General features: G+C 67.8%; 119 protein-coding genes and 3 pseudogenes (2 of these 122 running past the window's edge). 60 read left to right on the top strand and 62 right to left on the bottom strand.

Features of this window, described 5'->3' with window-relative positions:
• A protein-coding gene (locus AB0M14_RS32420) for a ferredoxin (RefSeq protein WP_365001992.1) crosses the window boundary here: on the top strand, positions 1-266 show its 3' portion. 253 nt of this gene lie to the left of the window's left edge; only the last 266 of its 519 coding nucleotides appear in the window; the start codon falls outside the window, past its left edge; it ends in the stop codon at positions 264-266.
• A 183-nt stretch (positions 267-449) separates the two neighbouring features.
• Here AB0M14_RS32420 and AB0M14_RS32415 read toward each other — a convergent pair whose 3' ends face one another.
• The 6 genes from AB0M14_RS32415 to AB0M14_RS32390 form a co-directional block, all read right to left on the bottom strand.
• A complete protein-coding gene (locus AB0M14_RS32415) occupies positions 450-1,439 on the bottom strand; it encodes a hypothetical protein (protein WP_365001989.1) in 990 nt (329 codons plus the stop codon).
• Between the two features lie 340 nt (positions 1,440-1,779).
• The gene (locus tag AB0M14_RS32410) at positions 1,780-2,205 is read right to left on the bottom strand and encodes a DUF6461 domain-containing protein (protein ID WP_365001987.1); all 426 of its coding nucleotides are present in this window, start codon (positions 2,203-2,205) and stop codon (positions 1,780-1,782) included.
• A 3-nt stretch (positions 2,206-2,208) separates the two neighbouring features.
• Positions 2,209-2,454 carry a hypothetical protein gene (locus AB0M14_RS32405; RefSeq protein ID WP_365001985.1) on the bottom strand — a complete coding sequence of 82 codons (246 nt, stop codon included), beginning with the start codon at positions 2,452-2,454 and terminating at the stop codon, positions 2,209-2,211.
• A 329-nt stretch (positions 2,455-2,783) separates the two neighbouring features.
• Complete coding sequence (locus AB0M14_RS32400) at positions 2,784-3,122, bottom strand: MazG nucleotide pyrophosphohydrolase domain-containing protein (protein ID WP_365001983.1); 339 nt, start codon at positions 3,120-3,122, stop codon at positions 2,784-2,786.
• A 269-nt stretch (positions 3,123-3,391) separates the two neighbouring features.
• Positions 3,392-4,135, bottom strand: a complete 744-nt coding sequence (locus AB0M14_RS32395) for a methyltransferase domain-containing protein (protein WP_365001981.1) — start codon at positions 4,133-4,135, stop codon at positions 3,392-3,394.
• A gap of 117 nt (positions 4,136-4,252) precedes the next feature.
• Positions 4,253-4,609, bottom strand: a complete 357-nt coding sequence (locus AB0M14_RS32390) for a helix-turn-helix domain-containing protein (RefSeq protein ID WP_365001978.1) — start codon at positions 4,607-4,609, stop codon at positions 4,253-4,255.
• A 60-nt stretch (positions 4,610-4,669) separates the two neighbouring features.
• On the opposite strand from AB0M14_RS32390, the gene AB0M14_RS32385 reads away from it, so the two are divergent.
• Entirely contained in the window at positions 4,670-5,044 is a 375-nt protein-coding gene (locus tag AB0M14_RS32385; protein WP_365001975.1) for a VOC family protein, read from the top strand.
• A 65-nt stretch (positions 5,045-5,109) separates the two neighbouring features.
• On the opposite strand, the gene AB0M14_RS32380 is transcribed toward AB0M14_RS32385, so the two are convergent.
• On the bottom strand, positions 5,110-5,859 hold the full coding sequence (locus AB0M14_RS32380; protein ID WP_365001973.1) for a dihydrofolate reductase family protein: 750 nt from the start codon (positions 5,857-5,859) through the stop codon (positions 5,110-5,112).
• On the opposite strand from AB0M14_RS32380, the gene AB0M14_RS32375 reads away from it, so the two are divergent.
• The 5 genes from AB0M14_RS32375 (at position 5,834) to AB0M14_RS32355 (ending at position 9,839) form a co-directional block, all read left to right on the top strand.
• Entirely contained in the window at positions 5,834-6,832 is a 999-nt protein-coding gene (locus AB0M14_RS32375) for a sigma-70 family RNA polymerase sigma factor (protein ID WP_365001970.1), read from the top strand. The two genes, AB0M14_RS32380 and AB0M14_RS32375, sit on opposite strands and share 26 nt — an antisense overlap.
• A 93-nt stretch (positions 6,833-6,925) precedes the next feature.
• Entirely contained in the window at positions 6,926-8,317 is a 1,392-nt protein-coding gene (locus AB0M14_RS32370; RefSeq protein ID WP_365001967.1) for an MFS transporter, read from the top strand.
• A gap of 129 nt (positions 8,318-8,446) precedes the next feature.
• The gene (locus AB0M14_RS32365; protein ID WP_365001964.1) at positions 8,447-8,611 is read left to right on the top strand and encodes a hypothetical protein; all 165 of its coding nucleotides are present in this window, start codon (positions 8,447-8,449) and stop codon (positions 8,609-8,611) included.
• A gap of 110 nt (positions 8,612-8,721) precedes the next feature.
• Positions 8,722-8,952 carry a hypothetical protein gene (locus tag AB0M14_RS32360; RefSeq protein WP_365001962.1) on the top strand — a complete coding sequence of 77 codons (231 nt, stop codon included), beginning with the start codon at positions 8,722-8,724 and terminating at the stop codon, positions 8,950-8,952.
• 128 nt (positions 8,953-9,080) lie between these two features.
• On the top strand, positions 9,081-9,839 hold the full coding sequence (locus AB0M14_RS32355; RefSeq protein ID WP_365001959.1) for a MerR family transcriptional regulator: 759 nt from the start codon (positions 9,081-9,083) through the stop codon (positions 9,837-9,839).
• A 1-nt stretch (position 9,840) separates the two neighbouring features.
• Here the strand turns inward: AB0M14_RS32355 and AB0M14_RS32350 are convergent, their stop codons facing one another.
• Positions 9,841-10,425 (bottom strand): TetR/AcrR family transcriptional regulator, encoded by a 585-nt coding sequence (locus AB0M14_RS32350; RefSeq protein ID WP_365001956.1) that lies wholly within the window; start codon positions 10,423-10,425, stop codon positions 9,841-9,843.
• Positions 10,426-10,533: 108 nt separating this feature from the next.
• Here AB0M14_RS32350 and AB0M14_RS32345 point away from each other — a divergent pair, with 108 nt between their 5' ends.
• Entirely contained in the window at positions 10,534-11,496 is a 963-nt protein-coding gene (locus tag AB0M14_RS32345; protein ID WP_365001954.1) for a hypothetical protein, read from the top strand.
• Between the two features lie 78 nt (positions 11,497-11,574).
• On the opposite strand, the gene AB0M14_RS32340 is transcribed toward AB0M14_RS32345, so the two are convergent.
• Positions 11,575-12,441, bottom strand: coding sequence for a hypothetical protein (locus tag AB0M14_RS32340; RefSeq protein ID WP_365001951.1), 867 nt, complete (start codon positions 12,439-12,441; stop codon positions 11,575-11,577).
• A gap of 75 nt (positions 12,442-12,516) precedes the next feature.
• Between AB0M14_RS32340 and AB0M14_RS32335 the strand changes: the two genes are divergently transcribed.
• The 5 genes from AB0M14_RS32335 (at position 12,517) to AB0M14_RS32315 (ending at position 15,093) form a co-directional block, all read left to right on the top strand.
• On the top strand, positions 12,517-12,888 hold the full coding sequence (locus AB0M14_RS32335) for a MerR family transcriptional regulator (protein WP_365001948.1): 372 nt from the start codon (positions 12,517-12,519) through the stop codon (positions 12,886-12,888).
• Between the two features lie 60 nt (positions 12,889-12,948).
• Complete coding sequence (locus tag AB0M14_RS32330; protein WP_365001945.1) at positions 12,949-13,287, top strand: metalloregulator ArsR/SmtB family transcription factor; 339 nt, start codon at positions 12,949-12,951, stop codon at positions 13,285-13,287.
• The gene (locus tag AB0M14_RS32325) at positions 13,284-14,030 is read left to right on the top strand and encodes a DUF2071 domain-containing protein (RefSeq protein WP_365001942.1); all 747 of its coding nucleotides are present in this window, start codon (positions 13,284-13,286) and stop codon (positions 14,028-14,030) included. The genes AB0M14_RS32330 and AB0M14_RS32325 overlap by 4 nt, the downstream gene beginning before the upstream one ends.
• Positions 14,031-14,135: 105 nt before the next feature.
• Positions 14,136-14,369: a hypothetical protein gene (locus AB0M14_RS32320; RefSeq protein WP_365001939.1), complete on the top strand. Its 234-nt coding sequence runs from the start codon at positions 14,136-14,138 to the stop codon at positions 14,367-14,369.
• A 40-nt stretch (positions 14,370-14,409) separates the two neighbouring features.
• Positions 14,410-15,093: a hypothetical protein gene (locus AB0M14_RS32315; RefSeq protein WP_365001937.1), complete on the top strand. Its 684-nt coding sequence runs from the start codon at positions 14,410-14,412 to the stop codon at positions 15,091-15,093.
• Between the two features lie 25 nt (positions 15,094-15,118).
• Here AB0M14_RS32315 and AB0M14_RS32310 read toward each other — a convergent pair whose 3' ends face one another.
• Together AB0M14_RS32310 and AB0M14_RS32305 are read right to left on the bottom strand one after the other, a co-directional pair.
• The gene (locus AB0M14_RS32310) at positions 15,119-16,684 is read right to left on the bottom strand and encodes an adenylate/guanylate cyclase domain-containing protein (RefSeq protein WP_365001935.1); all 1,566 of its coding nucleotides are present in this window, start codon (positions 16,682-16,684) and stop codon (positions 15,119-15,121) included.
• Between the two features lie 143 nt (positions 16,685-16,827).
• Positions 16,828-17,355 (bottom strand): helix-turn-helix domain-containing protein, encoded by a 528-nt coding sequence (locus AB0M14_RS32305; RefSeq protein WP_365001933.1) that lies wholly within the window; start codon positions 17,353-17,355, stop codon positions 16,828-16,830.
• Positions 17,356-17,472: 117 nt separating this feature from the next.
• On the opposite strand from AB0M14_RS32305, the gene AB0M14_RS32300 reads away from it, so the two are divergent.
• The gene (locus AB0M14_RS32300) at positions 17,473-17,985 is read left to right on the top strand and encodes an SRPBCC family protein (RefSeq protein ID WP_365001930.1); all 513 of its coding nucleotides are present in this window, start codon (positions 17,473-17,475) and stop codon (positions 17,983-17,985) included.
• Positions 17,985-19,034, top strand: a complete 1,050-nt coding sequence (locus tag AB0M14_RS32295) for an LLM class flavin-dependent oxidoreductase (RefSeq protein WP_365001927.1) — start codon at positions 17,985-17,987, stop codon at positions 19,032-19,034. Before AB0M14_RS32300 ends, AB0M14_RS32295 begins: the two co-directional genes overlap by 1 nt.
• Before the next feature lie 24 nt (positions 19,035-19,058).
• Here AB0M14_RS32295 and AB0M14_RS32290 read toward each other — a convergent pair whose 3' ends face one another.
• Positions 19,059-20,273 carry a glycoside hydrolase family 76 protein gene (locus AB0M14_RS32290; RefSeq protein WP_365001925.1) on the bottom strand — a complete coding sequence of 405 codons (1,215 nt, stop codon included), beginning with the start codon at positions 20,271-20,273 and terminating at the stop codon, positions 19,059-19,061.
• A 204-nt stretch (positions 20,274-20,477) separates the two neighbouring features.
• Here AB0M14_RS32290 and AB0M14_RS32285 point away from each other — a divergent pair, with 204 nt between their 5' ends.
• Positions 20,478-21,272 carry an SDR family oxidoreductase gene (locus tag AB0M14_RS32285; protein ID WP_365002050.1) on the top strand — a complete coding sequence of 265 codons (795 nt, stop codon included), beginning with the start codon at positions 20,478-20,480 and terminating at the stop codon, positions 21,270-21,272.
• Positions 21,273-21,281: 9 nt separating this feature from the next.
• Here AB0M14_RS32285 and AB0M14_RS32280 read toward each other — a convergent pair whose 3' ends face one another.
• A complete protein-coding gene (locus AB0M14_RS32280) occupies positions 21,282-21,842 on the bottom strand; it encodes a hypothetical protein (protein ID WP_365001922.1) in 561 nt (186 codons plus the stop codon).
• A gap of 172 nt (positions 21,843-22,014) precedes the next feature.
• Here AB0M14_RS32280 and AB0M14_RS32275 point away from each other — a divergent pair, with 172 nt between their 5' ends.
• The gene (locus AB0M14_RS32275; protein ID WP_365001920.1) at positions 22,015-23,067 is read left to right on the top strand and encodes a hypothetical protein; all 1,053 of its coding nucleotides are present in this window, start codon (positions 22,015-22,017) and stop codon (positions 23,065-23,067) included.
• Between the two features lie 21 nt (positions 23,068-23,088).
• On the opposite strand, the gene AB0M14_RS32270 is transcribed toward AB0M14_RS32275, so the two are convergent.
• The 3 genes from AB0M14_RS32270 to AB0M14_RS32260 all read right to left on the bottom strand — a co-directional run bounded on the left by AB0M14_RS32270 (position 23,089) and on the right by AB0M14_RS32260 (position 24,708).
• Positions 23,089-23,652 carry a hypothetical protein gene (locus AB0M14_RS32270; RefSeq protein ID WP_365001917.1) on the bottom strand — a complete coding sequence of 188 codons (564 nt, stop codon included), beginning with the start codon at positions 23,650-23,652 and terminating at the stop codon, positions 23,089-23,091.
• A gap of 36 nt (positions 23,653-23,688) precedes the next feature.
• The gene (locus AB0M14_RS32265; RefSeq protein ID WP_365002048.1) at positions 23,689-24,093 is read right to left on the bottom strand and encodes an SRPBCC family protein; all 405 of its coding nucleotides are present in this window, start codon (positions 24,091-24,093) and stop codon (positions 23,689-23,691) included.
• Between the two features lie 102 nt (positions 24,094-24,195).
• Positions 24,196-24,708 (bottom strand): nitroreductase/quinone reductase family protein, encoded by a 513-nt coding sequence (locus AB0M14_RS32260; protein ID WP_365001914.1) that lies wholly within the window; start codon positions 24,706-24,708, stop codon positions 24,196-24,198.
• A 188-nt stretch (positions 24,709-24,896) separates the two neighbouring features.
• Here AB0M14_RS32260 and AB0M14_RS32255 point away from each other — a divergent pair, with 188 nt between their 5' ends.
• A complete protein-coding gene (locus tag AB0M14_RS32255) occupies positions 24,897-25,622 on the top strand; it encodes an enoyl-CoA hydratase/isomerase family protein (RefSeq protein ID WP_365001911.1) in 726 nt (241 codons plus the stop codon).
• Positions 25,623-25,626: 4 nt separating this feature from the next.
• Here the strand turns inward: AB0M14_RS32255 and AB0M14_RS32250 are convergent, their stop codons facing one another.
• Together AB0M14_RS32250 and AB0M14_RS32245 are read right to left on the bottom strand one after the other, a co-directional pair.
• The gene (locus tag AB0M14_RS32250) at positions 25,627-26,568 is read right to left on the bottom strand and encodes an alpha/beta hydrolase family protein (RefSeq protein WP_365001909.1); all 942 of its coding nucleotides are present in this window, start codon (positions 26,566-26,568) and stop codon (positions 25,627-25,629) included.
• A gap of 3 nt (positions 26,569-26,571) precedes the next feature.
• Entirely contained in the window at positions 26,572-26,721 is a 150-nt protein-coding gene (locus AB0M14_RS32245) for a hypothetical protein (RefSeq protein WP_365001906.1), read from the bottom strand.
• Here AB0M14_RS32245 and AB0M14_RS32240 point away from each other — a divergent pair.
• The 3 genes from AB0M14_RS32240 to AB0M14_RS32230 all read left to right on the top strand — a co-directional run bounded on the left by AB0M14_RS32240 (position 26,716) and on the right by AB0M14_RS32230 (position 28,792).
• Entirely contained in the window at positions 26,716-27,006 is a 291-nt protein-coding gene (locus tag AB0M14_RS32240; RefSeq protein ID WP_365001904.1) for a hypothetical protein, read from the top strand. The genes AB0M14_RS32245 and AB0M14_RS32240 overlap by 6 nt on opposite strands.
• A complete protein-coding gene (locus tag AB0M14_RS32235) occupies positions 27,003-27,401 on the top strand; it encodes a DUF6463 family protein (protein ID WP_365001901.1) in 399 nt (132 codons plus the stop codon). Before AB0M14_RS32240 ends, AB0M14_RS32235 begins: the two co-directional genes overlap by 4 nt.
• Before the next feature lie 107 nt (positions 27,402-27,508).
• Positions 27,509-28,792: a cation:proton antiporter gene (locus AB0M14_RS32230; RefSeq protein ID WP_365001898.1), complete on the top strand. Its 1,284-nt coding sequence runs from the start codon at positions 27,509-27,511 to the stop codon at positions 28,790-28,792.
• A gap of 2 nt (positions 28,793-28,794) precedes the next feature.
• On the opposite strand, the gene AB0M14_RS32225 is transcribed toward AB0M14_RS32230, so the two are convergent.
• The 5 genes from AB0M14_RS32225 to AB0M14_RS32205 form a co-directional block, all read right to left on the bottom strand.
• Positions 28,795-30,144, bottom strand: coding sequence for a family 1 glycosylhydrolase (locus tag AB0M14_RS32225; protein ID WP_365001896.1), 1,350 nt, complete (start codon positions 30,142-30,144; stop codon positions 28,795-28,797).
• Between the two features lie 124 nt (positions 30,145-30,268).
• Complete coding sequence (locus tag AB0M14_RS32220; protein ID WP_365001893.1) at positions 30,269-32,140, bottom strand: VWA domain-containing protein; 1,872 nt, start codon at positions 32,138-32,140, stop codon at positions 30,269-30,271.
• Between the two features lie 110 nt (positions 32,141-32,250).
• A complete protein-coding gene (locus AB0M14_RS32215) occupies positions 32,251-34,161 on the bottom strand; it encodes a VWA domain-containing protein (protein ID WP_365001890.1) in 1,911 nt (636 codons plus the stop codon).
• Between the two features lie 148 nt (positions 34,162-34,309).
• On the bottom strand, positions 34,310-36,037 hold the full coding sequence (locus tag AB0M14_RS32210; RefSeq protein WP_365001888.1) for a GMC family oxidoreductase: 1,728 nt from the start codon (positions 36,035-36,037) through the stop codon (positions 34,310-34,312).
• A 68-nt stretch (positions 36,038-36,105) separates the two neighbouring features.
• A complete protein-coding gene (locus AB0M14_RS32205) occupies positions 36,106-37,035 on the bottom strand; it encodes an NAD-dependent epimerase/dehydratase family protein (RefSeq protein ID WP_365001886.1) in 930 nt (309 codons plus the stop codon).
• Positions 37,036-37,189: 154 nt separating this feature from the next.
• Between AB0M14_RS32205 and AB0M14_RS32200 the strand changes: the two genes are divergently transcribed.
• Together AB0M14_RS32200 and AB0M14_RS32195 are read left to right on the top strand one after the other, a co-directional pair.
• Positions 37,190-37,888 carry a WHG domain-containing protein gene (locus AB0M14_RS32200; RefSeq protein ID WP_365001883.1) on the top strand — a complete coding sequence of 233 codons (699 nt, stop codon included), beginning with the start codon at positions 37,190-37,192 and terminating at the stop codon, positions 37,886-37,888.
• A 147-nt stretch (positions 37,889-38,035) separates the two neighbouring features.
• Positions 38,036-40,069, top strand: coding sequence for a CocE/NonD family hydrolase (locus AB0M14_RS32195; protein WP_365001881.1), 2,034 nt, complete (start codon positions 38,036-38,038; stop codon positions 40,067-40,069).
• A 42-nt stretch (positions 40,070-40,111) separates the two neighbouring features.
• Here the strand turns inward: AB0M14_RS32195 and AB0M14_RS32190 are convergent, their stop codons facing one another.
• Positions 40,112-40,450, bottom strand: coding sequence for a hypothetical protein (locus AB0M14_RS32190; protein ID WP_365001878.1), 339 nt, complete (start codon positions 40,448-40,450; stop codon positions 40,112-40,114).
• 85 nt (positions 40,451-40,535) lie between these two features.
• Positions 40,536-41,861 carry a family 1 glycosylhydrolase gene (locus AB0M14_RS32185; RefSeq protein ID WP_365001875.1) on the bottom strand — a complete coding sequence of 442 codons (1,326 nt, stop codon included), beginning with the start codon at positions 41,859-41,861 and terminating at the stop codon, positions 40,536-40,538.
• Positions 41,862-42,376: 515 nt separating this feature from the next.
• On the opposite strand from AB0M14_RS32185, the gene AB0M14_RS32180 reads away from it, so the two are divergent.
• Both AB0M14_RS32180 and AB0M14_RS32175 read left to right on the top strand, forming a co-directional pair.
• Positions 42,377-43,195, top strand: a complete 819-nt coding sequence (locus AB0M14_RS32180) for a class I SAM-dependent methyltransferase (RefSeq protein WP_365001872.1) — start codon at positions 42,377-42,379, stop codon at positions 43,193-43,195.
• Positions 43,196-43,261: 66 nt separating this feature from the next.
• Positions 43,262-43,636: a DUF4186 domain-containing protein gene (locus AB0M14_RS32175; protein ID WP_365001869.1), complete on the top strand. Its 375-nt coding sequence runs from the start codon at positions 43,262-43,264 to the stop codon at positions 43,634-43,636.
• Positions 43,637-43,660: 24 nt separating this feature from the next.
• Here AB0M14_RS32175 and AB0M14_RS32170 read toward each other — a convergent pair whose 3' ends face one another.
• Entirely contained in the window at positions 43,661-45,157 is a 1,497-nt protein-coding gene (locus tag AB0M14_RS32170) for a S1 RNA-binding domain-containing protein (RefSeq protein ID WP_365001867.1), read from the bottom strand.
• Positions 45,158-45,286: 129 nt separating this feature from the next.
• Between AB0M14_RS32170 and AB0M14_RS32165 the strand changes: the two genes are divergently transcribed.
• From AB0M14_RS32165 to AB0M14_RS32155, 3 genes are read left to right on the top strand one after another with little or no spacing between them, the layout of a single operon-like run.
• Positions 45,287-46,786: a serine/threonine-protein kinase gene (locus tag AB0M14_RS32165; protein ID WP_365002045.1), complete on the top strand. Its 1,500-nt coding sequence runs from the start codon at positions 45,287-45,289 to the stop codon at positions 46,784-46,786.
• A gap of 37 nt (positions 46,787-46,823) precedes the next feature.
• Positions 46,824-48,020, top strand: a complete 1,197-nt coding sequence (locus AB0M14_RS32160; protein WP_365001865.1) for a hypothetical protein — start codon at positions 46,824-46,826, stop codon at positions 48,018-48,020.
• 4 nt (positions 48,021-48,024) lie between these two features.
• Entirely contained in the window at positions 48,025-49,494 is a 1,470-nt protein-coding gene (locus tag AB0M14_RS32155; protein WP_365001862.1) for a serine/threonine-protein kinase, read from the top strand.
• On the opposite strand, the gene arsM is transcribed toward AB0M14_RS32155, so the two are convergent.
• A complete protein-coding gene (arsM, locus tag AB0M14_RS32150; protein WP_365001859.1) occupies positions 49,480-50,460 on the bottom strand; it encodes an arsenite methyltransferase in 981 nt (326 codons plus the stop codon). The two genes, AB0M14_RS32155 and arsM, sit on opposite strands and share 15 nt — an antisense overlap.
• A complete protein-coding gene (locus AB0M14_RS32145) occupies positions 50,457-51,725 on the bottom strand; it encodes an FAD-dependent oxidoreductase (RefSeq protein WP_365001856.1) in 1,269 nt (422 codons plus the stop codon). Before AB0M14_RS32145 ends, arsM begins: the two co-directional genes overlap by 4 nt.
• A gap of 102 nt (positions 51,726-51,827) precedes the next feature.
• On the opposite strand from AB0M14_RS32145, the gene AB0M14_RS32140 reads away from it, so the two are divergent.
• Together AB0M14_RS32140 and AB0M14_RS32135 are read left to right on the top strand one after the other, a co-directional pair.
• Positions 51,828-52,685: a metalloregulator ArsR/SmtB family transcription factor gene (locus AB0M14_RS32140; protein WP_365001853.1), complete on the top strand. Its 858-nt coding sequence runs from the start codon at positions 51,828-51,830 to the stop codon at positions 52,683-52,685.
• 13 nt (positions 52,686-52,698) lie between these two features.
• Positions 52,699-53,658, top strand: a complete 960-nt coding sequence (locus AB0M14_RS32135; RefSeq protein WP_365001850.1) for a hypothetical protein — start codon at positions 52,699-52,701, stop codon at positions 53,656-53,658.
• Positions 53,659-53,714: 56 nt separating this feature from the next.
• On the opposite strand, the gene AB0M14_RS32130 is transcribed toward AB0M14_RS32135, so the two are convergent.
• Positions 53,715-54,182: a DUF4189 domain-containing protein gene (locus AB0M14_RS32130; protein ID WP_365001847.1), complete on the bottom strand. Its 468-nt coding sequence runs from the start codon at positions 54,180-54,182 to the stop codon at positions 53,715-53,717.
• 163 nt (positions 54,183-54,345) lie between these two features.
• Between AB0M14_RS32130 and AB0M14_RS32125 the strand changes: the two genes are divergently transcribed.
• Complete coding sequence (locus AB0M14_RS32125; protein ID WP_365001844.1) at positions 54,346-54,885, top strand: hypothetical protein; 540 nt, start codon at positions 54,346-54,348, stop codon at positions 54,883-54,885.
• Between the two features lie 96 nt (positions 54,886-54,981).
• Here the strand turns inward: AB0M14_RS32125 and AB0M14_RS32120 are convergent, their stop codons facing one another.
• Together AB0M14_RS32120 and AB0M14_RS32115 are read right to left on the bottom strand one after the other, a co-directional pair.
• Positions 54,982-57,180, bottom strand: a complete 2,199-nt coding sequence (locus AB0M14_RS32120; protein ID WP_365001842.1) for an MMPL family transporter — start codon at positions 57,178-57,180, stop codon at positions 54,982-54,984.
• Positions 57,181-57,335: 155 nt separating this feature from the next.
• Complete coding sequence (locus AB0M14_RS32115; RefSeq protein WP_365001839.1) at positions 57,336-57,806, bottom strand: MarR family transcriptional regulator; 471 nt, start codon at positions 57,804-57,806, stop codon at positions 57,336-57,338.
• Positions 57,807-57,900: 94 nt separating this feature from the next.
• Between AB0M14_RS32115 and AB0M14_RS32110 the strand changes: the two are divergent.
• Positions 57,901-58,224: pseudogene (locus tag AB0M14_RS32110) on the top strand (rhodanese-like domain-containing protein); the annotation flags it as partial.
• A 359-nt stretch (positions 58,225-58,583) separates the two neighbouring features.
• Positions 58,584-59,369 carry a bacterial transcriptional activator domain-containing protein gene (locus tag AB0M14_RS32105; RefSeq protein WP_365001836.1) on the top strand — a complete coding sequence of 262 codons (786 nt, stop codon included), beginning with the start codon at positions 58,584-58,586 and terminating at the stop codon, positions 59,367-59,369.
• A 1-nt stretch (position 59,370) separates the two neighbouring features.
• Here the strand turns inward: AB0M14_RS32105 and AB0M14_RS32100 are convergent, their stop codons facing one another.
• On the bottom strand, positions 59,371-59,985 hold the full coding sequence (locus AB0M14_RS32100) for a GNAT family N-acetyltransferase (protein ID WP_365001834.1): 615 nt from the start codon (positions 59,983-59,985) through the stop codon (positions 59,371-59,373).
• A gap of 93 nt (positions 59,986-60,078) precedes the next feature.
• On the opposite strand from AB0M14_RS32100, the gene AB0M14_RS32095 reads away from it, so the two are divergent.
• The gene (locus AB0M14_RS32095) at positions 60,079-60,888 is read left to right on the top strand and encodes a TetR/AcrR family transcriptional regulator (protein WP_365001832.1); all 810 of its coding nucleotides are present in this window, start codon (positions 60,079-60,081) and stop codon (positions 60,886-60,888) included.
• A 1-nt stretch (position 60,889) separates the two neighbouring features.
• Here the strand turns inward: AB0M14_RS32095 and AB0M14_RS32090 are convergent, their stop codons facing one another.
• Positions 60,890-61,393: a GNAT family N-acetyltransferase gene (locus tag AB0M14_RS32090; protein WP_365001830.1), complete on the bottom strand. Its 504-nt coding sequence runs from the start codon at positions 61,391-61,393 to the stop codon at positions 60,890-60,892.
• A gap of 34 nt (positions 61,394-61,427) precedes the next feature.
• Complete coding sequence (locus AB0M14_RS32085) at positions 61,428-63,185, bottom strand: right-handed parallel beta-helix repeat-containing protein (RefSeq protein ID WP_365001827.1); 1,758 nt, start codon at positions 63,183-63,185, stop codon at positions 61,428-61,430.
• A gap of 47 nt (positions 63,186-63,232) precedes the next feature.
• Between AB0M14_RS32085 and AB0M14_RS32080 the strand changes: the two genes are divergently transcribed.
• Positions 63,233-64,102, top strand: coding sequence for a TetR/AcrR family transcriptional regulator (locus AB0M14_RS32080; protein ID WP_365001824.1), 870 nt, complete (start codon positions 63,233-63,235; stop codon positions 64,100-64,102).
• 12 nt (positions 64,103-64,114) lie between these two features.
• Here the strand turns inward: AB0M14_RS32080 and AB0M14_RS32075 are convergent, their stop codons facing one another.
• Positions 64,115-65,362, bottom strand: a complete 1,248-nt coding sequence (locus AB0M14_RS32075; protein WP_365001821.1) for an oxygenase MpaB family protein — start codon at positions 65,360-65,362, stop codon at positions 64,115-64,117.
• A gap of 49 nt (positions 65,363-65,411) precedes the next feature.
• Between AB0M14_RS32075 and AB0M14_RS32070 the strand changes: the two genes are divergently transcribed.
• Positions 65,412-66,023: a helix-turn-helix domain-containing protein gene (locus AB0M14_RS32070; RefSeq protein WP_365001818.1), complete on the top strand. Its 612-nt coding sequence runs from the start codon at positions 65,412-65,414 to the stop codon at positions 66,021-66,023.
• Between the two features lie 6 nt (positions 66,024-66,029).
• On the opposite strand, the gene AB0M14_RS32065 is transcribed toward AB0M14_RS32070, so the two are convergent.
• Entirely contained in the window at positions 66,030-67,049 is a 1,020-nt protein-coding gene (locus AB0M14_RS32065) for an alpha/beta hydrolase family protein (RefSeq protein WP_365001815.1), read from the bottom strand.
• Positions 67,050-67,228: 179 nt separating this feature from the next.
• Between AB0M14_RS32065 and AB0M14_RS32060 the strand changes: the two genes are divergently transcribed.
• Positions 67,229-67,702 (top strand): nitroreductase family deazaflavin-dependent oxidoreductase, encoded by a 474-nt coding sequence (locus AB0M14_RS32060; protein WP_365001813.1) that lies wholly within the window; start codon positions 67,229-67,231, stop codon positions 67,700-67,702.
• 3 nt (positions 67,703-67,705) lie between these two features.
• Here the strand turns inward: AB0M14_RS32060 and AB0M14_RS32055 are convergent, their stop codons facing one another.
• The 5 genes from AB0M14_RS32055 to AB0M14_RS32035 form a co-directional block, all read right to left on the bottom strand.
• Positions 67,706-68,026 (bottom strand): hypothetical protein, encoded by a 321-nt coding sequence (locus tag AB0M14_RS32055; RefSeq protein ID WP_365001810.1) that lies wholly within the window; start codon positions 68,024-68,026, stop codon positions 67,706-67,708.
• 27 nt (positions 68,027-68,053) lie between these two features.
• Positions 68,054-68,773 carry a M23 family metallopeptidase gene (locus AB0M14_RS32050; protein WP_365001808.1) on the bottom strand — a complete coding sequence of 240 codons (720 nt, stop codon included), beginning with the start codon at positions 68,771-68,773 and terminating at the stop codon, positions 68,054-68,056.
• Between the two features lie 155 nt (positions 68,774-68,928).
• Complete coding sequence (locus AB0M14_RS32045; RefSeq protein ID WP_365001805.1) at positions 68,929-70,119, bottom strand: site-specific integrase; 1,191 nt, start codon at positions 70,117-70,119, stop codon at positions 68,929-68,931.
• A gap of 36 nt (positions 70,120-70,155) precedes the next feature.
• Positions 70,156-70,767, bottom strand: coding sequence for a DUF998 domain-containing protein (locus AB0M14_RS32040; protein ID WP_365001802.1), 612 nt, complete (start codon positions 70,765-70,767; stop codon positions 70,156-70,158).
• Positions 70,768-70,867: 100 nt separating this feature from the next.
• Positions 70,868-71,758, bottom strand: coding sequence for an SDR family NAD(P)-dependent oxidoreductase (locus AB0M14_RS32035; RefSeq protein WP_365001799.1), 891 nt, complete (start codon positions 71,756-71,758; stop codon positions 70,868-70,870).
• 215 nt (positions 71,759-71,973) lie between these two features.
• Here AB0M14_RS32035 and AB0M14_RS32030 point away from each other — a divergent pair, with 215 nt between their 5' ends.
• Positions 71,974-72,396, top strand: coding sequence for a hypothetical protein (locus AB0M14_RS32030; protein ID WP_365001797.1), 423 nt, complete (start codon positions 71,974-71,976; stop codon positions 72,394-72,396).
• A gap of 3 nt (positions 72,397-72,399) precedes the next feature.
• Here the strand turns inward: AB0M14_RS32030 and AB0M14_RS32025 are convergent, their stop codons facing one another.
• The 4 genes from AB0M14_RS32025 to AB0M14_RS32010 all read right to left on the bottom strand — a co-directional run bounded on the left by AB0M14_RS32025 (position 72,400) and on the right by AB0M14_RS32010 (position 75,448).
• Positions 72,400-73,281 (bottom strand): aldo/keto reductase, encoded by an 882-nt coding sequence (locus AB0M14_RS32025; RefSeq protein ID WP_365001794.1) that lies wholly within the window; start codon positions 73,279-73,281, stop codon positions 72,400-72,402.
• 37 nt (positions 73,282-73,318) lie between these two features.
• Entirely contained in the window at positions 73,319-74,494 is a 1,176-nt protein-coding gene (locus AB0M14_RS32020; protein ID WP_365001791.1) for a DUF6596 domain-containing protein, read from the bottom strand.
• Positions 74,495-74,500: 6 nt separating this feature from the next.
• On the bottom strand, positions 74,501-74,911 hold the full coding sequence (locus AB0M14_RS32015; protein ID WP_365001788.1) for a YciI family protein: 411 nt from the start codon (positions 74,909-74,911) through the stop codon (positions 74,501-74,503).
• Positions 74,912-75,007: 96 nt separating this feature from the next.
• Positions 75,008-75,448, bottom strand: coding sequence for a MarR family transcriptional regulator (locus tag AB0M14_RS32010; protein WP_365001785.1), 441 nt, complete (start codon positions 75,446-75,448; stop codon positions 75,008-75,010).
• 88 nt (positions 75,449-75,536) lie between these two features.
• Between AB0M14_RS32010 and AB0M14_RS32005 the strand changes: the two genes are divergently transcribed.
• Positions 75,537-76,685, top strand: coding sequence for a DUF5925 domain-containing protein (locus AB0M14_RS32005; RefSeq protein ID WP_365001782.1), 1,149 nt, complete (start codon positions 75,537-75,539; stop codon positions 76,683-76,685).
• 12 nt (positions 76,686-76,697) lie between these two features.
• Here AB0M14_RS32005 and AB0M14_RS32000 read toward each other — a convergent pair whose 3' ends face one another.
• The 3 genes from AB0M14_RS32000 to AB0M14_RS31990 all read right to left on the bottom strand — a co-directional run bounded on the left by AB0M14_RS32000 (position 76,698) and on the right by AB0M14_RS31990 (position 78,788).
• The gene (locus AB0M14_RS32000) at positions 76,698-77,063 is read right to left on the bottom strand and encodes a hypothetical protein (protein WP_365001780.1); all 366 of its coding nucleotides are present in this window, start codon (positions 77,061-77,063) and stop codon (positions 76,698-76,700) included.
• A 226-nt stretch (positions 77,064-77,289) separates the two neighbouring features.
• Complete coding sequence (locus tag AB0M14_RS31995; RefSeq protein WP_365001777.1) at positions 77,290-78,186, bottom strand: M23 family metallopeptidase; 897 nt, start codon at positions 78,184-78,186, stop codon at positions 77,290-77,292.
• A 158-nt stretch (positions 78,187-78,344) separates the two neighbouring features.
• Positions 78,345-78,788, bottom strand: a complete 444-nt coding sequence (locus AB0M14_RS31990) for a MarR family transcriptional regulator (RefSeq protein ID WP_365001774.1) — start codon at positions 78,786-78,788, stop codon at positions 78,345-78,347.
• Positions 78,789-78,881: 93 nt separating this feature from the next.
• Here AB0M14_RS31990 and AB0M14_RS31985 point away from each other — a divergent pair, with 93 nt between their 5' ends.
• Positions 78,882-79,271 (top strand): spore germination protein GerW family protein, encoded by a 390-nt coding sequence (locus AB0M14_RS31985; RefSeq protein ID WP_365001771.1) that lies wholly within the window; start codon positions 78,882-78,884, stop codon positions 79,269-79,271.
• Positions 79,272-79,562: 291 nt separating this feature from the next.
• On the opposite strand, the gene AB0M14_RS31980 is transcribed toward AB0M14_RS31985, so the two are convergent.
• Entirely contained in the window at positions 79,563-79,757 is a 195-nt protein-coding gene (locus AB0M14_RS31980) for a hypothetical protein (protein WP_365001768.1), read from the bottom strand.
• Here AB0M14_RS31980 and AB0M14_RS31975 point away from each other — a divergent pair.
• Together AB0M14_RS31975 and AB0M14_RS31970 are read left to right on the top strand one after the other, a co-directional pair.
• Complete coding sequence (locus tag AB0M14_RS31975) at positions 79,746-80,195, top strand: hypothetical protein (protein ID WP_365001766.1); 450 nt, start codon at positions 79,746-79,748, stop codon at positions 80,193-80,195. The genes AB0M14_RS31980 and AB0M14_RS31975 overlap by 12 nt on opposite strands.
• A gap of 162 nt (positions 80,196-80,357) precedes the next feature.
• Entirely contained in the window at positions 80,358-81,002 is a 645-nt protein-coding gene (locus tag AB0M14_RS31970; protein ID WP_365001763.1) for a thioredoxin domain-containing protein, read from the top strand.
• A gap of 94 nt (positions 81,003-81,096) precedes the next feature.
• On the opposite strand, the gene AB0M14_RS31965 is transcribed toward AB0M14_RS31970, so the two are convergent.
• Positions 81,097-81,804, bottom strand: coding sequence for a cation transporter (locus tag AB0M14_RS31965; RefSeq protein ID WP_365001761.1), 708 nt, complete (start codon positions 81,802-81,804; stop codon positions 81,097-81,099).
• Positions 81,804-82,133 (bottom strand): metalloregulator ArsR/SmtB family transcription factor, encoded by a 330-nt coding sequence (locus AB0M14_RS31960; RefSeq protein WP_365001758.1) that lies wholly within the window; start codon positions 82,131-82,133, stop codon positions 81,804-81,806. Before AB0M14_RS31960 ends, AB0M14_RS31965 begins: the two co-directional genes overlap by 1 nt.
• 453 nt (positions 82,134-82,586) lie before the next feature.
• Between AB0M14_RS31960 and AB0M14_RS31955 the strand changes: the two genes are divergently transcribed.
• The 3 genes from AB0M14_RS31955 (at position 82,587) to AB0M14_RS31945 (ending at position 85,765) form a co-directional block, all read left to right on the top strand.
• A complete protein-coding gene (locus AB0M14_RS31955) occupies positions 82,587-83,534 on the top strand; it encodes a hypothetical protein (protein ID WP_365001755.1) in 948 nt (315 codons plus the stop codon).
• Positions 83,535-83,692: 158 nt separating this feature from the next.
• The gene (locus AB0M14_RS31950) at positions 83,693-84,286 is read left to right on the top strand and encodes a DUF308 domain-containing protein (RefSeq protein WP_365001752.1); all 594 of its coding nucleotides are present in this window, start codon (positions 83,693-83,695) and stop codon (positions 84,284-84,286) included.
• 90 nt (positions 84,287-84,376) lie between these two features.
• Positions 84,377-85,765, top strand: coding sequence for a S8 family peptidase (locus tag AB0M14_RS31945; RefSeq protein WP_365001749.1), 1,389 nt, complete (start codon positions 84,377-84,379; stop codon positions 85,763-85,765).
• 19 nt (positions 85,766-85,784) lie between these two features.
• Here the strand turns inward: AB0M14_RS31945 and AB0M14_RS31940 are convergent.
• Positions 85,785-86,362, bottom strand: a pseudogene (locus tag AB0M14_RS31940) (dihydrofolate reductase family protein).
• A 145-nt stretch (positions 86,363-86,507) separates the two neighbouring features.
• On the opposite strand from AB0M14_RS31940, the gene AB0M14_RS31935 reads away from it, so the two are divergent.
• The gene (locus tag AB0M14_RS31935; RefSeq protein ID WP_365001746.1) at positions 86,508-87,098 is read left to right on the top strand and encodes a TetR/AcrR family transcriptional regulator; all 591 of its coding nucleotides are present in this window, start codon (positions 86,508-86,510) and stop codon (positions 87,096-87,098) included.
• 49 nt (positions 87,099-87,147) lie between these two features.
• Here the strand turns inward: AB0M14_RS31935 and AB0M14_RS31930 are convergent, their stop codons facing one another.
• Complete coding sequence (locus AB0M14_RS31930; protein ID WP_365001743.1) at positions 87,148-87,618, bottom strand: hypothetical protein; 471 nt, start codon at positions 87,616-87,618, stop codon at positions 87,148-87,150.
• Between the two features lie 379 nt (positions 87,619-87,997).
• Here AB0M14_RS31930 and AB0M14_RS31925 point away from each other — a divergent pair, with 379 nt between their 5' ends.
• From AB0M14_RS31925 to AB0M14_RS31915, 3 genes are all read left to right on the top strand, one after another.
• Complete coding sequence (locus tag AB0M14_RS31925; RefSeq protein WP_365001740.1) at positions 87,998-89,383, top strand: three-helix bundle dimerization domain-containing protein; 1,386 nt, start codon at positions 87,998-88,000, stop codon at positions 89,381-89,383.
• 183 nt (positions 89,384-89,566) lie between these two features.
• Positions 89,567-90,325, top strand: a complete 759-nt coding sequence (locus AB0M14_RS31920) for a hypothetical protein (RefSeq protein WP_365001737.1) — start codon at positions 89,567-89,569, stop codon at positions 90,323-90,325.
• A gap of 112 nt (positions 90,326-90,437) precedes the next feature.
• Positions 90,438-91,646, top strand: a complete 1,209-nt coding sequence (locus tag AB0M14_RS31915) for a DUF418 domain-containing protein (protein ID WP_365001734.1) — start codon at positions 90,438-90,440, stop codon at positions 91,644-91,646.
• Positions 91,647-91,671: 25 nt separating this feature from the next.
• On the opposite strand, the gene AB0M14_RS31910 is transcribed toward AB0M14_RS31915, so the two are convergent.
• From AB0M14_RS31910 to AB0M14_RS31900, 3 genes are all read right to left on the bottom strand, one after another.
• Positions 91,672-92,871, bottom strand: a complete 1,200-nt coding sequence (locus tag AB0M14_RS31910; RefSeq protein ID WP_365001731.1) for a cation:proton antiporter — start codon at positions 92,869-92,871, stop codon at positions 91,672-91,674.
• A gap of 3 nt (positions 92,872-92,874) precedes the next feature.
• Entirely contained in the window at positions 92,875-93,357 is a 483-nt protein-coding gene (locus AB0M14_RS31905; RefSeq protein ID WP_365001728.1) for a TrkA C-terminal domain-containing protein, read from the bottom strand.
• Between the two features lie 186 nt (positions 93,358-93,543).
• Positions 93,544-95,349, bottom strand: coding sequence for a hypothetical protein (locus tag AB0M14_RS31900; RefSeq protein ID WP_365001725.1), 1,806 nt, complete (start codon positions 95,347-95,349; stop codon positions 93,544-93,546).
• A 205-nt stretch (positions 95,350-95,554) separates the two neighbouring features.
• Between AB0M14_RS31900 and AB0M14_RS31895 the strand changes: the two genes are divergently transcribed.
• Both AB0M14_RS31895 and AB0M14_RS31890 read left to right on the top strand, forming a co-directional pair.
• Entirely contained in the window at positions 95,555-96,274 is a 720-nt protein-coding gene (locus AB0M14_RS31895) for an SDR family oxidoreductase (RefSeq protein WP_365001722.1), read from the top strand.
• A gap of 122 nt (positions 96,275-96,396) precedes the next feature.
• Positions 96,397-96,801, top strand: a complete 405-nt coding sequence (locus AB0M14_RS31890) for a DinB family protein (RefSeq protein WP_365001719.1) — start codon at positions 96,397-96,399, stop codon at positions 96,799-96,801.
• Here AB0M14_RS31890 and tnpA read toward each other — a convergent pair.
• Positions 96,796-97,171 (bottom strand): annotated as a pseudogene (gene tnpA / locus AB0M14_RS31885) (IS200/IS605 family transposase). The gene AB0M14_RS31890 and the pseudogene tnpA sit on opposite strands and share 6 nt — an antisense overlap.
• Here tnpA and AB0M14_RS31880 point away from each other — a divergent pair.
• A complete protein-coding gene (locus AB0M14_RS31880) occupies positions 97,135-98,325 on the top strand; it encodes a transposase (RefSeq protein WP_365001716.1) in 1,191 nt (396 codons plus the stop codon). The pseudogene tnpA and the gene AB0M14_RS31880 overlap by 37 nt on opposite strands.
• Before the next feature lie 252 nt (positions 98,326-98,577).
• Here AB0M14_RS31880 and AB0M14_RS31875 read toward each other — a convergent pair whose 3' ends face one another.
• The 3 genes from AB0M14_RS31875 to AB0M14_RS31865 form a co-directional block, all read right to left on the bottom strand.
• Positions 98,578-99,174: an NAD(P)H-dependent oxidoreductase gene (locus tag AB0M14_RS31875; protein ID WP_365001713.1), complete on the bottom strand. Its 597-nt coding sequence runs from the start codon at positions 99,172-99,174 to the stop codon at positions 98,578-98,580.
• Positions 99,175-99,196: 22 nt separating this feature from the next.
• Entirely contained in the window at positions 99,197-99,646 is a 450-nt protein-coding gene (locus AB0M14_RS31870; RefSeq protein ID WP_365001711.1) for a hypothetical protein, read from the bottom strand.
• A gap of 83 nt (positions 99,647-99,729) precedes the next feature.
• Positions 99,730-100,377, bottom strand: a complete 648-nt coding sequence (locus AB0M14_RS31865) for a pentapeptide repeat-containing protein (protein WP_365001709.1) — start codon at positions 100,375-100,377, stop codon at positions 99,730-99,732.
• Between the two features lie 46 nt (positions 100,378-100,423).
• On the opposite strand from AB0M14_RS31865, the gene AB0M14_RS31860 reads away from it, so the two are divergent.
• From AB0M14_RS31860 to AB0M14_RS31825, 8 genes are all read left to right on the top strand, one after another.
• Positions 100,424-101,401, top strand: a complete 978-nt coding sequence (locus AB0M14_RS31860) for a nitronate monooxygenase (RefSeq protein ID WP_365001707.1) — start codon at positions 100,424-100,426, stop codon at positions 101,399-101,401.
• 82 nt (positions 101,402-101,483) lie between these two features.
• Complete coding sequence (locus AB0M14_RS31855; RefSeq protein WP_365001705.1) at positions 101,484-102,047, top strand: dihydrofolate reductase family protein; 564 nt, start codon at positions 101,484-101,486, stop codon at positions 102,045-102,047.
• Positions 102,048-102,163: 116 nt separating this feature from the next.
• Positions 102,164-102,688, top strand: a complete 525-nt coding sequence (locus AB0M14_RS31850; protein WP_365002042.1) for a GNAT family N-acetyltransferase — start codon at positions 102,164-102,166, stop codon at positions 102,686-102,688.
• A gap of 74 nt (positions 102,689-102,762) precedes the next feature.
• Positions 102,763-103,776, top strand: a complete 1,014-nt coding sequence (locus tag AB0M14_RS31845) for an aldo/keto reductase (protein ID WP_365001702.1) — start codon at positions 102,763-102,765, stop codon at positions 103,774-103,776.
• 169 nt (positions 103,777-103,945) lie between these two features.
• Positions 103,946-105,184: a cysteine--1-D-myo-inosityl 2-amino-2-deoxy-alpha-D-glucopyranoside ligase gene (mshC, locus tag AB0M14_RS31840; RefSeq protein ID WP_365001699.1), complete on the top strand. Its 1,239-nt coding sequence runs from the start codon at positions 103,946-103,948 to the stop codon at positions 105,182-105,184.
• A gap of 237 nt (positions 105,185-105,421) precedes the next feature.
• Positions 105,422-106,522 (top strand): MBL fold metallo-hydrolase, encoded by a 1,101-nt coding sequence (locus tag AB0M14_RS31835; protein WP_365001696.1) that lies wholly within the window; start codon positions 105,422-105,424, stop codon positions 106,520-106,522.
• A gap of 93 nt (positions 106,523-106,615) precedes the next feature.
• Positions 106,616-107,566 (top strand): ATP-dependent DNA ligase, encoded by a 951-nt coding sequence (locus AB0M14_RS31830; RefSeq protein WP_365002040.1) that lies wholly within the window; start codon positions 106,616-106,618, stop codon positions 107,564-107,566.
• A gap of 160 nt (positions 107,567-107,726) precedes the next feature.
• A complete protein-coding gene (locus tag AB0M14_RS31825) occupies positions 107,727-108,347 on the top strand; it encodes a YdeI/OmpD-associated family protein (protein WP_365001693.1) in 621 nt (206 codons plus the stop codon).
• A gap of 4 nt (positions 108,348-108,351) precedes the next feature.
• On the opposite strand, the gene AB0M14_RS31820 is transcribed toward AB0M14_RS31825, so the two are convergent.
• Positions 108,352-108,951, bottom strand: a complete 600-nt coding sequence (locus AB0M14_RS31820) for an isoprenylcysteine carboxylmethyltransferase family protein (protein ID WP_365001690.1) — start codon at positions 108,949-108,951, stop codon at positions 108,352-108,354.
• Positions 108,952-109,319: 368 nt separating this feature from the next.
• Positions 109,320-109,626, bottom strand: partial view of an alpha/beta hydrolase gene (locus AB0M14_RS31815; protein WP_365001687.1) — the final stretch only. It continues 929 nt past the right edge of the window; the window shows 307 of its 1,236 coding nt (coding positions 930-1,236); its start codon lies off the right edge, out of view — the gene reads right to left on this strand; its stop codon occupies positions 109,320-109,322.

The following is a 109,626-nucleotide window of genomic DNA, read 5'->3' as shown; positions in this document are numbered from 1 at the left end:
GCTACGCCTGCGATGGGGACTCGCGCTGGACCCCCGCGGCCGTTCGTGCCTGGTGGAGTGGTCGCGACAAGGTCGCCGAGCACCTTGCGGAGTTGCTCGCCCACTACACCAGGGAAGGTGCTGACTTTCTGGAAGGCGAAGCCGCAGAAGGTGTCCGGGACTTCCTCACCTATCTGGCCGGTGACCTCGAAACCGATCTGCGGGAGTATGTGTTCAGGTTGGAGAACGGTCGATATCCGGCCGACGACAGGCTGCCGAATCTGTAACCAGGTCCGTCCGGACATCCGCGATTGCCGCGTGGCGTGCGGTTCGAAGCGGCCACGCGGCAGGATCGAAGATCAACGTGCCGAGGCGAACTCGGCCGGGCCGAACGCACTGAACTGCCGATGAGCGGGCAGTTGGTGGGTCGTTGGAATGCTGGTGTCTCCGCGAGCCTGTTGTGGATGGTCTCACGGCCCTTCGATACCGACAGATGACCGGGACCCGGTCGCTTCTGCCCGTATCGTCACCGCGAATACTGTCAGTCCTGCCACGCAGGCCGCGACCAGAAGCCACCAACCGACCGCCATTTCGGCGAACGTCTGAACTGGCGCGATCCCTCGGTCCCACGCGTCCAGCACAACGACGAGCGCCGCCGCCGAACCACACGCGGCGGCAGCGGCTGCCACTGCTCGTCCGCTACCGCGCCGACCACTGATCAACAGGACCATTGCACCGACGGCCCCCAATGCGGCGAGAAACAGGGGAAGCCCCAGCACCCGAAAAGGTTCCAGCCCACGCCAAACCCGCCCCGGAGAGCGGTGATACAAGGGTGTGAACGAACCAGCCACCAGCAATGCGGCGAACACAAGCAGCGGCACCGTCGCAACGAAATCCAGAACCGAGTGTTCCGCGGGTCGCCGGTGTGCGGCTACCGCGGTGATTACGGCGCTCACCAGCGCCACAGCGGCAATGAGTACGCACAGCCACGATCCGCTCCCGAAACCGACGTCCATGCGAGTCGGCGTCGAACGTACCGAGAGGACGTTGAGAACCACGGTCAAGGCCGTCGTTCCCGAGAACACGATCGCGGTGACGAGAAACGTTCGCACTGCTCGACTTGCGGTGCCGCGCTCGGTGGCCAGCATGCCCGCAGCCACCGCCGCGATGGCCCCAGCGGTGATGAACGCGTAGCCGAGCACATTCTGAGCAAGATCCGCAATGGACCCGCGCGAGACGTACTTCCACGCCGTGCCTTCACTGTCGTACCGGAATCCGGTCCCTCCGGGATCACCCGCGTGGTAGCTGATCAATGTCGCGAACGAAGCGAGCACCAACAGACCCGCGATTCCGCCGAGCAGTACAACAGTGATTGTGTCCGCAACGGTGGGTGGGAACTTCGAGACATGTCGTGCACCAGCCTCGTTATGGTAGCCGGCAGGTGGCGGGTCGATATTCACAGCCACACGGTAATCAACGTCTCAGCGCATCGCAGATAACACCTATTGCGGGACTCGATGGAAGTCCAGTATCCGGAAATGCCGCGACCCGCGCGGTCCGAAGCGGCCAGCGCGGGTCTGCGTAAGGTCAGCGGGCAGAACTCATCTCGGCGTCGGCAACGCGCCGGAATGCCGAATACGGGATAGTTTGGACCCGCCAGTATCGAGAATCGGACGATTTCGCGGCGCCACCAGGTGGATGTCGAGCGGACCGAGATGCGCTCTACGACTTCACCGGCCGTACCAGCAAGCGCGCCGGGCCAGCGGTGGTGTGGTCGGGAGGTGACTATCCCGACCTGTACTACCGGCGGTGGGCGATAGGCCCGATGAGCAGGGGCTGGTCCAGCATGTCTGCGGTGAACGACACTCCGGTGACCTTCGCGGCCAGGGCGAAGGCCCTCGGCACGCCGGTGCTGAGGTTGATGTCCCAGGCGTCGGAATTGCTCTCGGGTTCATCCTCATCGGCGTCATAAATGTAGTCATCGTCGGTCATGTCCAGCTCCATGCCCAGCTCGCGCATGTAGTCGTTGAGCCGGTCGGGCTCGCTACCCCAACGGATATGCGGGTACCACAGTCGGTGGCCGGTCACGATCGTGCCGTCGATCGCGTACTCGAGGCTGTGCACGGCGTAGTCGTGTCGGGTGATCGCCAGGACCTCACAGTCTGCCGATAGCTCCGCCAGCGTCTTGTGGTCAGTCACCGACCACCCGCACGGTTCGATGGCCACGCTTCAGGCACCGGCCCGGAACACGCCCACGTAACCGCCGCCTTCCCCGCCGCCGGTCTTGCCGCTGTCGTTGAGCTCTTCGAAATCCGACTCCTGGCCGGCGGCGCCACCGTTGCTGAAGCGGCGCACCACCTCCGACGGGTCCAGGTTTCGGAAGAAGCCGACGCTGAAGATCACGCCCAGCGGGCCCGCTTGGCTCTCGGATGCGTTGAGCCACTGAAATGGGGCCAGGGGATCGGTTGTCGCCATATGGGTCATGGTGGCAGAGCACACCGACAACCATTCGATCGTCCGGATGCTTGATCACTGTCCTCAGCGCGGACTTCCCGTGGCTGCGTTGACGTCCGAGCGGCTCGCCGGCCTGATCCGCGAGGGTCAGCAGAACACCGGACTTGCTGCCACCGGCGACCATTCTTGCCGCGCAGGCGAGGTGGCCCTCGGCACCGAGCACATCGGATCGCCATCCGGGGCCGCCCGAAAGCACCGAAATGCCGCTGAGTGCGCTGACCGAACCGTCCAGGCGCGGCCCGGCCGAACGCGCTGAAGTAGCCGTCGAGCGCACCTCTTGTGGTCGGTCATCATTGAGTAGGGCGCTCGACTAGCCGCGCAGAGATGACCTCCTTCAGTTCGCTCATTGTTTTGGAGAATGCGGCTTCGAGATCCACCTCGTACCGGTGGGCCAAGATCAGAACTGACCAAAGGCAATCAGCGAGTTCATGCTCTAGTGCTTCGCGACCGCCTGGCATGGATCGCGTACCCTCCGCTGCCATAACGAGTTTCGCGAGATCACCGACGTCACCTACGAAACCGAGCATGAAGTCTTGTCGAGTCCATGTGTGGCCTCGCTCGGCGAGATTCAAGTCGTCGTAGAGGTCGTGCACTTCAATCGCACGTGCTTGAAGATCTTGGATGTCCACGAGTCAGGTCTACCAAGACTTTGTGTACGACGGCTGGCGTGGACACCCACTCTATGCCGCTTACGGGTCGACTCGCGGCCAGGACGTCTCTTTGGAAGAGCAACGCCCCGAAGTGATCTCGATGCGTGCGCAGTTCAGAACATCCGCAACTAGCCGAGGTGAGGGCACTCGACCGTTTCTTCAGCTGATCTGCCGATGGAGCTCGCAACACGGTTCCGGCACATAGTCGTCGGATGCCGGTTCAATCGACTGCAACTGTCGGGTGGATGTCAACCTTCCGAGACCAGGACCAGGAACAGGAAGGCGAGAAAGCGGGGGTCATCCCTTCCTTCGAAGAACTCTGGGAACTGCTCCTGCGCCGTTGGTGCGGGGCCGGGTTCGTCGAGGTGAGTTACTCGAAATCCGGTGTCGAAGAAGGTTTTGAACATCGTGGACAGTGATCGGTCCCAGAACGTCAGGTCGACGGCCTGCCCTGCCATGTCCTGCTCGCGACGAGGCCGTGTGGCGAAGTAGTTTGTTGTGTTGCCTGCTTGCAGGGCGGTGAACCATATGACAAGCGGATGTTCGACCGACAGGATCAGGCGGCCTCCCGGCTTGAGAACTCGTCGGATCTCCGTCAACGGGGAGTGCCAGTCCTCCAGGTAGTGCAGTGTCAGGGAGCAAACGACGTCGTCGAAGCTGGAGTCGTCGAATGGCAACGGGTCAGCTAGATCCGCGACGTAGAGCTCTGGGCCGCTCCCGACCCTGTTCCGGGCGATGTCGATCAATGCCTTGCTGCCGTCGACTCCGACAACAGTGGCTCCGCCTTCGAGTAAGTCGACAAGCGTTGGGCCGGAACCGCAACCGACATCGAGTACGTGCCTACCAGACACGTCACCGAGCAGACTGCGGATCGCGGGCCTGTTGTAGTGCTCGTTGAGCAGGCTGGTCGCGTTCTCCTGAGCGTAAGCGTCCGCGATCGGGTCGTACGCCGCAGCACGGCCAGAGTCGTCCACAGGAGTCGAAGTGTCCATGCTTCGAAGTTAACAGCGGGCTCTGTAGTCGAGCCATACCCCAACGCGCACAACGACATTCAACGCTTCGGCCTGCAAACGAATGGCCGGGAGCGCGGCGGGGCCGACCGGAATCCATCACTGTGCGCGATGGGCGGGTGCGTCGAGCAGGCCGTCGAGATGGGCTTTCGACCACTCGCACAGGCCGTAGATCGTTGCGAGGAGCTGGGTTCCGGCTGCGGTGAGCCAGTAGTCGACTCGGGGATTGGCGGTGCGGTGGTCGTACCGGGCGATGAGGCCGTGGGTTTCGAGGGCACGCAGGGTCTGGGTGAGCATCTTGTGGCTGATGCCCTCGATCGCGCGATGTAGTTCGCGGAAGCGGCGGTGACCGGATTGGACCTCCTCCAGAACCCGCAGGCCCCATCTGGTCGATACCACGGCGAACACGCGCAGCGCGATGTCGCGGGCCTGCTCGTCCTCATGATTGCTGGGCATCGCGCTCACCTTCAAGTGCGTACTGCTGTCATCGGCATAGTCACCGTAACGTCCTGGCGCATGCGGATCTTGAAGACCTATGCCCGGCTGTTCGTCGCCGATCTCGACCTCGCGCTGCCCTTGTACGAGCGGATGGTCGGCGGGACCGCGGATCTGAGATTCGGCTTCGAGCAGGCGGAGCTCGCAGCGATCGGCGACTTCCTGTTGATCGCCGGCCGGCCGGAACACACCGATCGCTACCGTGCGACGGTCGGGCCGGTGATTGTCGACGACCTGAATGTGGCGATCACCGAATTGGCCGACTCGGGAGCAGAGCTGACGGGTGGCCCGTTCATCAGCGAGACCGGGCGATTCGCGTATCTACGTCACCCGGACGGGGTGACCGTCGAATATGTCGAATGGGTGCCCGAGGTGCGGGCCAAGGTCCTGGGCTGAGTGTTCTGGGTCGAGCGAAGCTCGTCGACAGCCTTTTGGAGACGGTCCCAGCAATTTGGTTCCAATCAGGTGATATCCCCTAAGCGCAATCGATAGGTGAGTAGAACGAGGCTGTCGCCGACGATGCGGGTGCCGATGCGGTGCATGGGTTTTTGGTCGGTGGTCGGGCCGAACAGGCGCTCGCCTGCGCCCAGTACGACCGGGAAGATCATCAGTCGCAGCTCGTCGGCGAGATCGTGCTCGATCAGGGTGCGGGCGAGGGTGGCGCTGGCGTAGACGACGATGTCACCGCTTGTGTTTTGTTTGAGCTTGGTGACTTCGGTGAGGACGTCGCCGTTCAATACGGTCGAGTTCTGCCATGCGGGGTTCTCTAGGGTGGAAGAGACGACGAGTTTGGGCATGGTGTTGAGCCTGTCGGCCCATTCGCCGCGGCGCGGTGACCATCGGGGCGCGAACCATTCGAAGCTGCGGCGGCCGAGTAGCAAGGCCTCGGCAGCGACGGCCTCGGCACATTCGATCTGTGCCCAGTGCTCGCGGTCTTTGTCGCTGATTCGATCGAACCAGCCGCCACGATCGAAGCCCTCTTCGCCGGTGGGGTCCTGGATGACTCCGTCCAGGGAGATGTTCTCGGTGATGATGATCTGTCCCATGGTGATCCTCCTGAGTAGTTCACTGATGTAGAGACCACGCGATCGACAAACTGGGCGGGGTTCGAGCGCCCAGTTCACCGGCCAGTCGGTGTCTAAGGTGGTGAAGGTGTCGCACTCCCGGGAGCGGAGGTTCACATCCATGGCCGAAGGCAGCTTGCTGGCCAAGGCGCGATCAGGGGACGGAGACGCGTTTCGTGAACTGACCACGCCGTTTCGAACAGAGCTGCACGTGCATTGCTACCGGATGCTCGGGTCGTTCCAAGACGCCGAGGATGCACTTCAGGACACCTTTTTGGCGGCCTGGCAGGGGCTCGCCGGTTTCGAGGGACGCGCGTCGCTACGGACGTGGCTGTACCGGATCGCGACCAACTGTTGCCTGAACGCCCGCCGGTCGGCTAGTCGGCGCCCCGCCAGGGCGTGGGATGTGCCTGATGTGGAACCGCCTGAGCCGACCCGGTGGGGCGAGGTGGTCTGGCTGGAGCCGATCCCGGACGCGTTGTTCGAAGGCGCGATGGGCGCGCCGCTCGGACCGGAGACGCGTTACGAGCAATCGGAGTCGATATCCCTGGCGTTCGTCACCGCTTTGCAGATCCTCCCGCCGCGACAGGTGGCGGTGCTGGTTTTGCGTGATGTCCTCGGATTCCCGGCCCGGGATGTGGCTGAAATGCTCGATACGACAGTCGATTCGGTAACCAGCGCGCTGAAACGGGCGCGGGTGGGGTTACGGCAGCGAACGGCACCGTCCGGTCACGTCCTGCCACCGGCTTCCAAATCCGCGGACGAAGACGCGATCGTTGCCAAATTCGCGCGGGCCTACGAATCCTCGGATATCACGGCGTTGGTTGAGCTGCTCACCGATGACGTGTTCATTTCGATGCCGCCGATGCCCTTCGAGTACGAGGGCCGAGAAGCGGTGGGCCGCTTCTGTGCCCGATTGTTCGACGCCGGTCGACGGTACACCCTTATCCCGACGCGGGCCAATGGTCAACCGGCGTTCGGAACCTACGTGGCAGCTCCAACCGGCGTCCGCCATGGCACCGGCCTGATCGTGCTCACGTTGTCCGGCGATCAGATCAGCGCGATGACCCGATTCGACAACAGCGTGCTTCCCTGGTTCGGTCTGCCCAGTACTCTTTGATTTGGAAACAACGTATCGCGTTGGGAAACAGTCGGATACGGTTGAGGTGATCATCTGGCTCTCGGACGATCTGTCCCGACAGGAGCGATTCCCATGACCGACACCTCGCCCACGGAGCCCGGAAGCGCGGCACCCCCTGCGGTCGGCTCGGTAGAGATCGCCGTGTCCGCCGGCCGCCCAGCTCGCGCTGTCGATCTGACGAAGGCCGCGCCATTGGGCTGGTGGCCCGCGATCGCGGTCGGCCTTGTCGCGTTCATCGATCGGCTCGAGATCAACCTGATCGCCGGTGCGTTGCCCGCGATTCAGGATCACTTCGGGTTCGGTGACACCGCGGCGGGGGCGATTCCGACGGCCGCGAGTATCGCGGGCGCGGTGCTGCTGCTCCCGGCCGGCCGGCTTGCGGACCGGGCGCCCCGGGTGACCACCATCGCGATCGTGGTCCTGGTGTGGTCACTGTGTTCGGTCTTGAGCGGTCTGGCGACCACTTTCGTGCTGTTCTTCCTGGTGCGTGTGCTGATCGGCGCTGCCGGGCAGCTCTACAACCCGCCCGCCTCCAGCCTCCTCGCCGACTACTATCCGGCCCGGAGTCGCGGTAAGGCCTATGGGTTCGAGCGTGCCGGGTACTACCTGGGATTGCCGACCGGGGTCATCCTCGGCGGTGCGCTCGCGGAGGCGCTCGGCTGGCGCATGGTGTTCTTCGTCGCGGCGGTCCCCGGCCTGCTGGTCGCCGCACTGGTGCTGACCGTCCGAGAACCGTTGCGCGGCTTGGGAGATCGCCTGGACCGCCACCGCACCGGCGAACCCGCGACCACCGCGGCGGCGCCACGCGGGACCTCCCTGCTCGCCGAAGCGCGAGAACTGCTGCGAATCAGAACTCTGGCGGGAGTCGTGCTCAGCCAAGCGTTGCTCTCGCTCGGGATCGGAGGCGTGTTCTATTGGCTACCCACTCTGCTCGAACGCACCGAGAACCTCGGCTACGACACAGCTTCCGGACTCGCGGGCGCGGTCGGCGGCACCGGCATCGTCGTGGGCATCATCGCGGGCAGCAGATTCGGCGACCGCGCACACGCCCTCCGGCCCGGCCGCAGGATCACCGTCGCCACGGTGTTCCTGCTGACCGGAGCGCTCGCGCTCGCCGCCGCGCTACTCGTGCCCGGTGTCGCCGCGCGAGTCACCCTGATCGCCCTGGCTTGCGGCGGATTCGCCGGCGCCATCCCGAATCTCACCGCGGTCTCGGCCGACGTGGTCCCCGCCGCGCGTCGTGGCATGGGATTCGCTCTGCTCACCTTCTTGGTCACCCTCGGCGGTGCGCTCGGCCCATTCTTCGTCGGCTTCACTTCGGATCTGACCAACGCGGCAGGTTACCGCGGCGAACCACTCGTCCTGGCGATGCTCGCCCTGGTCCCGGCGATCTTCGGCGCGGTGGTGACCTTGCTGCGGATCGGGGACCGATACAAGGTGGACGCGCGCGCCGCCGTGGCGTGAGGACTCCACTCGAACAGGCTGCCGGTCGTTCGGTCACGCGGGCCGGCCGACCCGCAACGGCTTAGGGCGCTGATTATCCTAAGCCGACCCTAGGGTGGCGATCACGACGCTCGAGAAAGGATCATCACGATGCCACCGATTGTCCGCACCGGATCCGCCCTACCGCCGCGGGAGCGCTCGCTCAACCCCTTCGCCATCGTCGACGGCGCCGCCGATTTGATCACCTTCGTCGAAGAGGTCTTCGACGGCAAGGAACGCGAAGAGGCGCGTACCCCAATGCCTTCCGGCGACTGATTCACGCCGAAGTACAAATCGGCGATTCGGTCCTCCTGCTGGGCGACCGCCAGCCCGGCTGGCCGGTCATACCGGCGCTACTCCAGGTCTACGTCAACAACGCCCAGCAGGTGCTGGATCGCGCCGTCGACCGCAAAGCAGTAGTGATCACCGAGGTGACCCCCTTCTACGGCGGAGAGGACCTGGCCCGCCTACGCGACCCTTGGGGCAACATCTGGTGGTTGTACACCCCAGCCGCCGAAGGCGAGGATGCTGTTCCGCCGTGGGAGGGCGGCTCAACCTACGGCTTGGACTCGCTGGACGAAGCACTGCGCGCCATCGCCAACTCAGCCGACCACTAGCCGCCAGGCGATTGTGCGCTGCTTCTGGGCCGAATTCCGGAGTGGCCGCTTGACCTTCACGTAACGGCAACTTCTACCGTCGATAGCGGGCCGGATGGACCGGCTGGTCGGGAGCGATAGGGAGCGGCATGGGCTGGTCGATCGCGGAAGTGGCGAGGATGTCGGGTGTCACTGCTCGCACGCTGCGGCACTACGACGATATCGGCTTGCTCGAGCCCGCGTATGTGGGCGCCAACGGCTACCGCTACTACGAGGATCAGCAGTTGCTTCGCTTGCAGCAGATCCTCGTGTTGCGCGAGCTGGGCCTGAGTTTGGCCGAGATCGCGGAATCGGTGGAGTCGGAGCCGGATACGTTGGCTGCTTTGAAGCGGCAGCATGTTCGGCTGCTCTCCGAGCGGGACCGCTTGGCGCGGGTGGCTGAAACCGTGGCTCGCACCATCATTGAACTAGAGGGGAAAACCGAGATGGCAGTGCGGATCAATCGTCCGGAGAATCTGTTCGAGGGCTTCGAGAATGCACAGTATGAGGATGAGGTTCGCGAGCGGTGGCCGGCGCAGTTCGAGCAGTCCCAACGCCATGTCGCATCGATGAGCGCTGCGGATATCGAGCAGTGGCAGCGGGAGGGGACGGCGTGGATGATCCGGATGGCCGAGATGATGGCCGCTGGGACGCCGGTAGCGGATCCCGCTGTTCAAGCGGAAATTCACACGCATTACGAGGGCTTGTGCCGCTTCTGGACTCCGAGCAAGGAGGCATATAAAGGCATGGGCCAGATGTTCGTCGACGATGACCGGTACAAGGCGACCTACCTGAAGATCGCGGAGGGTCTCGCCGAGTATCAACGAGACGCGATGGTCGTCTACGCGGACGAACACCTCGGCGACTAGGTCAATCCCGGACAGGCTGGACTGCGCGCAGAACCATCTCGACGATCTCCGCGAGGTAGTCCGGCGAGGCCGATCCGCTGCGCAGGAGGACTCGGAACCACACAGCGCCTGCCAGCAGGTCCATGACCATCGACGGGTCGGTGCCCGGCTCGAGTTCACCACGCGCGCGGGCTCGCTCGAAGATCGGTTCTTCGCGCGCCATCCGATCGGCGAAGAAGGCGCGGAACAGCGTCGCGAGCTCCGGCCGTCGCGGGTCCGCGGACAGCGCTAGCGAAGCGATCTGCGCGCTGGGCGATACGGTCAGGAGGCGGGCGATCTGCGCGGCCAGCGACTGCAGATCCCCACGCAACGAACCCGTATCGGGGACATCGAATTCGAGTGCGCGCGAATCGATCAGGGCGCTCACGATCAGCTGATCCTTGCTCGACCACCAGCGGTAGATGGTCGTCTTGTTCACTTCGGCGCGACGGGCGACCGCCTCGATCGTCAGGCCGTCATATCCGTGTTCAGCCAAGAGTTCGAGGGTCGCGTCGAAGATCTCCTGCGCTTTGCGGGGCCCCGCGCCCTGGGCGTGCGGTGAACTCATGCGAGTGATCGTACGCAACGCACTGTTGCAATTGGCTGCCCGCCGCCGTAAATTGCAACGCAACGTTGCGTTGCATCGGGAGTCGGCAAACGAGAGATGGAAGTGCTTGTGTCGCAGGATGAATCGCCGGATCGACCAGTGCGCCGCCGCTGGACAGCTGGAGTCGCGGTAGCACTGGGACTGTGGGGAGCCACTGTTCCCGGGCCTGCCGGGGCGCAGGATCTCTCCTGCGCCCCGGCGATCGCGACCACCGCCATCGCTGCCTCGATCCCCGCCCTCGACTGGTCGGAGAACATCGGGTTCGACGCTCAGGGCGGTCTGTGGATATCGCGTACGCTTCGCAACGAAGTGCAAGGCTACGATCGCGCGGGAAATCTCACCACGACGGTCGCCGTGCCGGCACCCGGCGCGATTCGGCTCGGCCGCGACAATCTCTTATATGTGAATTCGGTCGATGTGCCGAACCTCTTGCCCCCTGGACGCGGTGGCGCGGTCCTCCGATTCGACCCGGCCGTGGCGGCGCCCACGCCAGAGATTTTCGTGTCCGGTCTGGGTGTGCCCAATGGGGCCGCATTCGATTCAGCGGGATACCTGTACGTGGGTGACCTCCTGATGGGTGTCGTTCGAGTGCGACCCGATGGCACGGTCGACAGCGCCTGGACCGCGCGGTCACCCAAGAACTTCGACATTCTGGGTGGGGTCAACGGTTACGGCATCAACGGCGTCGCGGTCGTCGGCGATTCGGTTTTCGCGGCAGTCACCGTCAGCGCCACCGGCCGCATTCTCCGCGTTCCGATCGACGCATCACACCCACCCGTGGCTATCGACCTGGCGCCGGGGATGCTATCCGGGCCGATGCTGCCCGACGACCTTGTTGCAGGATCAGACGGCATGCTCTACGTCGTCACCGCGACCGGGCAACTGGTTCGGGTAGATCCGGGCACGGGCAGCAGTTGCACGGTGCTGTCCACAATGCCGATGACCGCTGTCGCCTTCACGCCCGAGTCCGATCAGGACCTCCTGGCCACCACCGAGCACGGGTCGGTATTACGAGTCCGGCTCACCAATTGAGCGCCAGTTCTAACGGCACGTCATCGGGGCGCCGGCCGGTGCACGACGATTCCGGAGTTGAAGGTGGTCGTGCGCTGGCTACTCGCCTGTCGACGCGTGGATGATCTCGATCAGACTGGCGAAGCTTTCGAGGCCGGAACCCGCGGATATGCCTGCGCGAGTCAGTGAGCTGATCAGTTTCGGAAGGCGGGAGTCGATGCCGCGCTGATCGGCGGTCTGGATCAGATGGTCCATGAGTGGGGCGTCGAGTTCGAGCCATTCCTCCTCGCCTGGATAGCGGCGGTTGTCGATCTGCTGGGCGTAGTCGGTGATGACGGAGGCGATCGTGGTCGACATCCAGTGGGTCAGTAGCGGTGCTGTTGTGGTTGCGGGGATCTCGGCTGTGCGAAGCAGGGCGGCGCTGTGGAGATAGCCGGTGAGGGTTGCCCATGCGAAGGCGAGCATCGCTGTCTCGTAGAGGGTGGCGGTGCTGGGGTCTGGACCCAGATAGGTTGCGCTGCCGAGTGTTACGAGTAGGCCGTGATGCTGGTGGAACAGCTCGGGTGAGCCGCTGTAGACGAGGACGGTGTCGGATTTTCCGACATGCTCGGGGTGGCCCATGAGCGCGCCGTGGAGGTATCGTCCGCCGCGCTCGGTCACTTGGGCGGCCAGCCGGCGGGCCTGCGCGTCGGTGCCGGAGGTGAGGTTCACGACGTCGCGGGCTGTGACATGCGGAAGGGCTTCGGCGAGAATCCGGGTGGCGTCCTCGGGGTTGTCCGCACACATCAGGATCACCGACGACGCCATGGCGGCTCGCGCGGTGTCGGCTCGAACCACTCGAGGTAGCCAGGGCGCCTGCTCGCCCCAGACGATGACAGTGGCGTGGTCGGTCAGGACCCGCGCCAAGGCGGCCGCTCGTACACCGTCCCCGAGAACGGTCACCGAAGTAGTTGTTGGCGTAGACATTCGACATCTCCCTGGTTGGTGGAATGCCGTTACGCTAGGACCTCACATCCATGTGAAGGTCAAGGAAGTCGGACGATGTGGATCGGTGAACTGTCACGGCGGACCCGGGTCAGCCGTCGGCTGTTGCGCTACTACGAGGAACAGGGCCTGCTCGCGCCACGGCGGGTGAACAGCGGTTACCGGATCTACACGGAGCCCGATGTGGAGCGCGTGCAACGGATTCGAGTGCTGCTGAGCGCAGGCCTCAACACGGCGACCATTGCCCAAGTGCTGCCGTGCACAGTCGACACCGAGACGGGTCTGGCCGCGGCCTGCCCCGCATTGCTCGACGACCTGCGTCGCGAACACGACAGGATCTCGAGCGCGATGAGCGATCTCGAGAACACCCGGCGCGCTTTGGCTTCCATCATCACCGCGACCACTCGCGTGCACGCGGCTGGTCGCTGACTCGTCGGTGTGATTCTCGGCTCTTGTTCGCTATTTAGCTAGAGTGCTAATGTCCAAAACATGACCGAGATCGACCCCGCCGAGGAAGCTGGAGTGTTTCGCGCACTGGCCGATTCGACGCGCCGCCAGATCCTGGAGGACCTGCGCTCCGGCGAGCTGACCGCGGGGGATATCACCGCCCGGTTCCCGATCAGCGGTCCTTCGATCTCCCGGCATCTGGGCATCCTCAAGTCGGCCGGGCTGATCCGGGAGCGGCGGGAGGCCAATCGGATCTACTACTCGCTGGTCGAGGAACGACTGGCGTTGTGCGTCGGCAGGTTTCTGAGCGCGATCTGCCCGGAGCAGGTCATCGTCAAGCAGCGCCGGGGGCGCGATACCAAGAACGGAGCAGCCGGATGAGACCGCCGCGGATGTCCAGCGTCATCGAGCGTCGCCTGCTGGTGAACTACCGGGTCGACCCCGAGATAGCCGTGAGCATGATGCCGCCGACGATGCGACCACATTTGGTCAACGGCTGGGCGGTGGCCGGCATCTGCCTGGTTCGCCTCGGACAGTTCCGGCCCAGGGGGCTACCCGGCTGGGTCGGATTGCGCACCGAGAACGCGGCACATCGCATCGCGGTCGAATGGGACGGTCCGCAGGGACAGTCGAGCGGTGTCTATATCTCGCGGCGCGACAGCAACTCGCTGATCAACATCCTCGCCGGTGGCCGGCTCTTTCCCGGCGAGCACAGCGCGGCGCGGTTCGACGTCCGCGAAACGCCGCAGGACCTGCACGTCGCCTACCACACCCGCGACGAAACCATCTCCGTGAGTGTGGATGTCGGGACCACCGAGCGATTCCAGGGCAGCGAACTGTTCGCCGACCTGGCGCAGGCCTCGGCGTTCTTCCAGCAAGGCTCGGCCGGCTACTCGGCCACCCGCGGCGGCCACCGCCTCGACGGGCTCGAACTCCACACGGACGCCTGGCAGATCGAGCCGGTCGACATCCACTCGGTTCGATCCACCATCTTCGACGACCCCAACCGGTTCCCGCCCGGCACCGCGGAACTCGACTGCGCACTCCTGATGCGGCAGGTGCCGGTCACCTGGCGCCCCCTCGAGTCGCTCGACGTGAAGGATGCGCCCGCGACAGCTGTTTGAAGTCCTCCGAGGCGGGTATTGCGCGCGTTCGGGTCACCACGACCGATCTTGATCCCTGTTCAGCGCCACCGCATACCCACACTTCTAACTGGAGGAAGACCGAACGTGCCCCAAACGCGAGAATCCGCCTTGCAGAACACTGTCGGCTCGTCGAGTGCCGCGGCACTCGACGGCCGGGAGGCAATGCCGACGCCGGATCACCGCAACCGCACCGTACATCTGGTCAGCAGAGTCGCGCCGGGGTTGTCGGATGCGGCGCTCGCCGAGCTCATCTCGGTCGCTGAGCGGCTGCGGCGTGAAGAGGGGCTGGTGCCGGTCGAGCTCACCGCGCAGTGGTGAGGACGTCCAGCACAGGCCGGTACCGCCGCGGGATCTTAGGATGGCGCGTGGGCCCGGGATGGCGGGCGCCGTCGAGATCGCCGAGGAGCCGGTTGTGTCGGACACGTTTGTTGTCGCTGCTCGAATTCCGCTGGGGCGGAAGGAGTTCGAGCAGTGGTTGGCGACGCCGGCGCCGGGGCCGGAGGTCATCGAGAATCACGATGCGATGTATGCGGGGTGGTTCTGGGACGGGAAGGAGCCGGATTGGCGGCACGCCGAGCAAGGGGTAACGCCTCGGGAGTACTTCGGCGACTGCTTCGGGGAGGACGCCGGTGGACTGACCTATGTACTGCGGTATCGGGAGGGGGCGCTCGAGGCGTATCTGATGCACTTCGGGTTTTGTGAGGCCAACATCTATACCGCGCTGGTGCTGCTCGCCGCGGCCGGGCGGTGGAGTTCGGCGCCGAGCGTGGTGTTGTTCTGGGCCGAGACCAGCGGATCGATGTTCGCGGCCGATTCGGACGGCTGGTTGGCGACCCTGTCGGTGGGTGCCGAGGGTGCGCGGTTCCTCGCCGATACCGATCTCACGGCGACGATCGCGCAGTTGCGGACGGCCGAGGCGAGCTACTTCGATCTGCTCGTCCGGTTGGCCGCGGTCGAGGAATCGGTGGGCGGCGCGTCGAATTTCGCCGCGATCGCCCGCGATCCACTGTATGTGGATGCCGCGGTTCTCGCCGCGAGCTGACGAGCTGCGGCGTCGCTGACGCGGGTCAGTTGCCGGGTGCGTGCGCTGGACGAGCCAGGCGGGTCGGGGCCAGCCGGCCGCGCAGGGCCACCGACTCGCCGAGCTGCCAGTGCTCGGCTTCGGCAGGATCGGCCGCGGTGACCGTCTTGTCCGAGGTGAGCAGCAGGGAATCCTGTTTCGCCAGTTCGCAAAGCCGGGCGGCTTCGTTCACCGCGTCACCGATCACCGTGAATTCGTAGCGCTGCCGGGCGCCGACATTGCCCGCGACGACACGGCCTTCGGCGATGCCGATCGCCGCCACGAAATCCGTGCCGTCGGTGTCGAGCCGGGCACGGATCGCGCGGCCGCACGCCAAGGCGGCGCCCGCGGCGTCGGGAAGCGGTGTGGGCGTGCCGAATACGGCCAGCGCGGCGTCACCCTCGAACTTGTTGAGCAGGCCGCCGTGGCGTTCCACCTCGTCCACCACCACCCCGAAGAAGCGATTGAGAATCGCGACCATGTCGGGGGCGGGGAGGGACGCGGCCATGGTGGTGGAGCCGACGATGTCGATGAACAGGGCCGCCGCTTCGACCTCGATCCCGCCCAGCCGCGCGTCGCCGGTCAGCGCGGCGTCGGCGACCTCGCGGCCGACGTGCCTGCCGAACAGGTCCCGGATCTGCTCGCGTTCGCGCAAGCCGCTGACCATGCTGTTGAATCCGCTTTGCAGTTCACCCAATTCGGTGCCGTCGTAGACGGGGAGCTCCAGGTCGAATTCACCCTTCTCCACTTCGCGCATGGCGCGGCGCACACCGTTGATCGGGGCGACAGCCGCGGCCAATGTCTGGGTCATCAGCAGCAGGCCGATCAGCAGGGCCGCACCGCCCAGCGACAGGACGCACACCGCCAGCCGCGCCGTGCTCACGTCGTCGGTGCACAGCGCGAGCACCGCCAAGACCATCAGCCCCGCCACGGGCAGGCCCGAGCCGACCAGCCACATCAGCAGCGATCGCCCGAAAACGCCGATTCCGGTGGGGGAGCGGGACGTTCGAGCCGACAGGACCCGTGAGGTCACCGGACGCAACGCGAATTCGATGATCAGGTAGGTGCTCGCGCACACCACGACCGCGCTGAGGGTGATGCCGAACGCGACCTTGGCGATCAACCGGGGGTCGGCGAGTCCGGCGAGCAGCGTGAGCACGAGCACTCCGCCGAACCACAGCACCGCCTGCATGCGCACCAGCCGCCGTGGCACCGCGGCCGCGGCGGTCTGCTGTTGTTCGGTGGGTACCGAGTCGGGGTCGAGGGCCCAGCCCAGCGCGCGCAAACCGCGCGCGGTACCCCACCAGACACCGATCACCATCGCCGCCACCGCGTACACCGGAGCGGCGACGGCATCGACCAGGATGAGTTTCTCGGTGAAGACCGACGGTCCGGGAAGCACGAAACCGATCAGCGTGATCGACACGATGACGCCGGCCAGGTTGGCCAGCACGATCGGCACCGTCAACAGCACCTGGATGCGAAGCCGCCGCCTGCCCGCGGTCTCATCCTCGCGTCCGAGTAGCCGCGACCCCCACGGCGCCGCCGTGAGTGGGTCGTTGCTGCGCAGCATGCTGTGCCCGCCCTTTCCGGCGCTACATCGTTCGAGGCTGGGCAACCATAGCTGCCGGGCGCTGCGTGCGGGACGACCAGCTTCAGCTCATTGAGTGAACAAGTGTGCACTGAGGCTAGCCCGTGTCGAACGGTGCTCGCAACTCAGACGCTCCGATGACCCGCCGGATCCTCGTCGAGCCGGAACCGCTGCCGGACATCCGGGCGGCTCAGTAGTTTTGCCGGGTAGCCGGGGCCTGGGCGCGGCGTCACGTCGTGGACGTCCAGGGGTTGGCGGCAATGTCCGCAGACGATCTCGGCGGTGCTGTCGTGTCCGCAGGGTTCGTGATGGAAGACCAGCGGTGGACCGGACTCGTCGGCCAGCCAGCGATCGCCCCAGCGGGTCATCGCCGCCACCACCGTGTAGAAGTCCCGGCCTGATTCGGTCAGCACGTATTCGTGCCGCACCGGCTGGGTCTCGTAGACGCGTTTGTCGAGCAGTCCCTCGTCGACGAGTCGCCGTAACCGTTCCGAGAGGGTGTTACGGGCGATTCCGAGCCCCTGCTGGAATTCGTCGAATCGGCGGACCCCGTAGAAGGCTTCCCGCAGGACCAGGGGCGTCCACGAGTCGCCCAGCAGGTCGATGGTGCGGGCGAACGAGCAGGGCCAATTCGCGAACGAGGTGCGCCTCATGGGTTCCATCGTAGACGATCCAATGATGAGACCTAGCAGTTCCTGGCGGTGCCACCCTCTTGATTAGTGGGTCTGATTACGCAACTATGGAGGTAGATTGCTTGAGAGAGGAACGCTATGGAGTGGACCGGACAGGTCTATGCGGATACGCCAGTGATAGCGGTCGATACCTACATCGACGCGCCCCCTTCCTCGGTGTGGGAGCTGGTGAGCGATATCCACCTGATGCCCACCCTGAGCTCCGAGGTCCGCGACGTCGCCTGGCTCGATGACGCGACCGCCCCCGGCGTCGGGCGCCGCTTCGTCGGACGCAACGCTCATCCATCACTGGGGGAGTGGGAAACGATCTGCACCGTGGTCGAGTACCAGCCGCCGGCGCGATTCGCCTGGGCAGTCGGCGATCCGGGGCATCCCTCCTCGGTGTGGCGGTTCAGTCTGCGCGCGCAGGGTGCCGGAACGCTGCTCGAACAGCAGGCACAGATGGGTCCCGCCCGGTCCGGGTTGAGCTTCGCGATCGACGCCATGCCGGAGAAGGAGCAGAAGATCGTCTTCGTGCGGCTGCGCGAGTTCGAGAACGGGATCACGGCGAATCTGGCCGCGATCAAACAGCTCGCCGAAGAGGAGCGTTGATGCGTACCGCGACCACCGTCGAGGGCACCGGCGGCGAGTGGCGTGAGATCAGCGATTTCGTCGTCGAAGCCGAGAAGCTGGGCTTGGACATGTGCTGGGTCGCGGAGGCGTGGGGGAGCGACGCACCCTCGCCGCTGGGATACCTGGCGGCGCGCACCGACACCATCGTGCTGGGATCGGGGATCATCCAGCTCGCCACCCGCTCGCCGGTGACGATCGCGCAAACCGCGATGACGTTGGCGCAGTTGTCGAATGGCCGATTCCGGCTCGGCCTGGGCGCCTCGGGGCCACAGGTTATCGAAGGGCTGCACGGAGTTTCGTTCGCGCGCCCGCTGCGCCGGATGCGCGAGACGATCGAGATCGTGCGCCAGGTCATGTCCGGCGCGAAGGTGTCGTACCGGGGCAGCGAGTTCGCGATTCCGCTGCCGGATGGACAGGGCCGGCCCATGCGGGTCAGCCTCGCGCCGGTAGAGGTGCCGATCTATCTGGCGACTCTCTCGCCGAAGATGCTCGAACTCACCGGGGAGGTCGCGGACGGCTGGCTCGGTACCAGTTTCGTTCCCGAGGGCGCACAGGACGCGTATTTCACGCACCTGGATACCGGGCTGGCGCGCTCCGGGCGTACCCGATCCGATCTGGACATCTGTCAGGGGGCGGAGGTCAACATTGTTCCCGACGAGAGCGAATTGCCGCGGGTGATCGGCAGCCGGAAACTCGAGCTCGCGTTCTCGCTCGCGGCGATGGGCACGGCGACCACCAACTTCTACAACGCCGCCTACAGCCGCCAAGGCTGGTCGGAGGTCGCCGCCGAGGTGCACGAGCGCTGGCACAGTGGCGATCGCGCGGGGGCCGCGGCGCTGATCTCGGACGAGATGGTGCTGGCGACCACGCTCATCGGCACGCGCGAGATGGTCCGGGATCGGTTGTCGGTCTGGCAGAGCGCGGGCGTGAATACGGTGCGGCTCTACCCTGCCGGTGACACGCTCGCGGCACGCCTGGACAACCTCGCCCAGGGCATCGAGCTGATCGACACGCTGCCTTCCGCATAGCTCGCTCCGCGCGGCACCACCGGTTCACAGTCCGGCGGCGGTGAGCCGGTGGTCGGCTTCGAGCAGCATCCACCCGCTGAGCTGAACCGACAGATCGGGACTCAGGTTCTCCGCGGGCGACTCGGGGGCCAGCATGAGGTGGGCGACGATCTGCGGAACGCCCGACACGGTGACCGGGCGGGACCAATCCACCCCGAACAGCGGGAGTCCGTCCACCTCGGCGCGGTTCTCCCAGGCCGCCCGGGCGGAATCGTGCACGATCCGTGCGGCGGTGGTGTCGTCCAGCGCCAGCGCGGCTTCGGCGAGATAGCGGGCGAGGATGCCCATGAACAGCCCGGAATCGTCGCCGCCGGACGCGGCGATCACGCCCGCGTTCGTGAGTCCGGCGCCGGTCGCCGCGACGAGGTCCGTCACGCGGCGGCGCCGGGCCGAATCGCTTGTGCGCACGGCCAATTCGGTTTCCAGTCCGATGGCGACGCCCTGGCAGTAGGTCAGGGTGGTGCGGTTCACCTGCCCGCCGGGCTCGTGGACTCCGTCGAGGGTCAGGCCGCTGCCGGGGTCCCGCAAGCGGGTGTGCAGGAAGTCGGCCAACTGCCCGGCGCGGGATAGTTCGCCCAGTCGCGCGAAGGCGATGCCGGTCGGGCCGATCGCGGGAGTGTTGTAGTAGTCGTCGCCGAACCGCCAGGGCACCGCGCCGACCTCCGGATTCCAGCCGGCGAGCAACGCCTCCCGCAAATCTCCGACGGCGTCACCGAACCGGACGCCGAGTAGTCGATCGGCGCGTTCGAGCGTGATCGCCAGCCATCCCATGTCGTCGTAGTACCGGTTGGTCCAGCCGGTGAGATTGCGGGTTCGAATACCGCGTGCGAGAGCGGCTACCCGGTCGAGCCGTTCCGGGTCGCGGGTGCGGTGGGCGGCGTCCACCGCACAGTCCAGTAGGTGTGCCTGCCACCAGTAACACCATTTCACGAACGACAGATCCGCCACCGACGACGGCCACACCAGCTTGCCCAGTCGCAATCCCGGCTGCCCCCAGAGCGACCGCACATGCCGCCGCACGATCGCCTGCTCGGCCGATTCGGCCCGCTGCCTGCTCGCCTCGGGGCCCGCGGCATACGGGCTGACATTCCGCGTGATGCTCCCGGTCGGCGCCGGTCGGGTCACCGCGGTGATCGCGACCGAGGACCCCGCCGCGATCAATAACTGGCGGCGGCTGACCCCTGAGTGCCGGTGATCCATCCGCACAGGCTCCTCCGCCAGATCAATGATCACCGACAATGAGAACCGCTCGGTTCAAGCCTATCTCGCCAAGGCCCCGGCCGCGCTGAGGCGGATCGGCCGACTTCTGCGACTGGCTCCGGCGAACTGCCACTCCCTTCCCACTCAGACGCCCGACCTCGGGTTATCGTGCAGCGGAGACTCCCTGTGACAGAAAGGCCCACCGTGCATATCGATCTGTCCGGACGCACCGCTCTGGTCACCGGGTCCACCCAGGGCATCGGCCGCGCCATCGCGGTCGGGCTCGCGCGCGCCGGTGCGCGCGTCCTGATCAACGGTCGCGAGGGCGCGCGGGTCGAGCAGGTCGTGGCCGAGCTGCGAAGTGAGACCAGGAACGGCGAGATCGCCGCGGCCCCTGGCGATCTCGCCGCCGAGGACGGCGCGCGAGCTGTGCTCGACGCCTTCCCCCAGGTCGATATCCTGGTCAACAACCTGGGGATTTTCGGCGCTACCCCGGCCCTCGAGATCGACGACGCCGAGTGGCGGCGCTACTTCGAGGTCAACGTGCTCGCCGCCGTGCGGCTGATCCGCGCCTACCTGCCCGGTATGCGGGAGCGCGGCTGGGGCCGAGTCCTGAACCTCGCCAGTGACTCCGCCGTCGCCATCCCCGCCGAGATGATCCATTATGGGATGAGCAAGACCGCGCTGCTCGCGGTCGGACGCGGCTTCGCCAAGGAGGCCGCCGGGACCGGAGTCACCGTCAATTCCGTGCTCGCCGGACCGACGCATACCGGCGGCGTCGAAGACTTCGTCCGGCAACTGGTCGGCGACGACCTGCCATGGGACCAGGCGCAACGCCAGTTCATGATCGAGCATCGCCCGCAATCGCTGCTCCAGCGCCTCATCGAACCCGAGGAGATCGCCAACATGGTCGTCTACCTGAGTTCGCCGTTCGCCTCGGCCACCACCGGCGGCGCGCTGCGCGTCGACGGCGGCTACGTCGACTCCATCCTGCCCTGAGCCGACCACTCAGCAGTTCAGAAGCGATTCGAAGGCGCTGTGCAGGTTCGGCTCATCGAAGGTTTCGAGGTCGGCATCAGATGCGGTGCGATGCCACAGGATGTAATGAGTGGCCAGATAGCTCAGGTCGCCCCACGGCTCCTCCGCGTGGACCCGCGCCAGTACTCGGTCGCATCGCAGGCATTCCAGCCACGGGACAACTAGCAAGCCGGTCAGTACGGGGTCGGTGATGCCGATCGTGGCTGGATCGACTGGTGTCGAGTGTTCGTCGGGCAGTAGTCGAATAGAAGCTTCGCCGGTGGAATCCCGGACGCAGGCGGTGATTCGGTCGTGCCGGGCCAGCCGCTCACCCCACTGCTCGGCGAGAACCTCGATCTCGGCCCGGGTTCGGTCGTTGATCGGAATCCGGTGTTCGAGAAGCCGTTCCAGCAAGATCCACAACCCGGCCTCCTGATGGCCGGATTCTCGGCAGTCGCGAAAGTTCTCGGCGTCCGCGGCCGAGGGCAGTAGTCCGGCCAGCCGTTGCCAGAGGTCGTCTTCATATGCGTCATAACGGCTGTCGCTCCCCACCGCCGCGACATTACCGCGCCGCCGAGTGCGATTCAGCCTGTGGTTTCGCGATGCGAACTCGTTCCGGCCGACTCGTTGCAGCTCTTACGGCGTGGCGGCGTGCGAGGGCTTCGGCTCTCCGGGCAGACTCGCTGCGGTCCTGAGCTTCATCGCCCCCGACACCGAGGCCACGATGACACCGATTCCGGCGGGTTTGTCGTTTGCCGCCCTCGACAGTCTCGATCGATACCCGCCGGGAACCTCGTTCGGCGCCGACATCGACACCGCCAACGAGGTGCTGTTGTCCGACGCGGACGAGGCGGTGAAGCGGGCGGCGTTCCTGGACTGGGCCGCACGCCATCAACCGTGCGTGTTCGGGCGGATGGCCACGAAGTCCGGCGCGCCCGCTCGGGGACTGGCAATGAACCTGTGCTGGGTCAGCGAACAGGCTCTGGCCGCTGGTCCGCGGGCTGTCGCAACGCAGATCGCCGCGGACCGCCGGCTCTGGAAAGAACAGGCCGCGCGTGGGCGCAGCAGTGCCTTTCTGGTGATCTTCAACAGTCGCCAACTCGCTTATGCCCGCCCCAGCCCCGCCTTCACCGAGGTTTGCACCACGTTGGCTTCGCTGTATCTGACCGAACTGGCGCCCATCGAGGCGGATGTGATCTATACCGAAGCCATCCCGCTGCGCGGGCACGATGGAGTGCTGCGATTGTTCAAAGGCAGCGTGCAACTGTTCCACACCGGTGCGCACCTGCGCCGGCATCACGATCGCCGGATACCCGGCGGCGTGATGATCTCGGTGAACGGACCCGGCCACTACGCCAATTCCCTGGTAGCCCAAGGCTTATATGCAGATCTGACCGAATCCGCCCCGATGGTCCGCCGACTGGCGGCGCGTTCGATCGGCGCAGGTGGGCTCGGCGACGACCGCGCGCTGAGCACCACCTGGCACCGCGATCCGAGTCCGGCCGAACGCGATACCGCTCGCTGGTTCGCGGCTGCCTACCACCTGGATGTACTGGTTCAAGCCGAGGTGGTCAGCGACCCCAGCCCACGGACCGGCCCGTGCCCGGCCCACCAGCAATGGTCTTGGCTACACCTGGACTACATCGATTCGCGTCCGACCACGCCCGCCGACCGGACACACGGTTGGTTCCACGGTGTTCCCATCCCAGAACGTGACCTTCACAGCAACCCCTGGACTCCCGTCATCCCTGTCGACGCACCAGATTTCAACTACTGAGCACGCTCGCGTGTCCAAGTATTAGAGGAGCCCCAGCTTTATTCGAACAGTGGTCGCCGTGGCTGAGCCTGCGATCAGCACGTTGCCGACGCGTGGCATGGTTTTGTTGACGGTGAACTCGCTGAGGACGAGGTGTTGTTGAGCGGTGCAATCGAGACCGGCCGCCAGCGGGAGTATCTGTTTGGCGGCTAGATCGTCGCAGGTGACGGGTTGGGCCGGCGGTTGATCGATGGTCTCGGGTGGGCGCGCTTGGAAAATCGAAGGGTAAAGGCTGAATTCGGCGGGCGGGCCGGTAAAGGAGCCTTCGTACCAGCACCTCTTCAAGACCATACCCACGCGGCAGCTGGACGTCAGCTGCACCAGCTGCCAATTGGCAGGGATGTGGATGTGGAACAGGCGGGCCATTTCATCCCTGGCCGCGCTGTCGGAATAGCTTTTCACGATGTATCCGGGTGCGTCTTCCACTGCAGCCGTGAGTCTGTGCAGCAGGAAGCCGAGAACTGCCAGGATCACAGCGACCGTCGACGCAAGCGCCAGAACCACCAGTGCAAAGGCCCTTACCCGAGAGCGAATCACGGCAGCCATCGAACCACCTTGCCGCACAGCGAATTCGAGCCGCTGTTATTCGACAACGGCTTTGATTCGTTCCAGCGTCTCCTGCATACCTTTTCGGTTGGTTCGCCCGCGGGCTCGGCCGGCGATCAGCCAGTACAGCCGGAGGGGTGGGCTGGGGTGGAGGTGGAAGGATTCGGTGACGTCGGTGACGTCGGTGCCGCCGTCGACGGGTTCCAGGCGGTAGCGCCAGGTGTTGACGGGGGTGCCGCCCGGCCCGAGCACGGTGAAGGCGAATTCCCGGCCCGGGTCGGCGGCGATGATCCGGCAAACGGTCCAGTACTTCAGGCCCCAGCCGTTGCGGTTGACTCGGCCGCGGAACTTGGCGCCGACCGCGGGTTCGGTTGCGCCGCCGAGCCATTCGGCGGCGATCGTTTCGGGGCTGAACTTGCCGGTGTTGGTGATGTCACTGATGAGTCGCTAAATCTTTTCGGCGGGGGCGGCCATTCGAACTGTGACGCTGTCCTGCATTCTCGTACGTTAACAGGGGCGGTTCGTGGCCACGACGGGTCGCGCTCAGCCCTCGCCGTCGAGGGTCAGCACGACCAGCGGAACGGGGCGGTCGACCTTGGATTGGAAGTCCGCCAGCAGCGGGTTGTTGGTCAGTACCCAGGTCGCGAACTCGTCGTAGTCCGCACCTTCGAGCACCGTGCCGGTCGCCTGATAGGTCTTGTCCCGGAGCTCGATGGTGACCTGCGGATTCGCCTTGATGTTGTACCACCAGGCCGGGTACTTGTCCTCGATGAACGAGCTGACGTACATGGTGTTGTCCCGGTACAGCGGTCCCAGCGGGGTCGTGTGCTGTTTGCCGCTCTTGGCTCCGGTGGTCGTGAGCAGGATGAGGTCGCCGCCCGCGTAAGCGCCGCCGACCGCGCCCGAGTTCTCCCGGAACTCCTTGATCACATCATCGTTCCAGTTGGCGATGCTGCCCTCCTGGTCCCACGCCTGGTTCCACGGCGCGTTCGGATCGTTGTAGTCGGTGATGTCGGCCTGATCCGGCTGTCCCGCAGTCGATTCGATTTCGCTCATGAATCAAGTATGTCCGGTCGATAGGACAGTTACGGTCCTAACCTGACGAGAGATCCCGACATATTTTTCCGAGGCCGCTGCTGACCGGAGATCTCGCCGAAAACGCCTGCTACCTCGGATAATCCGGCAAAACCGGCAGCGGCGTGTCGGATGCGGGCAGCGGAAAATGTTTGCGGTAGGTTGCCCCGATGCCATACATGCGGCGTGACGGCGACGTGTTCATCGTGCATCTCGGTGCACCGGGGGAGCAGGATTCCGAGAACCGGTTCCATCCCGACTGGCTGTCCGGGATGAACGCGATCCTCGACGAGGCGCTCGCGAGCGAGGGCCCCGCGGCGCTGGTCACCACCGGCGACGGCAAGCATTACTCCACCGGCGCGGACCTGGCCTGGTGCGCCGGACAGCCGGAACGCGCCGACTGGTATCTCACCGAAGTGCAGCAGCTCTTCCGGCGCATCCTCACCTTGCCGATGCCGGTGATCGCCGCCCTCAACGGCCATACCTTCGGGGCCGGCGCCTTCCTGGCCGTCGCCCACGATCATCGAGTCATGCGCGCCGATCGCGGATACCTCTGCTTTCCGGGCGTCAGCCTGGGCGCGAACTACGCCTACGCGACCGTCGCCATGCTCCGATCCAGGCTCCCGGCCCGAATCGCGCACGAGGCGTTGGTCTCCGGGCGTCGCTACGGCGCCGCCGACGCCCTCGCCGCCGGCCTGGTCGACGCGACCGCGGAATCCGACCGTGTGCTCCCGGACGCCGTCGAGTACGCGCGATCGCTGGCCCACACCCGCGGCCCGGTCCTGGCCGAGATCAAGACGGCCCTGCATCGCCACGCCGTGGACGCACTGCAAGAGCCGGTCGTCGGCTACAGCGACCACGCGCTGATCAGGCGGTCGGAAACGTCCAGCGCGTAGCGGGTCAGGCGCCGATGGCGCGGGCGAGGTGCGGCCAGGAGTCGTGCAGGTCGGTTTCGAACTGGCCCCAGGTGTGGGAGCCCTCCGGCCGGTTGACGTGGATGACGGGCAGTCCGAGTTGGGTCAGGCGGGCCGCGAACGCCGCGGTGCAGGAGCTGGCGATGGCTTCGACCGGCGGGAAAGGTAGTCCGCCTTCGTCGATCGCGCCCGGGGCGCCGGTGGCGGCGGACAGGTAGATGGTTTTCCCGGCCAGTGCGGCGGCGTTGGCGAAGGCGTCGTGGGCTTGCCAGATCGCGGCGCCGGGGGCGCCCCACATGTTCGCGGTGTTCGCGCCGCCGCGCCCGACTTGCGCGTTGATCATCGCGGCGCCGAGCGGGTCCGCGGACCAGGGGCAGCCGCTGTAGGCCGCGACCGCGCTGTACAGGTTGCCGGACTGGATCGCCAGATCCACTGCCGAACCCGCGCTCATCGACACTCCGGCGATCGCGTTGCGTCCGGTGCTGCCCAGGCGCGCGTCGAGGACACCGGGCAGTTCCTGGGTGAGGTAGGTCTGCCAGCGGTTGCGGCCGATCGCGGGATCGTCGGCGACCCAATCGGTGTACAGGCTGTACTTGCCGCCCACCGGCATCACGACGTTGACGTGCTTGTCCGCGAAGAACTCTCGCACGTCGGTGTCGTCCCACCAGGAAATGCCGTCCTCGCCACCGCCGAGCCCCGTCAGCAGGTACAGCGTCGGCGCGGGGCCGTCGGCCGCGTGAATCACCCGGTTGCTTACCACCCGATCCATCGCGGGGGAGTACACGTCGATCCGGGAGATGTTGTCGGCCAACGGCGCTTCGTCCACGAGCCGCGCCTGCGCCGCGGCCGGACCAGCGGCCGAGACAGACAACACAAAGCTGGCCACCAGAACTGCCGCGAACGCGGCCGAAGATCTCGAAAACGCCATACTTCAGTCATACCGCCAGATGATCATGATGAAACCCGTTGCAGTGAAACGTGATCCATAGCGGCTGGAGACGACGACCGCGATCATCGCGCTGACCGACAGACCGGCGCCACCGGCCTGGCGAATATCCGAGCGCTGGTCGACATCTTGCACGCCGCCAGCGGCGACAGCGCCGACCTGGAGAACGCGTTCCGGGCGTGGGCGGCGAGCGAGGCGCAGGCCGCGCGGATCCAGAAACGTATCGACGAACGTCGCCTCGCCTACGCCCAAAACCTTTACGCCGAGACCGCCCGCACCCTGGCCCGCATGCTCTACAGCCTCATGATCGGCGGGAGTCAGCTGCACCCGCCGCTCACCCCGGTCCAGCATCGCGAGATGTACACCCTCCTCGGCGACCTGCTCCAGCACGACAACGCACCGGAAAGAAGAACACCATGACCACCTTTGGTCCGCAGGGCCGGAACGAGGCTCCGCCGTCGAACCCGGCCGCGACCAGATGGGTGCCCCGGCTCCTGCTCGCGGCCGCCGCCTTGCACTGGGTCTTCATGGTCACCGACGGCATCTGGATCGAGCTCGCGAAAGCCGGACTCTGGAACACGGTCACTCCCGACGACCACGCCCGGATGGCGACCCTGTGGTTCGGGCTTGCCGGGATCGCCTACCTCGGCCTCGGCCTGATCGCCCGCAACGCCGCCGCCACCACCGGCCGCATCCCCGCCGAGATCAGCTGGACGCTCGTCGCCGTCGGCGCCCCGATGGCGGTGATCATGCCCGCGTCGGGCGGCTGGCTCCTCCTCGCCCTCGGCTTGTACGCCTTGCTACGTCAACGCTGAGCCTCGGATCCACCGGCGGCTCCCTGAGGCTGTTGCCGGCAGTCGGTGTCAGAGTGCGGTCAGCGCCAAGTTTCGGTCCGTGCGGACCGGGTAGATCTTGCAGAACGATGACCAGTCTCAATATCGAACGTGTTTATCTGGCAGCGGGACTCGCGCTGCTGCTGGCGGCGACGCTGCCTCGGCTCGTCAAGAATCGGGCGCTCACGGCTCCGATGCTCATGCTCGGCGTCGGTGCTGTCTGCGGGTTGGTGATCGGGCCGGGCGGATTGCAGGCGGTGTCACCGTTGCGGCATCCGGCGGTGATCGAACATCTCGCGGAGGTGTGCGTGATCGTGGCCCTGATGGGGGTGGGGCTGGCGATCGATCGACCGCTGAACCGGCGCACTTGGCGCTGCACCTGGCGGCTGTTGTTGATCACCATGCCGCTGTGCATTGCCGCGGTGGCGGTGTTCGGTTGGTGGGCGGCGGCTTTGACGCCTGCCGCCGCCGCGCTGCTCGCCGCGGCGTTGGCGCCCACGGATCCGGTGCTGGCTTCGGATGTGCAGGTCGAGGGGCCGACGCCGGGCGGGGCGGGCTCGGATGAGGAAGACGACGAAGTGCGATTCGCGCTCACCTCGGAGGCGGGGCTCAACGACGCGCTGGCCTTTCCGTTCGTGTATCTGGCGATCTTTCTGGCCACCGAAGGTCCGGTGCGGGGCTGGTTCGCGGGCTGGCTGGCTTGGGAAGTCGCCGGGAAGATCGCGATCGGCGTGCTGATCGGCGGGATCGTCGGCGACCTGCTCGGTCGTAGCCTGTTCCGGTTCCCCATCCGGGACGCGCGTCTCGCCGAGCGCGGGGAACCGATCGTCGCGTTGGCGGCGGTGTTCGCGGTCTACGGTCTGACCGAACTCGCCGGGGGTTACGGCTTTCTCGCGGTGTTCGCGTGCGCGATCGCCATCCGCCGGATCGAGCGCGACAGCGGATACCACGAACAGATGCACAGTCTGGTCGAACAGTTGGAGCATGTGCTGACCCTGGTGGTGCTGCTGTTGCTCGGCGCGGCGCTCGCCACCGGCCTGCTGGCCGGATTGTCGTGGCCGGGAGTCGCGCTCGGCGTCTTGCTGGTTTTCGTGTTTCGGCCGGTCGCGGGATGGTTGTCCCTGCATCGCTGCCCGGAACTGGAGCCCAAGGAGCGCGCCGTCACCGCCTGCTTCGGTGTCCGCGGTATCGGATCGATCTACTACGTCGCCTACGGCTTGACCTCGGCCGACCTCGGTGCGGAAGCCGAAACGATCTGGGCGATAGCCGGGTTCACCATCGTGCTGTCCGTGATCGTGCACGGCGCGAGCGCCGCCTGGGTGATGACCCATCTGGAGCACGCCCGCCTCGGCAGGCAACCGGCAGTGCTGTGAGTCTAGGGAGCCGCGACCGGGTGCATGCAGCTGTTCGGCGGGTCGACCAGGATGCAGAGGGCGGGTGCGCGGGTGGGCCGATAGTCGGCGGGGACGCCGCCTTCGTCGACCAGCCGGGTGTAGGCGCCGACCGCGTCGGTGGGGCGGCGAACCAGGCCGGGGTCGGTGCGCACATCGACCGTGTAGAGGCCGAAACGGGGTGTGTAGCTGCCCCATTCGTAGTTGTCGGTGATGCTCCAGTAGTTGTAGCCGATGACGTTCATGCCGTCGGCCTTGGCGCGCTGGATCCAATAGACGGTGTCACGCAGGTGGTCGGCGCGGGAGTAGCCGTCGCCGCGGGGGCGGCCGTTGTCGGTGGGCATCCCGTTTTCGACGATGTAGAGCGGTTTCCCCGGGTAACGGCGCGAATAGTGTTGCAGCGCATAGTAGATGCCCTCGGTGCGCAACGGGAGGTCCCAGATGTTCTGGCCGGGCAGGCTCGGCATCGAGGAACCGAGGGCCCTGGTGATGGCTCCGAGCAGCGACTGCGCCGGATCGTAGCCGAAGTAATAGTCGATCCCGACATAGTCGAGCCGGTGTCCGACCCGGTCGAGAAAGCCGCCGTTGACCTCGCCCTCCGCGCCGGCGACGTAGCCGACATTGCTGGTCACCTGCGCGCCGGGCTGGACGTAGTGGATGTAGTCGTAGATGGCGTTGTGCGCCTGGGCGATTCGATCCTGCATCTCGCCGGCGTCGGCGGCGCCGCGCCGGACCTCGTGCGAGATGTAGGCGGCGGGCTCGTTCACCGCGACCCACAGCGGATCGCGGAAAGCGTAGCGGTCGACCACCGCGCGCATGTTGGTCAGCCAGTCCTCGACCATGCCCGGATTGCGCCAGCCGCCGCGATCCACCGCCCAGCCCGGGTACACCCAGTGGTCGAGGGTGATCATCGGGCGCATCCCGGCCCGCACGATATCCGCGATGACGGCATCGTAGAAGCGGAATGCCTGTGCGTCCCAGACTCCCGGCGCCGGTTGCAGGCGCGCCCACTCGATCCCGATCCGGAAGACCCGCACGCCGAGCGCGGCCGCCAAGTCCACATCCGAGGTGTGGTTGTTGTAGAAGTCGACCGAATCGTGCAGCGCGTCGTAGTCGGGGTGCGCGGGGATGTAGCGCGTCCAATTGCTGTCGGGCGCATGGCCTTCGGATTGGAATCCGGAGGCGGCGACACCCCACAGGAAGCCCGGGTCCATCGACGCGATGCCGGCGACCGGCCGCAGCGGCGGCACCGCCTGGGCGTGCGCGGACAGCAGCAGAGTCGATGTTGCGGCGGCGAGTACAGCCAGGACATGCCTTCTAAACTGGAATCGCATCACCTCAGGGTAACCACGCCCTACCGGCGCCGTGCCGTTTGCGCGATGCCCGACACAGGTTCGTCAAGTTCGGTTACAGTGCGCAGATTCGCAAGGGAGGCAGACGCTTTCGGCGCGTTCCGGACTATTCGCCGCCGCGCCGCCGCAGCTTCAGTGCCAGCACGAGACCACCGACTACCAGCAGCAGAACCGCACCACCGGCGGCCCACACCAAGGCTGAAATCCCGTCCGGCTCGGCAGCGGGGGCAGCCTGCGGGCCCTTGGGCCGACCGTCCTCGCCGAAGGTCCCGGCAGCTCCCTGATAGCTCGGTCCGGGCTGCGGATCGCCGGTCACGGTGAGTTCCAGCTCGATCGGCACCGCGGCTGCGTCGGTAGCGCCGGTGAGCACGTGCGGGCTGACCTTCACGGCGAGGTAATACCAACCCGCGACCGACTGCCCGGCGACCTTGTCGTTGGCCGCCTCGCGGTTCCGATACCGGATGGGAACGGTCGCGAGCGCCTTCCCGTCGGCGGGCACGACCTGCGTCGAACCGGTGTAAGCCGTGCCCGCGGTGCCGATTTCCGCGCGCCAAGGCGTGTACAACGTCGACCCGACCGACGACGTGCCCTCGCTGCGCTGTGTCGGCGTCTCCAGGAATCGCACGCGATAGGCGAGCCCCTGGCCCCACTCGACTTTCACCTTGTAGAAGACGAACTCGCCGCGCTGCACGATATCGGTGTATCGGCCGGACCCGCCGAGTTCGGCGGCCACATTGAACGATCCGCCACCGACCACCGGCTCGAAAGGCGTTGCCGGAACAGCGAACGCGGTCGGCGTCGGATCCGGCGCGGGCCCCGCGTCGACGACGCCGGGCTCCACGCCCACCAGCAGTTCGATCGGCAACTGCGCCGCCGCGCCGAACGCGACGTGATCCCATTCGAGGCTGAAGTAGTATCGCCCGCCGCCCTCGCAGCCGTCACCACTGCCCGTTTTCGCCTGGGCCGCACCGGTCCACACCTTGTCGATCGTCAGCGCGATCCCGTCGCTGGACCGGGTGGCGGTGCGATGTTCGTCGGCCTGGCAGTCCTGACCGCCGGGTCCGAAGACCTGCAAATTCAGTCCGTTGTTGGCGGTGAGCGCGTCCTTGCCGCGGGGGAAGGACACGGTGCCACTGAAGTAGGCGGTCGCGCCCTCGGGAATGTCGACCGCGTAGAACCGCTGCTGCTTGTGACCGATGACGTCGAGGTACTGGCCGGGTGTGGCCACCGGCGCGGTCTGGTGCGCCGGGGCGCCTTCGATGCGCGTGCCCACCGGTGCGTAGTTCCGCAGCGCGGCGGCGCTGACGCGGGGGAGCACCTTTTCCAGCGTGCTGCCGTCGGCCGCGTCGGTGTACGTGCCGCCGGTGGTGTGCGCGATGCAGGTCAGCTGGGTGCGGGACGCGTCGTCGACGCCGAAACCGATGGCGTGCATGACGATCTGATGCCCCTGCCCGGTCAGCTCCTTCGCGACCTCGCACGGATCCGGGGGCGCGCAGGTGTCCAGACCGTCGGAGACCAGCACGATCGAACTCGGCCCTGGCTTGGGCAGTGCTTCGGCCGCGGCGCGCAAGGCCGCGCCGATCGGGGTGTAGCCACGCGGCACGATGCCGTCGACCGCGGCGGTGAGCGCGGGTTTGTCGATCGTCTCGGCCTTGCGCAGCACCCGCACGTCCCGGCAGCCCGCGGCTTTTTCGGCATCGGTCGATCCGGTTCCGGTGCCGTACACCGACAGCCCGACCTGCGACGCCGCGGGCGCCGCGGTGACGAAATTGCGTACCGCGGCCTTCGCGGCATCCATCTTGGCGCCGCCACCGGAATCCGGGGCCAGCATCGAGCCGGAGGCATCGAGCACCAGCATGGTCGGCGCGTACTCCGGTGTGTTCTGTCCGGGGTTCGCCTGGGCCGCCGCGGGGGCGGCCCCCGGAACCAGGCCGATCACCCCCGCCGCGACCACGCTGATCAGCTTCGTGAATCGCACGGAACCGAGACTATGACAACCAGTTTCGAAACTGCTAGACCCAAAAGCATTGGGGGACAATATAGATGCGGGCCAGAGATGATTCCCTGGCCCGCCCTGTCTGCTCGGCGTCAGCGCCGCCCGCGCCGTCGAGTCAACACGACCAGTAGCACCCCGCCGACCAGCAGTACGACCACCGCACCACCGGCGGCAAAGGCCAACGGCGAGATACCCTTCGACGTACCCGCCGGAGCCGCCTGCGTTCCAGGCTCCCCGACAGCGGGCTTGCCGCCGTCACCGAAAGTCCCGGTCGGTGTCCCAGTGGACTGGTAAGTCGGCCCGGACTCGGGCGAACCGACTACGTTCACCTCCAGTTCGATCGGAACCGGAACGGTGCGCGCCTGCTCCGGCTCACTGCCCGGACTCAGCTTGACAGCGATGTAGTACCACCCCGGAACCGACTGCTCCCGGAGCTTGACCATGTCCGCGTCCCGGTTGCGGTAGCGGATCGGGATGGTCGCGAGGGCGGGATCGTTGACTGGCAAGACCTCGTCGCGACTGGTGTAAGCGGTGGTGTCGTCGTCGATCTCGGTGCGGAACGGCGTGTACAGCGTGGTGCTGATGTTCGAGGTGTAGGCGCTGCCGCGCGCGTCGGTCGCGCCGAAGTGCACTCGATAGGCCAAACCCTGGCCCCACTCCACCTTCACCTTGTAGAACACGAACTCGCCGCGCTGCAAGATATCGGAGTACCGACCCGATCCGCCGAGCGTGCTGGCCACGTTGAACGAACCGCCACCGACCACCGGCTGGGCCGGCCCGCCCGGAGTCGTGAAGGCGACGGGGGTGGTCGCGGCAGGCGGCGCGCCCGCGTCCGAAACCGGCGCCTCCAAGCCGACATTCATCTCCAAGGCGAGCGTTTCCGGTGAGTTCTCACCGACATGCGCCCACTCGAGCGTGAAGTAGTAGCGCCCGCCGCCCCGGCATCGGTCGGTGCTCGGACTGCCGGTCTTCGGTTCGGCGGCCTTGGTGAACACCTGCCCGACGGTCAACGCCACGCCATCGGTGGAGCGGGATTGCAGCTCGTTCTCGTAGACATTGCAGTCGTCCCCGTCACGTCCGTACACGCGCAGGTCGAGCCGGTTGACCGAGGACGCCGGGCCGGATGTACGGCGGGGAAACGACACGGTGCCGCTGAAGTAGGCGGTCGACCCCTCCGGGATGTCGAGGGCGTAGTACCGCTTGCTCTTCTGGCCGAGGACATCGAGGTACTGACCCGGCGCGACGAGGGGTGCGTCACGGTAGCGCTCGGTGCCCTGGACCCGGGTCCCGGCCGGCGCGTAATTCCGCAACGCGGTAGCGCTGACCCGGGGGAGTACCTGTTCCAGCGTGCTGCCGTCGGCGGCGTCGGTGTAGGTGCCGCCGGTGGTCTGCGCGATGCAGGACAGCTGTGCGCGCGAAGGGCCGTCGACGCCGAAACCGATGGCGTGCATGACGATCTGATGCCCCTGCTTGGTCAGCTCCTTCGCGACCTCGCACGGGTCGGGCGGCGAACAGGTGTCCAGTCCGTCGGAGACCAGGACGATCGAGCTGCGCCCCGCCTTGGGCAGCGATTCGGCTGCTTTGCGCAGCGACGCGCCGATCGGGGTGAAGCCGCTGGGCACGATCCCGTCGACAGCGGCCGTCAGCCCGCTCTTGTCGATTGTCTCCGCCGCGCGCAACGTGGTGACGTCCTTACAGCCCGCGGCCTTCTCGGCGTCGGAGGACCCGGTTCCGGTGCCGTACACGGTGAGCCCGACCTTGGACGCCGTCGGCGCGGCTGTGACGAAATTGCGGACGGCGGTCTTGGCCGCGTCCATCTTGGTGCCGCCGCTCGGGTCGGCAGCCAGCATCGATCCGGACGCGTCGAGCACCAGCATGGTGGGTGCGTATTCGGGATTGTCCTGGCCCCCAGGTGATTCCTGGGCCAAGGCGGGTGCGGCCCCCGGGAGCAGGCCGATCACCCCCGCCGCGGCGAGGCCGATGATCTTCGCGAAACGCGACACGCTATCCACACTCCGTTTCCACCGGAAAGGGACTTATCCGGCGCTCCGGACCCTACGGCAACGGCTGTTGCGATAGCCACCCGAAATCGAAGACAGCAAAACGAGGCTGGCACATCGAATGTGCCAGCCCCGGATGTAGTTCTCGCGCTTAGGCGGTCGCGTTCTCATCCTTGCGGCGGATCTCGACGATCGGCAACGTCAACGCGGCGGGCGAGCTCGCGGGCACCACCGGCTGCTTCGGCGCTACCGGCGAAATCCGCTGGTAGCCCGCCTCTTGCGACGGCCGGGTGTCCTGCTCGCCCTTGTTCGGCCAGTACGCGGCGGCGCGCTCGGCCTGCGCGGTGATGGTCAGCGACGGGTTCACACCGAGGTTGGCCGACACCGCCGCACCGTCCACGACACTGAGCGTCGGGTACCCGTACACGCGGTGGTAGCCGTCGATGACGCCGTGCTCGGGGTCGGCGCCGATCGCCGCGCCGCCCAGGAAGTGCGCGGTGAGCGGGATATTGAAGATCTCGCCCCAGCTGCCGCCCGCGATGCCGCCGATCTCGGCGGCGACCTTGCGGGTCACCTCGTTACCGGCCGGGATCCAGGTCGGATTCGGTTCACCGTGGCCCTGTTTCGAGGTCAGCTTGCGACCGAACAGCCCGCGCTTGGTGTAGGTGGTGATCGAGTTGTCCAGGTGCTGCATCACCAGCGAGATGATGGTGCGCTCGCTCCAGTTCTTGGTGGACAGGAACCGGAACAAGTCCATCGGGCGGCGCAGCACCAGCAGCAGGAACCGCAGCCAGCGCGGGATCCGGCCGCCGCCGTCGACCATGATCGTCTGCAGCAGGCCCATGGCGTTGGAGCCCTTGCCATAGCGGACCGGTTCGATATGGGTGTCGGGGGTCGGGTGGATCGAGGACGTGATCGCCACGCCCTTGGTGAAATCGACGCCGGGCTGGACCTTGCTGGTGGCCGCGCCGACGATCGACTCGGAATTGGTGCGGGTCAGCACGCCCAGGCGCGCGGAGAGGTTCGGCAGCACACCCTTGTCGCGCATCGCGAACAGCAACTGCTGCGTGCCGCGGGTGCCGGCCGCGAGCACGACGTGCTTGGCGGTATAGGTCTTGGGCTGCTTGCGGATCAGGGCGCCGGTGCGGCGGGTGTCGACATCCCAGGTGCCGTCGGGCAGCGGGCGGATCCCGGACACGGTGGTCATCGGAATCACCTCCGCGCCGGACCGCTCCGCGAGGTACAGGTAGTTCTTCACCAGGGTGTTCTTGGAGCCGTACTTACAGCCGACCATGCAGTCACCGCATTCGATGCAGCCGGTGCGCTCGGGGCCGACGCCGCCGAAGTAGGGGTCGGCCACCGTCTTGCCGGGCTCGCCGAAGAACACGCCGACCGGGGTCTGGACGAAGGTGTCGCCCACGCCCATGTCGTCGGCGACCTTCTTGAAGACCTCGTCGGCCGGCGTCATGTGCGGGTTGCGCACCACGCCGAGCATTTTCTGCGCCTGCTCGTAGTACGGGGTGAGCTCCTCGCGCCAGTCGGTGATCTCGCGCCACTGCGCGTCCTTGAAGAACGGCTCCGGCGGCACGTACAGCGTGTTCGCGTAGTTCAGCGAGCCGCCGCCGACCCCCGCGCCGCCGAGGATCAACACGTCGCGCAGCAGGTGGATGCGCTGGATGCCGTAGCAGCCCAGCGCCGGCGCCCACAGGAACTTGCGCAGTTCCCAGCTGGTCTTGGGCAGTTCGTCGTCGGCGAAGCGCTGACCGGCTTCCAGGACGCCGACCTTGTAGCCCTTTTCGACCAACCGCAATGCCGTCACGCTGCCGCCGAATCCGGATCCGACGATGAGTACGTCGAAATCCGTCGCCCGCTGGTCCATGGTGGAGAACTCCTCGATGCCGGTCTTCTGTGACTGTCGGTAACACTACTCTCCAGTAGTGGCGCGGCTCACGCCTGGGTTTTCCACCAGTCGACGGTAGCGGCGACGGCCGTGTCGAGAGCCGTGGGACGCAGGTCGAGGCGCTTTTCGCTGGCACTCGAGTCGAGCACGAACGGCGCGGCGCCCTGGTAGCTCATCTCGGCCAGCTCCCGCATGGGCGGGCTGAACAGGCCGAGCGCCTTCAGCATCCACGGGCTCAGCGCGAGCACCTGCGGGTCGGGCACGCCGGCGGCCCGCCCGATCAGGTCGATGAGTTCGCGCTGGGTGACGGGCGGGGCGGTCGGCGCGTGCAGGAAGCTGTTCCACAGCGCCTCGTCGGCCGCCGCCCGGATCATCGCCGCGGCGACATCGGGCACGTAGCTGAACGAGTGCGGCATATCGAGCCGGCCGAGGGCTTTGGCCTTCTTGCCGGCCAGGATCGGGGCGAAGAGCTGCTCGCCGGACAGTGAGGCGCGGACGTAGGGGCCGAGGAAGTCCGAAGCGCCGACGCTGACGGTGGGCGTGGCGTGGGCTTCGCGGGCGCGCACCAACTCGGTGCGGACGCCGGGCTTGCCGAAGTCGGCGGTGCGCGGCATGTCCTCGGTGATCGGGCGATCGACGCGCCCGTAGGAATAGAGGTTCTCCGCGAAGACGACCACGGTGCCGTTCTTGCCCGCCTCGTCGAGCACGGTCCGCTGGGCGGGGATCAACTCCGCGCGCCAAGTCGCGGCGGCGTAGGCGGACGCGCCCGCGCAGTGGTAGACGGCCGCGGCGCCGTCGAACTCGCCCGCCAGCCGGTCGGGCTGGGCGGCATCGACCTTGCGGCGTTCGACGAGCGGGTGCTCCGGGCCGCCGCCGGAGCGCGTCAGCACCCGGACCCGCCGGCCGGCGGCGGCCAGCTGCTCGGCGATGGTGACGCCGACGGGGCCGGCTCCGGTGACGATGTGCAGGTCGGACATGATGATCCTTTCGAGGGGCCAAGGCGCCCCGGGGTTTTCAGTTGTCGAGAGCGGTGCTCTCTGATGTGTTCAGCATGCCTCGGTTCGGGCGCGATGTCAAGAGCGGTGCTCGCAATTGTTGACAATGCTCTCTATGTGTTGCACGGTGTCTGGTATGCCCACAACACCCCGTGCCCGCGCTCGCGCCCAGACCATGGAAGACATCGTCCGGATCGGACGCGAACATCTGGCAACCGATGGCGCGGCCGCGCTGTCGCTGCGCGCGGTGGCGCGTGATCTGGGCGTCGTGTCGTCGGCGGTCTATCGCTATGTGCGCAGCCGCGACGAACTGCTCACGCTGCTCGTGGTCGACGGGTACAACGCGCTCGGCGACGCGGTCGACGCCGCGCTCGCGGACGCGCCGGACGATCCGGAAGCGCAGCTGCTGATCCTCGCGCGCACCGTACGGGCCTGGGCGCATGCCGAACCGGCCCGGTACGGACTGTTGTTCGGCACGCCGGTGCCCGGCTACGACGCGCCCGCCGAGCAGACCACGACCCCGGGCACCCGAGTGATCACCACCATGCAGTTGCTGTTCGCGCGCGCCTACGAGCGCGGCCTGCTCACCGCGCCCGATCCGCTGCCGCGGGTATCCGCCGCGCTGGCCGGCAGTTTCGAGCAAATCCGCGGCCAATTCGATCTCGCTCTGCCGGACTGGCTGATCACGCGCGGCGTCACCCTGTGGGCCTCGCTGTTCGGGCTGGTCAGCGCCGACCTGTTCGACATGTACGGCACCGAGACCTTCGCCGATCGCGACGAACTGTTCGACCGTCAAGTCGACGCGCTGCTCGACATGCTGGGGTTTCGGCGCTGAATTGCGCTGCGGCCCAGCCGTGCTGAGTGTGCACAAGGGAGTTGTGCTGTGGCACAACGCACTATTGCCCGGCTTTGTGGCGACCGTTACTGTTACCCGCGAGTAAGGCAAGGGCGTTGTCTGGGACGCCAATTCGAGCGGGGATGTATGAACAAGCGACGACGCTTATTCCGGACCATGGTCTCTCTGGGTGCGGTTATCGCGGTGAGTACGGGCCTGGTGTCCGCGCAGTCCGGGCAGGCTACGCCCGACGGCGGCGCGCTCGGCGCCTCCTGGACCGCGACCCACGACGGGCCCCGCACCTATCCGCAGGTGCACATCGACTGGGATGTGCCGATCACCATGAGCGACGGCACCGTGCTCAAAGGCAACGTGTACCGCCCCGCGGACGCGGCGGGCGTGCCGACGGCGGAGCAGACGCCGACCATCGTCAACCTCACTCCGTACACGAAACTCGTCGGCAACCTGGCGGATTCGGCCCAGAGCATCCCGATCCTCAGCGATCTGCTGGTGGAGGCCCTGAAAGGTTTCGACCTGTCCGCGTTCGGCCTGGGCGGACTCACCGAGACCACCCGGGTGCTGCCCGCCGGCCTCGGCCGAGTCTTCGGCGTGGACCGCAAACTCGTGCAGAGCGGCTACACCCAGGTGGTCGTCGATGTCCGCGGGACCGGGTTCTCCCAGGGCATGTGGCAGGTCTTCGGGGAGCGGGAGCAGCAGGACGGCGCCGAAGTCGTGGAATGGGCGGCCCGCCAGCCCTGGTCCACCGGCGCGGTCGGCATGAACGGGGTCTCCTACTCCGCGATCAACCAGCTGCACACCGCCGAACGCAAACCCGCGGCGCTGAAAGCGATCTTCCCCGTCGTGCCCGGCAGTGACCTGCTGCGCGATATCGCCGCCACCGGTGGCGGCGTGGGCATCGGGTTCCTGCCGGTGTGGCTGATGGCGGTGAACGGGACCAAGCTCGTCCCCGACGTGCAGTCCATGCTCAACGGCGGCTTCGACTGGAAATGGCTGGCCGACCGCGCCGCCGATCCGCTCACCTTCTTCAACTATCTGCTTGCCGCGCTGACGATTCCGAGCATCGCCGAGGTGCCCGATTATCTGCTGAACCTGCTGCAGGACGATTCGCTCATCCGCACCGCCTGGCTCGGGCATCCGGAGCGAATCGAAATCCCGACCTTCGTCTACGGCGGCTGGCACGACATCTTCACCTATTCCTCGCCGCGCGCCTTCCAGGCGGTGAATGTGCCTGCGGGACAGAAGAAACTGATCATGGGCGACACCTACCACCTGACTTCCGGCAGCGGTCTCGGCCTGCCCGGCGGGCCGCCGCGGCTGGACGTGCTCCAGCGGGCGTGGTTCGACAAATGGCTCAAGGGCATCGACAACGGCATCGACAGCTATGCCGATGTCACCGTGTGGCAGCAAGGCGGCGGCTGGACCAGCACCACCGAATTCCCGCGCCCCGGCATGGATTACCGGCGTATGTACCTGAACCCCGCGGTCTCCGGGACCGCGCGCAGCGTGCACGACGGCAGCCTGACCGCGGAGCCCGGGGGAGCGGCGCGGCTTACCGTGGCACCCGGGCTCACCGGCGTGTGCTCCCGCGATTCCGCCACCGGCACCGCGGGTTTGACCGCCATCCTGGATGTCTGCGCCAAGGACGACCGGATCAACGAAACCAACGGGCTGACCTTCACCAGCGCCCCGGTCACCGAGCCGACCCAGATCTCGGGACCGATTGCCGTGCACCTGAACACGGTGCTCGACTCCACCGACGGCTATTGGGCGGTCACCGTCAACGACGTCGCCCCGGACGGTCGCTCCACGGTGTGGACCAGCGGCCAGCTCCAGGCCTCGCTGCGGAAAATCAACGAGGCCAAGTCGACTCGGTCGCCCAACGGCGACTACACCGACCCGTACCCGATTCTCACCCTGGCGGACCGGCTCCCGCTGGTGCCCGGCGAACCGACCGTCATCGACGTCGGCCTGCCCGCCACCGACGGCATCCTCAAACCCGGCCACCGGCTCCGCATCGATGTGTACGCGCTGAACTTCCCGCGTGGACTTCCTCTGCGGCCCTTGCTGAACGAGAGCGAACTGCGGCCGCAGCACCTGGAACTCGATCCGAACCGGCCGAGCTGGGTGAACATTCCGATCAGCGGCAATCCCGGTTGGTGAGCGCGCCGGTCCGGAGGCGACTCCGGACCGGTTCCCTCGCGGCTATCCGCTGACCGGAGCTCGCCGCTGCCCCGCCACCGCGCCACCGTAGGCGACCGCGCCGAGCCCGGTCAGCGCGATCGCGAGCGGCGTGTGCTGCTCGCCCCGCTCCTTGCCCGCACGCTGGTCGGCGAGCTTGGACTCGTAGGTATAGCTGTCGCCGCTACCCCCGTAGACGATGCACCGGTCGCCGGGCACCATCTTCTTGCCGTCACACTCGGGTGTGGCTCCCGGATCCGCGTTCGCCGCGAACAAGGAAATCCCGAGCCAAATGGCTCCTGCGATAAAGGCTATTCCGCCGGTTTGCCGGATCACTCCGAGCGGACCGCTCTTGCCTGCCATCTATCCTCCCCAGGTAGATGCGCTGACACTAACAGCACGGAACCGTCTGGGGCACTCGGAATTACGCGTGTTCCGGGGATCGTGACTACTTCGGGACGGTCACCGGGTCGAGGCAGCTGGCGAGCGCGTCGACGAACGAGCAGGCCTTCGGGGCACGGGTCGGCCGGTACCGGGGCGGCACGCCGCCGGCCCGGGTGATCGCGGCGTAGGCGGGGACGGCGTCGGTGGGCTTGCGGGTGAGCGCCGGGTCGGTCAGGACATCGACGGTGTACAGGCCGAAACGTGGAGTGTAGGAACCCCATTCGTAGTTGTCGGTGAGGCTCCAGTAGTTGTAGCCGATGAGATTGATGCCGTCGGCCTTGGCGCGCTGCAACCAGTAGACGGTGTCGCGCAGCAAGTCGGCGCGGGTATAGCCGTCGGCGCGCGGGTGCCCGTTCTCGGTGGGCATGCCGTTCTCCACGATGTAGAGCGGTTTGCCGGGGAAGGCGCGTGCGTAATGCTGGAGCGCGTAGTAGATGCCTTCGGATTGCAGCGAGTTCTTCCAGAGCTCGGAGAAGCTGAACCCGCTGGTGAGGGTGTCGGGGGAGAGGCCGTAGTAGTAGTCGATGCCGATGTAGTCCAGCTTGTGGGCGATGCGTGACATCATCGCGCCGCTGACCAGATCGTCCGCGGTCGGGATGTAGGCGACATTGCTCGTCACCATCGCGCCCGGCTGCACCTGGTGGATGTAGTCGTAGATCGCGTTGTGCGACTGCGCGAGCCGCTCGTTCATCGCGGGGGCGTCCGGCAGCGCGATTCCGCCGTGCCGCGTCTCGTTGATGACGTACATCGCGGGCTCATTGAAGGTCACCCACAGCGGGTCGGCGGGTGCGTAGCGGTCGACCACCTTGCGTGCGTTGGTCAGCCAATCCTCGACCATGCCGGGATTGGCCCAGCCGCCGCGATCGACCTCCCATCCCGGATACACCCAGTGGTCGAGGGTCAGCATGGGCCGCATCCCGGCGGCCTTGATCGTGGCGATCACGCTGTCATAGAAGCGGAATCCGTTCTCGTCCCACGCGCCCGGTTGCGGCTGTACCCGCGCCCACTCGATCCCCATCCGGTACACCTTGACGCCGAGATCGGCGGCCAGCTGGATATCCGAGCGGTACCGGGTGTAGAAATCGATCGACTGGAGATACGGGTCCTCGGTCTTCCCCGCCGCCACATAGCGCGCCCAGTTGCTGTCCGGCGCATGCCCTTCCGCCTGGTATCCGGACGCCGCGACACCCCACAGGAAGTCGGCGCCCAGCGGCGCCACCTCCGCGGGGGCGGCCGGGCGCGCTTGCACCGGCGCTGTCGAGCCGGCCATCAGCGCGACAGCGGAACTGGACATGGCGGCCAAGGCCTGGCGGCGACTGAGGGATCGCATGAGTCTCCTGCGGGAATTCGTTGATCGGCCGCACAGGCAGGCGCCCGGATTTACTTGTCCGGCAGCCTAACTGGTCGAGCGTCCGAATTGGGCGGGGATCGGTGGGTTCATTGTGCATTCCGCCAACTCCGATTTGTCCGCAGTGGGCCCGGCGGGTTGCGCGCTGGTGGGGTAGGGGAGTGCGTGGTCGGGCTGGCGGAGATTTTGTGGAAAGTGTGCTGGTCTTAGCGATTTGGAGGGGATCGCCAGTTCTATCGACATCTGCTCCGCCTGTGTGGCATCTACAACATCTCTGTAAGTAGATATGCGCATCCAACTATATAATGCACTTATCAAACCGAGTCGCCGCAAACTAACCCAGCCGATCTCACGCTCAGCAGCACGCACGATCGCTTTGAGGGGAAGGGAAGTGCCTGCCCGCGACGGGCGAAAACGGTTTCATGGCAGCACTGCGGGGTACGCTCGCGCCAGATAACACGCGGAGTCACCACGGCCACTGGACCGAAGGACCACCGATGAAATCTTCAACGGGCGCGCTCAGCCAGCTCGACGCCGAATACTCCGATCCCACCGCGTTGCAGGTGCGGATCGATATCCACCGGCGCTACTCCGAGAAGCCGCACGACCCACAGGCCGACGTGCTAGCCGCGATAAACCTCACCGGCGCCGAGTATCTCGCGGACATCGGCTGCGGTGACGCCCGGTTCCTGGCGAGCCTCGCCGCCGCCGGCCATCAGGGCCCGCTCGTCGGCGTCGACACCTCCGCGGCCATGGTGGGATCTGCCGACCTCATCCCCGGCGTGCGCGGCATCCTCGCCGACGCCACCAGGATGCCGTTCGACGACAACACCTTCGATGTACTGACTGCCCGCCACATGCTGTATCACGTCCCCGAACCGGTCGCGGCCCTGGCCGAATTCCGCCGCACCACCAAGCCCGGCGGCACCGTGAGCGTCGTGGTCAACCGCCCCCGAACCTGCCCCCGCCTGCGCGAACTCATCACCGCCCACGCCGCCACGTACGGCATTGATCGCACCGACGCGCCCCCGTACACCGTCGACGCCGACTCGCTGCCGCCGTTGATGAATGAAGTCTTCGGCACCGCGACCCTCCTGCGTCGCGACAACGCCCTCGTCTTCGACAGCCCCGGACCGCTCATCCAGTTTGCCGAATCCCTGTTCACCTTCGACGGTATCGGCCCTGGAAATCCGCATCGCAGCGCCATCCTCACCGACCTCACCGCCGATATCGAGGACTGGTTCACCTATCACCCCGGTCAAGCCTGGCGCGACCCCAAGGGTTACCTCGTCGCCACCGCCACCGTGCCGGAGTAGCCGACGTGCGCGCTCAGCTCATCGAATCGAGCGGGTAACGATCTAGAACCGTCGATCGTTGCACGGGTGGTGGACGAATTGGACGCGAGGCTACAGCGGATCGGGCAGCACCGTTTCCGGGCGAGCTTCCGGCTGCGGGGCCGGGACCGTGCGGTGGTCGACCTGCGTGGCATCGCCATGGTCCGCAAACATGCCGTGGACTTGATCGATCGCAGACTCGCTCCGGCCGAACCGCACAACGACGGCCGCCAGACGCCCTACCGCGGGCACCCCGTGTTCGTGGCGCAGCATGCCACCGCGACGTGCTGCCGCACATGTCTCGCGCGCTGGCACGACATTCCAGCCGGTCGGGCCCTGGACGATGCCGAGCGAGCCTATGTCGTGGAGGCGATCTGCCGGTGGATCACGGCGCAGTACGCCCCCGGGGAGCCGCCGTCGTGAACCGGGCTGGGAACAAGGACCTGTTTACGAGCAGTGGGTGTCGTCGGCTGCGAGAGCTTGTGTGCGCGAGAGCGTAATTCGGCGGCGCACCAAGTCCACGTCGAGGATCTTCACCGTCAGTGGATAGCCCACCTCAATGACCGCGCCCGGCGTTTCACCCAGCTCGCTGGTGTGGACGAGGCCTTGGAAGCCGTCCGCGCGGTCTTCGATGCGCACGAAGACACCGAACGGCGTGACCATGGTGACCGGTCCGGTCAGCACCTGGCCGATCCGCTGCGTCACCTGCGGCAAGGGGTCCTCTTGCAGTGCTCGAAGTGACAGCGGGACCCGTTCGCAGATCATGTCGACATCGAGGATTGCGGCCGTGATCTCCGCGCCGACGGTGACGATGTCGGAGGGGTGATCGAAGGGGCGCCAGGACAGCTCCGGAATGTTGATCATCGCGGTGCCGCCGCCGATGTCGACGAAGGTGCCGCCGAAGCTCGCGATAGTCAGCACCCGGCCGGTGACGATCTGGCCGCGCCGGAGGGTTTTCAGGAACGCCCAGTCCCGATCGCTGGGTGTCGGTTCGGTTTGCCAGCGTGCGCGCAGGACACCGTCGCTGTCGGGTAGCACCGCGGTGAACAGCGGTTGCCGGTCGTCGACGGTCAGCGACAGGACGCCGGCAGCTCGCGCGCCGGCGATCCGGGTGGCCACTGTTTCGAACTGGGTCTCGTCCACGACGGTGCTGCTGATCTGCCCGTCGTCCTCCCAGATGATTTCGACCACGCCTTCGTCGGGGAGGTCGGTCAGCGCCACGTCGACAGCGGTGAGCAGGTCGGGCCACACCGTCAATTGGGCGCGCGGGGACAACCTGGAACGCACTGCCTGGAGGGTGTCGTGTGTCAGGCGATGCCAGCGCGTGGCGTTGTAGGCGTAGGTCTCCTCGAGGAGCGCGGCATGGTCGTGGTCGATCGCCCACCGCAGGCGGGCCCAGAAATCGTCGTCCGCTGGGCGCTGCACATACTCCGGATTCTCCGGCTCGAACTCATACGGTGATGCGTCCCGCCGTTCCGGGAACAACCCGAGCGCGCGCGTACGCTCGACAGCCGATTCGCAAGGCCGGCTGCTGCCGACATAAAGGTACTGATCCCAGCCGACGTGCACGGTGAACACTCCGTCCACCTCGAGTCGGCACCAAAGTCCGTTGTCGCGCAGCATGGCTCGAACGATTTCCAGGCCGACCTCGATCGGCACCACGGCACCGTCGTAGTAGCCCGCGAGACCATCCGGCAGCACCCCGTTCAAGCCATCGCCGTCGATCGGCGGCTCCAGGCCGAAGTGAACAAAACCGCTGACCTGCGGCTCTCGAATGGCCAGGTGGTCGACGCCCGAGGCCGCGGCGAAAGCGGCGACGGCCTGTAGGTAGGCGGCTTCGATCGGCCCGTGGTCGCTGGTCGACGGTTCGCTGCCGATGTAGTGGCCATGCTGATCACGGTCGGCCGGACTGTATTTGGTGACCTGATAGACGTAATTCAGCACCCCTGGAAGTTTACGGTCGGCCGTGCGCCCGGGCTTCGCGCGTATAGTGTCGTAGTTGATTGCGGGGCAACATGTTCGGTTGCTAGATAGTCGCTTTCCGACAGGGGTGGGAGGTCCCAGTTGGGTTTGGTGGAGGGAAACGTCTTCGCCGGATATCGGATCGAGCGGGCGCTCGGCAGTGGCGGGATGGGTACGGTTTATGCCGCACACCATCCGCGTTTGCCGCGGGTGGACGCGCTGAAGGTGTTGTCGGAGGAACGCAGTGGCGACTCCGGGTTCCGGGCGAAGTTCATGCGGGAAGCCGAAATCGCGGTGCGTTTGCATCATCCGAATTTGGTGGAGGTGCGTGATCGTGGGGAGCATGATGGCCGGCTGTGGATCGCCATGCAGTGTGTCGATGGGTTCGATCTCGAGGAGTTGATTCGGCGGGGTCAGACGGCCGGTGATATCCCGAGAACCGTCCGGATTCTCAGCGAAGCGGCGCAGGGAATGGATGAGATCCATCGGGCCGGATTGCTGCATCGTGATGTGAAACCGGCGAATATTCTCATCGCCGAGCAACCCGGGGGCCCGGATCGAGTGCTGGTCACCGATTTCGGCATCGCGCGGCCCGCCGACGATGCCACGACGGTGGTCGGCGGCGGAATCAGCGCCACGCTGGCCTATGCGGCGCCGGAGCAGATCAGCGGCGAGGAAACCGACCACCGCGCCGACGTGTACGCGCTGGGTTGCACGTTGTTCCAAATGCTGACCGGCACAGTGCCGTTCCCGCGCGACAATCACGGATCGACGATTTACGCGCATCTGCACGAACCGCCGCCGCGTCCGTCGGAGCGGAATCCGCGGGTGCCCGCAGGATTCGATGCGGTGATCGCGACGGCGATGGCGAAGGATCCCAACGATCGATACGACAGTTGCGGCGCACTCGCGGCGGCCGCGCGGGCGGTGCCGGCCATCCCGGGCCCACCTGTGGCGCAGCAGGGTTCATCCCGTCGGCGACTGGTGCGCGCCGGTGCGGTGCTGGCTGCGCTCGCGGTGGCGGTGGCCGGGGTGTGGTTCGTCGTCGATCGCGATGACGAACCGGCGGCCGAGGGGCCACATCGGCCAGTGGCGGACAGTGTAGATCCGGAGCAGTGGGGCACCTTCACCTTTATCGCGGAGGCGGTTCCGGCGTTGCTGCCGCCATGGCCGTACGGGGTCGGCTATCAGGATATGACGGCTTGCGAGGTATCCAACGCCAAAAGTAGCGGCGGCCTGCAGAAGACCGCCACACTCGATGCGACCGTCACGGTGGGTAGCATCGAATGCGTCGGCGATGGCGACCCGGTATCCCGTGTGGTCGTGTTCTGCAACGCCGACCGCACGCCCATCCAGCAGGGTCCGGCTAACGCGGTAATGGGCGATGAGCGGTGGACGCGCTCCTCGGGCAGCGGGCACCTGTTCTGGGGCACGGAAGCATATTCCGGCACCGACCCCGCTCATCTCGGGAAGAAGCGGGGCGTCCTCGATGTGTTCTTCGATGACCCGGAACGGAAATTCTGCCGGATCCACGTCTCCGGCCGGCCTACGGAGGCGGGGACGACGGGGATCGAGTTGAAGGATCGGTGGTGGGCGAATGCTCCACTGTGACACCACCTCTCGTGGAGTCCGGGCGCTGGTGGCGGTCATGATCGCGGTTGCTGTCGCCGGCTGCGGCACGATCCCGGGTAAGCCGGAACCGCAGCGCATCCACCCGGAAGACTTCGACGTGGCCCCGTACAGTGTCGAACCGCTGGAAGTCCCCGCCAACGACAATGAGCGGTACGGCCGGGTCGTGGAATCGGCGCGCATGATCGAGGCGCTTGTCGATCCGGCTCAGGTCGACCCGGCCCTGATCGAGCCGGTGAATCCCACGCACCTCGCGCCGCTGCCGACGCCGGTGAAAGCGGCGGCCGTGCTGGCCAATCCCGTGGGTGCGGTGCTGGAACGTCATGGCATGCTCGCCGGCGCGATGGTCGCCAGAGCCGACAAGGAGAATGGGCGCACTACTCGGGTCGGGGAATTGCGTGCGTTGAGTGTGATCGTGCTGCGGTTCCCGGACACCGCCACGGCTGAGCAGGCCGCGCGGGACATCGACTCCGCGGACTTCGCGGTGAGTAGCGACAACGTTGCCGCGCCCATTCCGAACCACCCTGCCGCACAGAGTCATTGGCGTCCTGGCGTGCCCTCGCTGGCAGCGAGCCTGGCGCATGAGTCGTACGTGATCAGCTTGCTGATCGCGCACACTGCGCCGGACCTGCCCGCTATGACAGAGCTGGCCGGCAAGACCTTCACCGCGCAGACGAACCGATTACGGGATTTCCCGCAGACGCCGCGAGCGCAGCTCGCCGGACTGCCACTGGACCAGCACGGCATGGTTCGATTGCTGGTTCCACCAGCGCCGAGTCGCTGGTCGTATCCCACCGTGACCGGACTGGATGTCGACAGCAACGCTGGGTGGGAATCGCCGCTGATGGTCACCGGCGTCGTCTACGGGCCGCATGGCGCCGGCCTTTCCTCGAGCAGCAGAAGATCGACAGAATTTCTCGCCATCAACGGTCTCGAAAGATTGGCGCGGTATCGGGACACGGAGGCCGCCGGCGCTGCGTTCACTGCGAACAAGCAGCGGGATATCGAGATCGACCTCCAGTCCATCGAAGTCCCGGCCGAATTGGGTGCGGGGGTCTGGTGCGCGGAGGACCCGGGCTCGAAGGGGCTGGCGCTGGATCGGTACAGCTGCCGAATCCAGCACGGCCGCTACTTCGCCACGGTGTTCGCACGCACCGAGAAAGGCATTCTGCGCAGAGCCGCGATCCAGGTGGGCCTGCTGGCGAACGGTGGCTGAGCATATGCCCGAGACGCTCTCGCCTGGAACGGTTTTCGCCGGGTACCGTATTTGCCGGGTGCTCGGCACCGGCGGTATGGGCACGGTGTATGTGGCCGAACATCCGCGGCTACCGCGCTTGGATGCGCTGAAGGTGCTGGCGGTGCAGTATGGCGCCGAGCCGGCGTTCCGGGCGCGATTCGAGCGGGAGGCCGAACTGGTCGCCGCCCTCGAGCACCCGAACATTGTCGCCGTGCGGGATCGTGGCGTCGAGCACGGACAGCCTTGGCTCAGCATGCGATTCGTGGACGGAATCGATGCGGGGGAGTTGATCCGCCGCTATCCGGCGGGCGTGCCACCGGCGATCGCGGTGCACATCATCGCCGAGGTTGCCCGTGGGCTGGATGCCGCCCATCGCGCGGGAATGCTGCATCGTGATGTCAAACCCGCCAATATCCTGCTCGAGCAGCGACCCGGTCTCCCGGACCGCGTCTATCTGACGGACTTCGGCATCGCCAGGGTCGCAACGGATGCCACCGCGCTGACCGAGGAGGGCGAGGTCTTGGCCACCCTCGCCTATGCCGCGCCGGAGCAGCTCGTGGCGGGTGAGCTGGATCATCAGACCGACGTGTATGCCCTGGGCTGCACCCTGTACGAACTGCTGACCGGCACAAAGCCGTATCCGCGCCCCTCCACGGTGGCGGTGCTCCATGCCCATCTGTTCGACCCGCCGCCCTCGGCCACCGCGCGTAACCCCGCGCTGCCCGCGGCGATCGATGCGGTGATCGCGCGTGCGCTGGCGAAGGAGCGCGATCAGCGCCTGCCCACGTGCGGCGCGCTGGCCGAGGCTGCGGCTGCGGCTTTCGCCGGTGGCGCGGACGTCGCCGCGGCGCGGCCGGTCCGGCGGAAGAGTGGCCGCAGGCGGGTCGGCATCGGTGCGATCTGCCTCGGCCTCAGTGCTCTGATCGCGGTGGTAGTGGCCTGGAATTGGGGCCGCATCACCTCGATCGGAGGACCGCCGACGACCCCTGCGTCGGCGTGGGTCGATTACGCCTTCGTCGCCGAAACACTGCCGGCCCTGCTGCCGTCCGCCCCGATTGGGAGCGGCTACCAGGGTCTTCGATGCCACGCGGTCGCCACGGAGTCGATGAACCAAGCCCCCCTGAAGGGGCGCACCGACAACCTCGCGCGGCTGAAATGCCGTGGCAACGGTGCTCCGCTCCAAGAGCTGCTGGTGGAGTGCCACGCCGACCGAAGTCCGCCCCAGATGTTCACCGTCTACGCAGCGGCCCGCATGGGTGACCAACGGTGGGAGCGGGCGGGCGGTCGAGGCCGGCTGGTCTGGTCGAACCTGAACCAGTCCGGCCAACAGCCGCGCGGTGTCTTGCAGATCGATTTCGACGACGACGCCCGCAAACACTGCCAGCTGACGGTCTGGGGCGGGTCGAACGGCCAAGAACTCGTTGACCGATGGTGGCCCTCAGCCCCGCTCTGAGCGGAAACCGGGGGGCTGAGTCTGGATTTCGGCGGAGCTGCCGCAGCACGAGGCTCCGGCGCTCTGGGCTTCCGCTTTGGCGGCGCTGCCGCAGCAGGAGCCTTCGGCCTCGGCTTCGGCTACGGTGCCGCAACACACCGCCGGACCGTCAGCGTCTCCGGCGCGGTCGGATCTGCCTGCTTTGGTGGCGCGGATGATCGCGCCGTGCAGACCCTCGCCGACCTGATGGGTGGTGGTGATCTCGATGTGGGTGAAGCCCGCGGCGGTCAGACCGTCGCGGTATTCGCTGAACGAGAGCGCGCCGGCGATGCAGGCAACGTAACCGCCGCGTTCAGCGCGCTGTGCGGGGGTGAGCGCATCGTCGGCGACGACATCGCTGACCCCGAAGCGCCCGCCGGGGCGCAGCACGCGATGAGCCTCGGCGAAGACCGCGGGCTTGTCGGTGGAGAGGTTGATGACGCAGTTGGAGATGATCACGTCGATCGTGTCGGCGGGCAGCGGAACGGATTCGATGGTGCCTTTGAGGAATTCGACGTTCCGGGCGCCGGCTTTACGGGCGTTGGCGAGTGCGAGGGCCAGCATTTCGTCGGTCATGTCCAGGCCGTAGGCCTTGCCGGTCGGGCCGACGCGGCGGGCGGAGAGCAGAACGTCGATACCGCCGCCGGAGCCGAGGTCCAGGACGGTCTCGCCGGGGTGCAGGTCGGCGACCACGACGGGGTTGCCGCAGCCCAGGCTGGCCGCGACCGCGTCGGCCGGCAGCTGGTCGCGGTCGGCGGCGGCGTACAGGCGTGATCCGAAAGCATCCTCGCCCGCTGCCATGGGACCTGAACAGCAGGAAGATGTTTCGTTGCTCGGCGCGCAACAGCTCGCGGGCTGTTGCGCCTTCGCGGACTGGTCCAGGACCGCGCGGGCGGCGGCGGCATAGTGGGCGCGGACCTGTTCGCGGGTGGTGTCGTCGGTGGTCATCGGATCTCCTCGTCGAATACGCCTGCGCCGCCGCAGACACCGGTGTCGGGCAAGGTCAGCTCGACCCGGGCGGCGGCTGCGTAATCACCGGCCAGCTCGGCAGCGATGCTGCGCACCTGTTCGTAGCCGGTCAGGGCAAGGAAGGTCGGGGCCCGCCCGTAGCTCTTCATCCCGGCCAGGTAGAAACCCGGCTCCGGATGCGAGAGTTCCTTGACGCCATGGGGATACACCGTCCCGCAGGAATGCACGTTCGGGTCGATCAGCGGTGCCAGCTCCGCCGGGGCGTCGAGGATCGGGTCCAGGTTCAGGCGGATCTCCGACAGCCACGACAACTCGGGCCGGAACCCGGTCAGCGCGACCACCTGGTCCACGTCCTCGATCCGGGTCCCGGCTTCCGAGATCAGGGTGAAGCGGCCGTCGGAGGCGGGTTCGATAGCGGCGGTGCGGAACCCGGTCACCACGTCCAGCAGCCCGGCCGCCATCGCTGCCTTGGCGCGTGAACCGAGAGCGCCACGGGCGGGCAGCTGGTCGGCCTCGCCGCCGCCGAAGGTGCCCGCGACGTCGCCGCGGCGCAGCATCCAGCTGATCCGGGTGCCGGGCACCGACTTCGCCAGCCGCGCCAGGGCCACGATCGCGCCGAGGGCGGAGTGGCCGCTGCCTGCGATCACTGTGTGTGTGCCTGCGTAGCGAGCGCGCACCAGTTCGTTGTCGAAGTCGGGAACGCGGTAGGAGATCACCGCGGCCGCGGCGGTTTCCCCGATCGCGGGCAGGCCGTCACCACCGAGCGGATTCGGGGCGCCGAAGGTGCCGGAGGCGTCGATGACCGCGCGGGCCAGCACCCGCTGCTCGTGGCCGTCGGCGTAGCGGATACGGATCGACAGCGGTTGGCTGTCTCGTCCAGCGTCCACGACCCGGTCGCGGCCCCGGCGGGCGACACCGACGACTTCGGCACCGAGGCGGACGATGTCATCGCCCAGCGTCTTGGCCAGCGGGACCAGGTAGTCACCGGCCCATTCCTGGCCGGTCGGGTAGGAATCCTCCGGTGGGGCAACCCATCCCGCACCGTCGAGCAGACGACGCGCGGCCGGGGCGATCAGCTCACCCCAGCGCGAGAACAGCCGCACATGATTCCACTCGGCGACCGCCGCGCCCGCGGTCGCACCGCGTTCGAAGACCAGCGGGGTCAAGCCCCGCTCGCGCAGTTCTGCCGCCGCGGCCAGGCCGATCGGCCCGGCCCCCACCACGACCACGGGGAGCTCGTTCATCAGCGATCCTTTCATCGATGCCTGTCGATTGAAGCTACGTCGAACTGTATCGACAGTCACCGATGAACGCAACCATTGATGCATGTCGATATAGTGGGAGGCATGACGTCGCTGGATATGCCGGTCTTGCGCACCGACGACCGCATGAACATGCTCCCGGTCGCCGAAGCCGCCACCTACGCGAGCTGGTTCGCCTGCCTGGCCGACCCCACCCGCGTCCGCCTGCTCCATCACGTCGCCGCTCGCCCGGGCGGGGTCACCGTGGGCGAGCTCGCCGAAGCGCTCGGGGTCGGGCAGCCCACTGTCTCCCACCACGTCCGCAAGCTCGTCGACGTCGGGTTCGTCAACGTCCACAAAGACCGCACCAGCACTGTGGTCACGGTCAACCCCGCCTGCTGCACCGGTCTGCCCCACGCGGCCGACGCGGTCATGGGCGTCCTGCCGCCCCAACCGTGCTGCCCGGTCGACATCCCCGGAGACGTCACCGTCCGCGCGATGACCGACGCCGACTGGGCAGCGGTACTGCGCATCTATGGCGAGGGAATCGCTACGCGCAACGCCACTTTCGAAACCGAAGTTCCCGCTCGGGCGGACCTCGACGCCGGCTGGCTTGCCGGGCATCGCTGGGTCGCGGAGATCGATGGTCAGGTCGTCGGCTGGGCCGCGCTGGCTCCGGTGTCGGCTCGGGACTGCTACCGCGGTGTCGCCGAGACCTCGGTCTACGTCGCTGCCGGAATGCGCGGGCGCGGTGTGGGGAAGGCGCTGGTCCGCACCCAGGTGATCGCCGCCGACGAGGCGGGCTTGTGGACCTTGCAGACCTCGATCTTCCCCGAGAATCGCGCCAGTATCGCCCTGCACCACTCCGCCGGTTTTCGCACCCTCGGTGTCCGCGAGCGCATCGCCCAACTCGACGGACAGTGGCGCGACACCGTCTTCCTCGAACGCCGCAGCGCTAGCTGAAACCGGCTTCGCGATGATGAGTCTGCGGGGCGTTTCCTATCTGATCGACGACATCGAACCCGCGGACCAGCGCGAGCACCTGCGGATCATCGCCGCGGACCTGCACTGCGATACCGTCATGCTCATCGGCCGGGACGCAACACAATTGGTCGACGCGGCCCGTCGCGCGCTCGAGCTCGGCTTGGACGTCTACCTCCGCCCCGACCCCACCGACCGGTCGCAGCGGCAGATGCTGCGGCACTTGGGCCTCGTCGCGGAAGCCGCCGATACTTTGCGGCGCGGGCACCCCGGCCGCGTCACTCTCCTGGTCGGCAGCGAGTTCTCACACACTGTGCCCGGTATCGTCCCCGGACCGCGTTCATTCCTTCGCCTGCAACTCATCATTCGGTTCCACCGTGTACTACGCCGCCGCATCGACCGTCGACTGCACAAGCTTCTGGCTCGCGCCGTGGCCGTCGCGCGCGCCGGCTTCGGCGGCCCGATCACCTACTCTGCCGCCGGTTGGGAGTCCGTCGACTGGTCACCCTTCGACCTCGTCGGTGTCGCCAGCTATCGCTCCGCCCGCAATCAGGACAGCTACCGCGACCGCATCCGTGCGTTGGTGCGCGACCACGACAAGCCGGTGATCGTCACCGAGTTCGGCTGCGGCGCGTTCGCCGGAGCCGACCGGCGCGGCGCGGGCTCGTTCCAGATCGTCGACTGGTTCGCCACACCACCGCGTATCCGCGGCGACCACCCGCGCGATGAAGCTGTGCAAGCCCGCTACCTGGCCGAGCTGATCGACCTGTTCGACGAGGAGGGTGTCGGGGGGTGTTTCGTCTTCACCTTCGCCATGCCCGGCTTTCCCTACGCCGAGGAGCCCGCGAACGATCTCGACAAAGCCGGTTTCGGTCTACTGGCCGTGGAGCCAGACGGCTCTTCCCTGCGGCGAAAGCAAGCCTTCGGTGTGGTGGCCGTCCGGTATTCGCGATGAAGGCGGCCCGGTCGCAGACAAGTACCAACGCCTGCGGGGGCGCGTCGACCTCGATCTCAATCAGCGTTCGAGGTGCAGATGGTGTCGAGAATGAACAGCGGTTTGACGATTCGGATGAGACCGAGCGCGGAGGCGGTGGCTGTTGTCGGGAACGACAGGTTGTAATGTCCGCTGTCCATCGCGGCCTGCTCGGCGGCCGCGCGTGTCGGCCCCAGTCCTGTTCCGTAGACCGGTTCGACGGAGTTCTTCCACACGGTCCAATGGTCGTACTCGGCCACCGAGGCGCACTCGTTGCGGGCGCGCGCCATAACCAGGCACCGATTGGTGCCACATGCCTCGACCGCGGCTTTGTCCGCGGCCGCCTGGGACGGGTAATCGACCGCCAGCCCCGCACTGGTTCCCCACGCGACAGCGATGGCCCCATAGAGATCTCCGGCCGCGTGCGCCGGCGCGGCAGCGGTGCCCACCAGTGCGCCTGCGACCGGAACCACCAGAGCCAGCGCGCGTTTCGAGACGAACGACAAGAGATCAACCCCCGATTGTCAGTGTGGCGAACGCAAAGATCATGACCGCCACAGCGGCGTTTGTCCACGGGAATCAGCGCCGGGGTGCGCGCCGCGCCCGGTAGCCCCGCGGGATGCGGGCAAACCCTGCGCAAATCGACGAGAAGCCTGCCAAGATGACGACGTGATCACTTGGCTGGCGCAGCAACCCGTCGAGAACTCATGGAAAGACTATGCGCCCTTCGCGGCCGGCTTCGGGACAGTGATTGCGGCGTTCGTTGCTGGCTGGTTCCTCTCGCGCAACAGCAAGAGGACACCGTACGAGAACCTGGAATCGCTGAGCAAAGCGCGTGCCCAGTTGGCCGATCAGGCGGAAGCCCTGCCGTTCGTGGATCAGTCCATCGCCTACGCACTCGCGCAGATTCGTCTGGTCGAAGGAACGACCGCGGATGCCGAACCGACCTCCGTCGCCCGCGAAGCTGACCGGCAGGTTGCCAAGCGCCGTCGTAAGCAGGGCATTCAGCTTCTCGGCTTGTACACCGTGGTCTGGATTCTCGGCGCGGTGTTCATCGCGACAGTCGACTCGGCGTGGTCGGGACCGTTCTCGGGAGCACTCGGCCTGACTTTCGGCCTCGTGGTCGCGACCAGTTTCGAGATGATCTGGCCCGGTGTCAGCTCGAAGGTCGCCGCACCGATTCGGCGATTGATTTCCGGCCGTCGGTAACGGGCCGGTCCTCAAAGTCGCGTTGCTTCGAGTGCGAACCTGCACCGCACGCAGTCGAGGGCTTGCGGCAACTCGTGTGCGCCGACCGCATCCGGGCTAGCTCTTCGGCCCGACGAGGTCAACAAAACGGGCTGTAACAGCGCGTTCGTCGTCGAGTATGGGTTCGCCGAGACCTATTCGGCGCTGGATGCGTTGCATCCAGGCCGGGGCCCACCAGCAGCGGTCGCCGAGTATTTGCATGACGGCCGGAACGAGGAGCATGCGCAGCAGGGTGGCGTCGATGAACAACGCGGCGATCATGCCGAAGGCGATGTACTGCATCATGACCAGGTCGGAGAAGGCGAAGGCGCCGGTGACGACGAAGAGGATGAGGGCGGCGGCGGTGATGATGTTGCCGGTTTGGGCGGTGCCGATGCGGATCGCGTCGCTGGTGCTCGCGCCGAGGGCGCGGGCTTCGACCATGCGGGAGATGAGGAAGACCTCGTAGTCGGTGGACAGGCCGTAGATGATCGCGATGATCAGGACGAGCATGTTCGACTGGATCGGTTGCGGGGTGAAGTTGAGCAGGCCGGCGAGGTGGCCGTCGACGAAGATCCAGGTGAGGATGCCGAGGGTGGAGCCGAGGCCGAGGGCGCTCATGAGCGCGGCCTTGATCGGCAGGATCAGCGAGCCGAAGGTGAGGAACATCAGCACGGTGGTGACGAACAGGACCAGCGCCACCATGATCGGGATCCGGTACAGCAGTGCGTCGACCATGTCTTTCTGCATGGCGGGCATGCCGCCGACCAGCATGGTGACGTCGGCGGGGACGTCGAGCCGGCGCAGATAGTCGATGGTCTTGCCCGCCTGGGCGGAGTCGACGAGCAGGGTGCTGGTGCGATAGACGCCCTTGTGTGTTGTCGAGGGCGAGGGTGTCGCGAATTTGCCGGACAGCCCGGGTGCTTGGTTGGCTTGCTTGAGGATCGTGCCGATGGCGGTGGTGTTGCCGGAGACGAAGACGAGTTCGAGCGGGTCGGCGCGGTTCTCGGCGAAGTTCTCGTCGATGGCTTCCTGGGCGAGGCGGGTGGGATTGTCCGGTGGGAGGTAGCGTTCGCTGAAGCCGCCGAAGATCAGGTTGCCGACCGGCACGGTGAGGAACAGCAGTAGCAGGCACAGCGGGACGGCGAGCTTGCGCGGGTGCCGCATCACCCAGGCGGTGGACCGTTCCCACAGGCCGTTGTCGGATTTGCCGGTGGTGCGGAATCGTTTGAGGCCCAGCATGTCCACGCGTGGGCCGAGGATGGCGAGGATGGCGGGCAGCACGGTGATGGCGGTGAGCGCGGCCAGGGAGACGGTCGCGATCGCGCCGTAGGCCATGGATTTGAGGAACGGCTGCGGGAAGATCAGCATGCCGCCGAGGCTGGCGATGATCATGGTCGCGGAGAACACCACGGTGCGGCCGGCGGTCATGACGGTGCGGCGTACCGCATCGGGGGTGCTGTGACCTGCGGCGAGTTCTTCACGGAACCGGCTGACGATGAACAGCCCGTAGTCGATGGCGAGCCCGAGCCCGATCATCGTGACGATCGGCTGGACAAAAGAATTGACCTCGGCGAAGTGGGTGACGAACCGGACGATGCCGTTCGCGCCGATCATGGTGAGGCCGCCGACGATCAACGGCAGCGCCGCGGCGACGACGCCGCCGAAGATGAAGAACAGCAACAGCGCGACCGCCGGCAGGGCCATGATCTCGACGCGGTGGATGTCTTCGGCCATCTTGTCGTTGAGCGTGCCCGCCAGGGGTTGTAGTCCGCCGACCCGTACGTCGAATCCGGGAATTGTGAAGGCGTCCTTGACCTCCCGATAGCTGCGCATGATGTCGGTGTCGTTCTCGCCGCGGAGTGCGATGAGGGCGATGGCTTTGGTTTTGTCGGGTGTGGTGGCGGCCGCGCCGGTGATCTTGGCGGGGACGGCCGGCCAGTAGGTGGCGTTGATTCCGGCGATCTCGTTCGGGTGTGCCTGGGTCAGGCCGTTGAGGTTGTCGATGACCGCGCGGCTGAATTCCGGGTCGTCGACGGTTTTTCCGGCGGGCGCGGTGTAGAGCACCGCGACATCGAAGTCGTGATTGCGGCCGAAGGCTTCGTCGGCGATCCGGGCGGCTTCGCTGGATTCGGAGCCGGGGTCGAACATGCCGCCGGAGCTCAGGTGATCGGCCAGTCCGGATCCGTAGCCGCCGAGTGCGAGCAGTGCCGCGGTGACGATTGCGAGGACGAGGAACCGCACCCGCGACACCAGTGCGCCCCAGCGCGCGAACATCAGTGTGCTCCGGGAGCGGTCGGGGGGACTACCGTGCCGAATGTCGCGGAACCACTGTGCATCCCACCAAAGGTACCGATCTTGACCGGCGTTGCGGTGAACGGGCGGAATGGGTGGCGGTGCACCGTGTGCGGCCTGGCAGGCGGTGCACGGTTTCAGGTGGGCGTGGATCCGGGCATCGGGAGGTCTGCGGGGGCAAGGAGTTTGGTGAGGGTGCGGGCGAGGGCGTCGAGTTCGGCGGCGGTGAGGCGGTCGGCGAAGTGGGCGGTGACGCTGTCGCGGTAGTGCGGGGCGGCTTGGCGGAGGCGTGCGCGGCCGAGGTCGGTGCAGGTGACGAAGGCGGAGCGGGCGTCGTCGGGATTGGTGCGGCGGGTGATCAGGCCCGCGTTCTCCATTTCGGTGACCAGACGGCTGACCCGGGTGCGGCTGAGTACGACGCGGTTGCCGAGATCGGTCATGCGCAGGGGATCGGCGCCGTCGAGTTCGAGGAGTACGTCGTACCAGGCCAGTGGTAGGTCGAAGCCGCGGCGCAGGTCGGCGTCGATCCGCGGGACCAGCTGTGCGTGCACCCGCAGCAGTGCCGACCAGGCGCGTTGTGCGGCGCGGCGCTCATCGGATTCGGCCATGGCGCAATAGTACTCGACTTATGTGCGTGCGCACGTATATAGTTTGCGTGCGCACGCACATAAATCCGGTGCGCTGTCTGTGGAAGGAATTCTCATGACCGAAACCATCACCCGCGCCGAACTGGCCGAGGCGATCGAGTCCGGCGCGGTGACGGTGCTCGACACCCTGGGCCCGGGCTACTACGAGAAGGCGCATCTGCCGGGCGCGCGGGTCCTGGTCGAAGCCGACGTGGAAACCCTCGCGGCCCAGCTGCTGCCGGACCGGGCGGCCGCGATCGTCACCTACTGCTCGAACATGGCCTGCCGCAACAGCGAGAACGTCGCGGTGAAGCTGCGCGCGCTCGGCTACCGCAATGTCCGGGCCTACCGGGACGGGATCGCGGATTGGGCGGAGGCGGGGCTGCCGGTCGAAACCGGTGCCTGAGAGTGGGATCGGCCTGCGCGGTTAGCGCGCAGGCCGGCTACTCCCGCTGATCGGCGCGCCCGGAGGAGCGCAGATACGCGCACCCGGCATCGAGGGCGCCCTCGATGTCGTCGCGGTAGGGGATCCGGGACACCGGCGTAGTCGGTGACGACGGTGATCAGCAGGTGCGGTGGTTGGGGTTCGATCCGAACCAGGCACGGGCCGAGTGGGGGCTGTGGCCGCATCGGCACAGCTTGGCCGAACGCCTGTCACCGGAGCGTTGTCGAAGATGGGTACCGGGCTACTCACGCCAGGCGCTCCCGCAGTGGGCAGACTTCCAGCGACAAGGACCTCTCGACGAGTGAGTGGATGCCATGGACGCGGTGGAAAGTGCTGCCGTGCAGCTGCATTTGTTCGGCGGGCCGTATGTGACCGTCGGCGCGCAGCGGCGCGAGATACCCGAAGGCGGGGGACGCCTGCTCGCGTTGCTCGCGCTGCGCCCGGGGCCGGTCGACCGCCGGTGTGCGGGCGGGTTGTTGTGGCCGGTGGTGGCCGAGCAGCGGGCGTCGGGCAATCTGCGCTCGGCGCTGTGGCGGTTGCGCGCGGCGGGGCTGGATCTGGTGTGCAGCGACCAGCGGGCGCTGAGTCTGCGCGCCGAGGTCGTGGTCGACGCGCACCTGGTCGGCGCGTGGGCCTGCCGCCTGATGCAGGGGACGGCGCGGGCGGCGGACCTGCCCCTGGATCCCGCGGTGGATCAGGCGCTCGAGCTGCTGCCCGGCTGGCACGACGACTGGGTGATCATCGAACGAGAACGCTTGCGGCACCGCGTACTACACGCGGTGGAGAGTGTGAGCAGGCAGTTCTGCCGGGCCGGCCGGTACGCGGAGGGGGTGGACGCGGCGATGCTGGCGGTCGGCGCGGATCCGATGCGGGAGAGCGCGCAGCGAGTGCTGATCGAAGCGCATCTGGCCGAGGGCAATGTGGGTGAGGCGCGGCGGGCGTTCGGGGTGTTCCGCCGGATGATCCTGCGTGAGCTCGGGGTGCCGCCGTCGGCCGAGCTGAGCGCGCTGCTCGCGGTGCCGGGGCACCTCGGGCCCGGGCGGGTGAACACGCAGAGGTCTGCACGTCACACCCGGCCGAGCCCGGTGCTGCGGCGGTGACTCAGCCGCGGAACCACATGGGCCGCAAGACCGGTCCGTCTTCGGGCAGCGGGATCAGATCGCCCTCGAGGACGAATCCGCAGCGCTCGTACAACCGTGACGAGCGTTCGGTACTGGCCTCCAGATAGGCGGGCAGGCCCGCGTCGGAGGCGGCCTTGGCGCGGTCGGTGACGATGGCCGCGCCCGCCCCTTTTCCGCGATGCTCGGGCAGCGTGACGATCAATTGCAGGTAGCGGTGCGGGTATTCGGCGGGATGGGTCTGCTCGAGGATGCCGGTCAGCGCCCGCAGCCGCCGGAAGGGATCGACGGGCACCTGCTCGTACCGCGCGCGCATCTCGGCGGCCTCGCGGACGAGCCGGTCGCGGTTCCGCACGGTCTGCCACAGTGACACCGCCCAGATGTCGGTCCCGTCGCCGGCGACCCAGACTTCGTCCTCGCGCATCGCGTGCTCCACCATGCCGGGCGCGTGCTGGGCGCGGTACTGCTCGGCGAAGTCGGGGTGGCCGCGCATGATCCAGCTGAGCACCACTTCGTCGACGCTCGCTTCGGCGAGCACCCGCGCTACGACGTCGAGCTCGTCGAGTTCGGCCCGGTGCACTCTCACCTGCGTGTTCATCTCTGCAACCTCCCGTTGTGAACAGTGTCTTCGCAAGCCAAGGTAGGGCCGTGTCGCTGCCTTTACGACAATTTCGTCACACTGGTGGATGTGATGAAATCCGAGACGCCGAGGTGCGCGGTGTGTAGTGCGGAGTTCGCGCAACCGGCGCGGGGACGCCGCCGCCGGTACTGCTCGCGGTCGTGCCAGGCCCGCGCCTACCGGGCGCGCCGCAACCCCGAGCCCGCACCGCAGCGCCGCACCCCGCCGCGGCGGCTCACCACCGTCGCCATCGTCCGCGCGGCGGTGGCACTCGCCGATCGGGAGGGTTTGGAGGGGTTGTCGATGCGCCGCCTGGCCACCGAACTGGGCGTGGCGACCGCGGGCCTGTATCGGCACTTCCCCGACCGCGACGCGTTGCTCGCGGAAATGGCGGAACTGACTCTCGCCGAGATCCCGCCGCCACCGCCGACGATGGCGGGCTGGCGGGACAGTCTGGCCTACGAGGCGCGCGGGGAATGGCGGCTCTATGCCAGGCATCCGTGGATGCTGCCGGTGCTCGCGCAGACCCGCCCGCCGCTGAGCCCGACCCTGCTCGACTCGCTGGAGCGTCCCTTCGCCGCGGTGTACCGGCCGGGCATGACCCGGGAGGATCTGCTCACCGCCTGCTTGTCGGTGTCGAGCCTGGTGCAGGGGCTGGCGCTGCTGGTCACCTCCGAGCATCGCCCGCTGGGCCTGCGCGGCACCGCCGAGCAGGTGGCGGCGCTGGTCGCTCCGGAGACCCACCCGATGCTGGTCTATGTCTTCGACCCCGAGACCACCGGGCTCGATGTCGATCTCGATCGCTTCTTCGAGGACAGCCTGGCGTTGCTGCTCGACGGCATCGCCGCCCGGCACTTCCCGCCGTCGACGGTCCCGGGGTAGCTCACAGCGCAAGCCGCATCTCGAATTCCAGGCGCGGGTCCGTCGCGGAGATCGGGCCCAGGGCGCCGGTGCGTCGGAAGCCGTGGCGGTGATAGAGCCGTTCGGCGGCGCCGTTGCCATCGGAGACCTCGAGGCGGAGGGTCGGAAGTCCTTGGGCGGCGGCCCAGTCGATGATGGTGCGCACCAGCAGGTCGGCGATGCCGGTGCCGCGCCCTTCGGGCGCGACCCACATCGATACCACGTGGGCCGCGCCGAGTTCCGGGACGCCGCCGATGGTGCCGAGCTCCCGGCCGTCGACGGTCGCGACGAATTGGGTTCGGGCAGTGAGGATCTGGCCCCAGACCTGATCGGTGCGGGCCTGTGCCTCGGACAAGGTGGAGGCGAAGGCGTAAGGCGCTTCGGCCAGCGCCAGCAGCCGGAGGTCGCGGAACCGGGCCCAGTCGTCGGGGGTGAGCGGGTGGATTCGCACCGATTCGATGTCCATGGAGATCATGATTGCCCCCACGCCGGCACCCTGGGCAACCGAATTCGGCGCGGGTTCAGCCGATCGCGGGCTCCTGGGTCCGCAGCAGGCCCGCGCGAGCGCGGATTGCGCTGCTCGCGGCCTCGAGTTCGTCTGTGTCGGTGAGGGTGGTGTTGTTCTCGTAGGTCACCCCGGCCGGGACCGCGTCGCTGCCGACCGGGTCGGAGTTCCAGTAGTTGCCGCGAAAGACGACGTGGTCCAGCGGCGGGCCGACGTGCAGGACCGCGGAGTTGTCCGCCTGCCCGACGACGTTGTCCTGCACCTGCACCCAGGCCGCGCCGTAGTCGGTGTAGAGGCCGAAGTTGTACGGGGTGCGGGTGTTGTCGATGACGTTGCCGCGGACCAGCGCGCCGTTGTCGAACGAATCGCCTTGCGGGCCCGCGATATAGAGACCACCGCCGTCGGCCAGCACGCCCATGGTGCGGTCGGTGTGGTTGTTGGACAAAACGGTTCCGGTGCCGGGTCCGGCGACGATGCCGCAGTGCGGGACGTCGGTGACCTGATTGTGGGCGACCGTGCAGCCGGCGGTGCCGAGCAGGCTGATACCCGGTGAACCGGCGTAGTCCAGGCCGATGTGCTGGATCAGGTTGTCCTCGAGGACGGCGTCGCGGTCGCCGGTGAGGGTGATCGCGGAGGCGGCGAGGGTGTCGAAATCGCAGCCGCGCACCGTCAGGCCCACGCCGGCGGTGGCGCCGAGCGCGGTGCCGCCCAGCCGGGTGAAACGGCAGCCCTCGAAGGTGATTCCGGCAGTGTGCTCGAGGGTCAGGCAGGCCGGGATGGTGGCGGTTTCGGTGGGCACCGTCAGCCATTGCCGGCCTTCGATCAGCACCTCGGTGTAGATGTCGCCGCCCTCGTAGTAGCCGCTGCCGTGGTAGTGCAGGAAGCCCTGGGATCGGTTGGGTCGCAACCAGGTGGCATCGGCGAAGATCAGGCCGCGGAAGCTGATGTCGCGGGCGGCGGTGACGCGCAACAAGGTCTCCAGGGCGGGCGCGACGACGCGGGTGTGCGAGGGGTGCTCACCGGAGCGGGGAAGATAGTGCAGCACATGATGATCGGGGTGTGAGCGAGTCAAGGCGAAGGTGCCGGGCGTGGTGAGGAAACTCGGGTCGTTCTCCACCCGGGTCGGCAGGGCGGGGCCGGTGAGGCGCTGATACTCGAATTCGTAGTTGTAGAGGGCTTTGGCCTGATCGAACGCGGGTTGGGCCATGGTGATCTCGGTGTGCTCGCCGGTGTGGGTGACCGCCGCGACGCCGCAGCGGGCCTCGGTCCAGGGGTAGATGCCCCGGTAGACGAATTCGACCGAGGCCGGGGCTTGCCACTGCTGGGGCGCGAGGCTGGTTGTGCGGTAACCGGTTTCGGTGCGGGTCGTGCCGTCGGGCAGTCCGTCGATGCCGGCGCGTTCAGCGCGTTGCCCGTCTACCGAGAGCTGGCGGGTGTCCAGCGCGCCGACCTCGGCCACCCATCGGCCCTCGTGTTCGCGCCAGCCGGTGATCTCGGTACCGCCGCTGATCACCACCTGTTCCGCGGCATCGGTGCCGTACCCGTAGGCCTGGTAGATCACGCGCGCGCCGTCGCGGCCGGAGTCTTCGGCGGTCAACTCCCACGGCTCGGTCAGCACGTGGGTACCGGCGCGCAGGTGGACCAGGACCGCGCCGACGCTCTCGCGCGCGGCGCGCTGGGCGCGGGGCAGGGTGGCGAACGGGTGCTCCTCGGTGCCGGGAGCGGAGTCGTCACCGGAGGGGGAGACGTGGAACTGGGTCATGAGCGCAGCCACTTTCCTGTTTATGGTGTACACATAGATATAGCACAGCGAAAGGTGGTGTGGCAGTGCCGAAAGGGCGGGCGAAGGATCCCGACTACGGTGTCGAACTGCTGTGGCGGGACCGTGCCGGCGGGCAGCGAGCCGGGCTGAACCTGGACCGGATCGTGGCCGCCGCCGTCGAACTCGCCGACCAGGAGGGGCTGGCAGGGCTGTCGATGCGCAAGGTCGCCGACCGGCTCGGCTTCACCACCATGTCGCTGTATCGCCATGTGCCGGGCCGCGATCAGCTCGTGGACCTGATGCGGGACGCGGCCTGGGGCGAACTTCCCGACGAGGGTGAACTCCCCGGCGGGCCGCTGCCTGCCGGCTGGCGCGATGCGCTGGAGACCTGCGCACGCCAGGGTTGGGCGCTGCACCAACGGCATCCGTGGCTGGCCGAAGGCCGGGGCACCCGTCATGTCCCGGGCCCCAACGGGGTGGCCAACTACGAACGGATGCTGGCTGTCGTCGCGGCCACCGGATTGCCCGCGGTCCAGGTCGTGGCCGCGGTCGAGCTGGTCGGGCGCCTGATCGAGGCCGAGGCGCTGGCCCTGGTGGAGACCGTCCGCACCGAGCGCGATTCCGGTGTCAGCGAAGAACAGTGGTGGAGTGCGCGCGATTCGCTCTTCGCCCGGCTCGACCGTTTTCCGACCATCACCGCGCTGCATGAGGCGGGCGGATTCGAGCGACCCGATCCGTTCGAATTCGGTCTGGGCCGGGTGCTCGACGGGATCGCGCTCCTGATCCAGAGTTGTGATGAAAGCCGTGATGAAAAAGCGGTGTGTCAGGTGTGCGGAAACCCGATCGACCAGCCGCCGTCCGGGCGGCCCCGCAGCTACTGCTCCCGCGCCTGCCAGCAGCGCGCCTATCGACAGCGCCAGCCGAGCTGAGCCCGGCCGATCTCAGCGGCGGAACTCCTGCACCGGCCGGAATTCCGCCACACCGTCGCCGATCTCGTTGCGGTACCAGGCTTCCCGGCGGTAGCGCTGCACCCGGTCGGCGACCTCGTCCAGACCCGGGATCAGACGCCGGGCCGCCTCGGCGGTCAGCTGGAACGGGAACTGCACCAGCGGATGCAGCACCCATGGGAACCGCCGCGGCATCGTGTGCGCGCGATAGGTGGCCGGCGGCAACCAGAAGCCGGTGTAGCCGATCTGCACGCGGTAGTTGATTTCGTCGCGCAGCCGTTTGCGCCAGCCGGCGCCCGCTTTCGGAGCGAACGCGGGCAGATAGGACTCCACCAGTTCCGCGCCGTCGGCCCCGGCGGTGTGGGCGCGCTTGACGAAAGCGGCGAACATCAGCCGCACCGAGTCCTGGAAATCGGCGGGGTACCAGCCGGGTTGGACTCCCAGCAGATGACCGACATAGCGCCAGAAATGCAGGGTCGCCTCGATCTCGCGGATCGTGGTGGTGTGCCCGACACTCCACAGCGCCAGCCCGGGCACCACACTGCCGCCCATCAGGGTCAGAGTCGCGTCGCCGACGCTGATCGGCACACCCCAGGCGGCGGCGTCCCATTCCGCGCGCTGGAGGAGTTTGCGGCGGATGAACACGTGCATGATCCGCACGCGCATCGCGGTCTGGCGGCCGCGCGCCCCGAGCTCGAGCCCGCCGGGTTCGGAGACGTCGATCCAGAACCGGACCGTTTCCAGCTGGCGTTTGTGGGCGCGGTCCCCGGCGTAGCCGCCGGTGTAGGACAGCGGTTTGGCGATGGAGCTTTCGGAATACATTTCCAGGGTGCTGGTGGTGGCGAAGCTGAAAACCGAGGTGCCCCAGCGCCGGAAGACCCGCGCGCCGCGCGCGACCAGCTCCGGGTCCAGCCAGTCCGGCGGCGTCTCGAACTCCTCGAAGAGCCGGACCAGCGAGGCCGGGGCGTCGGGGACGGTGTGCACACCGGATTCCAGTGCCTGGTCCAGCATGGCGCGACCGGCGCGGGGACCGGTCGGGCCGAGGTAGACCTCGTCGACGAACGCCTCCGCGACCGGGTCGGCATGGTAGTAGGCCTGGCCGAACGCGCGAACCAGCTCGTCGCCGGGTTGCGGGTCGAAGCCGAACAGCCGGTGCCAGAGGCGGCGTGCGCGTTGGACTTTCGGGTCGTCGCGATGGTCCCAGTAGCGGAACTCGGTGGGAATCGGGGGATCTGCGGCCATAAGGCAGCCTAAGATGAGTAAATGCTCGACTTCTACTCGCATTTCTCGCATGGCCAGCCGTCGTAAACAGCCTAGTCAAGACCGCTCTCGGGAGTCGGTCGAACGGGTGCTGGCCTCGGCTACTCGACTTTTCGCCGAGCGCGGGGTGGCCAATACCTCCACCAATCGGATCGCCGAGCACGCCGGCATGAGCATCGGCACGCTGTACCGCTATTTCGCCGACAAGGACGAAATCCTCGAACAGCTGCGCCTGCGCCTGCTCGCGGAACTGGAGGAGGACTTCACCACCGCGGTGCTCACCGGGATGTCGCTGGACCCGCGAGAATCGTTCTCCCGCAGCCTGCACGGCATCGTCGCCACGCTGACCACCCACCGCGCGCTGGTGCGCGCGCTGTCCACCGGGGCGACGCTCGACGGTCTGGGATTCGGCGAGCTCGAGCGCCGCCTGCTGGTGCTGACCCGCGCGTACCTGCTGAACGTGCTGGGGCCGTTGCCCGACGCGGAACTTGACACCAAGGCCTACGTCATGGTCAGCGTCGGCTTGGCCACCAGCTTGCGGATCGGTATCGACGCGCCCGCGCATCTGGATCGCTCGAAGCTGATCGAGGAGGCCGCGGTGATGGTCGCGGGCTGGTTGCGCGCGAGCACCCCGCAGCCGTAGCCACGCTCAGTCGACCCGGGCGCCGATCGAGGCGGCCAGGAACGGCCAGGACTGCTTCAGGTCGTCTTCCCAATAGCCCCACGAATGTGTGCCGGTGGGCCGATCCTGCAGGGTGACCGGGATATTCAGCTCGGTGAGCCGGTTGGCGAGATTGACCGTGCAGTAGCGGATCGCGGCCTCGATCGGGCCACCGAACGCGATCTGCACCGGCAGCGGGATCCGCCCGTCGAGCACCCGGGGATCGGTGGGAGTGTCGTGCGGCGCGCCCGGGATCCCGCTGCCGGTGGTCAGGTAGACGGCGGTCCCGCGCAACCCCTCGGCATGGACCAGCGGATCGTTGGCCCGCCACAGCGGACCGTTGCGCGGCCCCCACATGTTCTCCACGCTCTGTCCGCCGCCCCAGTTCTCCACGGTGATCCGCACGAACTCCTGACCGACCGGGTCCGAGGTCTGTGCGCAGCCGCTGTAGGAGGCGACGCTGTTCCAGAAACCGGGTTTGGCGATCGCCAGGTTCAGCACCGAGGTTCCGCTCATCGACACCCCCACCAGGGTCCGGCGGTCGCCGGCGTCGAGATGGCCCTCGATCACCGGCGGCAACTCCTCGTTGAGGAAGGTCTGCCACTTGTTGTAGCCGAGCACCGCGTCCTCGCGCACCCAGTCGGTGTAGTAGGAATTGCTGCCGCCGACCGGGGTCACCACGTTGACGTCCTTGCCCCGCAGGAAGTCCACGACATCGGTCTGCGCGTCCCATCCGCTGCGATTGGGCCCGCCGCCGGAGCCGTTGAGCAGATACATCGTCGGGCGCCCCGCCCCGGCGGCCCGCAGCACCTGCACCGGAATCTCGCGCCGCATGGCCGGTGAGTACACCAGCACCGTCTGCTGGCCGGGTCCGCTGTCCTGCACCGAAACAACCTGTGCCGCACACGGTTCAGCGCTCGCGGTAGATCCGAGCAATCCGCTGGTGACCAGTGCCGCGGCCAACGCCCACCGCGGCACGACCCGGCCGGCCCATCGCAATCCCGTCATACACACACCTCTCCTGAGCTGTGCCGGCGGATCTCGCCCGCACACCCGAGCCGACCCGTGACGAAAGTCGGCGTCGATCGAAGATTCGTGCTGCGGCCGCCGCCGGTTTGGTCACCGTCGTGGCGATCCGCACACGGCGGCGCAGGTGTGGAACGACGCTGGCGGGTAACTCGGTACCCATGCGGAATCCATTAGCCAGAGTCGCACGCCGGGTCGCCCAGCGTCCCTGGGTCATGCGCGCCAAGCCCGCGATCCTGCGGCTGGAGCGCGGGGTGCGCCGAATCAGTAAGGGGCGCAGGGGCATCTTGGATGTGGCGGGGCTGCCGTCGGTGCGGATCACGGTGCCGGGACGCAAGACCGGGCTGCCGCGGACGACGTCGTTGCTGGCTGTGCCCGAGGACGAAGGGCTCTTGGTGCTCGGCTCCAATTGGGGAAGTCCGAAGCATCCGGTGTGGTCGGCGAATCTGCGGGCGGCCCCGGTGGCGGAGGTGTGTTATCGCGGGAAATGCGGGGCGGCGACGGTCACCGAGATCTCCGGGGTGGAGCGCAAACGGGCCTGGGATCTGGCGGTGGAGTTCTGGCCGGGATATCAGATGGAGTCCGAGCTCTCCGGTGGGCGGCAGTTCCGGATCTTCGCACTGCGGCGGCGCTGACAGCTATTCGCCGGACCCGGCGTTCCAGTCGCCGTGGGACCAGAACTCGGGGGTGATGCCCAGGCTTTCCAGCCAGGATTTCTCGCCGCGCCGCACGATCGACTCGGCGTTGGCCGCGAGCAGGGCCAGGACGTCGGCGTCGGGTTTGCCGCCGAGCGCCTCCAGCACGTACACCACCTTCTCGGGGGCGACGGTGAGGGCGTACTCGTATTCGCCGCCGTGGCTGAGATGCTGTCCTTCGATGATCAGCACGCCCGAATCTTGCAGGTTCGCCGTGATATATAGGCCGTCTCTGCTCCAGAGCGAGACCGAACGCGTGGTCATACCGCCAGGGTAGGCCGTTTCGGCGGCTCAGGCCGAAGTGTCCTCGGCGCCGGGGACATCGAGGCGTTCGGCGATGGCGGCGGCCAGATCGTTGAGCGACCGGCCGCCGTTCTGCGGCCAGCCGCGCCACTGCTGCGCGGCGCGATCGCGGATGGTCTGGCCCGCGCCCGGACCCAGGAGCTGATCGAGGATCGCCATCAACATCACCTCGTTCTGGTAGGTGCGCCGGTCGATCCAATGCAGGGCGGTCGCGGCATCGACCGTCTTGCCTTCGAAGTTGACGAATGTCAGTGCCATGAGTTCCTCGTCTCCAGCCAGTGGGTCCCGGGCCCCGGCGAACCAGGGCGCCGGGTCGATGGCGTGACCGCCGACCCGGCCCGGCGCGGTCCACACCTCGACGTGGGCGTGCGGGCCGGTGGAATCGCCGTGGGAGTTCACATATCCGATGAGTTCGCCCGCCGCCACCGGATCGCCGCCGCGCACGAGCGGATCGCCGTGACCGATCACGATGTCGGTGCCGGCCACCGGTTGACAGTCCAGCCATACCCAGCGCCCGAACCCCTGAACGTTCTCGCGTTCGGCCCCTTCTACGCACACCCCGTCGGCGGGTGCGTAGAAGGGTGTGCCCACCGGGGCGGCGAAATCCAATCCGAAGTGGAAACCGCCCGCGCGGGGTCCGAAACCGGAGGTCAGGGTGTAGGTGCCGGCGGCGAGCGGCCAGTACCGGGGCGGCTGTGCTGCTGTCACACGGCGGGTATGCCCGCAAACCGGCCGGATGTAACCGATCGGGCGGCGATTTCTATTGGCGGCGTGGCGGTTTCGAATTCGCGACCGGTCGATCCGGCACGGCCGCACGTGCCCGCCTCGCGACAGATCCCGGAGGGTCATCCGGCGTTGTCGTGCTACAGGCCGAGCTTGGTGACCGCGTTGTCCTCCAGCGGGTTGGCGGTGCGAATGTAGTTGTGCACGGTGCGGGGGTTGGTCCAGCGGCCTTGGCGCATGATCTCGCGGTCGGACGCGCCGCCCAGGGCTGCCTGGGTGGCGAAACCGGCGCGCAGGGAATGCCCGGAGAACAGGTCGGGGTCCAGCCCGGCGCGGGCGGCATAGCGTTTGACCAATTCGGCGACCGCGCGGCCGGACATGGCTTCGGTGCCGATGCCGCCGTGGCGGGTGATGGTGGGAAACAGTGGCAGGTCCGGGTTTTCGGCCAGGACGGTGCCGGTGAAGCCGTGGCAGCGGTGGATGGCGGCGTCGGCGGCGGGGGTGCCGGCGAGCCAGGCGCGCACGCCCGGCGGGCCGGCGGCGGTGTGGATTTCCAGCAGCCGCAGCCAGTCGGCGAAGGCGCAGACCGGGCAGGTATGCGGATGCTGACCGCGCGGCAGGGCGACGCGTTGTTCGGCGACGCCGGTCGGGTCGGTTTTGGTAGTCGGCAGGTGCACCAGCAGCAGCGGTTCGCCGGTGCCGTGATCGATGCTCACACGGACGTCGGCGATGCGCAGCCCGGCCAGTTCGCTGCGGCGCAGGGCCCCGGCGAACCCGATGAGCAAGGCCAGCGCGTCGCGGCGGCGGGCGGGCTCGGTGGGCCAGCCCGGTGCCGGGAGCCCGGCCAGGAGCTGATCGAGGGTGTGCAGCAGGACCGGGCGTTTGCGGGTCGGCGGGGTGCGGCGGGTGCGGCGGATACCGCGCAAGGTCAGCCGGACCACATCCGAGCGGGTCGGTGACGGCAGCCCGTTGGCGGCGTGCACGGCGGCGATCGCGGCCGACTTACGTTCCAAAGTGGCTGGGCTGAACGCCCATTCACCGTTCTCGCGGCGCGCGTCGGCGGCCGCGGCCAGATAGACCGCCACATCCAGCGGGTCGGCGGGCAACGCCTGGCGCTGCTCGGTGGCGCACCAGCCCGCCCACGCGATCCAGTCGGTGCGGTAGGCGCGCAACGTATTCGCCGACTGCGAGGCCTCCAGATAGCGGCGCAGCGATCCGGCCTGCACGTCGTCGAACCGTTCCCGCACCAGCCGCAACGCCGCCGCGTCGACCAGCACACTGCGCACACCCCGGCGCAGCTCGTTGCGCACCAGCTCGGGTACCGCTTCCACCGCACCGCCTTTCACGTCTCGGGTCGCGGTACCACACTAGGCGCTGGAGAGCTCCTTCGACAGGAACGCCAGCACCGTCAGCCACGTCCAACCGGCGACGATCGCGATCCGCTGCCACAGTCCGCCGGTGTCGACGAGGTTCGGGGCTTGCGCGAAACCGCTGCCCGCCACCATGAAGGCCACGCCGAACACCAGTCCGGAGGCCAGCGAGTACCCCATCCACAGCCAGCCGCGGTCACCGGCGAAGACGAAACAGGCGGCGGTGAGCCCGAGCAGCACCAGCACCGAGAAGATGTTGTGCAGGGTGGCGTGGAAGGTGGTGTCCGGCACCGCGGGTACGCCGGGCGGATAGCCGCTGACCGGGTCGGTGACGAACAGTCCCAGCCCGAGCAGGCCGATCGCCCACAGCCCCACCAGCAGTGCGGCGACCACCGTGCCCGCGCGCCACAGCCCGGCCGCGAAGACCAGGCCCAGGACACCGCACACGGCGAAGGTGATGCTCGCTGTCCACCCCCACGGGCCGAGCGAGAGGGCGCTGACCGGATGCCGCATCGGGTTGTAACCCTCGCGCAGCGCACCTTCGATGCCGAACGCGACGATGAACAGCGGCCCCGTCAGGAGGCCGCACCAGCGGCTCACCTTCATCATGTCGTCCACTATGGGATCGAGGGTGTGGAAGGTGTTGGGATTCGGCGAGTTTCGCCGGGGACCAGGGGCCGGACAGTTTCGTCACTGTGAGGAATCGAGTTCAGTCGGGCAGGCCGACGAGGCGGGCGCTGTCGGCCCACAATGTCTGCGCGAGTTTGTCGTCGCGGGCTGGGACGGACGGGTCGATCCAGGCAAGTTCGCCGCGCCGCAAGGCGGCGTAGGTGTGGCCGTCCGGTGCGGTCTGGAGTCGGAACACCAAGTCGGCCAGGGTATTTCCGGCGGCCGTGCGGGTGTTGAGGGTGGGGCTGAAGCGGCGCACCGGCCAGCCCGCCGGGGTGCCCAGGACGGTCCAGGCGATCCGTAGCGGCAGGGCGAGGTCCTTGGCCAGGCCGGTCCCGAACACCTGGCCGGGGTCGTAGGCGAGGGCGGTGAGCTGGGGGTGCCGTTCGGTCAACGCGCGAACGGTCAGGACCGCGCACAGTTTGGAGGCGGTGTAGGCATGCTGACCTGCCTTGCTCGCCTTGGGATTCCGGTCGGGATCGCGATCGGGGTGGGCCAGCAGCTCCGCGTCGGCGTGGCGGGGCGTGACCAGACTGGCCTTGGTCGCGGGGTCGTGGGTTCCGCTGGTGGTCAGCGTGACGATCGCGTCCTGGGCCAGCGCCGGGAGCAGCAGCCGCAGCAGCAGATAGTGCGCGAGATGATTGACCGCGAAGGTCGTCTCGAACCCGTCGGCGGTGCGGCTGTCGGCGTCGGGGCTGATCAGCCCGGCGTTGAGTACCAGCGCGTCGATCGGGGTGTCGCCCAGCTCGGCGCGGACCGCGGCGGCGAATCCGCGCACCGAGTCCAGCTCGGTGAGTTCCAGCGGAAAGGTGTCCAGCGCGGACTCCGGTCGCCGCGCGCCCAGGATCACCCGGGCGTTACCACCTTTGAGCCGCTGCGCCGTGATCATCCCGAATCCGGAAGTGCCGCCGGTCATCACCATGGTGGTCATCTCGCCCCCTGGGAGCTGGTCTGTCGAGTTCCCTTCAAGCTACGCCCGGCAGCGGCGGTTCCGGCCCCGCTCGTACGATCGGATATGGATTCTGGATGAACGGCCATCGGCCGTCATGTCCGATATCGATCAATCGTCTCCGCGTCCCGGGCGACCGTAGTAGCGTCGCGAATGTCGTTATGCGGGAAGGACATCCACAGATGATGATTCGGCAGATGGCAGCAGGGCTGATGGCGGCGGCGGGCGCCGGCGCGCTGGTCTTCGGAGCGCAGCCCGCTCAGGCGGCGCCGCTTCCGCAATTCAGCCCTTTCGGCACCACCCTCTACAACTTCGGCAACGCCAACTTCTGCGCGGGCGCGATCGACGTCGCGGTCGAGGCGACACCGCAGCGCCCCGGCTGGGTCCGAGCCCACGTGCGCCCCTTGGGTTATCAGCGCGGGCCGTGTGGAAACCAGGTGTCGCTGGGCTGGGTCGGTTCGGCGGGCGCGCGCCACCACAACGTCTACGTCCACACCGGCGCGACGCCCGGCGAGGCGGTCAGCGTGGACCTGTGGGTCGGGATGGGCCCGGCCAAGATCATGGCCGCGAGCTGGCCGATGCAGGGCTCCTTCGCCGAGTGGTATCTGCTGGTGCCCTGATCCTCACGCCTCGGGGATATCGCGGCCGTAGGTTTCCAGGGTGATGCTGTCGGGGTCCGGGCCACTGCGGACACCGGTGTCCAGACCGTCGATGGCGGCGATCTGTTCGAGGGAGAGTTCGAAGTCGAACACGTCGAAGTTCTCGGCGATCCGCGCCGGTTTCGTGGATTTCGGGATCGCCGAGCGGCCCTCCTGCAGATGCCAGCGCAGCATCACCTGCACGGCCGTTTTGCCGTGCCGCTGCCCGATCTCCCGCAGTACCGGGTCGTCGAAGGTGCGCTTCTCGCCGCCGGCGTAGGCGGTGATGCCACCGATCGGCGACCACGCCTGGGTCAGGATCTCCTGCTGGTTGTCGAGTTTCTGGACGTCGCGCTGCTGAAAATAGGGATGCAATTCGATCTGATTCACCGCCGGCTGCACCGTGGTCTCCGCCAGCAACCGCTTCATATGTGCGGGCAGGAAATTGCTGACGCCGATCGCCCGCACCTTGCCGTCGGCGAGCAGTTTCTCCAGCGCCCGGTAGGCATCGAGGGTGCGTGCGAAGTCCTCGGACAGCGGCTGATGCAGAATCAGCAGATCGATCTGCTCCACGCCCAGCTTGCTCGCGCTCTTGTCGAACGCGTGCCGGGTTTCCTCGAGGCCGTAATCGTTGATCCACACCTTCGTCTCCACGAAGATCTCCGAGCGCTCGAGTCCCGATCGGCGGATCCCTTCCCCGACCTCACGCTCGTTGCCGTAGGCGGCGGCGGTGTCGATGTGCCGATACCCGATGCGCAACGCCTCGGCGACCGCCTCGGAGGTCTCCGCGGGCGGTGTCTGAAACACACCCAGGCCGAGTCCCGGCATCTGCACACCGTTGTTCAACGTGATCGTGTTGGTGGTCATCCCTCCACCGTAGGGGCGCGCGGGCCGCGCGGCGGGCCTACGCGGTATCCCCTGGTAGTGGCCTTTCTTCGGAGCGCAGCTCGGCGTTGAGGCGGGCGGCCTGGCGGGTGAGGTGATCGTGTTCGGGCAGGGTGGGCGCGGTGTCGGCGGCCGCGGCGTAGAGGCGGGCGGCCTCGGCTCGGTCGCCGGCGCGTTCATGCAGGTAGGCGCAGGCGGCGGTGTAGCGGGGCAGGGCCGGGTCGAGGCCGGAGAGGGCGGCCAGTCCGGCGCGGGCGCCGTCGGCTTCGCCGACCGCGACGGCGCGGTTGAGGCGGGCGACCGGGTTGTCGGTGCAGCGCAGCAGTTCGTCGTACCACTCGACGATCTGCACCCAGTCGGTGTCGGCGGCAGTGCGGGCGTCGGCGTGCAGGGCGGCGATGGCGGCCTGAGCTTGGAACTCGCCCAAGCGATCTCGGGCCAGCGCGGCCTGCAGGATGTCGACGCCCTCGGCGATCAGGCGGGTGTCCCACCGGCTGCGGTCCTGCTCGGCGAGGGGCACCAGCGACCCGTCGGGGCGGGTCCGGGCCGCGCGGCGGGCGTGATGCAGCAGCATCAGGGCCAGCAGGCCCGCGACCTCCTCGTGTTTGATGGCGGCCGCGAGCTGACGGGTCAGGCGGATCGCCTCGGCGGCCAGGTCGAGGTCGCCGGAGTAGCCCTCGTTGAACACCAGGTAGAGCACGCGCAGCACGGTGGCGACATCGCCGGGCCGGTCCAGGCGGACGCCGCTGACGGTGCGTTTGGCGCGGCTGATGCGCTGGGCCATGGTCGCCTCGGGCACCAGGTAGGCCTGCGCGATCTGTTTGGTGGTCAGGCCGCCGACCGCACGCAGGGTCAGCGCGACCGCCGAGGCCGGCGTCAGTGCGGGGTGCGCGCACAGGAAATACAGCTGGAGGCTGTCGTCGACGGCCGGTGCGGCGCCGGGTTCGGGCTCGAGATCGACGAGTTCTTCGCGCCGGCGACGGGAGGTGTCGGCGCGGGCCAGGTCGAGGAACTTGCGCCACGCCACCGCGACCAGCCAGCCCTTGGGATCGCGCGGCGGGTCCTCGGGCCAGACCCGGATGGCTTCGAGCAGGGCTTCCTGCACGGCGTCCTCGGCCGTCGCGAAATCGGCGCCGCGACGGCCGAGGATCCCGATCACCGCGGGGGTGAGAGTCCGCAGCAGGGTCTCATCCACCGGGTCTCACTCGGTGATGGTCGGCGGCGCGGTGTTGTAGAACGGGCGCAGCTCGAGCCACTCGTGGATGGGCTTGCCGCCGGCGCCGGGGGCCGCGGACAGCTCGGCGGCCAGTGCCAGGGCCCGGTCGTAGGTGTCGACGTCGATCACCATCCAGCCCGCTATCAGATCCTTGGTTTCGGGGAACGGGCCGTCGGTCACCGGCGGCTGACCCTCGCCGTCGTAGCGGACGAAAGTGCCCTGCGGGGATAGCGCCTGGCTGTCGACATATTCGCCGGTGGTCTCGAGGCGGGCGGCGAAATCGTTCATGTACTGCACGTGCGCCGAGATCTCCTCGGGCGTCCACTCCGACATCGGGACGTCGTTGACCGCCGCCGGCGCGCCGCGGTAATGCTTGAGCAACAGGTACTTGGCCATGATGTTCTCCTCGATGTTGTGCGGCCCATTCCGGCCGCATTCACCCCGGGGACGGAGCCGCCGTCCGGATCTCGACATGCCGCGGCGAAAAAGTTCTCAGATCTTTTGGTGATGGGTGAGCAGCCGGGTGAGCAGCCGGGTCAGCTGCTGCCTGTCCTCGGCGGGCAGCGGCGCGAGCAACTCGTTCTGCGCCTGGTCGAGCGCGGTGTCCAGCCGCTGCAACTGCCGCTCGCCCGCCTTGGTCAGGGTGACGATATTGCGCCGGCGGTCGCCCGGATCCGGTGTCCGCTCGACGAATCCCGGCTCGGCCAGTTCATTGATCGCCGCCACCACGTCACTGCGGTCCATATGGCAGCGCCGCCCGATCTCGGCCTGACTGCCCGGCCCGAACTCCGCGAGCGCGGCCAGGATCCGATAGTGGTAACCCCGCGCCTCCGCCGCGGCGAACCCCTCGGAGGTGAATCGCTGCGCATGCACCGACAACTGGGTGAGCAGCCAACTCGGCTTCGCGGTCAAACGTTCGGGTGTCCGGTCCACGCCGCCACCCTACCTGTTGGCGCAGCCAATGAATGGGGTCGCGGATATTGGGTGGACCGGGGTACCCGATAACCGGATGATCATCGAAATGACTTCTACACCACAGGAACGCCTCCGGCTGGTCGGCCGCGAGGAGCCGGCCGGGCCCGCGCTCTCGTGGGTGATGAACCTCGACGACTCCGATTCCACCCGCGACATCATCGACGCACTGTCCCTCGCGCCCTACGTCAGCGGCGAGCAGCCGCACGCGGTGGCCGTCGAACTCGAAGGCGTCAAACCGGACGCGCCGTTGCGGCCCGAGGACGCCCGAGTGCTGCGGACCAGCGACGACGACGGGACCCAGGCCACGCTCTGGGCCGGGGACGGGTGGACGTTGCGGGTGGTGCGCCGCGGCAACGGCAGCGCGCGGCTCGATGTCTGCGCGGACAGCGAGGAGCTGGCGCGCACGGTGATCGAGGTGTGCAGTGCCGATGCCACCGTCGAACCCGAGGTCGACGACAGTCAGGTGTCGATGGGGTTCTGGCACCACAGCGCGCACGGCCCGCAGCGGCGCGAACGCACCATCAGCGCGGCGGCGTGGGCGGAGGTGGCAGGCAATTACGGCGCCGATGTCGGGGCGGCGATCGGCACGCTGATGGCGTTGCGCGCCGAGGACGTGAGCGGGCGGCTGCTGCTGTTGCACGGCCCGCCCGGCACCGGCAAGACCTCCGCGCTGCGGGCGCTGGCCCGGGAGTGGGCCGACTGGTGTCAGGTCGACTGTGTCCTCGACCCCGAAGTGCTCTTCGCCACCCCCGGTTACCTCATGGAGGTCGCCATCGGCGTGGACACCTACGACCACAGCAAGCGACGCTGGCGGCTGCTGGTGCTCGAGGACTGCGACGAGCTGATCCGCGGGTCGGCCAAAGAGTCGACCGGGCAAGGGCTTTCGCGGCTGCTCAACTTGACCGACGGCATGCTGGGCCAGGGCCGCGACGTGCTGGTGGCGATCACCACCAACGAGCACCTGTCGCGTTTGCATCCGGCGGTGGTGCGGCCCGGACGGTGTCTGGCCCAGCTCGAAGTCGGCCCCCTGGCCCCGGCCGAGGCGAGCGCGTGGCTGGAACGTGAGCTCGGCGAGCGGCCCAAGCCGGTCGTGGGACCCGACGGGATGACCCTCGCCGAGCTGATCGAGGCCCGCGAGGAACGCCCCCGGATCCAATCGGCGCCGGTCGAATTCACCGACGCCGGCTACCTGTAGCCCCGGGACGGACTAACGGTCCGTCCCGGCGGCGCGGCGCGCCAATTCCTTGCGCGCGTCCGCGAACCAGGCCTGCGTGTCGACCAGACCGGACTCGATCTCCTTGCGCGCCCCGTGGAAACCGTAGAGCGCCCCGGCGAACCGGGTCAGCACCGAACCCTCGGGCTCGTCGAGCTCCTCGAGCAGCGCGGCATCCTGCAACAGGTAGGCGACACCGGCCAGCTCGCCGGGCGTCCACACCTGGCGGTAGTCGTCCCAGCCGTGCTGCCGCACCGCCGCGGCACGCTCGACCAGCGTTTCGCGCAGGGCGGCGCGGTCGGCGTCGCTGGGCCGGCGGGTCTTCAGATGCGCCCAGCTGACCGGTTCTGCCTCTGCCACGTGGGGGCTCCGTTCCTCCGGGTCGATCGGACCGGTCGATTCTATTCGACCACCGGACGGCAAGACGGAGCCGCTGGAACGGCGGGTGTGAGCACCGTGTTTCCGAAACTTCAAACAGCGCCACCGAGCAGATCGCTGGGCCGGATCGTCGACATCGTCCCGGGCAGCCCGTTCCTCGTCGGCAAACCCGCGCTGTGTGGTGCGGCGCAATCAACTTCTGAGCCGGTCAGTGCCGGTGGTCGTCCCAATGTTCTTCGGTGAGAACGCCCTTGTCGGCCAGCCAGGCGACGGGGTCGATCTTGTTGCCGGCTTGGTCCCAGATTTCCAGGTGCAAGTGCGGGCCGGTGGATTGGCCGCGGTTGCCGACCGAGGCGATCACGTCGCCGGCGTCGACCCGCTGACCGGGCTGTACATAGAAGTCGTTGACGTGGCCGTAGACCGCGATGGTGCCGTCGTCCTGCTGCACGCGCACCCATTGGCCGAATCCGGAGGCCGGTCCGGCTTCCAGGACGGTGCCGCCCATCGCGGACTGGATCGGGGTGCCCAGCGGCTCGGCGATGTCGACGCCGTAGTGGAATCCGCCCCAGCGGCTGCCGAATTCGGAGCTGATCTGCCCGGCGACCGGCAGGACCGCGGGCGCTGCGGGCGCGGCCTGAGCAGGCGCGAGGGGGGTTGCCTGCTGCTGCAAGTCCTTGATGATCTGTTCGGCTTGGGCCAGTGGACCGGCGATCTGCGGGGGGAGATTGGCGAAGCCGAAGGGCGCGGCCGCCGGGGCCACGGTGGGCGCGGGCTCCGGGTACTCCGGTTGCGGGGCGGGCTCTTCCGCCAGCACCGGGGCCGGAGCGGGCGCCGGCGGCGGAACGAGCGACGAGAGCCAGCGCAAGCCCGCGTCCAGTGGGTTTTCCGCTCCCTGATCGGTGGGCGGGAGCGGCTCGGCGACCGCGGCCGCGGGAGTCAATTGGGCGACGCTGCCCAGCAGCGCGCCGGTGGCGACAGCGGCGCCCGCGGCGACTTTGAAGCGACCTGTGGTGTCGGCGCGGTGGCCGACCGGTGGCTCGATGCCCGCCGCACCGAGTAGGTCCTTGACGGAAACGGAACCAGGGGCAATTCGGTGGTGCGGCACAGCTCGTCCTAGCGTCGATCATGTTGGGCGACTGTGTTTTCGGCCACCGTCGGACGGTAACGCCTACTGGCTATGTCGTGATAAGAACTGTACCGGCCGGTAACCGGCCTGTGTCCTGTTCCGGCGAAGCGGCCGGCGGTGCCTCGTCCCGGACCTGGTCAGCAGCCCGGCGGTGTGGTGCCGCGCAGGCGCTGGACGACGAGACCGAGCACTGCGCTGAAAGCCTCGATCTGCGCGGGGGGAATGTCGCCCAACAGTGCGTCGGCCATGATGTCGCGTTCGGTGCGCAGGGCGGCGGTGAATCGTCGTCCGTTCTCGGTGAGTGTCACCAACGTCGCGCGGCGATCGTTCGGATGCGGCTGGCGCACAAGGTAACCGTCCCCGGCCAGACCATCGAGCAGACCGGTGACATTGCGTGGCGTCGTCGCGAGCAGATCGGCGATCTCGCGTTGGGTGCGCGGGCCGTGATGATGCAGCGTCCACAACAGGCGGGCGCGGGCCAGACTCAGCCCGCGCTCGGCCATGCCGCGTTCCATCGTCGCGCCGAGCACCTCGGTGAGCTCGAACAGATGATCTGTTGCGCCCCTGGCGATTCCACTCACAGGCGGGATATTGTGAACTGGCTTCACTGTGCACTGACCTCCTGAATCGAGTGTAGGCGGCGGTGCCGATTTCGAGGAAGGCGGCGGGGTCGAATGACACAGTTACCAGCCGAAGGAGCAACACCCGATTCGGTGCGGCTGCTGGAGGGGATGGCCGAAATGCTGAGTGCGCGAGCCCGAGTCGGCGCGGTCTTCGGTGAGCCGATCGTCTGCGCCGGGATCACCGTGATTCCGGTGGCGCGAGCCGGATTCGGCTTCGGGGGCGGCCTGGGGCGCGAGTCCAGCCCGGACAAAGTGGGCGAGGGCGGAGGTGGCGGCGGCGGGATGGACGTGCGGCCGCTGGGTTACATCGAGATCCGGGACGGCGTCGCGCGCTACCGTCCGATCCGCGATCCCTGGGTTGACGTGATCGTTCCGCTGGCGATCGGCCTGGCCACCTCCCGGCTGATGCGTGCGGGCCTGCGACTGTATCGGAAGCGCTGAACGGCAGCGCCTCTTGCCGATCCGATAGGAAAGCGGCCGCACGCAGCCGGCGACCAGGCCGAGGTTCCAGCCCAGGCTCAGCAACGCCAGCGCCAGCAGCAGCGGATCCGGACGCAGCCAGACTGCCAGCACGAGCGCGGCCAGCGCGTAAGCGACGGCGGCGAGCAGGAACGACCCGGCGAGCTGTGGAATGCCGACCGCGCGTGCCCGCCCGCCGGTGGGCGCGGCGAGGTTCGAGCCCACGACGCCGCCGAGGGTGGTGGCGACCAGCACGGTCGACACCGCACTGCCTCAGTGCGCGGCGGTGGCCAGACCGGTGCCGGCGTAGCGGGTTGGCAGGTTGGTGGCGGTGCCCGCTCCGTGGACGAACAACGCGAGGAACAGCAGGGCGGGATTGTCCAGTGCGGCGGCGATGATGACGCCGATGCTGCCCGTCCGCGCGCGGCAGCACGGCGCACCGTTACTCTCGGCAGCATGACCCGTCACTCAGCTGTTCCTGGCGCCGCGCGGCGCGGGCATCTGGGTGGCCTGCTCGCGATTCTCGGTGTGCTCGTCGCGATGATGTTCACCCAAAGCGCTCCCTGTCACGAGGCGGTCGCGCTGTTCGGTGACGAGGCGGCGTGTGCGGTGGTCGAGGTCGCGCAACCCGGTGTGGACCATGGGCAGATCGCCGTCGAACTCGATTCGCGCGACGACTCCGTGCGCGCGTTCGCAACCGGGGGCAGTCCTGAGCAGGGAGTTCCCGCGGGCGTGCTCGGTCTGTGCGTAACGGTGCTGTTCGCGCTGCTGGTGGCGGCTGTCGTTCTCGCCCGGTCCACCAGGATATCGATGCCGTTCGCGGTGCCGGTGACAGAACGGCCCACTCTGGCATCGGCGCGTGCGATGGCGCACTCACTCACGATGCTGTGCGTTTCGCGCACATAGGCCGACTCCGGTCCGCGAACCAGCGCGGAAGCTGAAACTCCAGGCCGCGGCTCGATTCTTGGTGCCCGGCACCACATTCCACACCCTCGGTCGTGCGTATTCGCCGCCGAGGCGTCCTGCCGTGCCTGACACGGACTACGAAAGGCAACGATGTTTTCCAGAATGTCTCCCAGCGCCAAGATTTCGACGCTGGTGCTGGCGGTGGTCGCCGCCGTTGTGTTCACCTGGATCCTGGTCAACAGATCCGAAGAGCCCGTTTCGGCGGCGAGCAGCGCGGCACTGGTGCGCCCGGACAGCCATCGCCTGTCGGTCGCCGCCGACGGCAAGGTGACGGTCGTCGAGTTCCTCGACTTCGAATGCGAGGCGTGCGGTGCGGCGTTCGCCGGTGTGGAGCAGGTGCGAGCGGAATACGGCGACCGGGTCACCTTCGTGATGCGTTACTTCCCGCTGCCGGGTCACCGCAATGCCGAGATCGCCGCCCGCGCGGTCGAGGCGGCGGGCCGGCAGGGCCGACTCGAAGCCATGTACCGCATGATGTTCGAAACCCAGGCTCAGTGGGGTGACCAGCAGGTTTCACATGCCGAGACCTTCCGTGGCTTCGCCCGCCAGCTGGGCCTGGACATGCCGCGATTCGAAAAGGATTGGGCCGACCCGGCGGTCGCGTCCAGGGTCCTCGCCGACCGAGCCGACGGCTTGGAGATGGGTGTGCAGGGCACTCCGACTTTCTTCGTCAACGGCGAGAAGTTCAGCGGCAGGCCGTCCTACATGGGACTGAAGGACGCGCTCGACGCCGAACTCGCGAAGTAACCGAGCGACGTGCTGCGCGGCCCGGCCCGGAGTCCGCTCGCTACCCGCAAGGTCTCGATCGAGGGTACGCAGGTCGTCGCGGACTGAGGGCTGATCAATCCTCGCAGCAGGCACAGTCGGCCTCAGCGGTTTTCGCCTCGGCGCCCAGCGCGGTCGGGGAGGGGCAGCAGGTATCACCCTGCCAGGCGTTGATGCCCTCTTTGACCGCGATGGCGGCGATGACCAGTGCGGCGATCGGGTCGGCCCACGACCACCCGAAAGCACTGTTGAGGACCAACCCCACCAGCAGGACCGCGGAGAGGTAAGTGCACAGCAGCGTCTGCTTGGAATCGGCGACTGCCGAAGCGGATCCGAGCTCACGTCCGGCCCGGCGTTGCGCCCATGACAGCGCGGGCATGACGGCCAGACTGACCGCGGCCAGCGTGATGCCGATCGAGGAATGCCGGGATTCCCCGCCGCCGAGGAGTCCGCGGATCGAGTCGATGGTGACGTAGGCGGCGAGGGCGAAGAAGGAGAACGCGATGATCCGCAGCGCGAGCTTTTCCCGCTTCTCCGGGTCCTGGCCGGCGAACTGCCAGGCCACCGCCGCCGCCGAGGACACCTCGATGACCGAGTCCAGGCCGAAGCCGATGAGCGCGGTCGAGGAAACCCGCGCGCCCTCGGTGAGCGCGATGATCGCCTCGATGACGTTGTAGGTGATGGTCGCCGCGACGAACCAGCGGATTCGCCGGGACAGCAGGGCGCGACGATCCGGCGACGGCCCCAGCGTCACGGCCGCGGGCATGCCGAGTGCGTGCGACATCAGCAGCACTCCTCGGTCGCCGAGTCCGGGCAGCAAGCGGGGTCGACCGCCAGCACGAGACCGGTCAGATCCTCGAGTGCCCGGCCGATGCGGGCGTCGGCGAGTTCATAGCGCGCACGCCGGCCTTCGGGTACCGCGACCACCAGGCCGCAACCGCGCAGGCAGGCAAGGTGATTGGACAGGATCTGGCGCGAGACGCCGATCTGCTCGGCCAGATCCGAGGGGTAGCCCGGCGCGTTGCGCAAACTCAGCAGGATCTGAGTCCGGGTCGGGTCCGACAATGCGTGACCGAAGCGGGCCAGCGCGTCGCGGTGTAGCAAGGTGTCCACCGCCCGAACTGTACATCGAAATCTGTATTCAGGGAAATATGGATCAAAAATCGACCTGCACAGTTTTCGCGGGATTGCGTCGCGGTTACGTTGCGTATGCATCAACCAAACGGAAACGAAACAGATTCAAGGTCATTGGACGGAGAGGGGAGATCTAACCGCCGATAATGTTCACTTATCGGAGGTTAGAACCGAGGTATTGGCCGGTGGGTTCGATTGGGGCGACACGGTTTTCGTTTCGTGTGAATACGTTGGATATGACGAATGCGACGCTACGATTTACCGGTGTCCAGCGTATGCAACTATCCAGGATGTGTCCGGCCCATCACGCGCGGCGGCGGCCCCGGCCGGCCGTCGGAATACTGTGACCACCCCGATCACACGCGGTGGCGCGCGTGGCGGGAACGTCAACGGCAACAACAGGAGTCGGAGGTACCCGCCGCTTCCGTCACTGTGACGCCAGCGGGACCGGTCACCGCCGCCAGGTTGCGAGCCGACGAGCTGCTCAGTCAATTCCGCTTGCTTGCTGACCAGCTGGGCAACAACCTCACCGCCGCGGTTGCCGAACTGTCCACCCTGGCCGACCCTTCGGTCGCCGAAGCCCAGGTCCAAGCGGTTCAAGCCGACGCGGGCCGGCGTATCGCCGAAGCCGAGATCGCCACCGCGGCCGCCGACCAAGCGCGTCGGGAAGCGGAGGAGACCCGTGCTCAGGCCGAAGCGGCCGCCGAGGACGCGGCCAGCGCCGCCGAACAAGCCGAAACCCTGGTGGCCGAAGCGAACACCGCCCGCGACGACGCGCTGCGCGAGGTCGAGCACGTCGCCAAACAGGCCGCCGACGACATCTTCGCCGCCCACAGTGCCGCCGAAGCCGAGATCCGCACCGTACGCCGCGAAGCCGCCGAGGACGTCGCCCGCGCCCGCGAACAGGCTGAGGAGGAGATAGAGAAGGCCCGCCGCAAAGCCGCCGCCGATATCGAACAGATCCGCCGCGAAGCGGCCCAGCAGGTCACCGCCGCCGGCGCCGAACGAGATCTCGCCGTCCAACGCGCCGCCGACGCCGAACGCGCCATCGACCGTGCCGAGCAAGCCGCGGCCGAACGCGCCGAAGCCGCCAGCGAGGCACGCGAGGAATCGCGCCGGGTCCGGGCCGAACTCGACGCCGTCCGCACCGAACTCGCCGACGCGCGCCGCACCGCCGCCGCCGATCTGACCGCCGCCCGCGCCGACGCCGCCACCACGATCGATCAGGTCCGCACCGAAGCCGCCCACCGCATCGAAGCCCTCGACCAGGCCCGCGCCCAAACCCAGGCCCGCGCCGAACGCGCCGAAGCCCAGCTCGACGAACTCCTCGCCACCACCCGCCGCACCCCACCCAAGGACCGAACCAGCTCCACAGCCTGACTCGACCAAGATCATCCGGAACTGGTGGCGGGGCCTACCCCGCCGATGCCGCCATGAGTTCCGGATGATCTTGTCGGGGACACACGGAAGAACACCGACGCACCGTAATTGCGGGCAAACCGCGGGTTATTGGCAGCAAGCGCCCATATCATGGGTCTATGCCCGAAAACGGTGGTGTGGGGCGTGCGGAACCGAGAGTGTTGGGTGGTCGGCAAGCGGTGCTCGCCGCCGGGGTAGCGACCGTGATTCTCGGTGCGGTGATCGCAGTTTGGCCGGAGAAGACGGTCGCGGTCGCGGAATTGCTGTTCGGTTTGTATCTCCTGATCAATGCGTTACTGCAGATGTGGATCGCCATCGGTGCGAAGTTTGCTGTGGCTTTGCGCGCTCTCGTGTTCTTGAGTGGAGCGATCTCGATGCTGCTAGCCGGGCTGTGCCTCTACAGCGGCAATACGGTGCTGCTGCTGGCGATGTGGCTGGGGATCGCGTGGTCGGTGCGAGGGATCACCCATGCCACCGTCGCCGCCTGGGACGACCGGCTGCCCAACGGCGTGCGCCACGAACTGTTCGGTCTGTTCACCCTGGCGCTGGGCATCATGATGCTGGCCTTGCCGGTCGAAACCCTGGAATCGCTGGCGCTGGCCGGCGGCTTCGGGCTGATCGTGCTCGGGATCTTGGAGCTGCTCCTCGCGGGTGCCGGTGCGCTGGTAGGCATTCCGGGCCCGGCGCGGGTGCCCGCGACGCGCGGTGGATGACTGGCGGCGAATTCGCGCAGCGGGTTCACTGGGTAGATGGCACCTACTGATCAACGTCGGAGTTCGGCACGACCGCAGGAACCGGCGACGATGCGGTCACCGGCGGAACTCATCGTCGTCACCGCCGGTGCGGGCGCGCCGATCCAGCCGATCGCGTTGCGCGACAATCTCGCCACCGCCGAGCATCTGAGTACGCTGCTGCCGCTGGGCGCGCGGCTGCGCCGCATCTTCGGACCGCCCAACCGGCTGCCGGGCCGGTTGGCGGGCACCGATCAGGAACCCGTCGGCGCGGACTACCTGAACTATTTCACCGTCGAAGGCGCGGTCTACGACCTGGACGTGATCGCCGAACGGCTGCGTGCCGACGACGCGGTCGACGGCGCCTACGTCAAACCCGGCGCCGAACCGCCCCTCGCGCCGTTGCAGACCGCGTCCCGGTCCTTCGCCGACGCGCCACCGGTGACCCCGGATTTCCAAGCGCGGCAAGGATATCTGGACCCCGCACCGGCCGGGATCGACGCGCGCTGGGCCTGGACCCAGCCCGGCGGGCGCGGCACCGGGGTGCGGGTGATCGACATCGAGGGCGCGTGGCGCTTCAGCCATGAGGATCTCACCCAGAACCAGGGCGGTGTGATCGGCGGCCAGTCCGCCGAGGACGAGGGTTGGCGCAATCACGGCACCGCGGTGGCGGGGGAGATCAGCGGCGACGTCAACGCGCTCGGAATCACCGGTATCGCACCGGATTCGGTGATCCGCGCGGTATCGATCTTCGGTCCGGGATCGGCCGCCGCGATCCGCACCGCCGCCGACGCCCTCAGTCCCGGCGACGTCGTCCTGCTCGAACTGCACCGGCCCGGCCCGCGCCACAACTACGCCGACCGCCTCGACCAGGCCGGCTACATCGCCATCGAATGGTGGCCCGACGATCTGGCCGCGATCCGCTACGCCCACGCCCGCGGCGTGATCGTGGTGGAAGCCGCGGGCAACGGCGGCGAGAACCTCGACGCCACCCTCTACGACACCCGCCCCGCCGGCTTCCCGGCCACCTGGCGCAATCCTTTCCGCGCCGAGGACTCCGGGGCGATCATCGTCGGCGCGGGCGCCCCACCCCCGGGCACCCACGGCCGCGACCACGGCCCCGCCCGCTCCCGCCTCGCCTTCTCCAACTACGGCAGCCGCGTCGACACCCAGGGCTGGGGCCGCGAAGTCACCACCACCGGCTACGGCGACCTCCAGGGCGGCGACGACGAAGACTACTGGTACACCGACACCTTCAGCGGCACCTCCAGCGCCTCCCCGATCGTCGTCGGCGCGATCGCCTGCTACCAGGGCATCCGCGCCACCGGCCCGGGCCGGTTGACCCCCACCGAAATCCGCGCCCGCCTGCGCGCCACCGGCTCGCCCCAAACCGCCGCCCCCAACCGCCCCGCCACCCAGCGCATCGGCAACCTGCCCGACCTGCGAGCCCTCACCACCTGACCGACGGCACTGCCGAAGGTCAGCGGGTGACGTCGAATACGTTGAGCTGCAGTCCGTTCGAGTAGGCCTGGGACTCGACGAGTTGCAGCTTCTGGGTGTCCTTGTCGGTGGTGGGGAACAGGCGCTTGCCCGCGCCGAGCAGGAGTGGGAACACCAGCAGGTGGTAGCGGTCGATCAGGCCGGCGTCGGACAGTGCCCGGTTCAGGGCCGCGCTTCCGTGCACGATGATCGGACCGCCTTCGGTCTGCTTGAGAGCGCGGCGACGTCCTCGATCGAGCGCAGGATCGTGGTCGCACCCCAGTTGGTGACCAGGTCCCGGTCGGTGATCGTGGTCGAGACGACGAACTTGGGCATCTCCTTGTAGTCCACGAAGTCCGCCATGTCCGGCCATACCGGGCTGAATGCCGCATAGCTGGTGCGGCCCATCAACATCGCGGTGGCTTGCTGCTGTTCGCGGCCTTTGATCTCGAATGCCTCGGGTACGAACTCGATGCCTGAGTTGAACGTCCAGCCGGAGTTGCGGTAGCCGGGCTCGCCACCCGGGGCTTCCACGACGCCGTCGAGGGAGATGAAGGCGGAGCTGATCAGTGTGCGCATGAGATCTCCTGGTCACTCGTCGATCCGGACCATTGTCCGAACCCTTGCCGTTACGGAACGTTTCGTAACGTGAGGGAATCTAGAGCACCGTCTATTCCAGTGTCAACACGAAACGTAACGTTTCACTGAGGTAGACTGCGCCCTCATGACCCCGGCATCCGGCACATCGACCCCCGCACGACGCAGTGAACGATCTCGACGCGCGATCCTCGACGCCACCTTCGCGCTCGTCGCGGAGCGGGGTTATGCGAAGGTGACGATCGAGTCCATCGCCGCCACCGCCGGTGTCGGCAAGCCGACGATCTACCGCTGGTGGTCATCGAAGGGCGTGCTCACCCTCGACGCCATCAGTGCCAAGGTCAGTACCGGCCTGGGGTTCCCGGACACCGGTGATCTGGTGGCCGACCTGACCACCCAGATGACCGGGCTGCTGAACCTGCTAAACGGCGACGTGGGCACCGTCTACCGCGGCGTGCTGGCCGAAGCCCAGTCCGATCCCGACCTGTCGGCGGCGGTCCGCCAGACCATCACCGAACCCCATTCCATCAACTGCGAAATGCGGCTCGTCAAAGCTATTGCCGCAGGACAACTTCGAAACGACATCCCCACCCGGGTCATGGTCGAACAGCTCTACGCGCCGATCTACTATCGGCTGATTCTGGGCACTGCCGCGCTCGACCCGGCCCACATTCCCGACCTGCTCGACAACGCGCTCACTGGTCTCGCACCGCGATAGCCGATCGAGCCGGATCGCTTTCGGCCCTACCGGCGCGGCGCGGTCGTTCTCAGTACGGGGCGGGCACGTCGATGGTGAGTTCGGCCGGGTTGGGGTTGGTGCTGACCTGGACGGCGACGCGGCCGGCGCCGTTGAGGTGGAAGAAGGCGGCGTTCCAGCCGTAGTGGCCGTCGTGCTGGGTGGTCTTGGTTTCGGTGAGGCTGGCGCCGGTGTCGAGGTTGCGCATGGTGACCGTGGTGGTGATCTGGCAGGCGGCCGACAGGGAGCCGAAGGGGTTGGCGTCGGGGGCGAAGTTCACGGTGACCCGCGCGGTGCTGTCGATGAAGTTCGCGAATTCTCGGGCTTGTTGCCCCTGGCTGGCGGAGACCTCGGCGCTGACCTTGCCCGAGCAGCCCAGGCCCGGCCCGGCGACCTGGGCCGGTTCGAAGGACAGCGGGTTCGCGGCGGCCGGTGCGGCGGGTAGGACCAGCGCGAACACCGGCAGGGCGGCTACGGCCGCGATCTTCAGAATGCCTTGCATGATGGCTCCCGTCTTCGCGCACACTGTGCGGAACCGGCACTTGCCTGGCGAATTCCCACGCTAGCAGAGCGGGATCGGGGTGACGATCCGAGCAGGCCGCGGGGGTGAACTCGGAGACAACAGCAGATGGCGGCCGGTGGAGACGGTGTTGAATTCTCCGGGCGGGCCCAGTGCGGCGGGACGCGTCCGGAGGGCGGATCCGCGGCGAGCCCACGGCGCTGACCTGGGCGTAAGAGTGCGCGCCTGGCCCGAGACCGCTTCCGGCGCAGCGGATTACGCCGCCGGGAGCGGGTTCGCGGCGGGTGGCGGGGCGCTCGATTACCGGTAGGGTTCGGCCCGGTTCGATCATGTGGCGGGGCTGTGTGCGCGAGGAGAAACGGTGGCTGTCGATACTGTCCGTGAAGAACAGGCGATGCGCCGGTTGACCGACAGTCTGCTCGAGGACTACAGCGAGACGCATTCGGCGGCGGAGATCCACGCGGTGCTGAGCGCGGTGCGGCTGCGGTTCGAGGGGCATCCGGTGCGGGAGTTCGTGCCGATTCTGGTGGAGCGGATCGTGCACCGGGAACTGGCGCCGCCGGCGCAGGGCAGCGTCATCGAGGAAGCGGCCGCCGCGGTGGAGCAGTCGAGTTCGCGGGCGGATCGCCGGCGGGCGGCGCGGGCCGGGTTCGCGCTGGACCGGCGCACCGCGACGCTGGCGGGGGCGGCGGTGCTGGTCGCGGTCGTGGTGGTGGCGCTGGTCGCCCGGCAGCCCGATCCGGCTCCGGCCGCCGCGCCCGTGGCGCCGGCGTTGACGGTGGTACGTGGGGTGGTCGGTTCGGAGAAGATGGCGTTCTTCGAGGACACGCGCGTGGTCGAGGCGCTGGCCAAGCACGGACTGAAGGTGACCGCGGAGCCCGCGGGCTCACGCCAGATCGCCACCTCGGTCGATCTCGGCAACTACGATTTCGCGTTCCCGTCCAGCAGCCCGGCGGCCGAACGCATTCAGCGCGCCCGCAACATCAACACCAAGTACACCCCGTTCTCCTCGCCGATGGCGATCGCGACCTTCCAGCCGATCGCGGATCTGCTGACCGCCGCCCGGGTGCTGCGGCCGGGTCCGGTGCCGACCTTCGATGTCGCGCGCTATCTGGAGTTGGTGAACACCAACACCGAGTGGGCGCACCTGCCCGGCAACACCGTCTACCCGGTGCGCAAGAACATCCTGGTCTCCACCACCGACCCGCGGACCTCCAATTCGGCGGCGATGTACGCCGCGATCGCCGGCTTCGTCGCCAACGATCGCGCGGTCGTGCAGGGCGAACCCGCCGAGCAGGCGGTGCTGCCGACCTTGCAGCGGCTCTTCGCCGGCCAGGGCTACACCGAGAACTCCACGCAGGGCCCGTTCCAGGAGTACCTGGCGGCGGGCATGGGTCCCTCGCCGCTGGTGCTGATCTACGAGGCGCAATTCGTCGAGGCGGCCGTGCAGGGCAAGACCAAGCCCGGCATGGTGCTGACCTATCCCTCCCCGACGGTGCTCTCCCGCCACACCCTGGTCCCGCTCGGCGGCAGCGGCGACCGGATCGGGCGATTGCTCTCCAGCGACCCCGAACTCCAGCGCCTGGCCGCCGAGCACGGCTTCCGCACCGCGGACGCCACCCAGTTCGCCCAGGTCAGCGCCGAACACCGGGTGCCGGTGCAGGCCGAGCTGATCGACGTGGTCGACACCCCGACCTACGACACCCTCGAGCGTCTGCTGGACGCGGTCGCCAAGTCCTACAACTGACGTACTGGTCGGCCCGTTGACCCCATCGGCGCTGGGGTCTTGCCCGCTGAGCACTATCGATGGATTCTGAATGGTTCTGCCGAGTACCCCTGATGTCCGATTCGAGTAGCCGGGCACTCGCGGTTTCGACCCGATTTCGTGACACCGTTCGTGGGTAGGGGCTGGACAGGAAGGAGCCTCCGCATGAACGGGATTCACACCCAGGCACCCGAGCGGACGTGCGGCCCGGCGAGCACGATCGGCACCCACGCCATGCTGGTGTTCGGCACCGGGATCGACTGCTATTTCTCGAACCTGCCGAAATTCTCGGCGCCGCACAATTTCCAGGTGATCCTGGCTGTCGAACTGGACGAGCGCGGCAAACGCGCACTCGGCGCCGACCGGCGCACCGGCTACGACGGGCTGCACACCTTCGTGCCCGGCGAGTTCGCCATGACCGAGCTGGACCCGCGCCGGGACTCCCCGCGAAAGGAGTTGCGGGGCACCCTGTTCCGCGGCCACGTGCACCGCGGCGGCGAGCCGGTCCTCGGTGACGTGGTCGCGCGGGTCACGCGGGTGGTGTATTTCGAGGAGCTCGGGCACGGCGCGCGACGCGCCCACGAGCGGCTCACCCATCTGTGTTTCGGGCGGGCGGGACGGCTGTATTTGGCGCACCGGATCTGCCGGCGGCCCAGTTTCGATCAGATCGTGGCGGTCGAGCTGGTGCCGGGCACGGTGACCGACATGCTCGGGGACGATCCGGACCGGGTCGACGATGTGAGCGAGCTCGGGTTCGAGCAGGCGCAGTCGATCATTCTGGGACAGCGCGAGTTCACGGGGCAGCGGTTGCGGGCGGGCGAGATCGCGGTGGCGGCGTTCCGCGCCACCGATGCCGAGCCCGGATTCCTCGCCGAACTGGCGGTGCGGCGTCAGCTGTACCTGGAAGTGGCCGACCTGGGATGACTGTCAATACCCCGCAGGTCGCGTCCTCGGGTGCGGAACCCCGGGGTGGTCCGCGGGGATATCAGCCCGGGGACGGACGCGGGTGCGGGCCGTGGGCTCCTACCGTCGGAGTATGTCCGGCACGATCGAATCCAGCGTCCCCGCACTCAGATCCGGGCGCCGGATCGACGAGATCGATATTCTGCGCGGGTTCGCGCTCTTCGGCATCCTGATCACCAACGTGGTCATCGCGACCACGCTGTTCAGTTTCGTCGGCACCCGTGACCATCCGCGCCGCCAATTCGACGGCACCGCCGATCATGTGGTGCACGCGCTGGTCGGGGCGTTGTTCGAGGGCCGGTTCTATCTGCTGTTCGCGCTGCTGTTCGGGTATTCGTTCACCTTGCAGATCGCGGCGGCTCAGCGCGCGGGCGTTTCGGAGCAGGCGCGGTTGCTGCGCCGCTGCGCGGCATTGATGGCAATCGGGCTGGTGCACGTGTATTTGCTGTGGATCGGCGACATCCTCACCCTGTACGCGTTCCTGTGCCTGATCTTGATCATGTTGCGCAAGCTGCGCCCGCGCACCGCGGTGATCACCGGTGTGGTGCTCTACGCGCTGTGGACGGGGTTGATGGCGCTGCCCGGCAGCGGCGAGGGCCTCTATGAAGCACTCGCGTTGTTCATCGATCTGCCCGGGCTGCACGCGGATTATGTGGGCAGCTCGGCGGACACCTTCGACGTGCAGACCTCGCTGTTCCCCGGGTTCCTGCTGGCGATCTGGTTCGGTCAGGGCGTGCCGAGCCTGGCGATGTTCCTGTTCGGGATGGCGGCGGGCAAGCGCGGGCTGTTCGAGGATCCGGGCACGGTGCGGCGCTGGACCCCGCGCGTGCTGGTGGCCGGGTTCGGGCTCGGACTGCCGGTGTCGGCGTTGACGTTCGCGGACGCGATGAAATGGGTCGACCTGCCGTCGTGGTGGGCCGCGGTGCAGATGGCGGTGGCTCCGCTGATGACCTTCGCCTATATCGCGGCGGTCCTGGTGGCGGCGCGGTCGCTGCGCACCGGGCGGTTCGCGGCCTGGCTGGCGCCCGCGGGGCGGATGGCGGCCACCAACTACATCTTCCAGTCGGTGGTGATGATGACGCTCTACACCGGGTACGGATTCGCGCTGGCCGACAAGGTGCCGCCCGCCGGAGTCGTGGGGTTGGCGCTGCTCACCTTCGCCGCGCAACTGGCGCTGAGCGCCTGGTGGTTGCGTCGCCATCCCTACGGCCCGGTCGAGTGGGCGTTGCGCGCGGCGACCTATCTGTCGGTGCCGATGTGGCGAAAAGTGACCGGAACCTAGGGTTTCCGGGTGGGACCGGCCGAAATCAGCTGGTTCCACCCGACTTGTCGGCCACCGGCACCCGGCGATCCCGCCACACCAGCAGCGGTTCGACCACGCGCGCCGCGACCGGTCCGGCGATCGCCATCAACAGCACATACGTCGTGGCCAGCGCCGCGAACTCGTCGGGCACCGCTTTGTAGGAGACCGCGAGACCGGCGATGACGATCGAGAACTCGCCGTGTGCGACCAGCGCGGTGCCCGCCCGCGCCCGCCCGTACCGGGACGCGCCGGCGCGTTTGGCCGCCCACCATCCGGTAGCGATCTTGGTGGCGATGGTGACCACCGCCAGCAGCAGCGCCCACCCCAGCACCGGCGGGATACTGGCCGGGTCGGTACTCAGCCCGAACAGCACGAAGAACAGCGCCGCGAACAGATCCCGCAGCGGTTCCAGGATTTTGGTGGCCGCGTGCGCGGTCGAATCCGAGATCGCGATCCCGAGCAGGAACGCCCCCACCGCCGCGGAGACCTGCACCGCGGAGGCCACCCCGGCCACCAGCAGCGCCGAGCCCAGCAACTTGAGCAGGAAGATCTCGCGGTCCTCGCTGTCGACGATCATCGACACGTAGCGGCCGTAGCGCAACGCGATGACCAGCACCACGGTGATCGCGAGCAGGGCGATGCCGAGGGTTTTCATGCCCGCCAGGAATCCGGCGCCGGCCAGGACCGCGGTCAGCACCGGCAGATAGCCGGCCATCACCAGGTCTTCGAACACCAGGATCGAGAGCACGGTGGGGGTTTCCCGGTTGCCGAGGCGGCCCAGATCGTTGAGGACCTTGGCGATGATGCCCGAGGAGGAGATGTAGGTGACCCCGGCCATCGCGATCGCCCCGGCCAGCCCCCAGCCCAGCACCAGCGCGACGATGACGCCGGGCGTGGCGTTGAGCACCACGTCGATCACGCCCGCGGCCCAGGAGCGGCGCAGACCGGTGACCAGTTCGCTGGCGCTGTATTCCAGGCCGAGCAGCAGCAGAAGCAGCACGACGCCGATTTCGCTGGCCAGATGGATGAACTCGTCGACGTGCTGGAGTTCGATCAAACCGCCGGTGCCGAAGATCAGGCCGCCGATGAGATAGAGCGGGATCGGGGACATGCCGATGCGGGCGGCGACCCGGCCGAGCAGGCCCAGGCCGAAAATCACCGCGCCCAGCTGGATCAGAGCGAGGGCGGTGTGGTGAGCGACCATCGATCAGCCGTCGGTCAGGATGGCCGCGGCGGCGTCCAGACCCTGGGTCGTGCCGACCACGATCAGCAGATCACCGGCGGTGAACAGGAACTCCGGGCCCGGGGAGGGAATCGGGTTGCCCGCGCGCATCACCGCGACGATGGAGGTCTTGGTGCGGGTGCGCATCTCGGTGTCGCGCAGGGGTCGCCCGTCGAAGGGGGAGCCTTTGCGAACCTGCAGCTGGCGGGTGGTGACGCCGTCGAACTCGCGATGTTCCTCGCGCAGCTGGGCCACCAGCTGCGGCGCGCCGAGCAGGTTGGCCAGCACCGCGGCCTCGTGCGCGGACAGCGGAATCTGTTCGGTGACATCGGGATTGTCGGACTTGGAGAGGATGAGGTCTATCGATCCGTCTTTGTGATCGATGATTCCGATCCGGCGGCGGCCTCGCGCGAGCGAGAACTCCTTGCGTACACCGATACCGGGCAGGGGGGTCACCTCAACGTTCACCTCACCAGGTTAGCGGGCCCTGAGTTGATCTTCCGACCTCAGGTGTCCGATTTGTCTGATTGTATCCGCGAGTTTGCTCACGTCCAGGCGATTCGGCAACACGAACCGGCCGGCGGCACCCCCTGCGTGCCACCGGCCGGTGCCGATGATTATCCGGGTCAGCGGAAGCCGTTACCCGGCAATCGATTACGTCAGCCCGCGAATGAACTCCGCGAGCAGTTGGCCGCTGTAATCGGGCTTGCCATTGTTCTGCACCGCCGCCGCGCCGATCGTGTCGATGTGGGTGTAGCCCGGCAACTGCTCGACCTGCGCGGTCGGCGGTGTCGGAATCAAGGTGCCGACACCGAACTGGACAACGCTGTCCCCGGCCCAGGCGACGAAGTTCGGTTTGGTGCGGGACATGTTGGCGTAGCGCAGATTCACCATGTCACCGGTGCGGGCGCCGGCCAGGCCGGCGGCGATGTCGACGACCACGCGCAGCGGGAAATAGGTCTCCCAGTAGGCGGTCGGCGCGCCGGTGCCGAGCTGGCGGGCCACCTCGTGGATGTCGGCGGTCTCCCGGTTCGGCGCGGTCCACGGCACGCCTGCCACGTCGTTGTAGTTGCGCCAGGTGTAGAGCACGCCGCGGTCGGTCGGGGCGACCCGCACCTGCGGGCCCGCGCTCATCCGCAGATAGTTGCCCAGCACCGGGATCTGGGTGGCCAGGGCCGGATTCGGGAAGGTCTTCTCGGCGACCGGCCCACCGGCCAGCGCGCCCACGCCCTGTTGCAGCAGCGCGAAATTGCCGGAGTTGTTGTCGATGAAGGTGCCCAGCAGGGCGGCGTTGGTGAACCGGTAGTCCCGGATCGAGCCCTCGCCGTTGCCGCCGCCGCTGACGACCGACGCCCAGCTCTGGCCGAACATGAACGCCAGCGTCGCTTCGATTTCCGGGTCCCGGGGCAGGTGCGCCAGCAGCTGACTCTCCTGGTCGGGGGCCAGGTGGGCGGCCAGACCGGCCAGGCGGTAGAGCATGAACGCCTTGGTGCCGATGATCGGCGAGGGGCCGAAGGTGCGCAGCGGCAGCGCGCCGGTATCGAAGCCCGCCTTCAGGACGTTGTTGGTCGGGCTGATGATCGCGTTGGTGACGTCGTGGAAGAACGGGGTGTTCTGGATGGCCGCCGGATCCGAGGACACCATGGTGTCCTGGGCGGCGAAGGCGGCGCACTGGTTGAACCCGGCGTCGGCGCGGGTGGCCGGGTTGCCGTCGAAGTCCCAGTCGGAGAACAGGCCGGTCACCATGCCGCCCATGGAGATTCCGGTGCACACGAACTTGCGCTGGCGCTGCGCCTGATCGGGCAGCTCGTGCACCATGATCTCGTACTGGTCGCGGATCACCCGCTCCAAGCCCATCACGTCCAGGATCGGCAGGTCGTGGGAGGCTTTGAAGCCGGGGAAAACGTGGCCGTCGATCGGCTTGCCGTTGAAGTAGTAGTCGACGGCGTCGAGGTAGTTGCCGCTGGCCAGCGCGGCGTCGAAACCGAAGGTCTCGTCCAGGCAGGCGCTGCGCCGGGCCATCGCCCAGAACTCGACATCGCGGTCGAGGGTTTTGGCCGAACGGACCGTATTGGCCGCGACGCCATCGGAATTGACCGCACCGCCGTTGAGGCCCTGCTGCTGGACGACGATCGCGTCGGCGTCGGCGGAGTCGGCCGGACCGTCGGCGGGGCGGTAGCGCAGGAACCCGGTGCGGTCGCAGCTGTCCGGATGTGCGGGCGCGTTCGCCGGCAGCGGGAGCCGGAAACTCACATAGGACACCGCGATTCCGTCGCGCACGGCGAGGGGCTGCTCCTGCCGGTCGGCCGCCACCGACACCGGCGGCGCCTCCTGCGCCCCGGCCGCTCCCGGCGCGAACACCCCGCCCGCGACCACCGCCGCCACCAACCCGCACCGAATTACGTGCCGCACCGTATGTTTCACCCAGTGCACATTGCCACGCGCCGTGGTCCAGGTCACTGGGCTATTTGTCAGCGAGAGGCGGTTGGTGTCGTGCAGGTTGCCAACTGCGGTGCGGGTATTTGCATGCAGGACTGTCCGTTCAGCCGTCGTTCGCCGGCCGGAGTTGGGTGATGTCATCAGAGCGGGGGAGCCACCGGATCGGCTGCCGCCCTGGTCCTTGCGACATGGCAGGCTGGCTGGGGTGACGAGTCGAGGCGTGTTGGTGACGGGGGCTTCTCGGGGGATCGGGCGGGCGATCGCGACCGCGTTCGCCGAGGCCGGAGATCGCGTGGTGGTGCATTACGCCTCGCGGCGGGCGGAGGCGGAGCAGACGCTGGCCGGTTTGCCGGGTGCCGGGCACGCGCTCGTCGGCGGTGACGTGGGGTCGCCCGAGGGCGCCGCCGCGGTGGTCGAGGCGGCGATTCAGGCGTTGGGGCAGGTGCATGTGCTGGTCAACAATGCGGCGGTGAATCTGGCGCAGCCGCTGGCCGAAACGTCTTATGCGGACTGGCAGCAGGTGTGGCAGCAGACGGTGAACGTCAATCTGCTGGGCACCGCCAATGTCAGCTATGGGGTGGCGCGGCACATGATCGAGCAGGGGCTCGCGGGGCGGATCGTGAATATCGGCTCGCGGGGTGCGTTCCGGGGTGAACCCGACCATCCCGCCTACGGGGCGACCAAGGCGGCGGTGCATGCGCTCGGGCAGTCGCTGGCGGTGGCGCTGGCCCCGCACGGCATCGCGGTCGCGTCGGTGGCGCCGGGCTTCGTGGCCACCGAGCGGGTCGCCGACCGGGTGACCGCGGCGGTCGAAGCGCAGAGCCCGTTCGGGCGGGTGGGTGCGCCCGAGGAAATCGCCGCGGCGGTGCTGTATCTCGCCTCACCGGCGGCGATCTGGTCGTCCGGGGCGGTGCTCGACGTGAACGGGGCCTCGCACCTGCGGTGAATGTGCACCGCATGCAATGAACGTGCTCGAATCGCTGGTATGCCCCGCGAATGGCACATAGCGCAAGTCATGACTCGCCGAAGAGCGGGAATACCTTGCACCACATCGAGTTGAATCACCGCATGACCAGTGCTGAGTTGTTGATCGACGCGTTCGGACGGGTGCCGAAAAACGTCCATGGCGCGGTCGCCGACCTGTCCACCGATGAACTGTCCACCCCCTTGGAACCCGGGGCCAACTCCATCGCCTGGCTGCTGCGGCACCTGACCCGCGTCCAAGACGACCATATCGCCGACGTCGCAGGGCTGGCACAGGTCTGGACTGCCGCCGGCTGGGCCAAACGCTTCGACCTGCCCTTCGACGACGCCGCCACCGGTCACGGCCACAACACCGCCGATATCGGCGCTCTCACCGACCTCCCCGCCGATCTGCTGCTCGGCTACCGGGATGTGCGCCAGTGCTCCGTCCTTCAGGGCGGGGGTGGAGGCGTACGTGGGAGGGCTGGCAGGCCTGAGCGTGTCCTATAGCGGACGTTGCTGTTGTTCGATGTAGGGCCGCAATACCGACAGGGGTGTGCCCTCGACCGATCCGGCGGAATAGGAACCTGACCACAAGCGTTGCGCCCGCCGATAGTGCTGGACGGGCCCGGGGAACTCCTGTCGCATCCTGGGTGAGGACACTCTTGAGGGAGTTCACCTGCTTCGAAACTACAACCTTGGGCGGGAAACTGACCGGCGGATGCACGTGGTCGGATTCGCTGTTGAACTCGGCCAGTTCGCTTTCGAAGTCGGCGCACACCGCCCGCATGATCGCCTCCGTCCGGTCCAGGTGGGTAGCGGTGAAGACGCTAGGATCGGGATGTGCTGCTGCGGTACAACTTCCGTGTCTATCCGACACCGGGTCAACAGGTTTCGCTGGCTCGGGCGTTCGGTTGCGCGCGGACAGTGTACAACGACGCGCTCGCGGCGCGACGGGCGGCGTTCGAGGCTGGGCAGCGGATCAGCGACAGCGAACTGTCCAAACGGATGACCGCCGCGAAAGCGGCACCGGAGCGCGCTTGGCTGAGCGAAGTGTCGTCGGTGGTTCTGCAACAGGCTCTCGCGGATCTGAACACCGCCTATCGGAACTTCTTCACCTCGGTCACCGGGAAGCGGAAGGGCGCGAAAGTCGCGTCTCCTCGGTTCCGGTCCCGCAAGGACACTCGGCAGTCGATTCGGTTCACGAAGAACTCCCGGTTCATGGTGACCCCGGACGGGAAGTTGCGGTTACCGAAGATCGGAGACATCCCGGTGCGTTGGTCGCGGGACCTGCCATCGGAGTCGTCGTCGGTGACCGTGATCAAAGACGCGAGCGGTCGGTATTTCGCGTCGTTCGTGGTGAACACCGACAACGAGCCGCTGCCGCCGGTGGAGTCCGAGGTAGGTATCGATCTGGGGCTCACGACGTTCGCGGTGATGTCGAACGGGAGGCGGATCGAGTCCCCGCGTTTCCTGCGGCAGGCCGAACGTCGGTTGAAGAAGGCGCAGCGAGCCCTGTCCCGCAAGGAGAAGGGTTCGAAGAACCGGGCGAAAGCTCGTGTGCGGGTAGCGAAAGCGCATGCGCGCGTATCCGATACGCGCCGGGATTGGGCGCACAAGCATTCCACGGGGATCATCCGCGACAACCAAGCGGTGTTCGTGGAGGACTTGTGCGTGAAGGGTCTCGCGCGTACCAGGTTGGCGAAGTCGGTTCACGATGCCGGCTGGGCGATGTTCACTTGCATGCTGGAGGAGAAAGCCGCCAGGTATGGACGGACCTTCGCCAAGGTGAATCGCTGGTTCCCGTCCACCCGAATGTGTTCTGTATGTGGGGTTTCGGGCGGGAAGAAGCCGTTGCATGTCCGGGAGTGGAGGTGCATGTGCGGGACAGTCCACGACCGCGATGTGAACGCGGCCATCAACATACTCGCGGCCGGACGGGCCGAGAGTTCAACGCCTGTGGAGCTGGTGTCAGTCTCGGCCTCGGTCGAGCAACCGGCGGTGAAGCAGGAACCCGCCGGACGCGTGGCTTAGCCGACGCAGGCCGGAATCTCCTGCCTTCAGGCAGGGAGGAAGTCAATACGACGCCGTCCACACCCAAACCCTCGACTACGTCCGCACTCTCACCGACACTGACCTGTCGCGCATTGTCGACACCCGCTGGAATCCGCCGGTCACCCTCGGTGTCCGCCGGAGTCCTGCTGCGCCGCCGTTGAGGCGGTCGGCGCGCGGCAACCCGGCGCTGACGTTCGGTGAATGCGCCTTGTCGGCGACGGCTCTCCGAGTTCAGGAGTCCGCGACCAGGGCGGTGGCCAGGTCGCGGGCTTCGTGCAGCCAGGTGGTGCGGGTGTCGGCGGTGGAGTCGGTGACGGTGCGGAAGACGGTGCGCCGGATGTCCTGGACGCCGATGTAGGGCAGGACGCAGGCGGACCAGATTTGTTGGAGGGGGTCGCCGAAGATGTCGCGTTCCCGCTCGAGTGGGGTGTCGGAGGTGTTGAGGATCAGTGCGCGTTTCGCGTGCAGCAGACCGGTGGGTGCGCCGGCCGCGTCGTCGAGTTTGTAGGCGACAGCGGGGGTGAGGACGCGCTGGATCCAGCCGGAGAGGATCGCGGGCGGCATGCCCCACCAGTTCGGGTGGATGAACACCAGTGCGTCGATGTGGGGGAGTTCGTCCTGGTATCGGCGCACGAGGTCATCGGTGGTGGGTACGCCCGCGACCGTCTCGGTGTCGGCGGCGCCCAGCAGCGGTTCGAATCCTTCGGCATACAGGTCGTGTGCGATGACATCGACTGCCAGTTCCCGTAATTGGTCGGTCACCGCGTCGAAGAGGGCCCGGTTGAAGCTGGCCGGGTCCGGGTGGGCCAGGTATACCGCGATACGCATGCCGACCACTGTGCCCGATCGGCTAGATAATCGCTTCGCCCGTACAGGTCGGTGCGGGCAGGGTGAGCAGGCCGCGGTTGGTGGCGGTGATGGTCAGCGCCACGCGCCCGGGCCCGCTGTCCTGGTTGTAGATGCGGTAGATGCTGGTGTCGTACATGTTCTGCGGATAGGACACCGTCGCCGAACCGGTGCGACCGTTGTCGAGGTTGCGCCAGTCCACTCGGGTGTCGGTGGTGTAGCCGAACAGGCTCCGGCCGCCCCCGCCCACGGTGAACAGGCCCGGTTCGTTGGCGTGGGTCATGATCGTGACCTTGCCGCTGTAGGGCAGATCGAGCAGGTTGGGGCTCAATCCCCAGCAGTTGACGCCGATCTCCTGGTGGCGGACGGGGTTCTCCAGGGCGGTGGCGGGGGCCGCGAAGGCCGCCAGGGTGAGTATGCCGGCCACGCCGGTGCCGACTCGTGAAATGCGCATCAAGTTGGTTTCCCTTCTGTAGCAATCCAATTCGTCTGTACCACGGGTGGCGGCCGGGTAAACCGGCTTGGTGAGGCGTTGCGCTAGTCCTCGCGCACGATCAGGCCCGCGGCCTGCGCGAACGCCGGAGCCAGATCCATCAACTGCCCGTAGTTGACGGTGGCGCCGCGCAGCGCGTCCAGGCCGTTGGCGATATCGAGGGACCGGGCGCCGCGCAGATCCACATCCTGCAACCGGGCCCGGTCCAGGGCGATCCGCTGCAGTGTCGAACCGGGAAAGGTGATCTGGCGCAGCGCCGCCTCGGCGAAATCCACATCGCGCAGCACACAATCGACGAACTCGACCTCCCGCAACGTCGAATTGCGGAAGTTCACCGACTCGAATTTGCAGCCCTCGAACCGCACCCGGCGCACCCCGGCGCTCACGATCTCCACCCCCGACCACGCCGAATCGATGAATTCCGCGTCCTGCCAATCGGTTTGGCCGAGATTGGTGCCGATCAGGCGCACCCCGCGCAGCCATACGTCGGCGAAACGGGTGAATCGCAGAGTGCCGCGCTGGAAGGTCAGCTCCGTCAACGCCGATTCGGTGAACCGGGAACCCCGGCAATCGGGCTCCTCGAACTGCCGGTCGGCCAGGTGGGCATTGTCGTATTCCTGATCGGATTCCAGTTCACCCTCGAAGGGTTCCAGGCGGCGGGCAAAGGCGAGATCGGTCAGTGCGCGCGACATGGGTTCGAGCCTAATCGCCGGTGCGCACCGGTGAACGCCTGCCATGATGGCGACCGTGACGTTGCCGACCGCTTTCACCGACCTGTTCGCCGTGCGGCATCCGATCGTGCTGGCGCCCATGGGCGGCACCGCCGGTGGGGCGCTGGCGGCGGCGGTGAGCAATGCGGGCGGACTCGGAATGCTGGGCGCGGGCAACGAGGGCGCGCAGTGGCTGGGACGGGAACTGCCGCTGCTGGCGGACGGCACCGACCAGCCGTGGGGCGTGGGATTCCAGAGCTGGGCACTGGACCTCGACACCCTCGACCTGGCCCTCGCGCATCGCCCGCCGGTGCTGATGCTGTCCTTCGGCGACCCGAGCCCGTTCATCGCGCCGATCCGCCGTTCCGGCGCCCGCCTCATCCTCCAGGTCACCGACATGACCGAAGCGCGCCGAGCCCTGGATCTGGCCCCCGACCTGATCGTCGCCCAGGGCACCGAAGCCGGCGGGCACGGCGCCCGGCGCGGCCGCTCCACCCTCTCCTTCGTCCCGGCCGTCGTCGACCTCGCCGCACCCATCCCGGTCGTGGCCGCCGGCGGCATCGCCGACGGCCGCGGCCTCGCCGCCGCCCTGGCCCTGGGCGCCGCCGGCGCCCTGATCGGCACCCGCTTCCAAGCCACCGCCGAATCCCTCGCCGATCCCTACAGCAAGAAAGCCATCGTCGAAGGCCTCGGCGAACACACCGAACGCAACCGGATCCTCGACATCGCCCGCCGTTCCCGCTGGCCCGCACAGTATTCCGGCCGCACCCTCGCCCACCCCTACCTCGACGCCTGGCGGGACCGCGAAACCGAACTCGCCGCCGACACCGCCGCGACCCAGGCCTACCTCGACGGCGTCGCCAGCGGCGAACTGCCGCCCGAGCCGGTGTGGGCCAGTGAATCGGTAGACCTGATCACCGATCTGCCGCCGGCCGCCGACCTCGTCGCGTTGCTCGTCGAGCAGGCCCAGACCGCACTCGGGCGAGCCGGCCGCCGTGACCGCTGAGTTCGATGCCGGGCCCGACCGATGATTTTCGCGCGCCGTGCCGGTCTGCACATCGGATACCGACTCCTGGGAGCGTGAGGCAATGCGGAAACTGACCTACACCATGAACGTGAGCCTGGACGGCTATATCGCCGCGCCCGGCGATGACCTCGGCTGGACCGCACCGAACGACGAGCTGTTCCAATGGTGGTCCGACCGGGTGGCAGCGACGAGCCTGGCACTGTACGGGCGCAGGTTGTGGGAGACGATGAGCTCCCATTGGCCGACCGCCGATCAGCAGCCCGACGTCACACCGGCGCAGGCCGAGTACGCCCGCCGCTGGCGGGACATGCCGAAGGTGGTGTTCTCCTCGACGATCAGCACCGTGGACTGGAACACCCGCCTGGTCGCCGGCGACGCGGTCACCGAGATCACCCGGCTCCGGGCCGAGGACGGCGGCCCCATGGACATCGTCGGCGCCACACTCGCCGCGGCGGCCATGCGGGCCGGGCTGATCGATGAGTACATGACCGTCACCCACCCGGTGCTGCTGGGCGGCGGCACACCGTTCTTCGCGACTCTGGACAACTGGGTGAACCTGAATCTGGTGGAGACCCGGACCTTTCCGGGCAGCGTGCTGCTGACCAGGTACGAGACCAGGCGCTGACCAGCCGGCGACAGCACGGACAGTGCGGGCACATCCAGTTTGAACCTCCCGGACCCGCACTGCCCGGCGACCTAGCGGGAGCCCGGCTCCGACTGCCTGCGACGATGTCGCACGTGATGTGGCCTGTTCCCCTTCCTCCGGCCGACCTCGACGATGGTGCGGTGTCGTTGCGGGAGTACCGCTCCGCGGACGCGGACGGCCTGTTCCGGGCGCTGCGCGACGAGCGGGCCTGGGAGCATATTCCCCGCCCGATTCCGCGCGACGCCGGCGAACTCGACGCGATGATGCAGGCGGCCGCGCTGCGCCTGCGATTCACTGTGCGCCACGGTGATTCGATCGTCGGGACCACCGCGGTCATCTACGAACCGGCGGAACCGCAGGCCGTGGAGATCGGCGCGACGATCTTCGACCCGGCGGTGTGGGGGACCGGGGTGAACACGCGGGTCAAGCATTTGCTGATTCCCGCCCTGTTCGCCCAGCAGGTGGCGTGGATCCAATTCCGGACCGACGAACGCAACGCCCGCTCGGCCGCGGCGATCCGCAAGCTCGGCGCGACCGATCTGGGCATCCGCCAAGACGATCTGGTGCGACGCGACGGCACCGTGCGCCGCAGCCGCTTCTTCCGCCTCGAACGCCCGTAACCCGCGTGGTGTTACTTCCAGGGTGGCCCTGACAGGGTCTCCCTCCGGGGCGCGGGCTACGCCAGACTCGGCGCATGCGCTATCAACTCTTCGGCTCCACCGGACTGCGGATCTCGGAAATCATTCTGGGCACCATGGGTTTTCGGGACCCCGATCATGCGCGGCCGGTGCTCGAGGCCTATGCCGAGGCGGGCGGGAACGTGCTCGACACCGCGTCCGCCTACGGGACCAGCGAGGAGGTGCTCGGGGAGATCATCGAGCGCCGGGACCGGTTCGTGCTCGGCAGCAAATACACCTTGACCCGGGACCCGGCGGATCCGAATGCGGCGGGCAATCATCGCAAGAACCTGACGTTGTCGCTGGAACGGAGCCTGCGCCGGTTGCGCACCGACTACCTCGATATCTATTGGGTGCACGTGTGGGACCGGCACACGCCGCTGGAGGAGACGATGCGCGCGCTCGATGACGCGGTCCGCTCCGGAAAGGCTCTGTACCTGGGCGTCTCCGATGCCCCGTCCTGGGTGGTCGCGCGCGCCAACACGCTGGCCGAATGGCGCGGGTGGACACCGTTTTCCGGATTGCAGGTGCCCTACAGCCTGCTCTCGCGCGATATCGAACGGGAATTGCTCCCCATGGCGGAAAACCTCGGCCTCAGCGTCACGGCCTGGGCTCCGCTGGCCAGTGGCAAACTCACCGCGAACGAGTCGAGCCGGCGCGTGGATCCGGCCGAGCTCACCGATACCGAACGCGCTGTCATCGGCGCGGTCGGCAAGGTCGCCGCCGACCTGGGCGCCACCTCGGCCCAAGTCGCCCTCGCCTGGCTGCGCCGGCGCTCCCGCGCGGTACTGCCGATCATCGGCCCCCGCACCGTCGCCCAACTCCAGGACGACCTCGGCGCACTCGACCTCGATCTGCCCGCCGAAGCGCTCACCGACCTGGCCTCGGCCGCCCCCTTCGACCGCGGCTTCCCCACCGATTTCATCACCGAATGCGACGAGTCGGAATTCGTCTACGGCAAGGCCGCCAGCACCGTGCTCCCGCGCTGCACGAAGACCCGATGTCAGGCAGAATGCACGCTCGGTCGGTGATCCCTGTCATGCCCGGGCGCCGGGATCCATGGATTCCGCGTGAGCGAAACCATTGACATTCGCCGCGCGCCCGATTTGCGCAGCTCGACGGCGGGGTTTGCGACCTGGAGGGGGAGCGCTCGGCGAGCCCCGAACGCGCGGGGCTCGACCACACCTTTACCCTCGAATCATGCAGTCCTGGTCCGATACCGCCCTACCCACCGTCCCCGGAGCAGGGCCGCCGTTGCGGTTGTTCGACACCGCCGACCGGCAGGTGCGGCCGGTCACCCCCGGGCCCACGGCCACCATGTACGTCTGCGGGATCACCCCCTACGACGCCACCCACCTCGGTCACGCCGCGACCTATCTGACCTTCGACCTGGTCAACCGCCTGTGGCGGGACGCCGGGCACGAGGTGCACTACGTGCAGAACGTCACCGACGTCGACGATCCGCTCTTCGAGCGCGCCGACCGCGACGGCGTGGACTGGCGGGATCTGGGCACCCGCGAGATCAACCTGTTCCGTGAGGACATGACCGCGTTGCGCATCGTGCCGCCGCGCGACTACATCGGCGCGATCGAATCGGTCGACGAGGTCGTGGAGCTGGTGGAGAAGCTGCTCGCCGCCGGCGCCGCCTACACCGTCGAGGACGACGAGTACGCCGACATCTACTTCCGTGCCGACGCCACCGCGCAGTTCGGCTACGAATCCGGCTACGACCGCGCCACCATGGAACGGTTCTTCGCCGAACGCGGCGGCGACCCGGACCGCCCCGGCAAACGCGACACCATCGACGCCCTGCTGTGGCGCGCCGCCCGCCCCGGCGAGCCGTCCTGGCCGGCGCCGTTTGGCGCCGGCCGCCCGGGCTGGCACATCGAGTGTGCCGCGATCGCCCTGAACCGCCTGGGCCCCGAATTCGACATCCAGGGCGGCGGCAGCGACCTGATCTACCCGCACCACGAGTACTCCGCCGCGCACGCCGAAGCCCTCGGCGATACCCGCCGCTTCGCCCGCCACTACGTCCACGCCGGCCTGATCGGTTTGGATGGTGAGAAGATGTCGAAGTCCAAGGGCAACCTGGTCCTGGTCTCCAAGCTGCGCCGCGCCGGCACCGACCCGGCCGCGATCCGCCTGGGCCTGCTCGCGGGCCACTACCGCGCCGACCGCATGTGGACCGACGAGGTCCTCGCCGACGCCGAACGCCGCCTGGACCTGTGGCGCCGCGCCGCCGCCCTGCCCACCGGCCCCGCCGCCACCGACACCGTCGCCCGCCTGCGCCAGCACCTCGCCGACGACCTGGACACCCCCAAAGCCCTTGCCGCAGTAGACAACTGGGCCGAGCAAGCACTGTCCTACGGCGGCCCCGATCAGGACGCCCCCGCCCTGCTCGGCACCGCCGTCGACGCCCTGCTCGGCGTCCGCCTCTAGACGCGCTGCTCGGCAGCGCACGTTCGCCGACCGCCAGGCCTCGGTGGCTCGGCCGGGCGGGCGCGAACCAGCACATGGTGAAAGGCGGCGCCGCACACCAATCCGCCGACGGTGGTCGCTGTGGCCGGCAAACGGGGATCAGCGGAGAGCGTCGCGCGGCGGCGACGTATTCGCTCGCCAGGTCCACGCAAGGTGATGGCCCTTGTCGCGGAACGGGATTCGTGGTGGGCTGCACGGGTGTGCAATCTTCATCCCCGGCGGTTGATCGGGCGGCGGACGGTGCTCGGTGGGGTGCTGGGGGCGGGGGTGTTGCTGGCGGCGGGGCGGTTGCGGGCGTCGGCGGGGCCGGGGGAGCCGCGGACGGTGGCGGCGCGGCAGCGGTATTTCGGGGTGGCGAACGTCGATCCGGAGACCGGGGCCGTGCGGGCGGATCGGGTGGTGCTGTCCTGGGTGGGATGTGCTACTTACGCTGTGGCTTTCGCGGGTTCGGTGTTGTTGCTCGACGCGTGGGTGCCGCGGCTGACCAGTTCGGGGTATTCGCCGGCGACGCCGCAGGATCTGGCCGATCTGCGGCCGGAGGCGATCTTGATCGGGCACGGGCATTTCGATCACGCCGGGGACGCCGGGCGGATCGCGCAGGCGTCGGGGGCGGTGGTGCACGGAACCGCCGAGCATTGCGCCGCGATCCGGGCGCAGGTGCCGGAGGCGAGGCTCGCGACGGTCGCCCTCGGTGATGCGCACACGCCGATCGGGCAGCGCCACGAATTCACGGTCGGCGCGGTGCAGGTCACCGCCGTGCGCCATATTCATTCCGGGCCGACGGCGCCCGATCGGGACGACCCGGCGGCTCCGGTGTTCCCCGCGCCGGAGTGGTGTGCGCTGGTGCGGCATCCGCCCTCGCTCGAGGGTGTGCTGCAGAATCTGCCGCGGCTGCTCGATGCCGAGAACGGGGTGCTGCTCTATCAGCTGCGGGTGCCTGGTTTCTCGCTGGTCTGGCACGACTCCGCGGGGCCGCTGACCGAGAAGGCTCCCCAGGTGTTCGACGTGCTCGGCGGACTTCCCGCGACCGATCTGCATATCGGCACTGTTCAGGGTTTCAACCAGTTCACCAACGGGTTGCGTGACCCGCGCACCTATATCGAGGCGCTCGGTCCGGCGCTGTTCGTCCCGACCCATCATGACAACTGGCTGCCGGGCCTGACCTCCGCTGCCGCCGCCTACGATCCGGCGTTGCTGGCCGAACTGGCGCGCATTCCGTCCGGGGCGCGCCCGGAGTTGCGTTCGCTGCACGATCCGGCCGACTATCTCAACCCCGCTCGTCTCACGTTCCTGCTCTGAGGCCTGTCCACCGTTGCCGAACCGTGTCTGAAACACCTGCGCATCAAAGTTTGCTGAACATACGCTGGCGCGGTGGCATCGGTACCGTCTCCCATGCTGGCGACCGCGGGGCGGCCGCCCGATCAGCCGGATCGGTGGGCGATCGAGATGAAATGGGACGGGATCCGGGCCGTGGTCCGATGCGCGGGGGACAGCTGCCGGTTCTTCAGTCGTAACAACCGCGACATCAGTCACTCGTTTCCGGAATTGGTCAGCGCGTTAACGGAATTGGCGGACGGACGGCGGTGGGTGCTGGACGGGGAGATCACCGCGCCCGAACCCGCTACCGGCGCACCGTCCTTCGCACGGCTGCAACGCCGCATGCATGTGCTCGCGCCCGCGCCGGCGCTGCTGCGCGCGGTGCCGGTCGAATACTTCGCTTTCGATTTGCTGGAACTCGAAGGAGAGTCGCTGATGAGCTTGCCGTACCAGGAACGCCGGGACCAGCTCGCCGCACTGAACCTCGACGGGTCCGGCGTGCGCACCTCGCCTTACTGGGTCGACGTCGACGTCGAGACGATGCTGGCCCTGGCCCACGAGCATCACCTGGAAGGCATCGTCAGCAAACTGCTCACCTCGCCCTACCGGCCCGGCACCCGCTCTCCGGCGTGGATCAAAACCCCGTTCCGGCGCACCACCGAAGCCGTCGTCGCCGGCTGGCTGCCCGGCAGCGGACGCTTCTCGGCCACCTTCGGCTCCCTGATCCTGGGCGCCTACGACGACACCGCACGCCTGGTCCACATCGGCAACGTCGGCACCGGCTGGACCCTGCCCGCCCGCCGCGCCCTGCAAACCGACCTCGACCGGATCGCCCGCGCCGACAGCCCCTTCGACATCGACCCGCCGGCGCCGGTGGTGCGCGCCGCGCACTGGGTCGACCCGAGCATCGTCGCGGACGTGGAATACCGCGCGGCCAGCCCGGACGGTTTGCGGCACCCGAGCTGGCGCGGCCGGCGCATCGACAAGGCCCCGCACGAGGTGAAAGTGCCGGAAATCGACGGATAGCAGCACACTGAGCACTGTCCCGGCACCGCGCCGTTGATCATGAGCACCAGCTGCTGGATGATCAGGATCTCCGCCCAGGCGTCTCTCCGCGCCCGAGGCGGGCAAGCTCGAGTTGATCACCATGGTCACGCTGTTCGGGCGCAAAGCTGAAGGAGCGCACGTGACTTCGCCGCAATCGCCGCGATCGGCATCCGAGCATGCCGCGACCTGGAAATTCGACTACACGATCTTCCACGCCGAGACCCGGGCGCAGTGGCGGGCCTGGCTCGCGGCCCACCACAGCTCCGCGCGCGGGGTGTGGTTGTGTTCCTGGCGCACCGGCACCGAACGGCCACGCTGCCCGTATCCGGAGGCGGTCGAGGAAGCCATCTGCTTCGGCTGGATCGACTCCACCAACACCGTCCTCGACGAGGAGCGCGGCTTGCAGCTGTTCACGCCTCGGCGCGCCAAGAGCGCGTGGACCCGGCTCAACCGCCGGCGGGCCGCCGACATGGCGGATCAGGGCCTGATGACCGACGCGGGCCGACGCGCCATCGCGGCGGCGAAGTCCAACGGCTGGTGGACGATCGCCGACCAGGTCGAAGACCTCGAGGAACCCCCGGAACTGGCGACCGCCCTCGACCGGGATCCGCGGGCCCGCGCCCACTGGGACGGCTTCCCGCCCAGCGCCCGCAAGCAGATGCTGTGGTGGATCGTCAGCGCCGCACGAGAGGCCACGCGGGCGGACCGGGTCACCCATGTCGTGGCCGAGGCGCGCGAAGGGCGACGCGCCCGCGGCTGAGGCGTCAGTGCAGTCGACCCAGCCGAGGCAGGAAGCGGCCGGTGCGCGCCGCGTAGTCGGTATAGGTGGCGCCCAGGGTGCGACGCAGGTACGGCTCCTCGACGCCGCGCACCTGAATCTGCATGCCGCCCACCGCGATCGCCCACGCGGCGAGCGCGATCAGGTTGGGTGTCATGAGCACGAATCCGAGCAGGGTGAGCACCACGCCGGTGAGAACCGGATTGCGCACCCGGGCGAACGGGCCGGAGGTCACCAGCGCCGGGCGCACCTCCGGGTCGACATCGGCACGCCACGAGTCGCCCATCGCGAACTGCGCCACCACGGTGAGCACTATCCCGATGACCACCAGCCCTACGCCCACCACCGCGACCGGGATCCGGTCGAGCATCGAAATCGGCGGCATCCCCAGCAGATCCGCGACCGCCGCACCCACGATCGCCGCGAACCCGATACTGCTGACAACCTTCGCCCACCACTGCACGGTGCCGGGTGGATCGCGAAATCGGATCTCGGCCCGATCACCGCGGCCGGACTCGACCACGGCACGCAATCCGACGATCACCGCCAGCCACAGGCCGATCAACACCAGAGTCAGCACCGCCACGTCCGCACCCCCGTGTCACACCTGCTACCGGTTCGGTACTTCCACGGTATCCGACCTGCTTCGGGCTGCGGGCGAAACTGCAAGGCGCGCACCGGAAGCCCGCGGGCCCGACCGTGCAGATCGATGCCGCGCGGCGGCGTCCCCGATACGGAAATCGCCGTTCGAGGAACTGCTGGAAGCTCGGAGAGTTCGTGGCTGATCGCGATCGAAACGGCGCAGGATCGGTCGTGAGTCCTCTCGATCCCGTCGTCGGGCGCGGGGCGGCAACAGCCGGCCGCCGCGGTCGGTCAGGCAGTCGCCGGGCGCACTGGATCGGCCGGCCGTTCACCCTGGCGCTCGAGCTATCGGCAGTTCACTGGAGAGCGTCATCAGCGAGAGCCCGCGCGGCTTCCACGGAGAGCGTCGTCGGCGAGAGCTCGCGCGGCTTCCGCGGGTGCGTAGCTCGCCAGTGCGGTGACGAGGTTTCGGAGGTCGTGGCGGAGGGCTGCGGGCAGGGTGGCGTGGCGGGCGACGTCGAGTTCGTTGGCGATGGTCAGGACGGCGAAGTCGTGGAGTTCGGCGGCCTGGATGGTTCGGGACGTGCCGGTGCGGCGGTCGAAGACGGGCAGGGGGTCCTGGCCGAGGCCGCGGTAGGTGCGGGTGCGGTCGCAGGCGCCGTAGAGGTAGACGAGCGCT

The organism is Nocardia sp. NPDC051832 (assembly GCF_040681285.1).
Taxonomy (GTDB): Bacteria; Actinomycetota; Actinomycetes; order Mycobacteriales; family Mycobacteriaceae; genus Nocardia.
This window is presented reverse-complemented; position numbering and strand designations above follow the sequence as displayed.

Bases quoted from the DNA above. Each gene is read 5' to 3' on its own strand.
- AB0M14_RS32390 (WP_365001978.1), bottom strand. From the start codon at position 4,609: ATGCCCAGCAATCATGAGGACGAGCAGGCCCGCGACATCGCGCTGCGC.
- AB0M14_RS31935 (WP_365001746.1), top strand. From the start codon at position 86,508: ATGACCCCGGCATCCGGCACATCGACCCCCGCACGACGCAGTGAACGA.
- AB0M14_RS32140 (WP_365001853.1), top strand. From the start codon at position 51,828: ATGACGTCGCTGGATATGCCGGTCTTGCGCACCGACGACCGCATGAAC.
- AB0M14_RS32250 (WP_365001909.1), bottom strand. From the start codon at position 26,568: ATGGCGTTTTCGAGATCTTCGGCCGCGTTCGCGGCAGTTCTGGTGGCC.
- AB0M14_RS32120 (WP_365001842.1), bottom strand. From the start codon at position 57,180: ATGTTCGCGCGCTGGGGCGCACTGGTGTCGCGGGTGCGGTTCCTCGTC.
- AB0M14_RS32235 (WP_365001901.1), top strand. From the start codon at position 27,003: ATGACCACCTTTGGTCCGCAGGGCCGGAACGAGGCTCCGCCGTCGAAC.
- AB0M14_RS32070 (WP_365001818.1), top strand. From the start codon at position 65,412: ATGGCCAGCCGTCGTAAACAGCCTAGTCAAGACCGCTCTCGGGAGTCG.
- AB0M14_RS32055 (WP_365001810.1), bottom strand. From the start codon at position 68,026: ATGACCACGCGTTCGGTCTCGCTCTGGAGCAGAGACGGCCTATATATC.
- AB0M14_RS31950 (WP_365001752.1), top strand. From the start codon at position 83,693: ATGCCCGAAAACGGTGGTGTGGGGCGTGCGGAACCGAGAGTGTTGGGT.
- AB0M14_RS32370 (WP_365001967.1), top strand. From the start codon at position 6,926: ATGACCGACACCTCGCCCACGGAGCCCGGAAGCGCGGCACCCCCTGCG.
- AB0M14_RS32365 (WP_365001964.1), top strand. From the start codon at position 8,447: ATGCCACCGATTGTCCGCACCGGATCCGCCCTACCGCCGCGGGAGCGC.
- AB0M14_RS32350 (WP_365001956.1), bottom strand. From the start codon at position 10,425: ATGAGTTCACCGCACGCCCAGGGCGCGGGGCCCCGCAAAGCGCAGGAG.
- AB0M14_RS32155 (WP_365001862.1), top strand. From the start codon at position 48,025: ATGCCCGAGACGCTCTCGCCTGGAACGGTTTTCGCCGGGTACCGTATT.
- AB0M14_RS32135 (WP_365001850.1), top strand. From the start codon at position 52,699: ATGATGAGTCTGCGGGGCGTTTCCTATCTGATCGACGACATCGAACCC.
- AB0M14_RS31830 (WP_365002040.1), top strand. From the start codon at position 106,616: ATGCTGGCGACCGCGGGGCGGCCGCCCGATCAGCCGGATCGGTGGGCG.
- AB0M14_RS32385 (WP_365001975.1), top strand. From the start codon at position 4,670: ATGCGGATCTTGAAGACCTATGCCCGGCTGTTCGTCGCCGATCTCGAC.
- AB0M14_RS32030 (WP_365001797.1), top strand. From the start codon at position 71,974: ATGGCAGCAGGGCTGATGGCGGCGGCGGGCGCCGGCGCGCTGGTCTTC.
- AB0M14_RS32095 (WP_365001832.1), top strand. From the start codon at position 60,079: ATGAAATCCGAGACGCCGAGGTGCGCGGTGTGTAGTGCGGAGTTCGCG.
- AB0M14_RS32210 (WP_365001888.1), bottom strand. From the start codon at position 36,037: ATGGACCAGCGGGCGACGGATTTCGACGTACTCATCGTCGGATCCGGA.
- AB0M14_RS31845 (WP_365001702.1), top strand. From the start codon at position 102,763: ATGCGCTATCAACTCTTCGGCTCCACCGGACTGCGGATCTCGGAAATC.
- AB0M14_RS32060 (WP_365001813.1), top strand. From the start codon at position 67,229: ATGCGGAATCCATTAGCCAGAGTCGCACGCCGGGTCGCCCAGCGTCCC.
- AB0M14_RS31850 (WP_365002042.1), top strand. From the start codon at position 102,164: ATGTGGCCTGTTCCCCTTCCTCCGGCCGACCTCGACGATGGTGCGGTG.
- AB0M14_RS32225 (WP_365001896.1), bottom strand. From the start codon at position 30,144: ATGCGATTCCAGTTTAGAAGGCATGTCCTGGCTGTACTCGCCGCCGCA.
- AB0M14_RS32260 (WP_365001914.1), bottom strand. From the start codon at position 24,708: ATGAGCGAAATCGAATCGACTGCGGGACAGCCGGATCAGGCCGACATC.
- AB0M14_RS32295 (WP_365001927.1), top strand. From the start codon at position 17,985: ATGCGTACCGCGACCACCGTCGAGGGCACCGGCGGCGAGTGGCGTGAG.
- AB0M14_RS32065 (WP_365001815.1), bottom strand. From the start codon at position 67,049: ATGACGGGATTGCGATGGGCCGGCCGGGTCGTGCCGCGGTGGGCGTTG.
- AB0M14_RS31915 (WP_365001734.1), top strand. From the start codon at position 90,438: ATGTCCGGCACGATCGAATCCAGCGTCCCCGCACTCAGATCCGGGCGC.
- AB0M14_RS32375 (WP_365001970.1), top strand. From the start codon at position 5,834: ATGGCCGAAGGCAGCTTGCTGGCCAAGGCGCGATCAGGGGACGGAGAC.
- AB0M14_RS32160 (WP_365001865.1), top strand. From the start codon at position 46,824: ATGATCGCGGTTGCTGTCGCCGGCTGCGGCACGATCCCGGGTAAGCCG.
- AB0M14_RS32305 (WP_365001933.1), bottom strand. From the start codon at position 17,355: ATGAGGCGCACCTCGTTCGCGAATTGGCCCTGCTCGTTCGCCCGCACC.
- mshC (WP_365001699.1), top strand. From the start codon at position 103,946: ATGCAGTCCTGGTCCGATACCGCCCTACCCACCGTCCCCGGAGCAGGG.
- arsM (WP_365001859.1), bottom strand. From the start codon at position 50,460: ATGACCACCGACGACACCACCCGCGAACAGGTCCGCGCCCACTATGCC.
- AB0M14_RS31930 (WP_365001743.1), bottom strand. From the start codon at position 87,618: ATGCAAGGCATTCTGAAGATCGCGGCCGTAGCCGCCCTGCCGGTGTTC.
- AB0M14_RS32190 (WP_365001878.1), bottom strand. From the start codon at position 40,450: ATGGCAGGCAAGAGCGGTCCGCTCGGAGTGATCCGGCAAACCGGCGGA.
- AB0M14_RS32325 (WP_365001942.1), top strand. From the start codon at position 13,284: ATGAGACCGCCGCGGATGTCCAGCGTCATCGAGCGTCGCCTGCTGGTG.
- AB0M14_RS32100 (WP_365001834.1), bottom strand. From the start codon at position 59,985: ATGAACACGCAGGTGAGAGTGCACCGGGCCGAACTCGACGAGCTCGAC.
- AB0M14_RS31860 (WP_365001707.1), top strand. From the start codon at position 100,424: ATGGCGACCGTGACGTTGCCGACCGCTTTCACCGACCTGTTCGCCGTG.
- AB0M14_RS32340 (WP_365001951.1), bottom strand. From the start codon at position 12,441: ATGTCTACGCCAACAACTACTTCGGTGACCGTTCTCGGGGACGGTGTA.
- AB0M14_RS31870 (WP_365001711.1), bottom strand. From the start codon at position 99,646: ATGCGCATTTCACGAGTCGGCACCGGCGTGGCCGGCATACTCACCCTG.
- AB0M14_RS32185 (WP_365001875.1), bottom strand. From the start codon at position 41,861: ATGCGATCCCTCAGTCGCCGCCAGGCCTTGGCCGCCATGTCCAGTTCC.
- AB0M14_RS32405 (WP_365001985.1), bottom strand. From the start codon at position 2,454: ATGGCGACAACCGATCCCCTGGCCCCATTTCAGTGGCTCAACGCATCC.
- AB0M14_RS32310 (WP_365001935.1), bottom strand. From the start codon at position 16,684: ATGCTGCGCAGCAACGACCCACTCACGGCGGCGCCGTGGGGGTCGCGG.
- AB0M14_RS32330 (WP_365001945.1), top strand. From the start codon at position 12,949: ATGACCGAGATCGACCCCGCCGAGGAAGCTGGAGTGTTTCGCGCACTG.
- AB0M14_RS31965 (WP_365001761.1), bottom strand. From the start codon at position 81,804: ATGTCGCACGCACTCGGCATGCCCGCGGCCGTGACGCTGGGGCCGTCG.
- AB0M14_RS32300 (WP_365001930.1), top strand. From the start codon at position 17,473: ATGGAGTGGACCGGACAGGTCTATGCGGATACGCCAGTGATAGCGGTC.
- AB0M14_RS32105 (WP_365001836.1), top strand. From the start codon at position 58,584: ATGGACGCGGTGGAAAGTGCTGCCGTGCAGCTGCATTTGTTCGGCGGG.
- AB0M14_RS32255 (WP_365001911.1), top strand. From the start codon at position 24,897: ATGCCATACATGCGGCGTGACGGCGACGTGTTCATCGTGCATCTCGGT.
- AB0M14_RS31985 (WP_365001771.1), top strand. From the start codon at position 78,882: ATGACACAGTTACCAGCCGAAGGAGCAACACCCGATTCGGTGCGGCTG.
- AB0M14_RS32005 (WP_365001782.1), top strand. From the start codon at position 75,537: ATGACTTCTACACCACAGGAACGCCTCCGGCTGGTCGGCCGCGAGGAG.
- AB0M14_RS32115 (WP_365001839.1), bottom strand. From the start codon at position 57,806: ATGGCCGAATCCGATGAGCGCCGCGCCGCACAACGCGCCTGGTCGGCA.
- AB0M14_RS32270 (WP_365001917.1), bottom strand. From the start codon at position 23,652: ATGGCTGCCGTGATTCGCTCTCGGGTAAGGGCCTTTGCACTGGTGGTT.
- AB0M14_RS31875 (WP_365001713.1), bottom strand. From the start codon at position 99,174: ATGCGTATCGCGGTATACCTGGCCCACCCGGACCCGGCCAGCTTCAAC.
- AB0M14_RS32200 (WP_365001883.1), top strand. From the start codon at position 37,190: ATGCCCACAACACCCCGTGCCCGCGCTCGCGCCCAGACCATGGAAGAC.
- AB0M14_RS32395 (WP_365001981.1), bottom strand. From the start codon at position 4,135: ATGGACACTTCGACTCCTGTGGACGACTCTGGCCGTGCTGCGGCGTAC.
- AB0M14_RS32195 (WP_365001881.1), top strand. From the start codon at position 38,036: ATGAACAAGCGACGACGCTTATTCCGGACCATGGTCTCTCTGGGTGCG.
- AB0M14_RS31910 (WP_365001731.1), bottom strand. From the start codon at position 92,871: ATGGTCGCTCACCACACCGCCCTCGCTCTGATCCAGCTGGGCGCGGTG.
- AB0M14_RS32180 (WP_365001872.1), top strand. From the start codon at position 42,377: ATGAAATCTTCAACGGGCGCGCTCAGCCAGCTCGACGCCGAATACTCC.
- AB0M14_RS32230 (WP_365001898.1), top strand. From the start codon at position 27,509: ATGACCAGTCTCAATATCGAACGTGTTTATCTGGCAGCGGGACTCGCG.
- AB0M14_RS31975 (WP_365001766.1), top strand. From the start codon at position 79,746: ATGACCCGTCACTCAGCTGTTCCTGGCGCCGCGCGGCGCGGGCATCTG.
- AB0M14_RS32315 (WP_365001937.1), top strand. From the start codon at position 14,410: ATGGCGCGTGGGCCCGGGATGGCGGGCGCCGTCGAGATCGCCGAGGAG.
- AB0M14_RS31970 (WP_365001763.1), top strand. From the start codon at position 80,358: ATGTCTCCCAGCGCCAAGATTTCGACGCTGGTGCTGGCGGTGGTCGCC.
- AB0M14_RS32275 (WP_365001920.1), top strand. From the start codon at position 22,015: ATGACACCGATTCCGGCGGGTTTGTCGTTTGCCGCCCTCGACAGTCTC.
- AB0M14_RS32335 (WP_365001948.1), top strand. From the start codon at position 12,517: ATGTGGATCGGTGAACTGTCACGGCGGACCCGGGTCAGCCGTCGGCTG.
- AB0M14_RS32355 (WP_365001959.1), top strand. From the start codon at position 9,081: ATGGGCTGGTCGATCGCGGAAGTGGCGAGGATGTCGGGTGTCACTGCT.
- AB0M14_RS32015 (WP_365001788.1), bottom strand. From the start codon at position 74,911: ATGGCCAAGTACCTGTTGCTCAAGCATTACCGCGGCGCGCCGGCGGCG.
- AB0M14_RS32035 (WP_365001799.1), bottom strand. From the start codon at position 71,758: ATGACCACCATGGTGATGACCGGCGGCACTTCCGGATTCGGGATGATC.
- AB0M14_RS32025 (WP_365001794.1), bottom strand. From the start codon at position 73,281: ATGACCACCAACACGATCACGTTGAACAACGGTGTGCAGATGCCGGGA.
- AB0M14_RS32290 (WP_365001925.1), bottom strand. From the start codon at position 20,273: ATGGATCACCGGCACTCAGGGGTCAGCCGCCGCCAGTTATTGATCGCG.
- AB0M14_RS32205 (WP_365001886.1), bottom strand. From the start codon at position 37,035: ATGTCCGACCTGCACATCGTCACCGGAGCCGGCCCCGTCGGCGTCACC.
- AB0M14_RS32040 (WP_365001802.1), bottom strand. From the start codon at position 70,767: ATGATGAAGGTGAGCCGCTGGTGCGGCCTCCTGACGGGGCCGCTGTTC.
- AB0M14_RS31890 (WP_365001719.1), top strand. From the start codon at position 96,397: ATGACCAGTGCTGAGTTGTTGATCGACGCGTTCGGACGGGTGCCGAAA.
- AB0M14_RS31945 (WP_365001749.1), top strand. From the start codon at position 84,377: ATGCGGTCACCGGCGGAACTCATCGTCGTCACCGCCGGTGCGGGCGCG.
- AB0M14_RS31855 (WP_365001705.1), top strand. From the start codon at position 101,484: ATGCGGAAACTGACCTACACCATGAACGTGAGCCTGGACGGCTATATC.
- AB0M14_RS31865 (WP_365001709.1), bottom strand. From the start codon at position 100,377: ATGTCGCGCGCACTGACCGATCTCGCCTTTGCCCGCCGCCTGGAACCC.
- AB0M14_RS31920 (WP_365001737.1), top strand. From the start codon at position 89,567: ATGAACGGGATTCACACCCAGGCACCCGAGCGGACGTGCGGCCCGGCG.
- AB0M14_RS32075 (WP_365001821.1), bottom strand. From the start codon at position 65,362: ATGGCCGCAGATCCCCCGATTCCCACCGAGTTCCGCTACTGGGACCAT.
- AB0M14_RS32145 (WP_365001856.1), bottom strand. From the start codon at position 51,725: ATGAACGAGCTCCCCGTGGTCGTGGTGGGGGCCGGGCCGATCGGCCTG.